Raw genomic sequence first — 110,779 nt, forward strand, 5'->3', positions numbered from 1 at the left:
AGGGGGACCAGCTCGACGCCGCCATGGACCTGGAGGACCACTCGGGAGCATGGTTCGAACAGGAGATCTTCAAGATCCTTCGGCGGGAGCAGTTCACGAGCGTCCTGGCCCAGCTCTGCGCGGCGGCGCTCGCCGGCATCTGGGCCCGCGAGGGCAGGATTGACCGGGACTTCTTCCCCGAGCTCCGCAGGACAGCCCTGGACGAGGTGCTTGGCATCCTCGGAGCCCGCGCGCCGCACCTGATCCCACGAGAGCCGGAGGGAGCCTGAGCATCCAGATGAGGGGCTGTGAGCATTGCGGGCCGCGGCACTTCAGCGTCGTCCGCTCCCGCAGCCCGAGCCGTTTCGCCGCCCTGGGTCGCTGCTGGACCTCTGCAGTCGACCGTGGCCGGTAACCTCGGCCCACCACAACCTCATCAGTGGACTGGTCAGACGAAGAGACCATCACTGTGTAACCGAAGATCGCCTGGGGGGAGTGAGTTGTTTTGGTGAGGTCACAGCCGGACGATGTCGTCGCGGTCCAGTTGCTCGCCATCCTCCATGACGCTGACGCGCCCGAGGGGGACCAGCTCGACGCCGCCATGGACCTGGAGTACCACTCGGGAGCATGGTTCGAACAGGAGATCTTCAAGATCCTTCGGCGGGAGCAGTTCGCGAGCGTCCTGGCCCAGCTCTGCGCGGAGTCACTCGCCGGCATCTGGGCCCGTCAGGGCAGGATCGACCAAGGCTTCTTCCCGGAGCTTCACGGCCAGGCCTTGCGGGAGGTCCTGAGCGTCCTCGCAGACCGTGCCCCGCATCTGATCCCGGCAGGAACCGGGGAAGACTGAAGGTCCTTCCTACAGCAGCCTGGCAGCCACCAGGGTCTGCTCGAACTGGCCTGCAGCCTCCAGGTCCTGCGCGCGCACGACCATGTTGACGTACCGGCGGCCGTTGCCTCGGTGTCGGCCCACCGCAGGCCGGCGGCGGTGGCCAGGGAAAACGACTTGTGGTGGCCAGTACCCACGTACGGTGTTCGGGTGTTCAATCGGCTTGAGGTCAGTGTGTTGCCCCCGGGGCCCCGATGGGCTGCCCCATTGCAGTTCTGGGTTGATGGCGAGGAAGTGGTGTCAGGGGTGGTCGGCGAGGGAGGCCGCGGCCCGTTTGCCGAAGAGGCGCTGCCCGCCGACGGCCACGGTCCTCTCTGGGCGACGGACGAGGGGCGACGTGTGGTGCTGGGCGAGCCTGAGTGCACCGGCGGGTGCTGTGGCTACCTCTCCGTGTTCGTGCAGCGTCACGGCGGGATCGTGGAGTGGTCCGAGTGGCAGGTGCCCGTTGACAAGGTGCGGCCCCCGGCGTTTCATTTCGACGCCGATCAGTACCACGCCGAACTCGCCCGAGCACTGACAGACCGTCGGTGGCAGTTCTATACGGAGTGATTGACGCGCCGCCGGTTCTGTCCTGGGTGGCGCGTGGCCGCCAGGTTATGCGGGGTGGCAGAGCGAGTACGCGTTCGTGAGATCGATGACGGTCACCGACTTGCTCCCCGAAAGCTACGTCTGGGCCGACCACCAGCTCGACGCCGAGTAGACCGCAAACCAGCTCGAGCTGGCACCGTCGGCCGACAACAGGGCGAACTATCGGAGCCGGAACAGCCGCCAGGCAAGAGCGGTGGCCGCGCCCTTCATGTGCCACAAGTCGCCCCCGTACGGCAGGTCAGGGCGGAACGACGTGACGTCACTCCGCAAAGAAATGACGAGGTTTCGGTAAAGCCCCTCCCAATGGCATGATCGGCTGGATGTCCGAGACAACGAGCTGGAGGGGGAACCGAGTTGTCTTTCGACGAGGAGTGGGCCCAGTTGAAGGCCGACGCCCTGGCGCGCAGGTCGACGGGCATGCGGATCGACCAGCTTCCGGCCGACGCGAGCGGTGGCACAGGCGCACCAGTCGCCGGGAGTCTGGTGGCCAAGGCCGACTCGATCAACGGCAACGCGAATCTGCTGATCGAAATAGCGGGCTTCCTTCAGGAAGGCCGGCCTGACGCCGAACTCACCACCATGGCCCGGGAGCCCCGAACACACGAGGACGTGGCCAAGCAGGTGGCCCGGTTCGCCGGATTCGCGGATGACCAGTACCTGGACGCGGTCGCCCTCTTCGCGGCACTCTCCACTCGCCTGCGAACAGCCGGCAGCGGCTTCGTGAAGGTCGACGACGACACGGCACAGCGCTTCCTCGACGACATTCTGCGCTACGGCCAGTACGTCGCTCCGGAGGCGCGATGAGCAGCGGCATCAGCCACCGCAAGGACGTCGAATATCTGGAGGGCTGCAACCCGCCCCTCGTCGAGCGGAACGCGGACGAGTTCAAGCGCCTGCACGACATGCTCGTGGCCGTCGACCCGTCCGCCGAGCGCGCCGAAAAGCACACCCAGTGGAAGAGCGAAGGCAGCCGGCACTACGAAGCCCGGCTCACCGAAGCGCGCAAACTGCTCACGCAGCTCGCCGAGGGCTATGACAAGGCCGCCGGCGCTCTGAGGGACTACGCGTTCGCGCTGGAGGTCGCCAAGGCGCACTACTCCAACGGCAAGGCGAACGAGCAGTCCCTCGCAAACCTGATCCACACCAAGGGCACGGCGATCACCCGTGAGGCCCAGGAGGCGGAGCCGATGCGCCAGTGGGAGGACATGCGGTCCACCACCGGCGTCATGGACTTCTTCGCCGAACTCACCATGGATGTCGACGACATCCGCGACGACGCGAACCGGCTGCACGACGCCGCCGGCGGCGATTTCCATCTGGCGAAGACCACGGAGCACGAGGCACGGGAGCTCTGCGTCCACCAGCTCAAGCAGGCGTACGACCTGCTGCCCGACTTCCGCATGGGCTTCATTCAACGCGTCGACATCGGCTCGGCGATCGCCGACTTGCGGCGAGAGGCAGCCGAGGCGCGCACGAATCCGCTGACCCATCTGCCCGGCAGCGGCCCCAAGCAGGACTACTACCCCATCGCCGGGAACGACATCGTCTCCCCGACGCTGCGCGACATCCGCCTCCAGGTCGCCAACCTCCCAGGAGCGAAGGACAGTTACTGGAGTCCGCCCTCCAACGCCCAGGAGCGCGCCGACTGGATCGCGGCGAACAAGGACGTCATCAAGGCGGCGGCACAGAACTCGGGACTCCCGCCGTCCATGGTCGCCGGTATCGCCTGGCAGGAGATCGGCGGACAGCCCGGCATCCTGGACGACGTCACCGACACCATCCGCGAACAGGCCGATTCCCCACTCAGTCCGATCGCCCCCGAGAGCCTCCCCTGGCGTCTCGGCGGCGATCCCGACAACACGTCCATGGGGCCCATTGCCATCCAGGTGCGACGCGGCGCCGAGGTCCTCGGCTACGACCCCGACCACCTCACCGACCAGCAGCGCAGCATGGTGGAGGACTCGCTCCAGGACCCTGCGCAGAACATCTTCATCGCCTCGGAGTACCTGGCCCAACTCAAGGCGGAGAGCGAGTTCGCCCACGTGCCTGCGGAGGAGATGACGCCGGCCCAGTATCAGGAGCTCGCCGCGCGTTACAACGGTGGCCCGTACTGGCAGACCGACGACGCCCAGGCCTACGGGCGTGGTTTTACGAACAACCTGGACGAGGCAAGGAACGCACTGCGCTGATGACCAGCCCTTCCCACGTGGACAACGACCGCGGCTGCCTGCGCCTGGTCCTCGCCGTTCCACTGATCCTGCTCACCCTTGTCGCTGCGTACTTCTGCTGGACGGCACTGACCATCCGTCCGTCCGGGCCCTGGGACGACGACGCGTACGCCGGCATCGCCCTCTCGTGCGTCCTCACCATCGGGGCCGCCGGTGTGGTGGCAGTGCTGTGGCTGCTGCCGTCGGTGCGACGGATCATGGGGTGGTGGTGGGTGGGCCCCGCCGCGCTGTTGGGTGTGATCGCAGTGATCCGATGGGTGACGGGCGGTTGAGCCGTCCAGCCCCATCGCTGCGTCGACTGCGTACGCTGGGCGGAGAGGGCTAGGGGCGCAGAGGGCCGGTGAAGTGAGCTAGAAGAGGGCCGTACCGCTTTCGAAGTCCAGCAGGCGCTGCTTGCGGTCCAGGCCGCCGCCGTATCCGGTGAGGCTTCCGTTCGCGCCGACCACGCGGTGGCAGGGCACGATGATGCCGATGGGGTTCTTGCCGTTGGCGAGGCCGACCGCGCGGGAGGCGCCCGCGTTGCCCAGGGCTTCGGCCAGTTCGCCGTACGAGCGGGTCTCGCCGTAGGGGATTTGGCGCAGCTGGTCCCAGACGCTGCGCTGGAACGGAGTCCCGGACATCCGCAGTTCGAGGGTGAACTCCTTCAACTCGCCCTCGAAATAGGTCTTCAGCTGGTCGGCGACCTCGCCGAAGGGCGTGTCGTCGCGTTCGCCGAAGGTCTCCTCCGGCGGGCGGTGGCGTTGGCCGGCCATGTAGAGGCCGCACAGGACGCCGTCGTCGGCGACGAGGGTGAGGGGGCCGTACGGGCTGTCGATGACCGTGTGCTGTTTCACAGTTCGTACCTTCGAGTCGCTTGAATCCATGTGCGTTTGCCTGAAGTCGCTTATACGGGGAGGAAGTTGATCGGGTGACTGTCCGTGGCCCAGAGGTACTGGACCGCGTACGCCCGCCACGGGCGCCACGCCGCCGCGCGCGCCGTGAGGGCGGCGGGGGTCGACGGCAGGCCCAGCTCCTGGGCCGCGCGCCGGATTCCGAGGTCGGTGGGGAGGAAGGCGTCGGGGTCGCCGAGGGCGCGCATGCCGATGACGTCGACCGTCCAGGGGCCGAAGCCGGGGAGGGCGAGGAGGCGGGCGCGGGCCTCGGCCCAGTCGCTCTCCACTCCCAAGTGGAGGGTGCCGTCGGCGAGTTGGCGTACGAGGGTGGTGAAGGTGGTGCGGCGGGTGCTCGGCATCGCGAGTGACGACGGGTCCAGGGCCGCGAGCGCCTGAGAGGAAGGGAAGAGGTGGGTGAGGCCGCCCTCGGGGTCCTCGACGGGTTCGCCGTGCGCGGTGACCAGGCGGGCCGCGTGGGTACGGGCGGCGGCGGTGGAGACCTGCTGGCCCAGGACGGCCCGTACGGCGAACTCGGCCTCGTCGACCGTGCGCGGCACCCGGCGGCCGGGGGCCTTCGCCACCAGGGGTGCCAGCACGGGATCCGTCCGCAGCTGTTCGTCGACGGCGACCGGGTCGGCGTCCAGGTCGAGCATGCGGCGGCAGCGGCTGATCGCGACGGGCAGGTCGCGCAGGTCACTGAGGGTGAGGCGGCAGGCGATGTGGTCGACGTGCGGGGTGAGCCCGACGATCCCGTGGCCGTAGGGCAGACGCAGGGTGCGCCGGTAGGCGCCGTCGCGCCACTCCTCGACACCGGGTACGGCGGTCGCCGCGAGGTGGCCGAAGAGGTTGTCGGGGTTGAGCGGGACGCGGAAGGGGAGCCGCAGGCTCAGGACGCCCGGTGTGGCCGGGGCGCGCTTCTTCGGCACCCGGTCGCGCAGCTCGCTCGGGGCGAGGGCGAAGACCTCGCGCACGGTGTCGTTGAAGGTGCGGATGGAGGAGAACCCGGCCGCGAAGGCGATCTCCGCCATCGGGAGCGGGGTGGTCTCGATGAGCAGCCGGGCGGTCTGGGCGCGCTGGGCCCGGGCGAGCGCGAGCGGTCCCGCGCCCAGCTCGGCCAGCAGCTGCCGCTCGACCTGGCGGATGCTGTAGCCGAGCCGGCCGGCCAGGCCCGGAACGCCCTCGCGGTCCACGACCCCGTCGCCGATCAGGCGCATCGCGCGGGCGACGAGGTCGGCTCGCTGGTTCCACTCGGGCGAGCCGGGGCTGGTGTCCGGACGGCAGCGCTTGCAGGCCCGGAACCCGGCCTGCTGGCAGGCCGCCGCACTCGGGTAGAACGTCATGTTCTCGGGCTTCGGCGGCACCACCGGGCAGCTCGGCCGGCAGTAGATTCGCGTGGTCAGGACCGCTGTGAAGAACCATCCGTCGAAGCGCGCGTCCTTCGACCGGACGGCGCGTACACAGCGCTCCGTGTCGGTGTGCATCCCGTTCCGCATGCCTCAAGCATCGGGCACTCGCGAGGCCGGGGCTGGCGAGAATCCGACATCAACCTCACAGCGACCGAGGTCGGCCTTCGTCCGGCCGACGCCATGCGGACTCCCGCAGCAGCCTCAGCCCGTTCAGCCCGACCAGCACGGTGGAGCCCTCGTGGCCCGCGACGCCGAGCGGCAGCGGGAGGTGTCCGAGCAGGTCCCACAGGACGAGGACCGTGATGAACGTGCCCGCGACGAGGAGATTGCTGACCACCAGGCGGCGGGCCGCGCGGGACAGCCGTACGACCGCGGGGATCGCCGCAAGCTCGTCGCGGACGACGACGGCGTCGGCCGTCTCCAGCGCGAGGTCGGAACCCGCCCTGCCCATGGCGACCCCCGAATGGGCGGCGGCCAGGGCAGGCGCGTCGTTGACGCCGTCGCCGACGAACAGCACCTTGCGGCCGGCGCGTTGGAGATCCCGTACGGCCGCGACCTTGTCCTCGGGCAGCAGACAGGCGCATACGTCCGTGATGCCGGTGGCGGTGGCCACCTGGGCGGCGGCGCGCGGGTTGTCGCCGGTGAGGAGCACGGGTGAGGTGCCCGTCAGAGCGGTGAGCCCGGCGACCGTCTCGGCGGCGTCGGCGCGCGGGCGGTCGGCCAGGACGAGTGTGCCGACGGGGGCGCCGTCGCGTTCCACGAGGACGACCGTGCCGCCTTCGACATCGATTTCCATGGCCAGGCCCTGGTCGGGGCGGCCGACCGTGACGACCCGGCCCTCGACCGTGGCGGTGACGCCGTGTCCCGGCTTCGCCGTGAAGTCGCGGGCGGGGGCGAGGCGCAGGTCACGGGTGCGGGCGGCGGCGACGATCGCGCGGGCGAGCGGGTGTTCGCTGGGGTGCTCGGCGGCGGCCGCCAGCGCCAGCAGGTCGTCCTCGTCCAGCCCGGATCCGGCCGCCGGACGCACGGCCGCCACCTCGGGCCTGCCCTCCGTCAGCGTGCCGGTCTTGTCGAGGGCGGCCGTGTCGATCTCGCCGAGGCGTTCCATGGCGAGCGCGGACTTGACCAGGACGCCGTGCCGTCCGGCGGTGGCGATGGCGGAGAGCAGCGGGGGCATGGTCGCGAGGACGACCGCGCACGGCGAGGCGACGATCATGAAGGTCATCGCCCGCAGCAGCGCGCCGGTGAGGTCCGCGCCGAAGGCGAGCGGCACGGCGAAGACGGCGAGCGTGGCGGCCACCACGCCCACCGCGTAGCGCTGTTCGATCTTCTCGATGAACAACTGCGTCGGCGCCTTGGTGCGCGAGGCCTCTTCCACGAGGGTGACGATCCGGGCGATCACGGAGTCGGCGGGATCGCGCTCGACACGGACGCGCAGGGCTCCGGTGCCGTTGAGGGTGCCCGCGAAGACCTCGTCGCCCGGGGTCTTCGGGACCGGCAGCGGTTCGCCGGTGATGGTCGCCTGGTCGGCCTCGCTCGTACCGTCGAGGACCCGTCCGTCGGCTCCGATCCGCTCCCCCGGCCGGATCAACAGTTCGTCACCGACGGCGAGTCGCCTCACCGGGACGGACTCCTCACCGTCGGCGGTCACCCGGGTCGCCGTCGCGGGCGCGAGGTCGAGCAGACCGCGTACGGAGTCGGCGGTGCGGGCGGTGGCCAGGGCCTCCAGGGCGCCGGAGGTGGCGAAGATGACGATCAGCAGAGCGCCGTCCAGGACCTGTCCGATCGCGGCCGCGCCGAGGGCCGCGACGATCATCAGCAGATCGACGTCGAGCGTCTTCCCGCGCAGCGCCCGCAGCCCCTCCAGCGCCGGTTCCCAGCCCCCGGCGAGGTAGGCGAGCGCGTAGAGCGGCCCGTACGTCCAGCCGGGCGCGGCGGCGAAGTGCAGCGGGAGCGCGAGCAGGAAGGCGGCGGTCGCGAGGAGCGCCCAGCGGGCTTCCGGCAGCGCGAGGACGCGGGTGCGGCGGCGCGGGGCCGTCCGGGCGGCTGCGTCGCGGGCGGGGACGGGCGGCGAGTCAAGAGTGGAGGACACCCTGGCACCATACAGGAACGCATGAAGACTCATTCATACCTTCATATGCGATGGGTAGGATACGCCCATGGGTCATGGAGCCGTCACCACCGCGCAGGACGCCGTCGCTCAGAACGTCACCACGCGTGTGCGTCTGGACGCGGCGAATGTCGCGAAGGTGGCCACCACGCTCCAGGCCCTGTCCACCCCCTCACGGCTGCTGATCCTCGCGCGGCTGCGCGAAGGGCCGCTTCCCGCGACGGAGCTGGCCGCCGAGGTGGGCATGGAACAGTCCGCCTGCTCGCACCAGCTGCGGCTGCTGCGCAACCTGGGCCTGGTCGTCGGCGAGCGCCGCGGCCGGTCGGTGGTCTACGCGCTGCACGACCACCATGTCGCCGAACTTCTCGACCAGGCGGTCTACCACGTGGAGCATCTGCGGCTCGGCCTCAGCGACGCGTCCGAGTAGCGCCGACGTCCCGACCGGCGGCCACGCGGCAGATGCGGCCGCTGTACGCCGTCGGGTTCACCACCGGATCGCTCGGCGGTCGCGGTGTCCTGGCGTGGGCGGGCGGTCGGCGGTTGCTGTTCGCGTACTCACGAAGGTGACCGCCGCGCTCTCCACGGGGGCTTCCTGCCGGCGTCCCGGGGCGACGGCGGGGCTCACCGCCAGGCCGGTGGTCACGGCGGTGGGGCCGGCTGCGCGATGAACAGATGGGCGTCACGGCCTTGACCCGGCGACGCGACCCGGAGGGTCAGCGGGTCTCCTCGCCCTGGGCGATCTCCACCTCGTGATGGAAGGTGAGGACGCCGGTCGCCGCCGCGGAGGCCGAGACGGTCGCGCAGGCGACGAGGAGGAGGGCGATCCAGGAGGCGACGCGGGGTCGCTGCCCCGGAGTCGCGAGAAGGGCCGCGACCCGCTGGGGTACCGGTCCGGTGGTCGCGGCGGCGGCGAAGTCGGGGCGGGTGGAGCGGGCGGCCGTGGTGGCGAGGGCGGCGCGGGCGATGGCGCGCGCGGTCAGCCGCCGGTCCCCCACTGCCGTGGCGGCTGCCTCGTCCGCGGCGCGCTCGGCTGCGAGGGCGATGCTGTCGCGGACCGCACGCAGCCCGGGATGACAGTGCGCGGCGATCTCGGCCGCGACGAGGAAGCGGTGGTGGCCGCCCGCGTTGTGGGCCCGCTCATGGGCGAAGAGCACCTCGCGCTCCTCGGGACGGAGGCTGCGGAGCATCGCGGTGGTGACGACGATGCGGTGCGGACGGCCCGGCAGCGCGTACGCGTCCGGGTGGGGCGATTCGATCACGCACAGGTCGCCCGCGGCGGGGCGGCGGTCGGCCTGCCTGCAGGCGGTGCGGAAGGCGCGCAACTGGCGCAGGGCCGAACGCACGAGGGTCGCGGCGCCGACGGTCAGGAGGCCGGTGGCCGCCGCCGCCAGGGGCAGGACGATCAGGTTCGACGGGGTGCGCAGGGGGTGGATGAGGTCGCCCAGGCCCGCCAGGACCGGCAGCTTGAGCAGGCCGGTGAGGAGCAGAGCGCCGAGCGCGGCCACGGAGGCGCCGGCCAGCACGAGGACCGTGAGGGTCAGTGCCCACAGCGCGGCGACCGGCGCGAGGCGGTCGAGGCAGCGGCGAGCCAGCCCCGGCAGCGCGAAGGGCAGCAGAAGCGGGATGAGCAGCGGAATGATCAGGAGACTGGTCATTACTCACCCGATTCTAGCTGCTCACCCGATTCCAGAAGATCACGCAGGAGGCGCTCGTCGTCGGGGCTGAGCTGGGCGACGAACCGGGCCAGCGCCGTCTCCCGGTCCTCGTCCCGGTCGAGCTCGGTGTGCATGCGGCGGGCGGTGAGCCCGGGCGGGTCCTGCACGGGGAAGTAGGCGAAGCCTCGCCCCTGCCGTTCCCGGCCGACGATCCCCTTCTCGTGCAGCCTCGACAGGATCGTCGTGACCGTCGTACGGGCCAGCCCCGAGCCGAGCTCCATCTGGACGCGACCCGGAGTCAGGGGTGCGCCGGCGGCCCAGAGGGCGGCCATGACGGAGGCCTCGAGCTCACCCGCCGGTCGGCGTTCGTCCTTCGCGCTGGTCATGGGAACGATCCTCACCCCGGTATCGTCTACAGTTCAGTAGACCGTCTACAGGATTGTAGTCACTCGGGTGCCGTCACGACTGCGCCCGCCCGTCCAGTATGAGAGGGCTCCCGGCGATGGCCGCACCTTTGTTCGCAGCGTCACAGCTCGGATCACAGCTCGGGTCGGAGCTGGCGGTGAACATTCTCAGTGCCCAGTCCCTGCTCGCCGCCTTCGGTGTGCTGGGCGTCGGCGTGGTGATGTTCGCGGAGACCGGGCTGCTGATCGGCTTCTTCCTGCCCGGTGACTCGCTGCTGTTCACGGCGGGCCTGCTGTGCACGGGGTCGGGCCACGGTGGCCTGAAGCTCTCTCTGGGGCCGCTCCTGGTCTGCGCCGCCGTGGGCGCGCTGGCCGGCTCCCAGTGCGGCTATCTCATCGGGCGCAAGGCGGGCGGCGCCCTGCTCGCCCGCAGCAGCTCGCCCCGGCTGCACGAGGGAGCCAAGCGCGCCGAGGAGCTGCTGGAGCGGTACGGCCACGCGAAGGCCATCGTGCTGGCCCGCTTCGTCCCGGTCGTGCGCACGGTGCTGAACCCGATGGCGGGCGCTCTCCAGGTCCCCGCCCGCACGTTCACCGTGTGGCAGGTCGTCGGCGGTCTCGTCTGGAGCATCGGCCTCACCCTCGCGGGCTACGCACTGGGCTCGTCGATTCCGAACGTCGACCGCTATCTGCTCCCGATCATCGCCGTGATCGTCATCGTGTCGCTGATCCCGCTGGCCGCCGAGTTCCGCCGCTCCCGCAAGGCCGCGGCGGCGACCGCGGAGAAGGGCGCCCAGGGATGATCCTCGCGTTCAACGGGTCGTCGATCGACGGCTCCGCCTACACCTACGTGGTGAATCTCGCCCATGACTCACCGGCCTGGCTGGACAGCCTGGTGTCCGCCTGGTCGACGTACGGGCTGGCGCTGTTCGCCGTTCTCATGCTCGTGGGCTGGTGGCAGGCCCGTCGCAGCAGCGCCCAGGCGGCGATGGTCGCGCTCGCCGTGCCGGTGATCGTCGTGGTGGCGTTCGGGGTGAACTCCCTGTTCAAGATGGTCGTCCGCGAGGACCGCCCCTGTCAGAGCCTGCACGTGAAGACGCTGGAGGCGTGTCCTGCGCCGGGCGACTGGTCCTTCCCCAGCAATCACACGGTCATCGCCGCCGCGGCCGCCGTGGCCCTGCTCCACGTCTCGCGTCGCCTCGGCACCATAGCCCTGCTGGGCGCCTGTCTGATGGCCGTCTCCCGGGTCTGGGTCGGCGCGCACTATCCGCACGACGTGGCCGCCGGTGTCCTGGTCGGCACGCTGGTCGCGATGCTGCTGACGACCCTCGCGCGCAGACTCTCCGACCCGCTGGCGGCCCGTCTGACGGACTCACGGCTGCTGCGGCCGTTGCTGGTCTCGGCGTAGGCCTACGGCTACGGCTACGGCTACGGCTACGGCTACGGCTACGGCTACGGGAACGGCAACGGGAACGCACCCTTACGGAGCGGCTGAAGGAGGACCATGCGGCACACGATCCTGGTCGTCGAGGACGATCACGCCCTGCGTGACGTCCTGCTGCGCGGGCTGCGCGACGAGGGCTTCGACACCGTGTCCGCCCCGGACGGGGCGACCGCGCTGCGGCTGGCCGGGGACGCCGTCGACGCGGCCGTGCTGGACGTCGGGCTGCCCGACGCGGACGGGCGGGACGTGTGCCAGGCGATCAGAGCCAATGGTTTCCTCTCGCCCGTCATCTTCCTGACGGCCCATCACCACCTCACGGACCGGCTGGCGGGCTTCTCGGCCGGCGGCGACGACTATCTGCCCAAGCCGTTCCACCTGACGGAGCTGGCCGCCCGGCTGCGGGCGGCGCTCAAGCGCAGCGGACCGCTCCCGGCCACCACGGCCGGGGACCTGGTCCTGGACCCGGTCGGACACAGCCTCACCGTCCAGGGCACCCGGGTCGGCCTCACCCCGACGGAGTTCCGGCTGCTGGCGGCGCTGATGGCGGGGTCCGGGGACATCGTCAGCAGGCGGGAGCTGGTCAGGGCCGGCTGGCCGGAAGGCGCTCAGGTCAGCGACAACACGCTGGACCAGTATCTGACCCGGCTGCGCCGCAAGCTCCGGGACAGCGGCAGCGCGCTGACCATCACCACGGCGCGCGGCATCGGCCACCGGCTGTCATGAGGGCGTTCGCCTCACGGTGGTGGCCGCGTACCCTGCGGGGCCGGCTCTCCCTGGTCGCGCTCACCACGGCGACGATCCTGATGGTGATCCTCACGGTCGCGTTCAACACGGTCGTACGCCGTCACCTTCAGCACCAGGCGGACGACGAGCTGCGCACCCGGGCCGCCGCCGTCGCCGCGACCGTCGTCACCGAGGGCTCCCGGGTGCGGGTCCTGGAGACCCCGGGCGAGGAGCTTCTCGACACGAACGTGTGGATCTACTCGGGCGGCCGGCTGCTCGAGAAGCCCTCGTCCGCCACCGCCACCAGTCCGCTGACCCGCGCCGCCGGCCGGCTCGTGGCGCGCGGCGCCCGGCACTGCGTCACCGCGCACGGTCACGACGAGGCGCGGCTGTGCTCGCTCCCGGTGCCCGGTGGCAAGGGCGCGGCTGCCGTCGTCACGGCACTGGACCTCTCCCCGTACCGCAGCTCGGCCGACACGATGCTCTTCGCGTCCCTCGCCCTCGACGCGGCGATGCTCGCCTGCACCTACGCGCTGACGCGGCTGGCGGTGGGCCGCGCCCTGCGCCCCGTGCGCTCGATGACCGAGCACGCCACCCAGTGGAGCGCGATAGCCTCCCAGGAGCGCTTCGGCGCCGTGACCCGCCCCGCCGAACTCGCCCAGCTGGGCGGTTCGCTGGACGCCCTCCTCGACCGCATCCGTGCGCTGCTGCGGCACGAGCAGCAGCTCACCCGGGAGCTGTCGCACGAGCTGCGCAACCCGCTCGCCCGGATCATCGCCGAGCTCGACTGGTGGGGAGCCCGTCCCCGCTCCGACGCCGACACCAAGGCCACGCACGCGGCGATCGCCGACGCGGCCCAGTCCATGCGCACGATCTGCGACACCCTGCTCGACGAGGCCCGCGACGGCGCGGCCACCGCGCCCGGCACGGCCGACGTACTGCCGGTGCTGAATCGCCTGGTGGACCGCCTCGGCCCCACGAAGGAGGGCGTGGAAGTCGTCGTCACCGCCTGGGACGCGCGGTTGTCGGCCGGGGTGCCGGACGCACTTCTGGAGCGCATCGTCAGCCCGCTGCTCGACAACGCCCTGCGGCACGCGCGCACCCGGGTCGAGATCCTGGCCCGTGCCCAGCCCGGCGGCGTACACGTCGAGGTCGGGGACGACGGTCCCGGCGTACCGGCGTCGTTCGCGGCGCAGCTCTTCCTGCCCGGCCGGCGTGCCGATCCCGAGGACGGACACGGCGGAGCGGGCCTCGGGCTGCCGCTGGCGCGACGCCTGGCCCGCTCCGCCGGCGGGGATGTGGACCACGACGCTCGGCACACCTCCGGCGCGACGTTCGTGGTCACTCTTCCCGCGGGTTGAGCACGTCATTCCCGCTGGACGCCTACTGGAGGCTGAGCTGCCGCTCGGACTCGGTGACGTCCTTGCGGGTCATCGACAGGTACACCACCAGAGCGAGGATGACCGCGAGGAACAGCACGCTGGTGACCGTGGTGCCCAGGCCCAGGCCGCCGTCGCCGGTCGGCTGCGAGAGATAGTCGCCCATCGAGGCACCCAGGGGGCGGGTCAGGATGTACGCGATCCAGAAGCTCAGTACGGCGTTCAGGCCGAGCGCGAAGTGCGCGACCGCCACCGCGGCGATGGCAAGGCCGAACAGGATGGCGGAGACCCAGTACCCGAGGGCCATCTTCTCGGCGACCAGGTCGCCGGCCGAGGTGCCCAGCGCGAAGGTGAACAGCACGGCCAGCCAGTAGTAGGCCTCGCGGGACACCGTGTCGATGCTGTGGATGGACAGCGTTCCCTCGCGGCGGTACCAGGCTGAATACATCCTGACTATCCGATGGCGGGTGCGACGGGGACGAGCAGCGTGAACGTCGTGGGGTCGCCGCCTGCCAGGAAGAGTCTGCCGCCCAGCGACACGGCCAGGTCGCGGGCGAGGGCGAGACCGATGCCCGTACCGCCGTTGCGGCCGCTGCTCCGCCCCCGCCCGAACAGTTCTTCCGGCTCGACGGTGACCGTTCCCTCGTCGACGACGTCGAAGGCGAGGGCGTCGTCGAGGTCGCGGACCGTGACTCGGACGCTGCCCCGGCCGTGGGTACGGGCGTTGTCCAGGAGGACGCCGAGGATCTCGGCGACGGGGCCGCCGGGTACCAGGACGTCGGCCGGAGCGTCCTGGACGCCGCAGTCCAGGCGTCGGCCGTCCTGGGCGAAGAGACCGTGCCACCGGGCGTCGGTCTCCGCCAGGAGGTGGGCCACCGGCCGGTCCGGCACGACGGCGCCCGGCACGCCGGGCGAGCCCGCGAGCCGCAGCACCTCCTCCACCGTGTCGTGCAGCCGGCGGGTGGCGTCCAGCGCCTCCTCCAGGGCGGGACGCAGCCGGACGTCGTCCTGCGCGAGCCCCGCCTCCAGGGTGAGCTGCAGCCCGGTCAGCGGGGTACGCAGCTGATGGGAGGCATTGGCGGTGAAGTCCTTTTCATGGCGCAGGAGTTCGGAGAGGCTGTGCAGCATGTCGTTGTGCGTGCGGGCGACCTGGTCGATCTCGGCGATGGTGCTGGGCGCGGCCCGTGCGGTCAGATCACCCTCGGTGACGGCGCGGCAGTGCCGGGAGAGGTCCTCCAGCGGTGCGGCGAGCGCCCGTGCCTGACGCCGGGCGACGAGGACGGCGACGGCGAGCGCGAGCACGGCCGCGCCGAGCAGGACCGCCCAGTCCACCAGGACACGGTTCCTGACCGCCGACACGGCGGAGGAGGCCCGTACGACACCGATGACCTGCTCGGCGTGCGAGACGGGCACGGCGACCACGAGCTCGCCCCCGGTCTGGGTCCGTGCGATGACACCGCGGAACGCCCGGCGGACCGCCGCGTCCCCGCCGGCGGGCCCGGTGCCCGTGTACAGCCGCGGTTTCGGGTCGTACAGGCCGAGGCGCTCGCCCGGTCCCGGCGGCGGCAGTTCGGCCGGGTCGCCGGTCGCGTAGTCGGGGTTCACGCGTACGGCGGCGGCCAGGGCCGCCCGTTCGAGGGAGTCCCGCTGGTCTGCGAACAGGGTGGCCCGGACGGCGAGGGCCAGCGGGATCGCAAGGAGGACCAGCGCGACCAGCACCGCGGTGACGGCCACTCGTACGACGCGCTGTCTCATGCCCCTCATGATGCGGGGCGGCCGCCGGATCACGCGGGGCCCGCCACGCGCTTTTGCCGTCGTCTAACCCTCGCCGAGCAGGGCGTTAACCGGGCGGCTCCTAGCGTCGGTGCCGTGACCGTCCGGTCGGATCGGCACCGGTTCAACAGGGGTTTCCAGGAGGGCAGTGGCCATGGCACGCGTACGTACCGTCCGTAGTCTCGGGGTCGTCGGGCTCGTACTCGCCGCGGCGGTGAGCGCCGGGTGCTCGGGTTCGGGTTCCGGGTCCTCCTCCCCTTCCACCGCCTCCTCCGGCCCGGTCTCGAGCAGCGGCACCCCCACCGCGGCCGGTGCCTCCCCGGCGCCCACCGAGTCCAATCCGCCCGGTGACATCCCCGACAACCAGGCGTACGTCGCCTTCCAGCCGTCGGGCGGCGGGTTCACGGTGAAGGTGCCCGAGGGCTGGGCCCGAACCGGCAAGGGCGGTACGACCGTCTTCACGGACAAGCTGAACCGCGTCGAGATCGCCACCGCGTCCGCCTCCGCGGCGCCCACGGTCGCCTCGGTCGACTCCCAGGTCGTATCCCAACTGCGCGGCCAGGTGCCGAAGTTCAGCGGCGCCAAGGTGTCGCAGGTGAACCGGCACGCCGGAAGCGCGGTGCTGCTGAAGTACCAGGGCGACTCCGCGGCGGATCCGGTCACCGGCAAGGTCGTGCGCGACGCCTTCGAGCGCTACGCGTTCTACCGGCAGGGCCACGAGGTGGACCTCACCCTGTCCGGGCCCGTGAACGCCGACAACGTGGACCCGTGGCGCATCGTGACCGACTCCTTCGCGTGGAAGTGACGGTGAGCGCCATGCCGACCCGACCGAGCACCGTGCCCGTCCCGGCGCCCGAGACCTCCCACGACGACGCCCTGAACGCCCGGGAGCTGTACCGCTTCTTCTGGTCCGGCGAGGAGGAGACACTCGCGCTGCGAGGGGTGTCCCTGCGGGTGCGGCGCGGCGAGACCGTCGCCGTCGTCGGGCCCTCCGGCGCGGGCAAGTCCACGCTGCTGTCCTGCCTGGCCGGTCTGGACGAGCCCTCGGGCGGTGAGGTGCGGGTGGACGGCGTACGCATCAGCCACCGGCCGGAGACCGAGCGCGCCCGGCTGCGGGCCCAGCACATCGGCGTACTCCTGCAGACCCGCAACCTCGTCGCCCACCTGAGCGTGCGCGACAACGTCCGACTGGCGCACAGCGCCGTACGCGGCCGTCCCGCCGTGTCCGCGCGGGAACTGCTGGACGAGGTGGGGCTCGCGGGGCGGGCACACGCGCTGCCCCGTCAGCTGTCCGGCGGTGAGCTGGCCCGGGCCGGGCTGGCCGTCGCCCTCGCCAACTCCCCCGCGGTCCTGCTGGCGGACGAACCGACCGGCGAGCTCGACGGGGGCACGGAGCGACTGATCCTCCAGATGTTGCGCGACCGCGCCGCGCTGGGCTGCGCGGTGCTGATCGTGACGCACAGCGCGGAGGCCGTACGGGTCGCCGACCGGGTGATCGCACTGGACGACGGGAGGGCCCACGATGTCGCCGGATGAGCCGGAGGCCGCCCCGGACGACGTGCTCGTCGCCTGCCAGGACGCCGCGCTCACCTTCGGGCGGGGCGCGAACGCGGTCGTGGCGGTGCACGGCGCGCACCTGCGGGTGCGGGCCGGGGACCGGCTCGCGATCGTCGGCCCCTCGGGGTCGGGCAAGTCCTCGCTGCTGCATCTGCTGGCCGGACTCGAACAGCCCACCAGCGGCACCGTCAGCTGGCCCGCCCTGACCGGTCCCCAGGACGTCGGTCCCGGCACGAGGCCCGACGATCGCGGGCCGGCTCCCAAGCCCGGCATCAGCCGCGGCATCGGACTGGTCTTCCAAGGGGACAGCCTGATCCCCGCCCTCGACGTCGTCGAGAACACCGCGCTGCCGCTGGTGCTGGCCGGGGTGCCGGACTCGGACGCACGGCGAACGGCTCTCGCGGCCCTTGCGCAGGTCGGCGCCGGGGACCTCGCCGAGCGGCTGCCGGAGGAGATCTCCGGCGGCCAGGCCCAGCGCGTGGCCGCCGCGCGCGTCCTGGCCCAGGCCCCACGGCTCATCCTCGCCGACGAACCGACCGGGCGGCTCGACCACACCACCGGCGGCCACGTCCTGGACGCCCTGCTGACAGCGGCCGACCGCACGGGCGCGGCCCTCGTCGTCACCACGCACGACCCGGCGGTCGCCGCTCGGCTCAGCACCCGGCTGACCATGCGCGACGGCCGGTTGCTCACGGCGGAGACCACCGGGGACCCGCACGCCACGACGGAGGAAGCGTCATGAACACCGCCTGGGTGGGCGGCCTCGCCCGTCACCGCACCGGCCGACTGCTGGCCGCCGTGGCCGGTATCGCCCTGGCCGTGGCCCTGATCGCCTCGCTCGGTTCCTTCCTCACCGCGTCGAAGGCGACGATGACACAGCGCGCCGTGCGCTCGGTCGCCGTGGACTGGCAGGTCGAGGTCCAGCCGGGCGCAGACCCGGCCGCGGCCCTGTCCCTGGTGCACAGGACGCCGGGCATCAAGGCCGCCCTCCCGGTCGGCTTCGCGCACAGCAACGCGTTCGCGGCCACCGTGCAGGGCAGTACGCAGACGACCGGCCCCGGCATGGTCCTCGGCCTCCCCGACGGCTACCAGAAGGCCTTCCCCGGCGAGATCCGCCAGCTCACCGGCCGGACCACCGGCGTGCTGCTGGCCCAGCAGACCGCCTCCAACCTGCACGTCGCCCCCGGCGACACCATCGGCATCCGGCTCCCCGGCACCGCCGTGCGCCAGGTCCGGGTGGACGGAGTCGTCGACCTCCCGCAGGCCGACTCCCTCTTCCAACGGGTCGGCGCCCCCAGCCAGACCCAGCCCACCGCGCCCCCGGACAACGTCGTCCTTCTCCCTTCCGCCGCCTTCGCCTCCCTCACCGCGCACGCCCCCGCCACCACCCAGATCCACGCGGCCCGCGACGCCAAGCTCCCCTCCGACCCCGCGTCCGCCTTCAACTCCGTGACCCGCGCCGCCCACAACCTGGAGGCTCGCGCCTCGGGCGGCGTGATCGTCGGCGACAACCTCGGCGCCGCCCTCGACTCCGCCCGCCAGGACGCGCTGTACGCGCAGATCCTCTTCCTCTTCCTCGGCGTGCCGGGCGCGATCCTCGCCGCCGCGCTGACCGCCGCGGTCGCCGCGGCCGGCGGCGAACGCCGCCGTCAGGAGCAGGGCCTGCTGCGCCTGCGCGGGATGCGCCCCCGCCGGATCGCCTCCCTCTCGGGCCTCGAAGCCGCCCTGGTGGCCGTCACCGGCGGCGTCGCCGGGCTCGGCATCGCCGCGCTGACGGGCCGTGTCGCCTTCGGATCGGCCTCCTTCGGGACGACGGCGGGCGCCTGGATCCTCTGGTACGCCCTCGCCTTCGTGCTCGGCGCCGCCGTGGCCTCGGGCGCGGTCCTCGTCCCCGCGCTGCGCGATCTGCGCACGGTGACGGTCGCCGACACCCGCAGGCAGGAACGGCGCCCGGGCTCGGTGTGGTGGATGCGGTACGGGCTCGACTTCGCCCTGTTGATCGGCTCCTGGCTGGTCTTCCGCGCCTCCTCCGGCAACCAGTACGCCCTGGTCCTCGCCCCCGAGGGCGTGCCGAGCATCTCCGTGTCGTACTGGGCGTTCCTCGGCCCGGCGCTGCTGTGGATCGGCGCCGCCCTGCTGCTGTGGCGGCTCACACTCCTCGCGCTGACGTACGGCCGTCCCGCACTGACCTGGCTGTCGCGGCCGCTCGCCTCGAACCTGGCGGGGACCACGGCCGCCGTCCTCTCCCGGCGCCGCCGTCCGCTGGCCCGCTCGGTGGTGCTGCTGGCGCTCGCGGTGTCGTTCGCGATCTCCACGGCGACCTTCAACTCGACGTACAAGCAGCAAGCCGAGGTCGACGCGCGGCTCACCAACGGCGCCGACGTCACGGTCACCGAACCGCCCGGCGCACAGACCCCGCCGAGCGCGGGCGAGAGGCTGAAGATCACCGGCGTACATCGGGTCGAGCCGCTCCAGCACCGGTTCGCCTACGTCGGCTCCGACCTTCAGGATCTCTACGGGGTGCGCCCCGACTCGATCGCCTCGGCCACCTCCCTCCAGGACGCGTACTTCTCCGGCGGCGGCGCCCGCTCCCTCATGAACCGGCTCGCTCAGCGGCCGGACGGGCTGCTGGTCAGCGCGGAGACCGTCAACGACTTCCAGCTCTCGCCCGGCGACACGGTCAACCTGCGGATCCAGGACGCCCGGACCAAGGCGCTGCGCACGGTGCCCTTCCACTACGTGGGCGTCGCCAAGGAGTTCCCGACCGCGCCGAAGGACAGCTTCTTCGTGGCCAACGCCTCCTATGTGGCGAAGGCGACCGGGAGCGACGCGGTGGGCGCGTTCCTGCTGGACACCGGTGGCACGCACCAGAAGCAGGTCGCGGCGCGGCTGCGTCACCAGCTGGGCACCGGTGCCACCGTCACCGACCTCACCCAGACCCGTGGCACCGTCGGCACCAGCCTGACCTCCGTGGACCTCGCCGGGCTCACGCGGATCGAGCTGGCCTTCGCGGTGCTGCTCGCGGCCGGGGCGGGCGGGCTGGTTCTGGCGCTCGGGCTCGCCGAACGCCGCCGGACCTTCGCCATCGCGACCGTACTGGGCGCCGGGCCACGGCAGCTGCGGGGCATGGTGCTCACCGAGGCGATCCTGCTGACCGTGGGGGGCCTCGCCGGCGGCGCGCTGATCGGATGGGCGCTGTCGGAGATGCTGGTCAAGGTCCTGACCGGCGTCTTCGACCCACCTCCGGCCAGTCTCGCCGTCCCCGGCGGATATCTGGCGCTGACCGCCTGCGCCGCGTCGGCGGCCGTCCTGGTCGCGGCCCTCAACGGAGTACGCCGCGCGGCCGGACGCCCCGCCGTCGAGGAACTCCGTGATCTGTGACCACCACTCGAGCCACCACGTCCGCCCCCGACCCCACGCCCGCCTCCGCTCCCACGCCCGCCTCCGGCCCCGCACGCGCCGTCGGCTCTACGCTGCCCTTCATGCGAACGCCCGCCCCCGCACCGGACCGCAGTCGCTTCGGTCGACCGCGTGTCCTCGTCGTCGAGGACGACGACACGATCGGCCGCCATCTGGAGACGGGCCTGCGCAACAACGACTACGCGCCGACGTGGAGCCGGACCGGCGCGGGCGCCCTCGCGGAGTCCGCCCGGTCGTCGTACGACGTGCTGTTGCTGGATCTGGGGCTGCCGGACATGGACGGTCTCGACGTGGCCCGCACGCTGCGCGCCCGCTTTCCCGAGCTGCTCATCGTGATCCTCACCGCCCGTACGGACGACATCGACGTCATCGCGGGGCTCGACGCCGGGGCCGACGACTACCTGGTGAAGCCGTTCAGTCTGACCGTGCTGCTCGCCCGGCTCCGGGCCCATCTGCGCCGCCGGGCCATCGCCGACCCGCCGCAGGAGCCGATCCACCTCGGCGACCTGGTCATCGACATCACGGCACGGCGCTGCACCCTGCATGAGGACGAGATCCCGCTTCGGCCCAAGGAGTTCGAGCTGCTCGCCGTGCTCGCCCGGAACGTGGGCGCGGCCGTCTCGCGCGAGACGCTGATGGCCGAGGTGTGGGACGAGAACTGGTTCGGCTCGACGAAGACGCTCGACGTCACCATGGCGGGACTGCGCCGCCGGCTGACGGACACGACGTCCCGTCCGTCCCGGATACCGCGCATCACGACCCTGCGGGGGCACGGTTACCGGCTTGAACTGCCCTGAGGCACCGCGGGATTCGGCGGGCGCCGACAGCGGGCCGGCGCCGGAGTGTCAGAGGACCTTGCGGCGGGCCAGTACGGCCAGTGCCAGCAACCCCGGGATCAGGGGCAGCCACACCGTCAGCAGCCGGTAGCCGAGGACCGCCGAAGCCGCCGCGCTGCCCGGCGCTCCGGCCAGCGTGAGGGCCACGGCGAGCGCCGCGTCCAGGGAGCCGATGCCACCGGGCGTGGGCAGGAGTACGGCGGCGCTGCTCGCGGCGAGATAGGCCAGCGCCACCTGGGCCGGGGGCAGCGGCAGTTCGAGGGCCTGGGCTACGGCGACGACCACGGTGGCGTGCAGCGCGGCGAAGGCCAGCGAGCCGCCCCACAGCGCGGCCGCGCGCGCCGGAACCTCGTGCACGGCGCGGACGTCGGCCAGCACGGCCCGCAGCGCGCGTCGCAACGGTCCGCGCAGCAGTACGGCGGCGGTGACCACCACGGCGAGCGCGATCGCGACCGCCATCGCCGAGATGTCCGGCAGGCGGAGCAGGCCGGGGCAGGCCAGCGCGAGCACGGCGATCAGGAGGCCGCGCGAGACGGCCCCGGCGGTGGCTTTCACGCCGAGCGCGGTCGCCGACCGGACGACCGGCAGACCGCACCGGGTCAGGAAGCGGAGGTTGACCGCGCCCGCGCCGAGGCCCGCGGGCAGCACATGGTTGGCGGCAGAAGCGGCGAACTGCACGGCCACCAGCTGCCGGGCGGGCAACGGCCGGGTCACCGCCCCTTGTTGGGCGAGCGCCGAACACACCCAGGTCGCCACGGTGGCGACGGCCGCCACGAGCAGCCAGCCGCGGTCGGCGACGGCCAGCCGACTGGCTCCGGTCGCGATCACCGGCCAGTGGCGCCGGCCAAGACAGACCGCGCCCACCACCACGGCGAGGGTCACCGCGGCATGCAGGGAGACCCGCCTACCGACGGTCGTCACGGCTGTCGTCGGGGCGCCGGGCGGAAGGATGGTCATCTCGCCCCGCCTCCCTGGACGGCGGGTGCGACGTACGCCATCAGAGGGCCGACGCGGTGCGCTTTCCACGTGCGGGCGTACGCGGGTGGCTTTCCGCCCGGTGTGGTGAGCACGCCGACCGGGAGCCGTTGTCCGGCCCGCACTATGGCGTCGGCGGTGGTGTTGGCGTTGTTCCCGCCGGTGTCGACGGAGGAGCAGCCGGCGTAGAAGGCGATCGGGACGTCCTCGTAGCCGGTCAGCATGCAGGGCGGCTTCACCCCCAGCCGGTGCAGCTGCGTCGCGGCGTCGGCCCAGCCCTGGTGGGAGACGGTGGTGCCGTGCACGGTGTGCTCCAGCACCGCGAACTGCACCGCGAGATGCCCGGCCAGGCCGAGCCCGACCAGGGTGACGGCCACGGGTCGCCAGGCGCCGCGGGGCGCGGTCACCAGGTGGATCAGGCCGTCGGCGACCGGGATGGCCAGCAGGATGTACACGGGCAGCAGGAAGCGTGGCGCCGCGTATCCGATCATGAAGAGGTACGGGAAGCCCACCATCGCGGCGCAGGCCAGGAGCAGCAGGCTGTTCACCCCGCGCCGGGCCTTGACGGCGATCACCGCTCCGAGGACGGCCACGACGGGCAGCGCGAACCACCACAGCATCACCGGCGGGGCGGGCATCGCCCCGGTGCAGGGGCGGCACAGGACACGCCCGCCAAGGCTGCGCAGCTGGTCACCGACGGCGATGTTCCAGCCCAGGCCGCCCTGAACCTTGGAGCCGTCGGAGAGTCTCTGGGTCAGGCCGCCGTAGCTGACATACGCCTCGACGACCCACTCGCCCCCGCCGGCGACCAGGCCCGCGACGAGCGCCACCAGCACCCTCGGGCGCCGCCAGCGGCGTACGCACACGACGAGGAAGAGCAGCGGCAGGGTCACATAGACCGCGTCGGTGGGCCGCATCCAAGCCATCAGCGCGGCGCTCAGGCCCACGCCCCACAGCGCCGCCCGGTCGAAGCGGTCGGCCTGGGCGCGCAGGAAGCAGCCGACGCAGGCCAGAGCGCCGAGCGCGACCCAGTAGTTGGGCATGGCCTGCGGGCCGTAGAAGAGCGTCACCCAGAGCGTGGCGAACAGGGCGCCCGCCACCGCCAGCACCCGCGTGGGGAACAGTCCGCGCCAGACGCGCAGCGCCACGAACAGGCCGAGTCCGGAGAGCACCGCGAGATAGACGCGCAGCAGGGCGGTGGACGAGGACCAGGACGCGATCGGTGCCACCAGCAGGGGAACTCCGCGGGCGCGCGGGGCGCTGAAGAAGGCGGCGGGGGCGTGCGAGCCGACCTGGCTGACGTAGACGGTCTCGTCCCAGCCGAGCCCCATGCCCGGCCGTACGAGGATCAGTTGGGCCAGGGTGAAAACGCCCGCGACCAGGGCCATCCACTGCTGGCCGTGCGGCCGCCTGGAGACGCGCCCCGTCGAGGGCGGACTGTGGCGATGGGCGCCGATGAGCGGAAGGTTCACAGTCTTGGCCATCGTCCACCCTTCGCCCTACATTCTGTAGGGTCCTTCACCCTACAAGACGTAGGGTGAAGGAGGAAGTTGCGCAAAACACGGCCAAATTACCGTGGATCGAGCGGGGACGCAGTCCGAAGACCCAACCTCGTACCGCCCTGGGCGCACTCGTACGCCCTCACCACCCCCCGCACCCCTACGCGCTGTAAGGTGACGGACATGGCTCGGACAGGCCCCCATGGCAGAGCGGAACGACGCAGCGCCGGTGAGCTGGAGAGCGAGGTCCTCGCCGCCCTCTGGGCCACCGACAAGGCCCTCACCCCCGCCGACATCCAGGGTGAGATCGGCGGCAGCCTCGCCTACAACACCGTTCACACCATCCTCAAACGCCTGTACGACAAGGGTCTGGTCCTGCGTGACGTCGACGGTCGGCGCGGCGCGTACCGGCCCGCCAAGAACGCCGCCGAACTGACCGCCGAGGCCATGCACGAGGCGCTCGACCGGGGACCCGACCCGATCGCGGCCCTGCAGCAGTTCGTCACCGGCCTGAGCCCCCACGAGGAAGAGGCCCTGCGCGATCTCCTCGGGGGGAGCGGGATGTGAGGATCGACGTCTACATCCCCCTCATCCTGCCGCTGCTGCTGACGGCCGTCGCGCCGCAGGTGGGTCTCAAGGTCTCCCCCGCGCTGGCCGCCCGGGTCCTCACCATCGCGGCCGTACTGGCCGCCACCGCCTCCACCTGGGCGCTGCTCCTGCTCGCCGCCACCCTGGTCAACGAGGCGCCGCACGTGACCACGGAGGCCGGCGAGGACGGGCGGCGGCTGCCCGAACCGGTCCCGGCGGCGATCGCCGTCGCCGCGATCATGCTCCTGTGGCTGATCGGCTTCCGGCTCGTTCGCGCCCTGCGCGCCCACTACGCGACCCGCCGCGTCCTCGAGCGGTTGTGCGAGGGACACCCGCCCGACAGCGAACTCGTCGTCGCCGCGTCCTCGACGCCCCGGGCCTTCGCGATCCCCGGCAGGCCGGGCCGGATCCTGGTCACGGCCGCCATGCTGGGCGCGCTGGAACCGGCGGAGCGGCGCGTGCTGCTGGCCCACGAGCGCGCCCATCTCGCCCACCGCCACTCGGTACTGTCGACCGCGGTGACCCTGGCCGCCGCCGCCAACCCGGCCCTCGCACCCGTGCGCACCGCTGTCGCCTTCCTGGTGGAGCGCTGGGCCGACGAGGAGGCCGCGCGGCGCGTCGGGGACCGCCGCACCACCGCCCGCGCCCTCGCCCGCGCCGCCCTCGTCTCCCAACGCGCCCGGCCGGGCTGCGCCCTGAGCTTCTCCGAACACGCGGTCACCCGCCGGATCGCCGCCCTGCAGACGGCCCCGCCACCGAACCTGTGGCCCATCGGCGTGGCCGTCCTCGCCCTCGGCGCCCTGCCGGCGCTCGGCGCGCTGGACGCCACCGGCGATCTGCTCCGCCTGCTCGGCGAGAGCCTGCCGGGGTACGGCCTGTTGGGTTAGGGCCTGTCGGGGTAGAGCCTGCCGGGCCTGCCGTTTGGATCAGGCCTGGGTCCTGGATCAGGCCTGGGTCCTGGATCAGGCCTGGGTCCTGGATCAGGCCTGGGTCCTGGATCAGGCCTAGGTCGCCGGCCTCAGGTGGCGAGCGTCCTGCGCTCCCGCAGGTGGGCGTAGCCCATGAGACCGACGAGCAGCCCGAACAGCACGGCCGACGAACCCGCCGTACCGAGGTCGAGCCCGCCCTTGGCGGTCGGCTTGGTGAGGAAGTCGCCCGCGGTCGCGCCGAGCGGGCGGGTGAGGACGAAGGCGATCCAGAACAGCACCACGTTCGGCACCGCGGGGACGGGCATCAGCGCGACGAGGACCGCGAGCAGCCCGGTGACGAGCAGCGCGCCGCCCGCGTAACCGAGCCCGGAGCTGTCCGACAGGAAGTCGCCCATCGAGGTGCCGAGGGTGTTCGACACGAGGATCGCCGACCAGAAGAGGGCCTCGGCCCGGAAGGTCACGATGTCGCGGATGACGAACGTCATCCCGGTGAACTTCCAGACGGTGAAGATCACGACCAGCAGCGAGATCAGGATCGCGGCGCCCGCGGGGTACCCGAGTCCCAGGCCCTGCGGACCCCAGCCCAGCGAGGTGGCCCCGCCGGAGAGGTACTTGGCGCTGGCGTCACGGTTCATGAAGTCGGACATCGTGGTGCCCGCCATGCTGGTGGAAAGGATCACCGTCCAGTAGAAGAAGGGGTTGTACCGACGCGACCTGAGCTGCACGACCAGCGTGACCACGAAGACCAGGAACAGCAGGACCGTGGTGAGGAAGTAGCCCAGCTTGAGGGTCTGTGCGAACAGGTCGCCCGCGGTCTCGCCGAGTGTCGTCGCTGCGATCTTCATGATCCAGAAGGCCAGGGTCACCTCTGGCAGCTTCTTCATCACGGAGGTGCCGGGGTCGGCGACTTGGGGGTCGGCGACGCGTTCCGTCTTGTTCAACGTTCGCTCCTGGGGGGGTGCATCGACGTCCCCCCAGGGCCACGGCCGCAGGAGGGCGCGTGTCCATTGGCTCAGTGTTGCGCATGCCGGCGCGCCACGCCGATCAACGCGACAGCCGCAGCCTGAACGCATCCTGAACGCGCGGCCATGCCTCCGGGAGGCCGTTCCCCGCAGGCACCCCTCTCGGGTTCCTGGGTGATCCGATACGGCTCAGTGCGCCGGCCGGGTGAGGAGCGCCAGGGCGCGGACGTGGGCCATGTGAGCGGTGGCGGGCAGTCGGGTGAGGAGTTCGCGGGCCCTGCGGGCGTACTCGTCGGCCATCGCGTGCGCGGTGTCCAGGGCGCCGGTCCGCTCCAGCACGGCGCGGATCCGGCACAGGGCGAGCGCCGGTTCGGTCTCGTCCAGCAGGGCGTGGCGCAGCGCCGCGCGGCTCTCGGGGTCCGCGCGCCGGTGGGCGATCAGCACGGGCAGCGTGGGACAGCGGTTGCGTACGTCGCTGTCGGAGGGCTTGCCCATGGCGCGCGCGGCGATCGGGTCGTACGGCAGCACGTCGTCGCGGATCTGGAAGCAGATCCCGAGGTGGTCGCCGAAGTCGCCGAGCAGTTCCGTCGTCGGGGCGTCGCCGCCGCCGAGGATGGCGCCCACACGGCAGGCGGCCGCCAGCAGCACGGCGGTCTTCGCCCGGGCCATCGCCACATACGCGCCGACGCCCAGCTCCAGGTCACCGCGCATCGCCAGTTCGTCGAAGGCGCCCCGGCAGATCGCGACCCCGGCCTCGGCCTGCACGGCCATGGCGCGTTCGACACGGTCGGCGGACACTCCAAGGCGACGGCACTCGGAAAGCGCCGCGAACCAGGAGAAGAACAGGGCGTTGCCCGCGACGACGGCCTGAGCGGGTCCGAACTCCGTGTGGACGGCCGCGCGACCGCGCCGCTCGGTGTCGCGGTCGATGATGTCGTCGTGCAGGAGGCTGCCGACGTGCGCCCCCTCGATACCGACCGCGGCGGGCAGCACCGCGGCCAGCTCACCGCCCACCGTGAGCGCCGCGTGCAGCAGCAGCGAGGGCCGCAGGAGCTTGCCCGGCGGGATCATCGCGTACCGGTGCACGGCGTCCAGCCCCACCGAGCGCCCCGGCCACCGACGACCGAACTCCGCCTCCAGAAGCTCCGCGAACTCGACGGGGGGTGCCGGGGGGTAGGGCGGGGATCCGGGCTGGGGCTGAGGCTGGGACTGGGGCTGAGGCTGGGACTGGGGCTGAGGTTGGGGCTGGGACACGGGCAGGGGCCTGGGTACGGGGTGGGGGTCGGGCGCAGGCCCGAAGCTGGGGCGGGGGTCGGGCGCAGGCCCGAGGTGGGGCTCGGGGTTGGGCACGGGGTGGGGGTCGGGCGCAGGCCCGAGGTGGGGCTCGGGCTTGGGCTGGAGCCGGGGGCCGGGGTGGGGACTGGGCTGGGCCCCTGGGCCGAGTCGAGGCTTGGGCTGAGCCGCGGGGCCAGGACGGAAATTGGGCTGAGCCCCGGAGCCGGGTCGAGGCTTGGGATGGCGCTGGGGCCCGCATCGGGCATGGGGCTGGTCCTCGGGCTGAGCCTGGGGCCGCGCCTCGGGCCGGGCCTCAGGCCGCACCTGAGGCTGGACCTGGGACCGGGCTTTGGGCCCGGCTTGGGGCCGCGCCTCGGGTCGGGCTTCGGGCCGCGCCTCGGGCCGCACCTGAGGCTGGACCTGGGACCGGGCTTTGGGCCCGGCTTGGGGCCGCGCCTCGGATCGCGCCTCCGGCCGCGCCTCGGGCCGCGCCTGAGGCTGAACCTGGGACCGAGCCCCAGGCCTGGACTGGGGCCGCGCCTCAGATCGCGCCTCCCGCCAGGCCTCGGGCCGCGCCTCGGGGCGGGGCTCGGGGCGGGGCTCGGGGCGGGGCTCGGGCTGGGGGCCGAGGTCGGCCGATGCGTCCTCGCTGGGCAGTTCGGTCATGGAGGCTCCCCCGTCACCCGCTTGCGTGAGCGTGGCGATGTAGCCACCCCAACAGACCCGCCACCCCGCCGGAACGGCTCACGCGCATCCCATGGCGGCACGCCCACGCCCCGCTGCCGGAGCTCGTGCTTCCACACCACCCGATCAGACGGTTTCACGGCACGGCCGCGACCACAGTCGGAGATAGTCGACCGGTCGTACAATTGCGTCGTGGGACGAACCAGCGACGCCAGGGAAAAGATCCTCAGCGCCGCGCAGTCGCTCATCGAGCTGCGCGGCTACTCGGCGCTGGGGGTGGCCGACATCTGCAAGGCGGCCGGCGTACCCAAGGGCAGCTTCTACTACTTCTTCGCGTCCAAGGAGGCCCTCGCCCTCGCCGTGCTCGACGAACACTGGGACGCCCAGAAGAGCGCCTGGACACGCGTCCTGAACAGCGACGAGGAACCCCTGCGGCGGCTGTACCGGCTGTTCGAGGAGACGGAGGCCGACCAGCGCGCCGGCCAGCAGAGCTGCGGCACCGTCTCCGGCTGCCTGTTCGGGAACCTCACCCTGGAGATGAGCAACCACACCGAGCCCATCCGCACCCGCCTGCAGGAGATCTTCGACGCGCAGGTCGAGATGGTCGAGTCGGTCATCACCGAGGCTCGTGAGCGCGAGGAGATCACCGTGCTCGACAGCCAGGAAGCGGCACGGGCGGTGGTCGCCCAGTTGGAGGGCCAGGTGTTGTTCGCCAAGCTCTACAACAACACCCGTCGGCTCAGCCCCCTGTGGGCGAACTGCCTGGCCCTGCTCGGTGCCCGCGCCCCGCAGGAGGCCGTTGCGGGCGCCTGACGCTCGCTACGACACCGTTCAGGGGGTATCAGAGGGCGTTGACGTCGACGACCGCCTCGGCGAATGCCTTGGGGGCTTCCTGCGGCAGGTTGTGACCGATGCCCTTCAGCGTCCGGTGGTCGTACGCGCCCGTGAAACGAGCGCGATAGGAGGCACCGTTTCCCGGCGGCGTGAACGGATCCAGTTCGCCGTCAATGGTGATCGTCGGCTGCGAGATGGCGGGACTCTGGGCAAGCCGCTTTTCCAGACGATCGAATCGCGGGTCGCCCTTGGCCAGACTCAGTCGCCACCGGTAGTTGTGGATCACGATGGGAACCCAGTCCGGATTGTCGAAGGCGGTCGCGGTCCGATCGAATGTGGCGTCATCGAAGTGCCATGTCGGGGAGACGTTCTTCCAGATCAGTTTCGCGAAATCATGCTTGTACTGTGCGAGGCCGAGCCGACCCCTTTCGGTGGCGAAATAGTACTGATACCACCACGCCCATTCGGCCTTGGGCGGCAGTGGCGCCTTGTTGCTTTCGCGGTTGGTGATGAGATAACCGCTCACGGAGACCAGGGCCTTGCAGCGCTCCGGCCAGAGCACCGCGATGATGTCGGCCGTCCGCGCTCCCCAGTCGAAACCGGCGAGGATCGCCTTCTCGATCTTCAGCGCGTCCATGAGCGCGATGATGTCGAGCGCGATCACCGACTGCTGGGCATTGCGGAACGTCTTGTCCGAACGGAACCGTGTGGTGCCGTGACCGCGCAGGTACGGCACGATCACCCGGTAGCCCGCCGCGGCGACCCTGGGAGCCACATCGACATAGCTGTGAATGTCGTAGGGCCAGCCGTGCAGCAGGACGACCGGGGGGCCGTGGGCGGGACCGGCCTCCGCATATCCCATGTCCAGCTCTCCGGCACGGATCTGCTTCAGCGGGCCGAAAGAGGTGTGCGTTGCGGGCTGGGCCACGGGCGGAATCGCGGACTTCTCTCCGTCGGCCGCCGAGACCGGTATCACCGGAAGCGCCGGCAGCGAGGCTCCGGCTGTTCCTACGGTGAAAATCCGGGAAAACGTACGCCTGTCCATGGATTTCACCTTTCTTGACCGGCGTGTGGACAGTGGGGTGGCCGACAAGTTCGGGACTTCATGCATTCCGTCGTGCATGACGTCGTGAACGACGTCATGTGCCGTCGCCGCCTCGCCAGATGTTGTCGAACGCCGCGTCTTCGATGCTTCGCCGTTGCCGTACTGCTTCCAGTTCCGTCACCGCGCCGTTGACGGCGGCCAGCACAGTCAGGACCGAGTCGTCGACAAGATCCGCGGCCTCCTCGGTCGACTCGTCGTGGATGCCCACGGCGGCCGCGAGAACCGTGAGGATGGGCTCGCCCGAGGTCCAGCGTTCGTCCGCGTGGCTGCGGTCCGGCGACTCGGCCGCCTCCGTACGGCCGCCGCCGAAGGGAATCCAGCGGTGGCGAGGCCGGGTGAGCCGTCCCTCCGCCTCCAGGTCCGCTCGATAGGCCGCGGACAGCCCACGGCCCCGGCGCCACAGCCAGTCGTCAACGGACTCGTACGGCGTCTGCCGCACCAGCGACCCCACCGCCCCGTCCAAGAGACGGTCACCCATGGTCCACCGCGCGCCGGGCACGATGCGGTCGTCCTCCAGCGTGATGGCCTGAGCCTCGATGAGGTCGACCAGTTCGGCTCCCGCGAGGGCCAGCGACAGGTCGCCCTGCTCGACGGGCCGGTTGGACGGGACGTCCATGGCGATCATCAACAGGTCCCGCGGTGTGGTCATGAGGGACTCCACGTCTGAGTCAGCGGTGGCTGCCCGCGTCCGTACGGGTTTCCGCCGGTGCGGGCTGTCGTACCGGGGCGGTGGCTCGCACTACCACCATGTGGTGCGGGAAGCCGATGCGCAGCACGGCGGCGGCCACGGCGGCCACCAGAACCACGGAAGCGGCCAGGATCAGGGCCTGCTGATAGCCGTGGTGGAGCAGGGGCGCGACCACCAGCGGGCCGAGGATCTGGCCGACGGAGTATCCGGCGGTCAGGAGCGCGACGGAGCGGGGGAACTCCAGGTGGGCCCCGGTGGCCAGGGCGAGGGTGCTGACCCCGATGAACGTCGCGCCGAACAGCACCGCGGAGACCAGAGCGGCCGGCGCTCCGCCGATCAGGGCGGGCAGGGCGATGCCCACCGCCTGGACGACGAGCGCGGCGAGCAGCAGGTCGGGGCGTGACCAGCGGCGCCCGAGCCGGGCCCACAGCGCGGACGAGGGCACGGCCGCCAGACCGACCAGCACCCAGGCGCCGCCGCCCAGCGGTCCCGGGGAGCTCTGTTCGATCGCGGCGACCAGGAAGGTGCCCGCGATGATGTAGCCGATGCCTTCCAGCGTGTAGGAGGCGAACAGGGCGGTGAACCAGCGGTGCGTGCGCGGCGCGTGGCTCGAATCCGCGGTCGCCGCGGTCGCCGCGGTGACTGTGGTGGCCTTGGTGGCCTGTGTTCTCGTGGGAGGCGCTTCGGGACGGAGGGTCCACGCGGCGACGGCGAGGACCGCGGCGAGTGCGGCCGAGGCCCACCAGGCGGCCCGCCAGTCGGCGACGGGGCGCAGTACCAGGACGAGCAGGCCCGACAGGGCGATGCCCGCGCCGACCCCGCCGAACGCCCATCCGGGCAGGTGAGCCGGGTACTCCCGCAGGTGGCTGAGGAGTGAGCTGACCGCGATGACGAAGATCAGAGCGCTGGCAACCCCGGCCAGCAGCCGCAGCGCGAACCACACGGCGGTGTCGTGGGTGGCGGGCATCGCGGCCAGGGTGCCGGTCAGCACGACGAGGGAGGTGCGCAGCAGGGCTCGCGAGCGGACCACCGCGGGGACCAGGATGCCGACGAGCGCGCCGACGAGATAGCCGATGTAGTTGGCGGTGGCCAGGTTCGCGCCGGCGCCGGCGGACAGCCCCACCCCGGCGTGCATCAGCGGGAGGATCGGGGTGTAGACGAACCGGCCGACCCCCATACCCGCGGCGAGTGCCGCGGCGGCCCGGGCCACGTGCCCCCAGGGCGAGTGCGGCGCGCCGGCACCTCGGGCCGGGGAGGCGCGCAGGGGTCGTACGCTCATGACGAAGTCCATGTCGGGCCGTGATCCTTCTCAGGTCCTGGTCCATGTCGGGCACTGGTGCGAGCCAGTCCTGGTCCATGTCAGGTCCTGGAGCGTGTCAGGCGCTGATCCCCGCCGTCACCGCGCGGCGTCGGTCCGGCCCGGGTCGTTGGGGTGGGACTCGAGCGCGGTGACGGTGAGGCTCATCCATGGGCGCAGCGGCAGTGTGCCGAGCACCTTCTCGTGGAGCTCGTCCTCGTCACCGGCACACCAGATGCCGATGCTGCGCAGCTCGCCGACCGGGCGCCAAAGCCGCGCCAGGTTGCCGGTGGCGGCCAGTTCCCGGGCACGGACCGCCTCGGCGGCACGCCGCCGGTCGACCTCGTCCTGAGTGGTGCCCTCGGGAATCGTGGTGGTGATCTCGACCAGGAACTCGCGCATGGTCCTGCTCCGCTCGATGGGACGTCCGGCGGGCACCGGAGCGTCGCGGGGGGTGATGGTGGCCGGCCGGAGGACCGCTGAGGTCGTCCGCCGTCGGGCTTCCATGAGCTCCATCGTCCGCCAGCCACCGGGGCGATGCCACGACAGGCTTCCTTCCTGCTGGGAGGCGCTGCCTCGCACCGACGTAGCATGACCAGCGTGGAGTTGCGCCAACTGCGGTATTTCGTCGCCGTCGCCGAGGAGCTGAACTTCGGCCGGGCCGCCGAGCGCCTGCTGATCGCGGGTCCCTCTCTGTCCCAGCAGATCAAGGCGCTCGAACGCGACCTGGGCGTGCGGTTGTTCGATCGCGATCGTCGCTCGGTGTCCCTCACCGCGGCCGGTTCGGCCCTGCTCCCCCACACCCGCGCCCTGCTCGAGCGGGCCGACGACCTCCAGCGGCGGGCCGGTCGACTGTCCGGATCGGAACCGGTACGGCTCGGCTACGTCAACTGGCTCCCGTCGGACCTCTCCGCCCGTACCGCCACGGTGGCCCAACTTCACCTCGACGCATGGGTCGCGCCCTCGCACACCCAGGCCGCCCGGGTCGCCGCGGGCGGTCTGGACCTCGCGGTGTGCTGGGTGCGGACCGAGGACCTGGAGGACCGCGGCCTGCGCGCCCGGCTCATCGGCGCCGACCGGCTCTACGCCGTCGCCGGCGGCGACGACACGAGCGAGGTGGCCGCCCGGGACACCGCCGTCCTCCTCGACGACGACACCACCTCCTGGTCGTCCTGGAACGTCTACGCCGAAGAGCTGGCCCAGGACACCGGGGCCCGTGCGGTGCGCATCTCCAACGGCGGCATCACCGGATCGGCGTTCTTCGATCACGTCCGTCGCTGCAGCCGCCCGGTGGTCAACTCCCCCAAGGGCCAGACCACCCCGCTGCCGCCCGATCTGGTCCAGCGCCCGGTCACCGCACCGGAGATCTACTGGACGTGGTCGCTGGTCTGGCGCGAGAACGAGGACCGCCCGGCCGTCCTCGCCGTCGTCGACGCCCTCTGCGACGGCGTGGGGGACCTCGGCATCCGCGCCCCGGGCGCGTGGCTGCCGGACGGGGATCCGCACCGGTAGGGGCACCGGCCCACTGACCTGGACTGGGAGGCCGCGCCTACCAGCAGGGAGGGATTCGGTCCTGGCCAGACCCCTGTTGACCTTTGACTTCTCCTCTCCACCACGCCTAACTTCCAACTAGTCGACCGGTCGGCTAGTAGCGTGATCGATGACCGGTCAAAAGAACCCACTTCATCACGGAACTCGGAGAAGATCACCATGAGCTCTCAGAACCAGAGGGTCGCTGTCGTCACCGGAGCCTCGCAGGGCCTCGGCGCGGGCATCGCCGAGGCCTACCGCAAGCTCGGGTACGCCGTCGTCGCCACCTCGCGCACGATCGCTCCCGCCGACGACGCGGGCCTCGTGACCGTTCAGGGTGACATCGCCGACCCGGCCACCGCCGAACGCGTCATCGCCACCGCGGTCGAGCGGTTCGGCCGTGTCGACACCCTGGTCAACAACGCGGGCGTCTTCCTCGCCAAGCCCTTCCACGAGTACACCCAGGACGACTACGCGGCGGCGACCGGCGTGAACCTCACCGGCTTCTTCCGCATCACCCAGCTGGCCGTCGAGCAGATGCTCGCCCAGGGCGGCGGCCACATCGTCAACATCACCACCAGCCTGGTCGACAACGCCGACTCCAACGTCCCCTCCGTACTCGCCTCGTTGACCAAGGGCGGTCTCCAGTCCGCCACCAAGTCCCTCGCCATCGAGTACGCCACGCGCGGGATCCGCGCCAACGCCGTTTCGCCGGGCACCATAAAGACCCCGATGCACGCCGAGGAAACCCACGAGGCCCTCGCCGGGCTGCACCCGGTCGGCCGGATGGGCGAGACGAGCGACATCGTCGATGCCGTGATCTACCTGGAGAACGCCCCGTTCGTCACCGGCGAGATCCTCCACGTCGACGGCGGCATGAGCGCCGGTCACTGACGGAACACGACGAGGGAAGAATCCTGATGAACAGCACGACGGACAGCGACACGGAAGCGATCCTGCGCGGCGTCCTCGACCAGTGGAAGGCCGCCGTCGACAGGCACGAGCCGGACCAGGTCGCCGCCCGGTTCACCGAGGACGCGATCTTCCAGGGGCTGCACCCCTACAGCGTCGGAAGGCCGGGGGTCGCGGCGTACTACGCCTCCCAGCCCATCGGCATGGCCGCCGCGTACCGGATTCTCGAGACCAGACGCCTCACCGACGACCTCGTACTCGGATATCTGAGCGTCGACTTCTCCTTCACCGACCGCCCCACCCTCAACGTCAAACTCGGCGTAGTGGTGCAACGCGTGGGGGAGGCCTGGTACATCCGCCACTACCAGGTGTCACGGCTCGAGTAGTCCGGCTCCCTTACAGGGACTTCACCCAAGCCGCGGTGTCGCCGGGGTGGCCGAAGCGAAGCGTGTCGAGGGGCGCGAAGCGGGGGTCGCCGGCGCGGCGGGTGATCTCGCGGCGCCGGTTCGCGTGCTGGGACCAGGCCCACCAGACGGGGTGTTCCCGGCTCAGCCAGCCCGTCCAGGTCTCCCTGTTGCCGCCGAACAGCGGCTCGCGTGTGACGGTGCGGCGGACGGAACGGCGCAGGACGCGGGGCAGGACGACCCGTTTGGGATAGTCCAGCCATATCACCGTGTCGGCCCGGTCCCACATCAGGTCACGGACTTCCGGAGAGCCGAGGGAGTCAATGACCCAGCGGGGCTCGGCGGTGATCCGCAGCACGTCCTCGCTCAGCTTCTCGTTCACGGCCCACCCGGCGCCGGTGAAGTACAGCGCGTCCATCTCGTGGTACGGCAGGCCGAGGCGACCGCTCAGGCCCCGGGCGAGCGTGGACTTACCCGCACCGGTACTGCCCACCACCAAGATCCGCCGCATCCCCGAACCTTAACCGAGCCGGACCCGTGCGAGAGAAGCCGGACCCGTGCGAGAGAAGGGGGACCCGTGCGAGAGAAGGGGGAGTCAGCGCACCTGCGCGGCGAACGCCTCGTACGCCGGCTTGTCGAAGAGGACGAACGTGACCTCCTCGACTGCCGTCCGCGAGGCCCGTACCGTCTCCACCGCGATCCGGGCGGCGTCGTCCATCGGCCACCCGTAGATACCGGCGGAGACGGCCGGGAAGGCGACCGTGCGGGCGCCGAGTTCGTCGGCCACCTTCAGCGACTCCCGGTAGCAGGAGGCGAGGAGTTCCGAGCGGTCCTCCTCGCGGCTGAAGACCGGGCCGACCGTGTGGATCACCCACCGTGCGTCCAGCTCGCCCGCGGTGGTGGCGACCGCCCGGCCCGTGGGCAGGCCCTTGCCGTAGTGGGAGGCGCGGAGCTTGCGGCAGTCGGCGAGGATGGCGGGGCCGCCACGGCGGTGGATGGCCCCGTCCACGCCTCCCCCGCCGAGCAGCGACGAGTTCGCCGCGTTGACGATCGCGTCGGCGCTCTGACGGGTGATGTCTCCCTGGACCAGGGTGATGGCGGTCATGACGGCCTCGGCCTCCTCGTATGCGGTCTTCGATCCTCGCCGCATCGCGCTCCGGCCGCCACGCGATAACCGACTGTCAGACGACCACTCCGTCGATCTCGAAGGTCTGCACCGACGCGGCGGAGAAGGCCGCCGTCAGTGTCTTGCCGCTCAGATAGGTGTCCGAGTGGGCGGTGTAGAGGTCGCCGCCGCCGGAGGTGACGGTGTTCCAGCGGCGTACGAGTCCGCCGCTGCCCCCGGTGACCTGGCTGAACTTGGACAGGTCGAAGGTGAGGTTCTGCGCGGCGCCGGAGTTCACGGCCACGATGACCAGACGCTTCGCGCTCGCGTCGTACGCCGCTGCCGCGTATCCGACACCGGTGTCGATGATGGTCATGCCGGGGCGGATGTGCCGGCTGAACTGGGCCATCACGTAGTACTTGGTCTGGACGGTCGTCGGCTGGAGGGTGCTCTGGTCGTAGGCGATCATCGCCCAGCCGGTGCTGGGGTCCATCACCTGCCAGTACACCCACGCGGTCGGGTGCAGCCAGCGGAAGTCCAGGCAGAGGTTGCTCGCCAGGGTGAGGCCGGTGGCGTCGGAGTCGCCCGTCTCGGAGTTCCACAGCCGCTTGCCTGCCGTGGTGACGACGTCGGTGTAGAGGAGGTCACGGCGGCCACCGGAGCCCTGGTACCCGTGCACGTTGACCCGGTTGACCTGGGCTTTCGTGGTCGAGCTGAAGGAGTTCCACGTCGTGCGGGCCAGGTCGTAGTTCGTCTCGTCGGACGCGGAGACCAGGGTGGTGGTCAGACCGCGCTTGTCGAGCTCGCTGCGCAGATACGGGAGCACCGCCGCCTGGACGGTGGCGTCCATGTGGCAGCCCTCCTGGGTGCCCGTCGCCGTCCACCAGTTGGAGGAGGGCTCGTTGAACGCGTCGACGGAGCTGAAGCTCACGCCCCAGTTGTTCTTCGCGTGGAGCGCCACCGCGGCCAGGTGGGAGGCGTGCTGACGGTAGTTCCAGGACTGGAGGTTGTTGCCGCCGTCGGACGCGCCGGACGGGTTGTGGTTGAGACACATCCACCACATCGGCGAGTTGGCGAACAGCTCGCTGACGGCGCCGCGTTGGGTCGCCTTGACCAGGGCCGCCCGCTGATTGGCGTCGGCCGTCCAGTCCCAGGCGGAGGAGGTGGGGTCCTCGTTGTTCCAGTCCTGCCAGTACCCCTCGATCTGCTTGAACGCGGGGATGTTGGCGGAGGCGACCATGCTCGCGCCGCTCACGGTGTTCCAGCTTGACGCGCCCAGGTTGTAGCGGGCGATGTTGAGGCCGAGGCCCGGCAGCGTCTTGCCGCCGTACGCGACGGACTTGGTGGTGAAGAAGATGTCGGCGAAGTCGTCCCGGGCGCCGAACACATTGGCCCACCAGGCGAGGGAGGTGCCCCAGCCCTCCCAACTGCCGTACGTCGTACCGGGGTTGACCCCGATGGTCGCGTCGGCCCGAGCGGTGCCCGTGGCCAGCGCACTGCCGAGCAGCGCACCACCCGCCGCGGCCAGCACCGATCTGCGCTTGATCATGTGGAAGTCTCCTGTCACGGTCATGCCACGGCCCCATCGCATGATCGGGCCGGGGCGGGACGTTGTCGAGACGCGTGACAGCGCTTTCTTCCTGTGAAACGAGGTACGGATGTGACGGCCTGCGCCGCCCCTGGTCAGGGCTGGCGCGGTGGTCAGGACTGGCGCAGGCGCCGCCACACGGCCTTCGCCGCGTTGTGCCCCGACATGCCGTGCACACCTGGGCCCGGCGGGGTGGCCGAGGAGCAGATGAAGACGGCCGGGTGCGGCGTGCTGTACGGAAACAGGGAGAGCTTGGGGCGCAGCAGGAGCTGGAGTCCGGACGCGGCGCCGCAGGCGATGTCGCCGCCCACGTAGTTGGCGTTGCGCGCGGCGAGTTCGCGCGGGCCGGCGGTGGCGCGGGCCAGTACGCGGTCGCGGAAGCCGGGCGCGAACCGCTCCAACTGCCGCTCGATCGCGTCCGTGAGGTCACCCGTCCAGCCGTTCGGAACGTGTCCGTACGCCCAGAAGACCTGCTTGCCCTCCGGGGCTCTGGAGGGGTCGACGACGCTGGGCTGCACCGTGATCAGGAAGGGGGCGTCCGGCGGCCGGCCCTCACGCGAGGCCGCGCGCAGGGCGGTGGCGATCTCGGCGCGGCTCGCGCCCACCTGCACCGTCCCGGCGGTGCGTGCCTCCTCGGCCGTCCAGGGGACGGGGCCGTCCAGGGCGTAGTCGATCTTGAAGACGGCCGCCCCGTAGCGATAGTCCTCGTAGTACCGCCCGAAGCCCGCGATGCGGGACAGCGCGGCGGGTGAGGTGTCGAAGACGTAGGCGCGGGCGGGCGGCAGGTCGTCGAGACGCTTCACCTCGTAGTCGGTGTGGACGGTGCCGCCGAGGTCTTCGAGGTACGCGGTGAGCGCGTCGGAGAGGGACTGGGAGCCGCCGCGCGCGACAGGCCAGCCGCGGGCGTGCGCGGCCAGCGCGAAGACCAGGCCGACGGCGCCGGTGGCGATGCCGTCGAGCGGGGCCATGACGTGTGCGACGAGACCGGCGAACAGCGCCTGGGCCCGCTCGTCGCGGAAGCGCCGCATGAGCCAGGTCGAGGGCGGCAGCCCGGCCAGACCGAAGCGGGCGAGCGTCACCGGGTCGCGGGGCAGGGCGGTCAGTGGCAGGGACATGAAGTCGTGGGCCAGCGTGTCCCACTTGGGGAGGAAGGGGGCGACCAGTCTGCGATACGCACCGGCGTCGCGTGGGCCGAACGAGGCCGCCGTCTCGGCCACGGAGCGGGCGAGCACCGCCGCGGTGCCGTCGGGGAACGGGTGCGCCATCGGGAGCTTCGCGTGCAGCCACTCCAAGCCGTACCGCTCCAGGGGCATCGCTCGGAAGGCGGGTGAGTTGATACCCAGGGGGTGGGCCGCGGAACAGGGGTCGTGCCGGAAGCCGGGGAGTGTCAGCTCTTCGGTGCGGGCGCCGCCGCCCACGGTGTCCCGTGCCTCGAAAACGGCCACGGAGAAACCACGGCGGGCCAGCTCCACGGCAGCCGTCAGTCCGTTCGGCCCCGCACCCACCACGACCGCATCGAGCATCGACGGCACCTTCGGACTCCTTTGTCAGCCGACGGCCACTGGACATCAGGATATGCCGGGTGACTGACAGCCTTGGTGGCGCGGGGGGTTGGGAGTCGGGGAGTCGTCCGGCGGACGGGGGCTTTCGCCAGGGCCCCGTTGCCCGACAGCACCGACCATCGCCGGTGCCGGCCGCCACCGGGTTCCTGGAGCCGCCCCGGGGACGGGACCCTTCAGCAGGCGGTGGGGCTGGGGCCATCGACAGGGTCTGGGCCCGCCGGGGTCGGGGACCCGCCGGTCCTTGGACCGCCGGGGCCGGGGACCCGCCGCTCCTTGGACCGCCGGGGCCGGGGACCCGCCGCTCCTTGGACCGCCGGGGCCGGGGACCCGCCGCTCCTTGGGCCGCCAAGGTCTGGGGCCCGCCGGGGTCCAAGGGCCGCCAAAATCCAGGACCGCCCAGATCCGAAGGCCGCCGGATCCAGAACCCGCCGATGTCTGAGTGCAGCGTGATCCAGGAACCGCCAGTTCGTCCGGAAGACGTCCCACGGCCCCGAACGCGACCGCCCTCGACGCGGCGGCCGCCGGACGCGACAGTGCCGGACCGGACGACCTCGGGCCCAAGAACCCCTGGAGTGCTTGGGCCCCGGCCGCCGTCGGTCTCGGACCGCTCGTGCGGCCGTCGGCGCCCCCAGGCCTCCGCTTCCACCTCCGCCGGAACCACCGGGCTTCTGCCGCTGTCAGCAGCGGCGAGTTCACTCGGGCGTCGGCGGCCGGGCGGCTGCCCCGCGCAGCCATCGGTATCGCCGGGCTCCCGGCTCCGTGAGCAGCGGCCGGCTCACGCGACCGTCGGCTCCCTCGGGCCATCCCACCGTCCTCGGGATGGGCCGCCTGCCCCCGCACGGCCCTCGGCGCCTCCGGCGCCCCGGGACGGGCGACCACTCGCCTGGCCGTCGGCCCGGTCAGCTCCCTGGCCATCCACATGACCGGCCCACGCACCCACACGCCGCCACTGGAACCGTCGGGCACCCGTTGCGGTCGGCGGCGGCAAGCTCGTACAGCCCGGGCCGGTCCCGGTCCCGGCAGGCTCATGCGGACGCGTCGGTGGGGTCAGAGGCCGTTGATCAGCAGTTCCCGTACGCGTCGGGCCGTGGTCTCGTCGCGGGCCGCCGTGAAGGGGAGCGTGTTTCCTCCCGTGATGCGGAAGGGTTCGCCCGTGAGGGTCAGGTGGGCGCCGCCCGCCTCCTCGACGAGAAGCAGCCCCGCCGCGTGGTCCCAGGCCGCCTCCCAGGAGAAGGCCGTCGCGTCCAACTCGCCCCGGGCCACGGCCAGATACTCCAGCCCCGCCGAACCGCAGGGCCGCGGCCGCACGCCCTCGGTGCGCAGTCCGAGGAGAGCGCGCTTTTGCTCGTCGGTGGTGTAGTCGGGGTGGGAGGTGGCTATCTCGAGGTCACGGCCGGGCGTGGGCGCACCCGGGCGCAGCAGCTCGCCGTCGAGGCGGGCACCCCGGCCGCGCACGGCGACGGCGAGCTGGTCGCGGGCCGGGGCATAGGTCCAGGACGCGTGGACGACCCCGCCCACGGCGAGCGCGACGAGCGTGCAGAAGCCGGTGTCGCCGTGGACGAACTGGCGGGTGCCGTCGACGGGGTCGACGATCCAGACCGGGGCCTGTCCCTGGATCGCCTCGTACGTCGCCGGATTGGCGTGGACCGCCTCCTCGCCGACCACGACCGAGCCGGGCAGCAGCTTGGCGAGCACCTCGGTGAGGTACTCCTCGGCCTTGCGGTCGGCGTCCGTGACCAGGTCGTGCGGGCCGCTCTTCTCGTCGATCTCGTCCGCGGTCAGCTGCCTGAAGCGCGGCATGATCTCGGCGGCGGCCGCCTGCCGGACCGCTTCTTCGACGTCGGACGTGCGGCGTGCGAGAAACTCGTCGATGGTTTCGATGTCTTCGATCATGGCTCCATGACAACACGCGCCACTGACAATCCCCGCCCCTCCGGTGTACTCCGGGTGGAATCGCCGTGAATTCCCGGAGCGTGCTGATCAGCGACCCACCGCGTACCCCTGTATCCCCCGCGGGTCCGCCGCCGCGGACAGCACACCCGTCCCCGGATCCCGGGCGACCGCGCACAGCCGGCCCTCGGACCAGGCCTCGGCGACCTGGACGTTATGGCCGCGACGGCGCAGCTCCTCGACGACCGCCTCGTCCGTGCGGGACTCGACGGTGAGGCTGCCGGGGCGCATGCCGCGCGGGTGGAACGAGCCCGGGAAGCTGTCGTTGTGCCAGTTCGGGGCGTCGATCGCGCCCTGGAGGTCGAGCCCGCCGCGTACCTCGGCGCGCAGCGCCACGGCCAGGAAGAAGTGGGTCTGCCACTGGTCCTGCTGGTCGCCGCCCGGGGTTCCGAACGCCATGACCGGGACTCCGTCGCGCAGCGCCAGCGAGGGTGTCAGCGTCGTACGGGGACGGCGGCCGGGTGTGAGGGAGTTGGGCAGCCCCTCGTCCAGCCAGGCCATCTGGAGCCGGGTGCCGAGCGGGAAGCCCAGCTCGGGGACGACGGGATTGGACTGAAGCCAGCCGCCGCTCGGCGTGGCGGCGACCATGTTGCCCCAGCGGTCGACGACGTCGAGGTGGCAGGTGTCGCCCCGGGTGCCCCCGTCCCGGGCCACCTCGGGTTCCCCTGCGACCCTGGCGACGGTGGGTTCGCCCGCGCCCGGCATCGCCGGCGCGTCGAAGCCCGGCGCCCCGGCGGCGACCTCGCGCGCGTGGCCGCTGATCGTCGGGGGGCGCCCTCCGGGGCTGCCGGGGCGCAGCTCGCAGGAAGCCTTGTGGCCGATGAGTGCGCGACGCTCGGCGTTGTACTCCTTCGACAACAGCTCGTCGAGGGGCACCTCGGCCGCGTCCCCGTACCAGGCCTCCCGGTCGGCCATGGCGAGCTTGCAGCCCTCGACGAGCAGGTGGACGTACTCCGCGGAGCCGTACCGCGGCAGCCGGGGCGGGAGCAGGGCGAGCTGCTGGAGGAGGACCGGGCCCTGGCTCCAGGGGCCCGCCTTGCACAGGGTCCAGCCGCGCCAGTCGTACGTCGCGGGCGCCTCGTAGCTCGCGGACCACGAGGCCAGGTCGGTGGCTGTCAGGGTGCCGGTGTGGCGCTTTCCGCTGGTGTCCATGGTGGGCCGCCCGGCCTGCCGCACCAGGGCCTCGGCGATGAAGCCCGAGCGCCAGACGCGGCGCGCGGCCTCGATCTGCGCCACCCGGCCGGTCTCCCCGGAGACCTCGGCGAGCAGTCGGCGCCAGGTCGCGGCGAGAGCGGGATTGCGGAACAGTTCCCCGGGACGTGGCGCCTTCCCGCCGGGCAGATACACCTCGGCCGACGAGGTCCACTCCGTCTCGAAGAGTGCGCGCACCGACTCCACGGTCTCGCCGACCCGCTCCACGGGCGGGTGCCCGTCCTCCGCGTATCCGATGGCGTACTTCATGACGTCGGTGAGGGACCTCGTGCCGTGGTCGCGCAGAAGCAGCATCCACGCGTCGAAGGCGCCGGGCACGGCGGCCGCGAGCGGCCCGGTGCCGGGTACGAGATCCAAACCGAGTCCCCTGTAGTGGGCGATCGTCGCCCCGGCGGGCGCGACGCCCTGCCCGCACAGCACACGCACCTCGCCGCCTGCCGGGGCGAGGATGATCGGGACCTCGCCGGCGGGTCCGTTGAGGTGCGGCTCGACCACGTGCAGCACGAAGCCCGCCGCGACGGCGGCGTCGTAGGCGTTGCCGCCGTCCTCCAGGACGGCCATCGCCGACTGCGAGGCGAGCCAGTGTGTGGAGGACACCATGCCGAAGGTGCCCTGGAGGGTGGGGCGGGTCGTGGACATACGGCCTTTCACCTCGCTGTTTCCGCTCATCGGCCAGATCGACCGGCGCTCAGCACCGGTCCTGGGGAGAATCTGGGGAGTTCGGGTCGGAACTCTCCTCGCTCCGCTCCCCCAGCAGGCTATCGATCGCCCTGCGTCCCTCCTCCCCCGTCTCTGGCATGAGCCGGCATGAAGTGGGCGAGCGGTCGAGGGCGAAGGTCGGCGACGAACGCCCCGGCCACTTGGTGAGCGTGACGACCGACTCTCCTGCCTCCAGCACGAGGGATGCGTGCCTGTGCCTCAGCGCATGGCGGTGCCGTCAGCGGCCGAGGGCGGCCCTGGTGCGGTCCTGCCCGCAGCCTCGGACGCGCCGCTGACCAGGCATCCTCCTGCCCATCAGTGTCGCGTTATGGGTCGGGGGCTTCCCGTCAAGCATCCGTCAGTGAGGGCCCCCGTACCCGCTCGGGCGGGCATACCTTCGTCGAGCGCCCGGCCGAACCGGCCGAGCGGCGTACGTCCCCTTCTTCGAGGAGCAGCACATGTCTCCAGTCGAGCATTCCGAGGATCCCGAGCCTTGTGAACGCTTCCCGGCCGGACTTCTCTTCGTCCCCGTCCGGTCGGGACCCGCAGGCTGTACGGCCCGGTTCTTCCGCACCCCCCTGGGCGGCCGTACGGCCGTCGGCTTCACCTCGACGGCGAAACTCACCGCCACACTCGGTCCGGACCAGCCCTCCATCCGGCTCTCCGAACCCGCGCTGCGCGCCCTGGCCGCGCCCCTGGGCGTCACCGCCCTCACCGTCGACCCGCAGTTCTCCGCCCCCGCCGCCGACCGCACCACGGCCACGGCCCGTGAACGCGAGAACTCCTGGCGCCGCTGGCATCCCCAGCACGTCGGCGCCCTGCGGGTGACCGGCGCCGCCGCCGCCGTCGCATGCCTGAACCTGCTGATCGGCTGAGGAGACGTCATGTCCATTCAGGAACTGCCCCTTCAGAATCCGCCCGTTCAGGAACTGCCCCTTCAAGAACCGCCCGTTCAGGAACCGCACCGGGCACCCGGGGCCGACAGCCCCGGCGAAGCGGCCCACACCGACGCGCGAGACGCCGAAGGCCTCTCCGTCTGGCCCCGCTCCGCCCGCCCCGAACCCCACGGGGACGTCTCCGTCGGCGGTGTCTCCCTCGCCGAGGCCGCCGACCGCTTCGGCACCCCGGTCTACCTCCTCGACGAACAGGAGGTCCGCGAGCGCTGCCGCGCCTACCGCACCGCCTTCCCCGACGCCGACATCCTCTACGCCGCCAAGGCGTTCCTGTGCCGGGCCATGGCCCACTGGGTCCAGGAAGAAGGCCTGGGCCTGGACGTCTGCTCCGCCGGGGAACTCGCACTCGCCGTCACCACCGGCTTTCCGCCGGAGAAGATCGTGATGCACGGCAACGCCAAAAGCCCCGAGGACCTCCGCACAGCCCTCCGGCTCGGTGTCGGACGCATCGTCGTGGACAGCACCTCCGAGATCGCCCGGCTCGCCGCGATCACACCCGCCGGCACCCCCCAGCCGGTCATGGTCCGCGTGGTGCCCGGCATCGCGGCCGGCGGACACGCCAAGGTGCGCACCGGCACCGACGACCAGAAGTTCGGCCTGTCGCTCACGGACGGCTCCGCGCAGCACGCCGTCACCCGGATACTCGACCAGCCGCATCTCGAACTCGTCGGCCTGCACTGCCACATCGGCTCACAGGTCACCGCCGTGAAACCGTACGTCGCCGCGGTACGGCGCATGGTCGGACTGCTCGCCCGCATCCGCGACCAGCACGGCATCGCCCTCCCCCAACTGAACATCGGCGGCGGCCACGCCATCGCCTACCGCCCCGGCGAGGAAAGCCTCAACGTGAGCGTGCTCGCCGGCCGGGTCCGCGCCGAACTGGAAGACGGCTGCGCCCGCACCGATCTGCCCGTGCCCCGGCTCACCCTCGAACCCGGCCGCGCGATCGTCGGCCCCGCCGGCGTCGCCGTCTACCGGGTGCTGGCCGTCAAACGCACCGCTACCCACACCTTCGTCGCCGTCGACGGCGGCATGAGCGACAACCCCAGGCCCGCACTGTACGGAGTGCGCTACGCACCCCGCCTCATCGGCCGTCCCTCCTCCGCGCCACCCCGCCTCGTCACCGTCGTCGGCCGTCACTGCGAGGCCGGCGACATCCTCGCCGACGAAGTCGCCCTCCCCGGCGACATACACCCCGGCGATCTCCTCGCCGTCCCCGCGGCCGGCGCCTACCACCTGTCCATGGCCTCCGGCTACAACCTCGTCGGCCGCCCACCGGTGGTCGCCGTGACGAACGGCATCGCCCGCGTCCTCGTACGCCGCGAATCACTGGACGACATGAGCCGCCGGGACGTCGGCCTGTAACACCGACTCCCTTCCTGGACCTCCGCCGAACTCCTCCTCGGCGGAGGACCGCCCGTTGTACCCCACGAGCAGTCCGAAAGTCCGTACCGGCCGGCGAGCCGGTCCCCGGCGACGGCGACGTCATCCAGGGCGCGGCGAGCGTCGACGAGTCGGCGATCACCGGTGAGTCCGCGCCGGTGATCCGCGAGTCGGGCGCCGACCGCAGCACGGTCACCGGTCTTCCGTGGGGCGTGACGGTGCGACGGTGCGACGGTGCGACGGCTGACGCCCGAGCACGCCCCGGCCCTCGCCGAACTCGGCACCGACGCGGCATGGATCCACGGCACATGGGGCGGACCGACCGCTCTCGCGGCGTCCGGTCTCGGCTGGGCCGCGTTCCACAAAGACCGCGTCCTCGCCGTCGCCTGCGCGTACCTGCTGGGCAGCGCATACGAGGACATCGCCTGCGTCACGGTCGCCGAGCACCGGCGCGAACACCTCGCCATCGCCTGTGTCACCGCCCTGTGGACGGACATCGCGGCCCGCGGCCACACCGCGAGCTGGTCCTGCTCCCGCGACAACCGCCCCAGCCGCCTGTTCGCCTGGACCGCCGGTTTCCGACTGGAGCGCGAGTACGTTCACTACGTGGCCGGAAGTCCCACCCGGCACGACCACCTCGCCGCATAGCCTTCGTAGCTGATGCCGCCGACGAACTCCACCGCCGCCCTGGTCGACTTGGCTCACTGCCGGTGTGAGAGGGCAAGGCAGTCGGCCGTCTCCTCCGGTGCGGTCAGCCGACCGTGACCTTGAAGGGGCTTCCGTTGCGGATGCCCAGGGCCGCCCTCACCTTCACGGGGTCCGGCGAACCATTCACCGCGAACTCGGCCCTCCCGATGCCCAGGCGGGCGTCTTTCTGCCCGCGGTAGCGGAAGTACACGGCCATTTCGTGCGGACCCGTGGTGACCGGGATTTCCGTCGTCCCCCACTGCGCCGCCAATTCAGTCCCGTCGATGTCCATGAACGGGCGGGTGAAAGCCAGATGGAAAGGGCGGGCTATCCACGAGGGGCGAATATCGACGCTCAGTCGTGGCATCACTCGATCCTTGTCATGGAGAGTCCCGTGACGTTTCACGGGCAGGTCGGGCTGTGGGCTCTGCCGGTTCCGCGTGAATCAACGACCGCTCGCGGCGAGGCGAGAGCGATGCAGAACGAAATGCCTGGACGCCGTGCCGCGGCCTCGTTCTTCGTCGCGCCCATGACGGTACGTCATCATCGCGCGAGGCCGCGGAAGTTGGCGATCAGCATCCCGATTCATGATCCACCTCCGAGGACCCTGATGGCGGGTATCCGATACAGCACACACTGGCGAAGTGGCCCTTCGGGCACGCTCGGATCCTCGAAGTCGTCCGCCGGGTCCCGGGTCATGCCGATCCGGCGCATCACCGCCTGGGAACGAAGGTTGTTGACGGTCGTCGACGCAACGACCTCCGGCAGACCGAGGGCCTCGAAGCCGAAGGCCAGGCAGGCCAGGGCGGCCTCGGTGGCGTAACCGTGACCCCACGCCGACCGCGTCAACCGCCATCCGACATCCACCCCCGCGAACGGCATGTCCTCGCCCACCTCGTCCAAGCCGACGCGGCCGATGAACTCACCTGTCTCCCGTGCTTCGAGCGCCCACCACCCAAAACCTCGCCCGTCGAACTCGGCCTGCATGAATGCCACCGCGGCATCGCTCTGCTCCCGCGTCAGCAGTTCCCCCAGGTGTTCTCGGACTTCGGGATCGGCGTTCATCGCCGCCCACGGTTCGAGGTCGGACTCCCGCCACCGGCGGAGCAGTAGACGATCGGTACGCAGTTCTGGCATGCCTGCCAGCCAACGCCATCACGATCAGGGTGTCGATCGGTTATGTCGAACCCTGCGGAGCTGTGCCCGCGCCGACCGGAATCAACCATCACAGGTGGACATTGCCGCTCGCGGGACCGACGCCGCGGGGGCGCCGGTCGGCTCGTCTCCGCGCGCCGTGACGTCCGTCGTCCCGAATACCGCCAGGAACAGGGCACTCGCGAGCGCCGCCGCCCTCGGTGACCCGCACGGGCCGCCGTGCGGACGGCGCCAGGGACGGGGAGGGCGGCGAGGCTGCCGGGGTGGGCGCGCAGGACGTACACCGTCGTGGTGGCCGTACTGACCACGAGTACCCGGCGCGGGGTGTGGGCCTGGAACGTCTCGACGACCCCGGGTCCGGTCCGGACTGGGCACGCGGGACCACCGTCGGCCCGGCCTGTGCCGCGCTGCGGGCCGCCGCCACCGAGGGGGAGGGTCTTCTCGACGAGGCCGACCGGATCCTCGTACGGGAGACACTCGCGCCGGCCCCGTACCGGATCGCGGACGAGGACATGACGGCCCGGCGTAAACCCATTCATACCGACCACTGTTTGGTGCATCTGGTGGCGTATGGCGCGTTCGCCGCCGTCGACCGGATCGAGAGCGCGCTTCCCGCCCGCACAGCCGCGGAGTGAGTTGGCACTTCCGCCCCACAGGGAGTCATGTGACACTGGCGTTCCGTCCGCAGTGTGGACTCCCTCCGCACCGTCCCCCACGAGAAGTGCGCCGTGCATTCTCTTCCTCTGCCACTCGCCCTCACCGCGCGTCTGTTGCCGGTCGCGGTCCTCGCCTGCACGGGCTGGGTCATGTCGTCCGGCACGTCGACGACGACTCCGGCCGCCACCGACCACAAGTCGCCCCAGAAGACGCAGGCCCCCTCGGACCCCGCGGCGACGGCGGTCGCGAAGACGTACACCGCGGCCCCCGCGCCCTGCACCGGCGTGACGGAGAAGACGGTCAAGGCCCTTGTTCCGGGCGCCAAGACGGCCGGTCAGGAGATTCCGTCGACCGACAAGACGGTGCGCCGCACCTGTTCCTGGAACGCGCTCAAGGGCTTCGACTACCACTGGCTGGACGTCTCGTACGAAATCAAGGATTCGGACGAAGCGGCGCAGAAGTCCTATACGGGGCGCGTCGCGGACAAGAGCGGCGGAGGTGCGGTTCCGGGCCTCGGCGACTCGGCCTACTCCGTCGTGAACCTGACCACCACGGACAAGCAGCAGACCCGTGAGGGTGTGGTGATCGTCCGCGCGTCCAACGCGCTGGTGGTCGTCACGTACAACGGCAGCAACTTCGAGACGAAGAAGGCGCCCGGTACGGACGAGATCAACAAGGGGGCCATCAAGGCCGCCAAGGACGCGGTGGCGACGCTGGAGAACGGCCAGAAGGGCTGACCGTTCTCCAACCGCCGCACAGATCCGACAGCTGTTCTCCAGCAGCCGTTCTCCGACGGCTGTTCTCCCGCACGCGTCAGACGGCGGTCTTCTCCTTGCCCCGCAACAGCATCAGCGCCAGGTACAGCACCATCGACGTACCGAGTCCGACCGCCCAGCCGTAGTCGGCCAGCGACTTCAGCGCCGGGATGGGCCGCCCGTCGATCAGCGGATGGAAGTCGGCGCCGCCGACGGCCAGGACGCCTCCGGTGAGGAAGGCGACGACGGCCCGCCAGTTCCAGCCGCCGTCATACCAGTAGCGGCCGCCCGTGCGGTACAGGTCGGCGAGGTCGAGCTTGGTGCGGCGCAGGATCCAGTAGTCGGCGATGAGGATGCCGGCGACGGTGCCGAGCAGACCGCCGACGAGGCCGAGCCAGGTGAAGATGTAGCCCTGCGGGTCGGAGTACAGCTTCCAGGGGAAGATCAGCACGCCGAGGACACAGGTGGCGAGCGCGCCGGTACGGAAGTTGATCTTCCGCGGTGCGAGGTTGGAGAAGTCGAAGGCCGGCGAGACGAGGTTGGCCGCGATGTTCACGGACAGGGTCGCGACCAGCACGGTGACCAGCGCGTAGAGGAGGCCGAAGACGTTGTCCGTCTTGGCGGCCAGCTGGACCGGGTCCCAGATGGCCTCGCCGTACACGGCCTGCGAGCCCGAGGTGACCATGACCGACAGGAAGGCGAAGAGCGTCATCGTGGTCGGCAGACCGAGCGCCTGCCCCCAGGTCTGCGCCTTCTGGCTCTTGCCGTACCGGGTGAAGTCGGGGATGTTCAGCGACAGCGTGGACCAGAAGCCGATCATGCCCATGAGCGAGGGCCAGAACAGCTTCCAGAAGTCGCCGCCCCAGCCGAGCTTCGAGGGCTGGTCGAGCAGCGGGCCGAAGCCGCCCGCCTTGCTGCTCATCCACCACAGCATCACACCGGCGCCCAGGAGCACGAAGGGCGCCGCCCAGTTCTCGAAGCGGCGGATCGTCTCCATGCCCCGGTAGATGATGGCGACCTGGAGCACCCAGAAGATCGCGAACGACAGCCACATGGTCCACGCGTAGCCGCCGACCTTCGAGGCGTTGGCCCAGCTGTCGCCGAAGAGTTTCCCGGCGAGGAAGTAGATCGCCTCGCCGCCGATCCAGGTCTGGATGCCGAACCAGCCGCAGGCCACCAACGCCCTTACGACGGCGGGCAGGTTGGCGCCGCGGACACCGAAGGAGGCGCGGGCGAAGACGGGGAAGGGTATGCCGTACTTGGGTCCCGCATGCCCGGTGAGCAGCATCGGGACCAGCACGATCAGGTTGGCCAGCGCGATGGTGAACACGGCCTGCTTCCAGTCCATGCCCACGGCTATCAGCCCGGAAGCCAGGGTCCAGGAAGCGGTGTTGTGGGCCATGCCGACCCAGAGCGCCGAGAAGTTGTACGTGGTCCACGTGCGCTTCCCGACCGGGACCGGCAGCAGGTCCTCGTTGGCGTAGGGGCCACTGGGGGCGGGCGCGTCGGGCGCGATCTCCACCCGGCCGTCGGTGAGCGTGACTTGAGCGACGGGCGGGCCCTCGCTGGGGACGGTCTCGGTCATGGGCAGGCCAATCAAGTGAGGAGTGACGGGAGAGGCCGTGCGGGTGACGCCGTGGGGGGTTGTGCGGGTGCGGTGGTGCGGTGATCCCCTTCCCCGGACGGAGGGAAGGGGACGTATGGGGAGCGGGAGCGGTGGCCGGAGTACGGCCGGTGGTGCGGTGGGCGGCCGGAGGCCGGCCGCCCGGAGCGGGGCGGTCAGCCGTTGACGGCCGGGATGACCTTCGACCCGTACGCGTCGATCACGGCCTCCTGCGCGTCGTGCATGTCGTACACCGCGAACTGGTCCACGCCCAGCGCGCGCAGCGCGTTCAGCTTCTCGATGTGCTGCTCGGCCGTGCCGATCAGGCAGAACCGGTCGACGATCTCGTCCGGTACGAACTTGGTGTCGGGGTTGTCGCTGCGCCCGTGGTGGGAGTAGTCGTAGCCCTCGCGGGCCTTGATGTAGTCGGTGAGTTCCTCGGGCACGGCGGCGGAGTGCTCGCCGTACTTGGAGACCAGGTCGGCCACGTGGTTGCCGACCATGCCGCCGAACCAGCGGCACTGCTCACGCGCGTGGGCGAGGGCCTCCGGCGAGTCGTCCTCGGTGACATACGCGGGCGCGGCCACGCAGATCTTCACCTCGGAGGGGTCACGCCCCGCCTCGACGGCCGCGTCCTTCACGGCCTTGACCATGTACTCGGTGAGATAGAGGTCGGCGAGCTGGAGGATGAACCCGTCGGCCTCCTCGCCGGTCATCTTCAGCGCCTTGGGACCGTACGCGGCCATCCAGACCGGGAGTTCGGCACCCGGCTTGACCCAGGGGAACTTGACGACGGTGCCGCCGAGGTCGGCCTCCTCGCCCCGGCCGAGGGCGCGGATGACCTTCATCGCGCCGCTGATGCGGGCGAGCGTGTTGGGCTTGCGTCCGGCGACACGCATCGCCGAGTCGCCGCGCCCGATGCCGCACACCGTGCGGTTGCCGTACATGTCGTTGAGCGTCGCGAAGGTGGAGGCGGTGACCTCCCAGGTGCGGGTGCCCGGGTTGGTGACCATCGGTCCGACCGTCAACTTCTCGGTGTTCGCGAGGATCTGACTGTAGATCACGAAGGGTTCCTGCCACAGCACGGCCGAGTCGAAGGTCCAGCCGTACGTGAAGCCGTTGCCCTCGGCGCGCTTCATCAGGTCGATGACGCGGGAGGCCGGGGGGTCGGTCTGCAGGACGAGTCCGAAGTCCATGGCGCCACTCCTAGTCACTCAGAGAAGGTACTGACAGGTGGAGCGGGGGGTGTAGACGCCGTGACCCGCGCGTCCGGTGAACTCCCGCTCGGTGATGACCGGTACGCCGCGCGAGAGCACGGTCTCGACCTGCCCGGTGACGCGCTTGCCCTCGTACGCCGAGTAGTCGACGTTCATGTGGTGCGTCTCGACCGACATGACCTGCTCGGCGTGCGGGTCGTAGATGACGATGTCGGCGTCGGCGCCCGGCGCGATGGTGCCCTTCTTCGGGTACAGGCCGAACATCCGGGCCGGGGTCGCGCAGGCGATCTCGATCCAGCGGCGGCGCGAGATGTGCCCGTCGACGACGGCCTGGTGGAGCAGGTCCATGCGGTTCTCGACGCCCGGGAGGCCGTTGGGGATCTTCGAGAAGTCGCCCCGGCCGAGCTCCTTCTGGCCCACGAAGCAGAAGGGGCAGTGGTCCGTCGACACGACCTGGAGGTCGTTGGTGCGCAGGCCCCGCCACAGGGCGGCCTGGTGGTCCTTGGGCCGAAGGGGCGTGCTGCACACGTACTTCGAGCCCTCGAAGTCCGGTTCCGCAAGATTGTCGGTCGACAGGAACAGGTACTGCGGGCAGGTCTCGCCGAAGACGTTCAGGCCCTCGTCGCGCGCCCGTGCGATCTCGGCGAGCGCCTCCTGCGCCGAGACGTGCACGACGTACAGCGGAGCGCCCGCGACCTGGGCGAGCTTGATGGCCCGGTGGGTGGCCTCGGCCTCCAGGAGCGCCTTGCGCACCTCGCCGTGGAAGCGCGGGTCGGTCTCGCCGCGCGCCAGCGCCTGTTCCACGAGGACGTCGATCGCGATGCCGTTCTCCGCGTGCATCATGATCAGGCCGCCGTTCTCGGCGGAGCGCTGCATGGCGCGCAGGATCTGGCCGTCGTCGCTGTAGAAGACGCCGGGGTAGGCCATGAACTGCTTGAAGGAGGTGACGCCCTCCTGGACCAGCAGGTCCATCTCCTTGAGCGTCTCCTGGTTGACGTCGGAGACGATCATGTGGAAGGCGTAGTCGATGGCGCAGTTGCCGTCGGCCTTGGCGTTCCAGGCGTCGAGGCCCTCGCGCAGCGAGTGACCGACGCTCTGCACCGCGAAGTCGACGATGGTGGTGGTGCCGCCCCAGGCCGCGGCCCGGGTGCCCGTCTCGAAGGTGTCCGAGGCGAAGGTGCCGCCGAAGGGCAGCTCCATGTGGGTGTGGGCGTCGACGCCGCCCGGGATGACGTACTTGCCGGTGGCGTCGATGGTCTTCTCGGCCGTCCACGACTCGGCCGCCGGGGTGCCGGTCGCGGCGAGGGCGACGACCCGGCCGTCCTCGATCAGGACGTCGGCGTGGATCTCGTCGGACGCGGTGATGACGAGGCCATTACGGATGACGGTACGGCTGCTCATGCTCCCTCTCTCCTGCCGTGCGCTGAATGCGGCGCGCTGAAAACTGCGGGTCACTCGTGGCTGGTCGCGCCCACGCGGCCAAGCCGCGCGATGCCACAGCCCCGCGCCCCTTTCGGGGGGCGCGGGAAGCCCGGCGGACTCCAGTGCCCCGCCGGGCTACGGCGCGGTCAGCGGCTCGTACGCGTCGGGACGGCGGTCCCGGTAGAACTGCCAGCGGTCGCGCACCTCGCGCAGCTTGGCCATGTCGAGGTCGCGGACGACGAGTTCGGTCTCCTTGTCGCTGGCCACCTCCCCGACGAACTGGGCCTCCGGGTCGACGAAGTACGACGTTCCGTAGAAGTCGTTGTCGCCCAGCGCCTCCACGCCCACGCGGTTGATGGCGCCCACGAAGTACTCGTTGGCGACGGCCGCCGCCGGCTGCTCCAGCTGCCAGATGTAGGAGGACAGTCCGCGCGAGGTGGCCGACGGGTTGAACACGATCTCGGCGCCCGCGAGGCCCAGCGCACGCCAGCCCTCCGGAAAGTGCCGGTCGTAGCAGATGTAGACGCCGATCTTGCCGACGGCGGTGTCGAAGACCGGCCAGTCGGCGTTGCCGGGACGGAAGTAGAACTTCTCCCAGAAGCCCTCTACCTGCGGGATGTGGTGCTTGCGGTACTTGCCGAGGTACGAGCCGTCCGCGTCGATCACGGCGGCCGTGTTGTAGAGGACGCCGGGCTGCTCCTCCTCGTACATCGGCAGGACGAGGACGATGCCCAGTTCCTTGGCCAGCGCCTGGAAGCGCCGGACGATGGGCCCTTCGGGGATCTGCTCGGCGTACTCGTAGAACGCCTTGTCCTGGACCTGGCAGAAGTAGGGCCCGTAGAAGAGCTCCTGGAAGCACAGCACCTGTGCGCCCTGTGCGGCCGCGTCGCGGGCCGCCTGCTCGTGGACCTGGATCATCGACTCCTTGTCGCCGGTCCAGGCAGTCTGGAAGACGGCGGCGCGGATCACTCTGCTCATCGGGACCTCCGGTCGCTCGGTGTGCGAGGAGCCTAGGAAGCCGTGAGGGATGGTTTGAGTTGCACCGTGTCACGTCTGAGGCGCTGTGCCGTTCCACGGTGTCACCCCCGCGTTGTCCCATGTTTCACCTGAGTCGTCCCGTGTTTCACCGTTGTTGCGCGTCGTGTGCGAGCAGTGCGATGTGTACGGAGGCGGCCTGCTCGAAGTCGTCGAGGTCGACGCCGAGCCGGGCCTCGATGGCCTCCAGCCGGCGGTAGAGCGCGGGCCTGCTGACGTGGTGGAGCTGCGCGGTGCGGGACTTGTTGCGGCCGGTCGCGAGGTAGGTCCGCAGCACGGGCAGCAGCTCCGACTCGGCGTCGGCCCCGCACAGCAGCCCGTCCAACTCCCGTTCGGCGAAGGACTGGACGTTCGGGTCGTCGCGCAACAGCCGTATCAGGCCCCGCAGATGGACGTCACGCAGTCGTACGAGCACCGGCTGGTCCTGGTCGGCGGGTGCGTCGGCGGCGGCCTCGGCGACGTGCAGGGCCTCGCGCAGGCCGCCGGGGACGTCGTCCCAGGCGGTACGGGGCGAGGCCGCCGCCACGGTCGTACGGGTGCCGGTCTCATGGCGCAGGCGCAGCGCGAAGTGGGCGGCCAGCGCCTCCGCGTCCTGGTCGCGGGCGAGGCTGAGCAGCACGGCGGTGGCCCCGTCGGCGAGCTCGGCGACCAGTCCGGGCAGCCCCACCAGACGTAGTACGCGGTCGAGTTGGGCCGGGTCTCCGTCCCGTACCACCAGCGGCAGGAAGGCCCGCCGGTTGACCGGCAGCCCGGCCGCCCTGGCCCGCGGGAGCAGCTGCCGCGCCGGTACGACCCCGCTCACCAGGTCGGTCAGCAGGCTCTGCGCGGACTCCTCCTCCCAGGTGTGCGCGGAGCCGCCCAGCATCCGGTGCAGGACCAGAGCCTCGGCGGCACGGTCGGCGAGCAGCCGCCCGGTGGCGGCGTCGCCCCGGTAGCCGCACAGCACGATGCGGCCCCATCTCTCGCCGCGCCCGCCCAGCTCGGCGCGGATCCAGCCGTCACCCTCGCTGCCGCCCGCCTGCCGGGCGATGCGCTCCCAGTCGCGCAGCACGTCGTCCACCGCGGACCGCTCCCCCGCCGTGGCGAGGACGCGATGGGCGAGGTTGGTGACGACGACCGGGCACGCGGCGTGCACGGCGATCTCGTCGAGCATCCGTTGCAGGGGCGCGCCCGTGGTGATGAGCCCGGTGAGCGCGGTCCGTACGGCCTCGGAGAGGCTCACGGCCGCGAACTTGCTGCGGACGAGCCGGGACTGGACCTCCTCCGTCAGCTCGGCGAACGGGAAGGGCCGGTGGAGCACCACCATGGGCAGTCCGCAGCGCTCGGCGGCCCGGCGCATCACGTCCGGCGGGGTCGGGAAGGCCCGGCCGAGTCCGAGGACTACGGCCGCGGCCTCCGCGCGGTGCAGCGAACGGATGTACTCGGCCTGCGCGTCCGGGTCGCCGGCGAGCAGGACCCCGGTGGTGAGCACCATTTCCCCGCCCGTGAGCATCACGCCCACGTCGGCGGCCTCGGCGACGTGCACCCAGCGCACGGACCGGTCGAGGTGGCCCGCGCCGGCCACCACCTCGGGCTCTCCGGCGAGCACCCGGTCCAGGGCGAGGACCTGGCGTACCGACAGGGCGGGTTCCAAGGCGGTGGCGGTGGTCATGGCACGTTCCCTTGCTCAGAACTTCTTACTGGATACACCTCAGCGCGTGCTCGAGGATCGCCGCGCCCTCCTCCGCCTCCGCGACGGTGAGGGAAAGCGGCGGTGCGATGCGCAGCACGCTGGTGTTGTGACCGCCGCCCTTGCCGATCAACAGGCCGTCCTGGCGGGCTGCTTCGAGCACGGCCGCGGCGCCTTCGGGGTACGCCTCGTCGGTGCCGGGTTTGACCAGCTCGACGCCGATCATCAGCCCGCGCCCGCGCACCTCCCGTACGTAGTCGAGCGGCACGGAGATCGCCCGCAGCCGCTCGCCGAGCAGACCGCCGACACGCCGGGCGTTGCCCTGGAGGTCGTGTTCGAGGAGGTACGTGAGGTTCGCCAGGCCCGCCGCCATCGTGATCGGCGAGCCGCCGAAGGTCGAGATGGAGTTGGAGTCGAGGCAGTTCATGATCTCGGCGCGCGCGACGACGCCGCCGATGGACATGCCGTTGCCGATGCCCTTGGCGAAGGTGAGCATGTCCGGCGGGCCGGCGGCGGCGTGCGCCTGCCAGCCCCAGAAGTGCTCGCCTGTGCGGCCCCAGCCGGTCTGCACCTCGTCGGCGATCCAGAGGATGCCGTGCTGGTCCAGGACCTCGCGGAAGGCCGCGTACAGGCCGTCGGGCGGCGCGGTGAAGCCGCCGACGCCCTGGATGGGTTCGGCGATGAGGGCGGCGGGCGGGCGGACGTGACCGAGCAGGTCCTTCAGGTCGTCGACGCAGGCCGCGATGAACTCGGCGTCGTCGAGTTCGGCGTACGGGCCGCGGGTGCGGACGCCGCCGTGGACGTACAGCGTCTGGAGGGGCGAGAGGGAGGTCGGCGACCAGCCCTTGTTGCCGGTGATGCCGACCGCGCTGAAGGAGCGGCCGTGGTAGCTGTTGCGCATCGCCAGGATCTGGTTGCTCTGCCGGTGGGCGGTGGCGAGCAGCAGGGCCGTGTCGTTGGCCTCGGTGCCGGAGGTGGTGAAGAAGACGCGGGCGTCGGGGATGCCGGACAGCTGGGCGATCCGCTCGGCGAGGTCGACCATCGGCCGGTTGAGGTAGAGCGTGGAGGTGTGGATGATCCGCCCGGCCTGCTCGCTGACGGCCTTCGTCACCTCGGGCAGGGCGTGCGCGGTCATCGTCGTGAGGATGCCGCCGAAGAAGTCGAGGTACTTGTTGCCCTGGGCGTCCCAGACGTGGCGGCCCTCGCCGTGGGTGATCTCGATCGGGTCCTCGTAGTAGAGGGCCAGCCAGTCGGGCAGGACGGCCTTGTGGCGTGCGTACAGGTCGCTCACGGCTGCACCAGCCCCTCGTAGGCGTCGGGCCGCCGGTCGCGGTAGAACGCCCACTGCTGGCGGACCTCCTCGATCAGGTCGAAGTCGAGGTCGCGGATGATCAGCTCCTCGGCCTTGTCACTGGCCGTCTCCCCCACGAACTGTCCGCGCGGGTCGACGAAGTACGAGGTCCCGTAGAAGTCGTTGTCGCCGTACTCCTCCTGCCCGACCCGGTTGATCGCGGCGATGAAGTACTCGTTGGCGACGGCCGCGGCGGGCTGCTCCAGCTGCCAGAGGTAGGCGGAGAGGCCGCGGGAGGTGGCGGAGGGGTTGTAGACGAGCTGGGCACCGTTCAGGCCGAGCTGCCGCCAGCCCTCGGGGAAGTGGCGGTCGTAGCAGATGTACACGCCGATCCTGCCGACCGCGGTGTCGAAGACCGGCCAGCCCAGGTTGCCCGGTTTGAAGTAGTACTTCTCCCAGAAGCCCTTCACCTGCGGGATGTGGTGCTTGCGGTACTTGCCGAGGTAGCTGCCGTCGGCGTCGATCACGGCCGCGGTGTTGAAGTAGAAGCCGGACTGCTCGACCTCGAACACGGGCACGACGATGACCATGCCGGTCTCGCGTGCGAGCTCCCGCATACGAGTGACGGTGGGCCCGTCGGGCACCGGCTCCGCCCAGCCGTAGTGCTCGGGCTCCTGGACCTGGCAGAAGTAGGGGGCGTTGAAGACTTCCTGGAATCCGATCACCTTGGCGCCCTGGCGGGCCGCCTCGCGGGCGTGCTCCTCGTGCTTGGCGACCATGGATGCGGTGTCGCCGGTCCAGGTGGCCTGGACCAGAGCGGCGCGTACGACGTTGGCCATGAGCTGCTCCTTCGACGGGACGTCAGAGAGCCTCTACGCCCGTAGACAAAGGCGGTAGAGGCTCGAAAGTAAGCCCAGCGGACAGCCTTGCCAAGACCATCGCCGTTAACCCGCTGAGTCGATCACGTTTCGCACCCCTGTGGGTGAGCGGCCGATCCGGTCCGCGGCGGCTCGACGGGCTCAGGAATGCCTTCCCGGATCGCTCGGGCGGCGAAACCGGTCACGCTCTCAGGCCGTGCGGCCGGGCCACGCCCTCAGGCCGTGCGGCCGGCCACGCTCTCAGGCCGCGAAGCCGGCCACCCTCAGCGCGTGCACCAGGTCCCAGTGGCGCTCCTCCGAGACACCCCTGGCCGCCGCCAGCAGCAGCGGCACAAGACGTCCCGGGTCCGCCTCCGCGCTGCGGGCCGCCTCCTCCGGGGTGCGGACGCGGACGTACGCGTCGAGCAGCGCCCGGATCTCGCGCTGCCGCCCCTCGTCGGCCAGGCTCAGCACGGCGGTCCCGATCTCGGGAGCGGGGCGGGCGACGCCCTGGCGCAGCATCTGCCGGCCGTCGGCGCCGCGGCCCGCCGCGACGAGCGCGTCCGCGGCACCGACCAGCCGGTCCGCGGGGAGTGAGGCGGCCTCCCACAGCAGGGTGGCCCAGTCCGCGTCGAGGCCCGCCCGGTGCAGTTCGGCGGCGAGCAGCGGGAAGCGGGCGGCGGGCCAGTGGGCGACCTCCACGAGCACGGCGTGTGCCTCGCCGCTGCGGCCCTCGCGGCGCAGCCGGGTCAGGGTCTGGACGGTCTCGGCGGTGGCCCGCCGCGCGTCCTCGTCCAACGCCTCGGTCCGCGGCTGCGCCGGCGCCTCGGCGGCACCCGCGAAACGGGCTCCACGGGGGGTACGGCCGCTCGGCGCGGCCGGGGCGGACACGGGAGGGGCCGCGGTCTCCGGAAGCGCCACAGGGGCCGCCTCGGCCTCCATCATCCCGGCGAAGCGGGCGCTGCCGCGGGGGCGCCGCTTGGAGCGCTGCTTGGGGACGGGGGCGGCACTCGGAGTGGGGGCGGGACCCGGGCCGGGGGCGGTACTGGTACCAGTGCTGGTACCAGTGCTGCTACTGGGAGTAGTACCGACCCGCTCGTACGGCCCGGAACCGGGGGTCGCCGGGTCGCGCGGCGCCATGGGAGCGGGGGCGGGGACGGCCCCGGAGTGCTCGGTCGCCGCCGGGTCCGCGAAGCGCGGGCGCCGGCCGGACTGCTCCGGGGTCGTCGGGCGGCGCTGGGCCGCCGTCCCCGGTGCGCCGGGCCGTGTCTCGAGCGGGCGCTGGTCCTCCGGCTCCGCGACCCGGACGACGCCCCCGCCCGCGCCCCCCGAAAAGTCGAACGCGCCCGATACGTGGGTACGCAGGGCGCGGCGGTCCAGGTTCTCCATCCGGTGGTGGAGTTCGACGCATCGGGCGGTGGCCCGTTCGTGGTCGTCGTGGGCCCAGGCGAGGTCGAGCCGGACGGCGTCGGCCTCCTCCTGAGTGGTGGCCGCGTGGAGCTGCCGGCTCAGTTCGGCCTGGCGCTCCGCGGCGTAGCGCTGTTCGCGGAGCATGACGTCGAGGCGGTCGCCGAGGGCGTCCCGGCCGCCGGGCCGGCCGTCGTAGGCGGCGAGCGAGCCGCTGTGCAGGGAACGGGCGCGCTGGGCCTCCTGAGCGGCGGCCTGGGAGCCCTGCTCCACGGCGAGGTCCTGGAGGAGCGCCTCCACGACATCCCAAGGAGGCACTTCCCAGCCGTCCAGGCAGGCCCGCATGCCGTCGGGGTCGCGCTGCCAGAACACCGCGCACCAGCCGCCGTCCTGATCGAGCCGTTTCATCAGCCCGCTCAGGTAGCTCGCGAACTCCCGTACCTGATCCGGGAGTTGTTCCACAGCCATCACACAACTCCCCGCCCGACTGGAGTGCTCCGGTCCGGTAGAAAACACCCTTCGTGTTACGGAACGGCTACAGGGAGTTTTCGGACTGGGCGCAGAGTCCTGTGATCGATGTCGTCCATGGACAGCCCGAGCGCCCGCGCCAGCGCCGCCACGGTGAAGAAGGCGGGGGTGGGAGCCCGTCCGGTCTCGATCTTGCGCAGGGTCTCGGCCGAGATCCCGGCGGTCGCCGCGACCTCGACCATGCTGCGGCCACCGCGGGCCTCGCGCAGCAACTGCCCGAGACGCTCACCGCGTTCGCGCTCTTCGGGGGTCAGGGGGTTACGCACCATGACCCCATTCTAATACCGGTACAGTAATTGGCATGGTGGAACTGAAGACAGACACGTCGATCGACGAGATGTACGAGGCGGGGCAGGTCGTGGGCCGGGCGCTCACGGCGGTGCGCGAGGCGGCGGACGTGGGGGTCTCGTTGCTGGAGCTGGACGAGGTCGCCCACCAGGTGCTGCGTGAGGCGGGCGCGGGCTCCCCCTTCCTCGGCTACCGGCCCTCGTTCGCACCCACTCCCTTCCCGGCGGTCATCTGCGCCTCGGTGAACGACGCGATCGTGCACGGCATCCCGACCGGTTACCGGTTGCGGGACGGCGACCTGGTCTCCATCGACTTCGGGGCCGAACTGGGCGGCTGGGTCGGCGACTCGGCGATCAGCTTCATCGTGGGCGAGCCGCGCGCGGCCGACGTGCGGCTCGTGAAGACCGCCGAGCGGGCCCTCGCCGCGGGCATCGAGGCGGCCGTCGTCGGCAACCGGATCGGGGACATCGCGCACGCCGTCGGCACGGTGTGCCGCGCGGCGGGGTACGGCATCCCGGACGGCTTCGGAGGCCACGGCGTGGGCCGCCGCATGCACGAGGACCCGCCGGTCCCGAACGAGGGCCGCCCGGGCCGCGGCCTCCCCCTGCGCCACGGCATGGTCCTCGCGATCGAGCCCATGCTCATCGGCGGCGGCACCGACGGCTTCCACGCGGCCCCCGACGGCTGGACGCTGCGCACCGACGACGGCTCCCGCGCGGCCCACACGGAACACACGGTAGCCATCACCCACACGGGCCCACGCATCCTCACGGCACGCTGATCGCCACAGTCTCACTGCGTCGACGAGCGCGCGGGCCCGCTCGTCAGGACGCCGGTCGTACCACCATCGCCGAGCCGCCACCGCGCCGTACCTTCTCGGCCGCTGCCAGCCACTGGCCGCCCGGGAGACGCTGGACGCCCGTTGCGGCGCCGATCTCGGGGTTGAGCTTGAAGGAGTGCCCGAGGGACTCGAGTCGGGTCCGCAGGGTGCTGTCGTACAGGCCGGGTTCGAGTTCGGTCTGGGCCGCGTTGCGCTGGCTGGCGCGCGGGGCGGCGATGGCGTCCACCAGCGGCAGACCCCGGTCCAGGAACTCCGTCAGGGTCTGCAGGACGGTGGTGATGATGGTCGCGCCGCCGGGCGAACCGAGTGCCACCACGGGCTGGCTGTGCCGGTCCAGGACGATCGTCGGGGAGATCGACGAGCGCGGGCGCTTGCCGGGGCCGGGCAGGTTCGGGTCGTGGACCGCCGGGTTGGCCGGGGTGAAGGAGAAGTCCGTCAGCTCGTTGTTGAGGAGGAATCCGCGCCCCGGGACGGTGATCCCGCTGCCGCCGGTCTGCTCGATGGTGAGGGTGTAGGAGACGACGTTGCCCCACTTGTCGGCCACCGTGAGATGGGTGGTGTTCTCGCCCTCGTACGTCGTCGGGGCGGCCGTTCCCCCGGTGGAGCAGGCCGCCGGACGGCGCGGGTCGCCCGGTGCGAGCGGGCTCGTCAGGACCGCGTCGTCCTTGATCAGGCAGGCGCGGGAGTCGGCGTACTTCTGCGAGAGGAGTTCCTTCGTGGGGACGTCCTCGAAGGCGGGGTCGCCCACCCAGCGCCCGCGGTCCGCGAACGCGATCCGGCTGGCCTCGATGTAGTGGTGCAGGTACTGGACCTCGCTGGCCTTCGAAAGGTCCGTCTTCTCAAGGATGTTGAGGGCCTCGCCGACCGTGGTGCCGCCGGAGGAGGACGGGGCGATCGAGTAGACCTTCAGGCCACGGTACGACGTCTCCGTCGGCGCCTGCCGTTTCGCCCGGTAGGCCGCCAGGTCCTTCGACGACAGCTTGCCCGGGCGGGCGTTGTAGCCCGAAGCCGGGTCCACCGGGGGCTTGTTCACGGTGGCGACGATGTCCTTGCCGAGGTCGCCGTGGTAGATCGCGTCGACGCCCTTCTTGCCCAACTCCTCGTACGTGCGGGCGAGATCGGGATTGGTGAAGGTCGATCCGACCACGGGGAGCGAGCCGCCGGGCAGGAACAGTTTCGCGGTGTCGGGGAAGTTCTCGAAGCGGGCCTGGTTGGACTCGGTCTGCGAGCGGAAGGTCGCGTCGACCGTGAACCCGTCACGCGCGATCCGCTCCGCGGGCTTCAGCACGCTCCCGAGCCGCTTGCTGCCCCAACTGTCCAGCGCCGTCTGCCAGGTGGCGGGCGTGCCCGGTGTGCCCACGCTCAGCCCGCTGGTGACGGCGTCCGCGAAGGCGAGCGGCCGGCCGTTCTCCAGGAAGAGCCCCGAGTCGGCGGTGAGCGGCGCGGTCTCACGGCCGTCGATCGTACGCACCGTACGGGACTTGGCGTCGTAGTAGACGAAGTAGCCGCCCCCGCCGACGCCGGCGGAGTACGGCTCGGTGACGCCGAGGGCCGCCGCGGTGGCGACCGCCGCGTCCACCGCGTTGCCGCCCTTCTTCAGGACCTCGATCCCGGCGGCGGAGGCGTCGGCGTCGACGCTGGACACGGCACCGCCGTAGCCGACGGCGACCGGCACCTTTACCGGGGTGGCACGGGAGGAAGCCGTCCCGGCGGCGGGTGGCGCCGCCGCGCCGACCGACACCACGGCGGCCGAAACCGCCAAGACCGCCAGATTTAGCGCAACAGGGCGACGCATCCGTACCTCCAGTCAACAGCCGTCCGCGCAGCGTAACTTCACCGCACCTCTCCCGTCAGGACCCCCTCGAACACTGGTCCGCACTCCCGATACCATGCGCGCCCATGAACGACGACGTGCGCAACATCGTCCTCGGCGTGGTCGCCGCCGCCATCAGCGCCGCGCTCGGCTGGCTCGCCCGTACCTACCTCTGGAAGCGCAGACTCCGGCGCAAGCAGGCGTTCTTCGGGCTGCCCGACAACTCCGAGTCGCTCCTGGTGGTGAACCGCGAGGCGGGCGGCCCGGAGCTCACGGTGATGCGCTTCGACGTGTTCGCGCTGCTCGAACTCGCCGCGCTGATCAAGGACTGCGGCGCGCACGCCCAGGTCGTCGCGCACGACGCCGCGCAGCAGGGGTTCGGGGAGCGGACCGAGTTCTGCGTGGGCGGGCCGTCGTCGAATCGCCGCATGGCCGCGCATCTTCACAGCCTGCTCCCGGGCATCGAGGTGAACACCGACGCCGAACCGGGCCCGGACCGCGGCGCCTTCCAGATCGGCAGCGAGCGCTACCGCCTGGAGTCGGGGAAGGGCGAGTACGTGATCCTCGCCCGGCTGATCGCGGGACAGGAGCGCGGGACGCGGCCCGTCTTCCTCTTCTGCGGGCAGCGCGCGATCACCAACCAGGCGGCGACCCGCTATCTCGCCCGCAACCACGAACGGCTGGCACGCAAGCACGGCGGCAACTCCTTCGTACTGCTGCTGAAGGTGGTGAACTCGCACGCGTACGGGCCCGATGTCGTCGAGCTCGTCGCGGATGTGACCCGGGCCGCCCAGACCCCGCTGCCCACACCCGCGCCGGCCCGCAACTCCCACCGCGCGTCGTAGATTTCACGGCCCTCCAACAGTCTTTACCCGTGCGTAACTTACCGACGGGTTACTTCCGGTATGGCGGCGAGGTTACCGTCGGGTCACATTCTACTGACACGAGTGAGGAGTGGCCCGTGGGACAGCATCGCCATGCCCTGCGTACGTCCGCCGTCGGTGCCGTATCCGCGGCCCTGATCGCCGGTACCGCCCTCGGGCTCGCCCCCACCGCCCAGGCGGCCTCCGCCGACGTCCGCTTCGTCGACATCGCCGGAGACGGCGGCACGGTCCTCAAGGCCAATGTCGTCACCCCCGCGAGCGCCGACGGCAGCCGCAGGTACCCGCTCCTCGTCATGCCGACGAGCTGGGGCCTGCCCCAGGTCGAGTACCTCGCACAGGCCCAGAAGCTCGCCGACTCCGGATATGTGGTGCTCACGTACAACGTACGCGGCTTCTGGCAGTCCGGCGGCGAGATAGAAGTGGCGGGACCGCCCGACGTGGCCGACGCCTCCAAGGTGATCGACTGGGCGCTGGCGAACACCCCGGCCGACGCCCGGAAGGTCGGCATGGCGGGCGTCTCGTACGGCGCCGGGATCAGTCTGCTCGCCGCCGCGCACGACAAGAGGATCAAGGCGGTCTCCGCCATGAGCGGCTGGGCCGACCTCATCGACTCGATCTACTCGGGCCGCACCCAGCACTCCCAGGCCACCGCCCTGCTCGGCGGCGTGGGCTATCTCACCGGGCGTCCGAGCGCCGAACTCCAGCAGACGCTCAAGGACTTCTTCGCCTCGAACCTGTCGAAGGAGCAGGAGATGATCGCCTGGGGGAAGAAACGTTCCCCCGAGACCTATGTCGACCAGCTCAACAAGAACGGCGCGGCCGTCTTCATGGCCAACGGCTGGGGCGACACGATCTTCCAGCCCAACCAGTACGCCAGGTTCTACGAGGAGTTGACCGGCCCCAAGCGTCTGGAGTTCCGCCCCGGCGACCACGCCACCGCCGAGTTGACCGGTCTGTTCGGGCTCCCCAACGACGTGTGGACGGACACCGGCCGCTGGTTCGACCACTACCTCAGGGGCGTCGACAACGGCATCGACCGTGAGCAGCCCGTCCAGCTCAAGCCCCGCACCACCGGCGCCTACGAGGGCTACCCCGACTGGAAGTCGGTCGGCGCGACCAGGAAGAAGATCGCCCTCGCGGGCACCACCACGATCCACACCAACGTCGACTCGGGCGCTGACGGCGGGATCATCTTCCTCTCCAGCATCCTCGACCAGGTCGCCCAGGTGCCCCCGATGGCATCGATCCCGCTGCTGCCGCGCCGCTGGGCGGCCGTCTGGCAGTCGGAGAGGTACGCGAGCGTCCAGCAAGTGCGCGGAACCACCACGCTGCACACCACGCTCACTCCGACCAAGGAGAGCGGCACCCTCATCGCCTACCTCTACGACGTGGGCCCGCTCGGCCTCGGCAAGCTGGTCAGCAACGCGCCGTACACCTTCCACGGGCAGACGCCCGGAAAGCCGTTCGGCGTCGACCTGGAGCTGTACTCCACGGCCTACGACGTCCCGGCAGGACATCAGCTCGCCCTGGTCGTCGACACGGTCGACCCGCTCTACATCGAGCACAACCCGTCCGGCGCGCAGCTGACCTTCTCCTCACCGGCGAACGACCCGTCCTACGTGTCCGTTCCCCTGCGCGAGCAGTGATCTCCGGCTGCCGCCGGCCGGGCCTGGCCCTGTGAGCTGCTGCTCCCCCTACAGTCGCGGGGCTGTGGGGGGACCCCCACCCGGCAGCAGCGTCCCTGGTTCGGCCGGTGCCACATTCACGGCCTCGGTCTTGGGACTGCGCTGCTCCCGCCGGGACACCCACTGGGCGAACCAGGAGAGCAGCATGCACATCCCGATGTAGATCGGCGAGATCACCATCACCACGGGGATGAACGGCAAATCGTAGTCGAGGTTCGAGGCGATCAGTTTCCCGGCGTGGAGGAACTCCTCGTAGGTGATGAGATAGCCGAGCGAGGTGTCCTTCAGGGCCACCACGAGTTGGCTGATGATGGCGGGCAGCATGGCCCGTACGGCCTGCGGGACGAGGACGTACGTCATGACCTGGGTCTTGCGCATGCCGAGCGCGAACGCGGCCTCCCGCTGGCCGCGTTCGACGGAGTTGACGCCGGAGCGGAAGACCTCGGCGAGCACCGAGCCGTTGTAGAGGGTCAGCCCCGCGACCAGCGCGGGCAGCGGCTGCACCTTCAGCGCCACGAAGATGAAGAAGATCATCACCAGTACGGGCATGGCGCGGAAGAACTCGACGACCAGCGCGGAGACCCAGCGCACCGGACGGTGGTCCGACAGGCGTCCCGTCACGAGCACGGTGCCCAGCGCCAGCGAGAGCACCGCGGCCATCGCGAAGGCCTTCAGCGTGTTGCCCAGTCCCCGCAGCAGCAGTTCCTGGATTCCCTTGTACTCGAACGGCATCCACTTCGTGTACGTGAACTGGTCGGTGTCGAAGAGGAGATAGAGGATCCAGCCGACCAGGGCGAGGATCAGGGCGGTGGACACGGCCGCGTAAAGACGGTGCCGTTGGCGGGTCCTGGGACCGGGAACGTCGTACAGGGCGGTGGATTCGGGGGCGGTGGTGGTCATCGGGCGACTCCCCAGCGCTGTTCGAGGTAGTTGAAGATCGCGCTGATGGTGAGAGTGATGATCAGATAGCCGACGGCGATCCAGATGAAGGTCCAGACGATGTTGTAGCCGAGCTCGCTCAGCGTCTTGTAGGTCCCGAGCAGTTCGTTGACGCTGAACGCCCCGGCGATCGCCGAGTTCTTGGCAAGGGCGATGAGCGTGGAGCCGATGGGCGGGATCACGGACCGGAACGCCTGTGGCAGGACGACCACGGACAGCGTCTGGCTGAAGGTCATGCCGAGGCTGCGGGCGGCCTCGCCCTGCCCCTTGGGCACGGTGTTGATGCCCGAGCGCAGCGCCTCGCAGATGAACGCGGAGGTGTAGCAGCCGAGTGCCAGGACCGCGAACGCCTTGAAGGGCAGCACGAGTCCGAACCGGGGCAGCCCGAGCAGCACGGCGAAGAACAGCAGGGTGAGCGGGGTGTTGCGCAGCACGGTCACCCACACCGTGCCGAGGGCCCGCAGGGAGCCGACCGGCGCGACCCGGAACGACGCCATCAGGAAGCCGAGCACGAGGGCCAGCACGCTCGCGTAGACGGTGAGTTCGACCGTGCCGAGGAATCCCTGGGCGAAGGTGTGGAAGTTGTCGATCAGTACGTTCACGTCGGCCTCGCTCAGCTCGCCGGGTAGCGGTCGATGGCGGGCGGGGTGGGCGCCGGCACTCCGGAGAGCCCGAGCGTCGCCTCGTACGCTCTCTTCCAGTCGCCGTTCTTCTCGCGGGCCTCCAACGCGTCGTCGAGCGCGAACCGCAGCGCGTTGTCGTCGCGCGGCACGCCGATGCCGTACGGCTCCTTCGAGAACGGCTTGCCGACGACCTTGAGGTCGTCGGGCACCTTCGCCGCGTAGCCGATCAGGATCGCGTCGTCGGTGGTGACGGCGTCGACCTGGTAGGTGAGCAGGTTGTCGACGCAGACCGAGTAGGTGTCATAGGCGACGAGCGTCGCCTTCGGGTAGTCGGTCTGGATGCGCTGGTACGGCGTCGAACCGGCCGCCGAGCAGACGCGTTTGCCGGCGAGGTCCTGGGGACCATGGATGTCGTTCTCGTCCTTGCGTACGAGCAGTGACTGACCGGCCATGTAGTAGGGGCCCGCGAAGCCGACGAGCTTCTTGCGGTTGTCGTTGATGGTGTAGGTGCCGACGTAGAAGTCGATCTGGCCGTTCTGCAGGGCGGTTTCGCGGTTGGCCGAGGCGATCGTCTTGAAGTTGATGGTGCTCGGGTCGAAGCCGAGCGAGGCCGACATCATCCTGGCGATCTCGATGTCGAAGCCGGAGTAGGTGCCGCTCGCCGGGTCCTTCTCGCCCAGGTACGGCTGGTCCTCCTTGACGCCGATGTTGAGGTAGCCGCGCTTTCTGGCTCTCTCCCAGGTGGGCGAGGAGGGGAGCTCGAAGCCCTCCGCCACCTGGTAGTGGGGCAGTTTGCCGGCGGCCGGTCCCTTGGTGGGCGGGCTGCCTTCCTTGCCGCAGGCGGCCGTCAGCAGCGCGATGCACAGGAGGGCGGCCACGGCGAGGCGCGTACGCGTCGTGCGGATCACGGTCGTACTCTCCCGCCTAGTGCTTGAGGATCTTGGAGAGGAAGTCCTTGGCGCGGTCGCTGCGTGGGTTGGTGAAGAACTCCTCGGGGTTGCGGTCCTCGACGACACGGCCGTCGGCCATGAACACGACGCGGTTGGCCGCGGAGCGTGCGAAGCCCATCTCGTGGGTGACGACGACCATGGTCATGCCGTCGCGTGCGAGCTGCCGCATGACTTCGAGGACCTCGTTGATCATCTCGGGGTCGAGTGCCGAGGTCGGCTCGTCGAACAGCAGGGCCTTGGGGTCCATGGCGAGGGCGCGGGCGATGGCCACGCGCTGCTGCTGGCCGCCGGAGAGCTGCGCCGGGTACTTCGGGGCCTGGGAGGCGAGGCCGACGCGGTCCAGGAGTTCGAGGGAGCGCCGGTCCGCCTCCTCCTTCTTGCGGCCACGGACCTTGATCTGGGCCAGCGAGACGTTCTGCAGGATCGTCTTGTGGGCGAAGAGATTGAAGGACTGGAAGACCATCCCGACCTCGGCGCGGAGCCTGGCGAGCGCCTTGCCCTCGTCGGGAAGCGGCTGTCCTTCGAGCCTGATGGCGCCGGACTCGATGGTCTCCAGCCGGTTGATCGCCCTGCACAGGGTTGACTTGCCCGACCCCGAGGGGCCGATGACCACGACCACCTCCCCCTTGTCGACGGTGAGGTTGATGTCCTGAAGGACATGCAGCTCGCCGAAGTGCTTGTTCACGTCCTGCAGTTCGATCAGAGGATCGACAGCCATGCCCGGCCCTACCCACTCTCAGCTGTGTCGCAGAAGCCGCAAACTATCCGGGCAGGGTGGCCCCCCACACACGACACGCACTTTTCGGGCATTAGCCGTATTTATGAAGTTTCTGGTTCACGGCGTCCCCGCGGGACGGGCTACCCCTCCGCCACCTCGGCGTACAACTGGGAGAGTTCCGGGGCGCCGCTGGACGCCCAGGTGTGGCCGGAGGCGACGACATCGATCTCCCTGCCAGAGGCCAGCCGCACCGCCGGGTGGCCGTTGGGCCAGACCTCCCAGCGGGCGCCGGGCACCGTGCGCACGATGACCGAGCCGAGATAGAGCCCCGCGTCGTTGCCGAGCCACGGCAGGCTCTCCTCGTCGTCGCGCCAGCGCGGCAGCAGTTGGTCCAGCGCTTCCAACGAGGCGACCGAGTCGTCGAGTTCGACACCCGCCTGATGTGCCTGCGAGCGCAGCAGCTCGCACTCGGAGAGGAGTTCGGCGACGCCCTCGGAGTCGTGATCACCGTCGGAGAACACCGCGACGCCGAAGGCGGGACCGTGCTTCTTGCGCCAGGTGCCCAGGAAAGGGATGTTCATACGCCCAGCGTGACATTCGCACTCCGGGTCGCACCACAGGCGCGCCCCGGGGGCACTCACACGTCGAGGTCCACCACGACGGGCGCGTGGTCCGACGCGCCCTTGCCCTTGCGCTCCTCGCGGTCCACATAGGCGTCGGTGACCGCCTTGGCGAACGGCTCGTTGCCGTAGACCAGGTCGATGCGCATGCCGCGGTTCTTGGGGAAGCCGAGCTGGCGGTAGTCCCAGTACGTGAACGGGTGGTCGTACTTGAGGGGCCTCGGGACCACGTCCGACAGGCCCGACTCGCGCAGCGTGGCGAGGGCGGCCCGCTCGGCCGGGGTGACGTGGGTGGCGCCGTCGAAGAGGGTGATGTCCCAGACGTCGTCGTCCGTCGGCGCCACGTTGTAGTCCCCCAGCACGGCGAACGGACGGCTGCCCGCCGCGTCGCCCGCGACCGCGGCCTTGAGTGCCTCGAACCACTGGATCTTGTAGGCGTAGTGGGGGTGGTCCACCTCGCGTCCGTTCGGCACGTACACCGACCAGACGCGGACCGGGCCGCAGGTCGCGGAGACGGCCCGGGGCTCCTCGACGCCCTCGTAACCGGGGTCGCCGGGCAGCCCCTTGACCACGTCCTCCAGGCCGACGCGGGAGAGCACCGCCACGCCGTTCCACCGCCCGGTCGCGTGGACCGCCGCCTCGTAGCCCAGCTCGCGCAGCTCGTCGAGGGGGAACTGCTCGGCGGCGACCTTGGCCTCCTGGAGGCACAGCACGTCCGTGCCGCTGCTCTCCAGCCAGGCCAGCAGCCTCGGGAGGCGAGCGGTGATCGAGTTCACGTTCCAGGTCGCGATGCGCATGCCTCACAACCTACCGGGCGGGTACGACAACGGGTCGCCGTGCCCGCCCGGCACCCCCGCTCTCGGGTGTGCTCAGACGTCCGCCGACGCCCCCGGCGTGAGCCGCAGGTGCTCAGAGCCGCCCAGGGAGCCGATCTGGTGGTCGTAGATCGGGCGCGCGAGGTCCGTCAGGAGCGCGTCGTGGATGTCGTACGCGCGCTGCGGCTTCACCTCGCGGACGTAGTCGATGACCTCGGCGATCTTGTTCCACGGGGCCATGACCGGGAGCATCAGCGTCTCGACCGGCTGTTCGGGGACGGTGAGGGCGTCGCCCGGGTGGAAGACGCGGCCGCCGTCGATGAGATAGCCGACGTTCGTGATACGCGGGATGTCCGGGTGGATCACGGCGTGCAGTTCGCCGTGCACCTGGACGTCGAAGCCCGCGGCGGTGAACGTGTCGCCGTGACCGACCGTGTGTACCCGGCCCGGGAAGGCCGCGGTGAGCTTCTCCGCGACCGACTTCAGGGTCCAGATCTCGGCCGCCGGGTTGGACTCCAGGCCGGCCCGCAGCCGGTCCTCGTTGAAGTGGTCGAGGTGCTCGTGCGTGACCAGGATCGCTTCCGCGCCGACGGCCGCGTCCTCCTCGGTGAAGGTCCCCGGGTCGATGACGAGCACACGCCCGTCCTTCTCGAGGCGGATGCAGGCATGCGACTTCTTCGTGAGCTTCATGGGTCCATCCTCCCCCTCCCGGTGTCATGGCGGGCTGCTGAGGCAGGTGCTCCCACTACCAGGCTCAAGATCACTCCTGAGGGGTGGTCTCCTCCCGGATGACCTGCTGCGCCACCTTGAAGGCGCTGTTGGCGGCCGGGACACCGCAGTAGACGGCCGCCTGGAGGAGCACCTCCTTGATCTCGTCCGGGGTGAGGCCGTTACGGAGGGCGGCGCGGGTGTGGAAGGCCAGCTCGTCGAGGTGACCACCCGCCACCAGCGCGGTGAGCGTGACACAGCTGCGCGAACGCCGGTCAAGGCCCGGCCGGTCCCAGATCTCGCCCCACGCGTAGCGCGTGATGAACTCCTGGAAGTCCCCGGAGAACTCGTCCGCCGAGGCCAGCGCCCGGTCCACATGCGCGTCGCCCAGCACCTCGCGGCGCACCTTGATCCCGGCGTCGTACGGGTCCGGTCTGGGGCTGCCCAGGGCCGTGGGCTGTACGACGGGTGGGGCGATCTCGGCGAGGGGGCTGACCGGCGGGGGTGCCGCGAGCACCGGCTTGACCGGGGGCGCCGGGATGGCCATCTGGCCTGTGGTCGAGTCGTAGGCGGGCTGCCAGGCCGTGGAGAAGTGCCGTACCAGCAGGTCGGTGACAGCCGCCGGCTGCTCCACGGGGACCAGGTGCGAGGCGCCGGGTACGACGGCGAGGCGGGCGTCCGGTATCCCGGCGACCAGCGTGCGGGCCTCGGCGGGTCCGGTGACCTGGTCGTCGGAGCCGACGAGAACGAGGGTGGGGACGCCGATGCGGCCCAATTCGGCGCGTACGTCGAACGCGGCGAGCGCCTCACAGGCGGCGATGTAGCAGCCGGGGTCGGTGGTGCGCACCATCTGTACGGCCCACTCCGTGATCGCGGGCTGCGCGGCGGCGAAGCCGGTCGTGAACCAGCGCTCGGGCGAGGATCGCGCGATCGGGTCAAGACCGTTGCTACGCACGATCACCCCGCGCTGCCGGAACTCGTCGGCCGATCCGAAGCGGGGCGAGGCGGCGATCACCGCGAGCGAGGCGATCCGCTCCGGGTGACGCAGGGCCAGCTCGATGCCGAGGGCCCCGCTGAACGCGCAGCCCGCGTAACCGAAGCGCTGCACGCCGAGCCCGTCGAGGGTGGCGAGCAGGCGCCCCGCGAGTTCGGTGACGGAACCCGACGGGTAGGCGGGGGCGCCGCCGTGGCCCGGCAGGTCGAACCGGAAGATCCGCCAGCTCTTGGACAGCTCCGGTATCTGCCGGTCCCACATGTGCCATGTGGTACCCAGTGAGGGACCGAGGATCAGGACAGGTGCGTCTTCTGGCCCGTCAAAGCGGTATTGCAGGGTGTTCGGTGGTGTCTCGCTCACTCGTCCGACCCTCTCATGTCTCACGACAGCCCTTATGACGGGGGCTGTGAGGATGTGGGCCGGATCAGGTGAAAGACCTCTCGCGCGACGTAGCGTTTGAGGGATCGGAGCACTCCGCACCGGACCGTCGCCAGATTTCGCCCGCGCCTGGGCGCGACCGCTGCGCACGGCCCGCGCAGCAGCCCGCGCATAAAGCGGGTCCGACTTCCCGAGCAGACGGCGGGCCGAGCGGTCGGGCCGGTTCACCTCTAACACCACGACATGCTGCGCCAGCAGGTAGCGCGACAGGCCCGCGCCGAAGGTACCGGTCCCCTCCACCCCGGCCCGCCGCACCGTCCCTAACTTCGTGGTGGTTTCGAGGGAGGTTCCCGCCAGCGCGGCGATCTGTTGGTGTGTGAGGGTGACCTGGGGGCTGCGGGCGCCGAGCACGCGAGGCCGGTTCTCGGCGGCCAAGGTCGTCTGTGTAGTGGCGATGGGCCGCGGTACAGATTTGAGGGCGCTGTCGAACAGGCGATGTTCGAGGTCGGTGAGGCGGCGGCCGAGGATTTCGGTGATGCATGCGGAGATCCGCGCGTCTGAGAGCGGGAAGCGGCGGACACCGGCGTGGCTCATGACACGGACGGCTGCCGTCGGCAGAGACGCGGAAGATGCGGACCCAGCCCTTCTTGAGGATGAACAGCACCTCGGACGGCTGCGTGCTGGAGTAGCGCAGTTCACCGGCGCTGTGAGTCTTCATCAGGGCTGCGGCGGCGCTGGCGTCCATTTCCTGCTCGCTGAGGTCGCGGAAGTTGCCGACCGCCGAGATGCACCACGTCCTGTCGGCGTCGTCACCGGCGTGGGCCATGTGGTGCATCTCCTCGCGTCGTCCCGGTGCCCGCGGTGGGGGCACCGGGGATGTGTCACGTGCGGCAAGGCCGGCTATCGGCTCGCGTCGCCGGAGCGGGTCAGGCTCCGGCCGCCGTGACGACGGCGTCCGTGGCGAAGCCGAGGAGGAGGCCCAGCAGGATGCACCAGGTGGTGAGTGTCTTCAGTCCGTTCCGGCGGGCGACGGCCAGCAGCTCGATGACCACATAGAGGATCGAACCGGCGGCAAGACCCAGGAAAGCGATCGACAGGGTGTCGTTGACCAGGTGCTGGCCGACGAGCGTGCCCAGGAAGGTGGGGCCGCCGCCGATCAGGCCGAGCCACAGGAGGGTGAGCCAGGACGGGCGTTCGCCATCCGCTGCCAGTGGGGCGACAATGCCGAAGCCCTCGGTGGCGTTGTGCAGGCCGAAACCGATGATCAGCAGGACGGCGAGGGAGAGTTCGCCCTGAGCGGCGGAGTTTCCGATGGCCAGGCCCTCGGCGAAGTTGTGCAGGCCGATACCGGTGGCGATCATCAGCGCCAGGGAGCCCGCCTGGCTGCGGACCTTCGGGGCCAGCTCCGCGGTGGCGGCGGCGCCGGGTCCCGACGGGCGGTCGGCGGAGGTCCGGCGGCGGCTGATCCAGCTGTCGTAATGCACGAGACCGGCCAGCCCGATCGTCAGGCCCACGGCCAGAGTGCCGCCCCCGGAAGCGACCGTTCCCCACTCGTGCTTGCTCAGTGCCTCGTCGACCGGCTCCCACGCGTGGGTCAGCACGTCCCACACGAGAAAGACGAGGATGCCGATGGCCACGGCGTTCAGACCCGCCTTGAGGCGGGGGGTGGGTGTGCGAAGTCGGCCGATCGGGAGGCCGAGGTAGATGGTGAAGCCGGCGATGGCGCCGAGCAGGGTGATGTTCGCGCTGGACATGGGGACTCCGGTCTGACGTGCGGGGACGCGAAGTGAGTAAAGGTTAGATAAGCCTTGCCTAACAACCCCTGAGGCGTCATTTCACGCAAGCTTGGTGAAGTCATTACGCGGGGCGCGGTGAGCCCCAGGGCCGCTCCCGGGCCTGGCAGCCGTCTTGGGGTGGGTGAACGCCGCGCTGACCAATCCGTCGAGCGTCGCTACTCGTATGGGTGAAGCGGGTGCCAACTGACCTGAAACCAGCAGGAATAAGGAGTTTCACCAAAACATGGTCGATGTACTGCCCGGGTGGCTCTGGATGCGAGCGGGTCACGCAGGGGGCTGGCCCATCGAAAGCCGGATGAGGGCGGAGCGGCTGGATTTCAGGGACGGGGGCCGTCCGGGACGGCGTCAGCCTCCACTCTGCTGGGGCACCGGCCCCGGGGAAGGCGGTTCACCGGTGTTGCCGGGCGCTGCGGCGCGTGGCTGGAGGCCGTGATCGTGCATGCGGTGCCGCATTCCGCTGGCGGTCACGGACAGCCAGTCGCGCAGGGTGAGGCCGCCCTCGCGGCGCCAGGCCGCCTGGGCGACCGCGTCGACGGCGGCGCAGGCCCGGCAGCCGGGTACCGGAACGAAGGCGTTCGTCGGTGGGTCCGGATGTCCGGCATCCCCGTGGTTCTTGCACATGCCGGTTATTCCTCCGAAGAGGGCGTCGGTAGCGATGAGAGGGAGTCGGCGGAGAGCAGTGCTGGGACCTGCGCCCCAGCACTCTCCGAGCGTCTCCTCGGTGTCGGGCGTGCGGCGGGCGATGGACACCCCGGCCCGCTCCCGGACGGGGCGCCGTACCTGCTCGACCGGTGAAGCGGCGCCCTGGGGCACGTCGTCCGGGAGCGCCGCCGACCGGGTGCTCAACCGCCGGTGGCGGCGTGGGAAGCCCGGTCAGCTCAGGATCGGAATCAGGCCCAGGGCGAAGAGCACGTAGAGGCCCGCCGCGACCGTGAGGCGGGCGGGGGTGAGCTTGTGGGCGCTCATGGTCAGCAGCAGGTAGACGATCGCGGCCATGGTGATCAGCCCGGACCACAGCAGGGCGGCGTCGAAGTGCCAGCGGGTGAACAGCAGACCGAGCCCGGAGGGCACGGTGGCCTGGATCATCATGGCGCCGGAGATGTTCGCCAGCGCGAGCTTGGTCTTGCCCTGACGGACCCAGATCACCGCGTTCATGATCTCCGGCAGCTCGGTGGCGATCGGGGACAGCAGCAGCGCGGTGACCGCGGCCGACAGGCCCAGCATCGGGCCGATCGCGTCCAGCTGCTTCACGAACAGCTGCGAGGCGAAGAAGATCACCACCAGGGTCACGAGCGTCTGCGCAGCCACGGCCCAGGTGGCCGGGGAGGCGGCCTTGGGCTGGAACTTCAGCGGCTCCAGCTCCGGACCCTCCTCGTCGTCCCCGTCGTCGCCACCGCGGATCTCCCGCCAGAAGTAGACGGCGTAGGCGGCAAAGAACAGCAGGCCGAGCACGGGCTTGAACGCGAACGCGACCAGGCCGAGCGCCACCTTCACGATGAAGATCGGCAGGAACCACTTCTGGTCCTTCGCAAGCCGCTTCATGTCCGCAGCACTTCCCAGAGCCTCCTCGGCCTCCGGGTAGGTGGGCGACATGCCTGTCTCGGCGAGGACGGCGACGCGTTCCTTGCGGCGTTTGAGCAGCAGCATCGCGCCGGTCACCCCGTAGGCGACCGTGGCCAGCGCCAGCGGGCCGCCCATGGCCGCGCCGACACCGATGTCCTTGGCCTCGTCGGTGGCGCCGGTGGTCACGGCGACCAGCGTCACCACGGACTCAGGCAGCGCGGTCCCGAAAGCGGCGAGGATCGTGCCGACCGCCATCTTCCCGACGTTGAGGCGCTCGCCCAGCCACTCCACGGCGTTGACGAACCACTCACACGAGAGATAGATCGCCACCGCACACACGATGAGCAGTACGAAATGGATCACAGGAATCGTCCGGCCTTCCCGCATCAGCGGGTATCGAGGACGACCAGCGCGGGAGCGGCGGCAGCTTCGACCCCGCCGACACGCTGTGCACGTCGTCGACAAAGGGCCGAAGGTCTCGCCCACCCGCATCCTTACCGGAAACGAGCCCGGCCACCGGGAGCCGTGGGCTCCAGTGTGTCGACGACCGGTTTGCGGGGCTACTCCCCTTCGCGATGCTCAGCCTACACAAGCCTGGTAGCTCGCCCTGTTGCGGAGGGCACTCCGGGGTTGGGATCGCACCGCGCTGCGGCGTGAGGCAGCGGATCGGAGCCCTCGCCGGACCCGGCTCCTGCGGGGCGGTTGGCGAACGCGGCGGAGGGTTCAGCCGTGTTCCGGCGGGCCGGCCCGACTGGGCGGTGGCAAAAGTATGCGAACTCGATATGTGAGACCTGGATGCGGGTACTGCACGCTACTGGCCAGTCGCGTCGCGGGCGCTCTTCGGGGGCCCCCGTTGCTGGACAGGTCGAAATGGGGTCACTCAACTGACCGCTGGCGTCCAGTCGTTGTGGTGTTCAGTACCGTGGATCCGCTGCGCCTCCCGGCTTGAACGGAGGCGAATTCGGCCGGGCTCCTGAGTGCCGCGGCCACCGACTCGCGAGCGCACGTTGTGAATAGAGTCGCATTGACGGCATGTCGAGACTTAGGTGTGCCTTGCCTTATTTCCGTGAGCTCTCTTGGAGGCATCTGTGTCCGCCAAGCCGTCGAAGTCGTCGGTTTCTCAGGAGTCGTTCAGACTCAACGGCCGGGCCGGGCCCCCCGCGGACAGCGCGGGCACCGGGCGGCGAAGAAGGACCCGACTGTCCCTCTGGGCTACCGCGTCCTGACCTCCTACCCCGAAGCCACCTCGTAAGACCGCAACCAGACAGGTCCACAACCCATGGCGCCCATCCACGACCGCTTCACGGAACTGCACGACCTCCTGCAGGCGTACGAATGGAGCGGCAACACATTCGACGACACAATGGAAGCACCCGGCGCAGCGCTCACCTCCTACCTGCGTGTCGTCGCGGCCAAACCCCAGCGTGCGGCAGCCGCAGTACGCGAGCTCGACGATCTGCTCGCCGTCGGCCTGTTCAGCGACGAGGTAGCCGACGACGTCGACCTCCTTCCGCACATCGAACCGCCGTCAGGCGTGAGCGTCGAGGACTGCCTGCGGGTCATCCGCCATCACCTCAGCCACTTCCTCGCGACGCCGCCGGCCGACGGTTCCACCCACCGCCCGCAGACTGCCTGGGAGTGGCGTGAGCGGTTCCCCGCGCTCGCCCACCTTCTGGGGTCCTACTTTCACCAGGACTTCTCCGCCGAGTACCAGTCGCATGCTGAGGCCGCCGACGACTACCTGGCCCTGGAGTCCCCGGAGGACCACCGAGCCGCGGCCACGGACATCGACGCGTTCATCGCAGCCAACCCGAACGACGACGACCTGACGGAAGCCGCCCGTGTACTCGGTCTGCGCATCGCGCCTCCAAACGGAGTTCCACTGCGCCAGTGGCTCATCGACATCAGGGACATCCTCACTCACCACACTGCCGCCTGATCCCGCCCGGCGCGGCCGTCAGAACCGTGGTGCCCGGTACTCGCCCCCCCCAACGGATCAGCACCCCCCATGATCCGCTCAAGTCACCGCTGACCAGGCGGGCCCGTCACCCGCCAGCGTCCGTCGCTCCCTGTTCCGCCCGCGCGAGGGCTTGCAGCCGAACGGAGCGCACCACCGCGAACGCGCCCGCCGCCGCCTCCCTCACTGTGCCGCTCGGCGGCAGGCTGCCAGCTGGTGCCGCGCGTCACGCGCATCCGTCGGGCGGCGGGGTCGCGTTCGGCGACGTGCCGGGCGACCGCGTCGACGCTGGGGCGTGCGTACCGCTCCGGGGAGCGGACGGAGGCGTGGCGGGAGCGGGCCAGCAGCATCGGGGTGGAGGTGCCGCCCTCGGCGTCGTGTGTCAGGGTGTGGCGGATCCGGTGCAGTGTCCAGCCGTCGCGCGCGGCTCGATGCCGGTGCCCTTGACCGGCTTGGGGGACTCGCTGTCGAACCGCTCCTGCCGAGCGCGCGGCCGAGTTCGCTGGTCCGCGTGCGCGACGATGCCAGCGACGGGCCTGAGGGCGGCGTTCCTCCTCGGCGTCGCCGCTCCCTGCGCTCGCCAGAATCGCGCTCGCGACAACCTCGAAGAGGTGGTCGGCGCGTGGCGCGAGCGAGGGTTGATCGCCGAGCCAAGCGAGCATGGCTACCAGCGCAAACAAATCGGCGCCATGGCGGGAACGCGCAGCCGGCCCGAGGAGTACTCGATGGGACTGACCCCGCACAAGGCGGCGAAGGACGCCTCAGTGCCCAGCCGCTCTGGGTTGTCGCCCATGGTGATCAGGAGCGTGACAGCGGAGTCCGGGCCGATACCCATCGGCACGAGCAGCTGCGGGGCATGGCGCTCGACGAGCCCGGTCAGGCGCTGATTCAGCTCATCGATCTGCCTCGTGAGCTGTTCGATGCGCTCGGCCAGCCACCTCAGGGGTGACGCGAGTGGCTGGCCTGAGCCACGGCATCCTCGTCGCCCTCGCCGTCGCGCGGGCTGAGGCAGACGCAGGTGCGGGCAACAGCTCGCGGTTGCCCAGGTCGGACAGCCGCTCCCGCAGAGCCGGGCCGGCTACGACCAGGACCGCCCTGAGCTGGTTGATCGCCTGAGCACTACCGTGGCCGGTCCGGTGGCAAAGCCGTTGACGGACGCGAATGGCGTCGTGTCGTTGCCGTCGGCGCGACTCATGCGGCCAGTATGCCCCGCGGGCCATGCCGTCGGGATTACGCGTCTCTCCAGGGATGGCCAACAGCCCAAGGTCGGGACGACGCCCTGGGCGGCGGGCTGCCAGGGCGGTAACGACGGTTGGCCGCTTTCTTCAGAGATACCCGGCCACTGCGGTCTCGGCTTCTGCGGGAAGAGGTCGGAGCGCGAGACGCTCCGGCCCCTTCGTCGTCTGCGCGCCGCCGTCGGCTCCTAGTCCCCGGTGAGCTTGAAGGTGAACTGGTTGCGGCCGTCTCGCGAGTAGTCCAGATTCTCGGGGATATTCGAGGCGTCGGCGACGTCGATCGACTTGGTGTCGGAGTTCCAGACGAAGTAGATGGCGCCCACAGCGACGTAGACGCCGGAGTGCTCGTCGCGGACGTAGATGGCGGTGGTGACCGGGGGGCCGTCCTCGGGCATGACGCCGACGAGCCCGTACTCCGGGTCGCCGGAGCGGACGATGGTGTCGCCGACGTCGTAGGAAGCGGCCTTGAGGCTGTACCGTCCGGCGGGGGCGCCGGTGAGGTCCTGGAGCCGGACCGCGATGGGCAGCGTGGTGCTCTCGACGACCTTGAACCGGGTCAGCCCGCCGATGTCGGAGATGTCCGGCTGGTCGAGGTCCCATTCCCGGTACTTGCCGCTCTGGTTCCCGTGCTGCCAGGCCAGGACCTTGGCTTTCCGGCCGACCTTGACGGACTTGAACTTGTCGTTGAGTCCGCCCGGGTACAGGTTCTCGTCGGTTCCGACTGCGTAGGTGTGGGCGTCGCCCGTGTAGTTGGGCCGGGTGTAGAAGGTGACTTCTTGCTCGCTCATGTGCCCCTCTGGTGAGGATCGCATAATCACGCGGACAACACAGAGTTACCCTCTGATTACTCTCGGACACTGTGGCGGCTGGTTGTGAAGGAGCAGCACACCGGGTCCAGAACGCGCTGGTATACGCCCTCGCTCTGGCCGGGCCGCCCCTGTGGCGGCGCCCCCTTCGGCTGAGAAGGGCGCCGAACGGGGCGGAGGCGTGAGGCGCCGGCTCGTGGCCGCCCGCACCCGAGCAGTGCACAAGCCGCTGCGGTCCGCCGCCAGGCCGTGCCTCCGTACGTCCCGGCATCACCCGTTCGGCCTATGCGGACCCTTCCCCCTGTGCGGCCTCCCCCGTTCGGCCGCACGGTGAACATAGCCAGCTTGCCGTCAAGTCTCAGCCGTGATCGCCGGCTTCCCAGGGAGGCGTCGTGATCGTGATAGCCCTGCTCGGCCCGGCGATACCGCTTCTCATGCTGTTCGGGCTGCCCGCTCTGGAAGACCACCTCTTCCCGCCGGCGCCGCCTCTGCCAGAACAGGCGAACCCGGAACAGGCGCAATCTACGCTCCACACCCCACCCGGCCGCCCTTGAGGGGCCTCGGGCTTCGAGGTCCAGGACGGCCTGAGCGGCCCAGGCCGCGTAAAAGCGGTCATTGGAGAAGTGAGCCCTCGCCCTTCGGGCAGAGGCTCGGGGCGAGGGCGCGTCGCCGGAGGCGCGTCAGTCGCCGATGTCGTATCTGGATGTGGCGCTGTAGTTCCAGGTGTTCAGGGGGCCGCTCGTCCCGCCCACCTGGAAGTCGATCGCATCGCCGGATGGGCGAGAGGCAGTGAAGTCGATCTCTGTGGGTAGGTCGGAGCACTTGTATGACTTGTACGAGTAGGACTGCGATGCAGCGCCGTACCCGAGGGCGGCGTACTCGGTGAACAGGGGGCCTTCGTTGCAGTAGGCGTCGAGCCTGCCGGACACCTTGTAGCTGGTGGGGCCGTTGGAGGAGACCGTGCCCTTGAAGACGACCTCGTAGATCAGGTTCTCGAAGGCCGTGGCCGGGGAGATCGGCCACTGGCTTCAGCAGACCGGGGTGTGCCCCGACGCCCAGCAAGCAGCCCTGATGCCTCCAGGTGGGGGGCGGAGCGGCTGTCGAGTTGAGCGACGCTTCCCGGGACCTGGACGAGGCGGGCGGCGCGGCGGATGAGTTGGTGAACCCGACAGGCCCACGTTCCATGTTCCTGCGCCCTTACGAATCTGTCCTCGAGAGCTTCTCGGAGCTCCGAGGGCCTCGGCCTGCTTGTTGCCCCCGGTGGTGCCCCATCGCGCTCGGCAGCAAGCCGACACTCGAGAATGCTCTCTCGGCACTGCGGGGCACACTTCACGACCCGTCGGGTGCGGACCGTAGCCGTCCGGTTCAGGGAATGCCGAGGAATGGTGAACTGATCAGGCTGGATCTCGTGGTGCCAGAGTCTCTCGATGGTCCCATCCGGGTAGCCGCATCACCCCGGGCCGGGGATGCGAGGCGGCTCGTATGAGGTCCAGGATGAAGAGGTGAGGGCGATGGTGCCTCATGTTCGGGCACTTGGTGACCCTCGCACCGATCCGTGGCAGGAGAATCTCACGATGACTGCGACGACAGGTGCGCCCCAAACGGCTCACCCCGAGCGCCCGGGCAGGTCGGACGGGGTCTGCAGCGAGTTCACCGTTTTTACCAAGATCAAGCCGGGCCATGCCGATGCGTTGCGTGAGGATCTCGCCGCGATGGCCGACGCGGCGGCCGCCGAGAACGTCCATGCGGCGGTGCGCCAGATCGGCACCCTGCACGACGCACGGCACGTGATCTTCGACAACGACACCCGGTTCATGTTCGCCAGTGTCTTCGACGGCTCCTGGGACACCTACATCGACGACTTCGCCCAGACGGTGGTCGGAGCCCGCTTCGACAAGGTCTTCTCGCACAGCGAAGGCTTCCCCGGCGTCACCGACCCAGGGGTGAAGGACTGGTTCGTCGCCCAGCAGGAGCCCGCGGGGGTCTTCATCAGCGCCTATCCCGATCTGACCGTTCAGCAGATCTACAAGGACCAGCGCGTGGACGACGCGTTCCAGGCGGTGCTGGACACCCCTGAGTTCCGGGCGGCGCTCGACAACCCGGCCAACGCGGAGTTGGTGGGCACGCCGGCCTTTCAGAAGCTGCTGGAGGAAGCCGCGGCCTAGAACCCGGACACAACCAGCCCGCGGAGCCGACCCGACATCGGTGGGCCGCGTCGGGCGCGGGCCGGCCGCCGCAGGGCTGCCCAGGCAGAGGCCGATATGGAGGCACAAGCGAGTATGAACACGACGGCAAGCAGCAGCGCGGCCAGCGTGCGCGTCGAGATCGACGACGTCCAAAGCGGGGCACTGCGTCCACGGCCCGTGCCGTACGAGGGAAAGTTCATCTTCCTGCGTGTCGACGACCGGCACGCCGGGCGCGCCCTGCTGCGGCGGCTGCTCCCGGTGACCGCGGGTGGTCTGCCCGGCATGGACCGGAGCCAGGATGCCTGGGTGGCTGTGGCGTTCACCTACCAGGGACTGGAGGCACTGGGGGTACCTCAGGAGTCGCTGGACAGCTTTCCGAGGGCGTTTCGCGAGGGCATGTCCGCCCGGGCGGAGCTGATCGGCGACGTGGGCGAGAGCGCACCGGCCCACTGGGAGGCACCGTTCGGAACGGGCGATGTCCATATCGCGTTGAGCGCCCTGTCTTCCGATGCGGCGCAGCTGGACAAGGAGCTGGAGCGGGCCCGCGTCGCCTACGAGGACACGCCCGGTGTCCAGGTGATCTGGCAGCAGGAGGTCCACCAGCTCCCGACCGGGCGCACCACCTTCGGATTCCGCGACGGCATCAGCCATCCGAACATCGAGGGCGTCGGACTGCCCGGCTCCAACCCGCAGGAAGCCCCCATCAAGGCCGGAGAGTTCATCCTCGGCTACCCCGACGAGACCGGCAACCTGCCGCCCATGCCCAGCCCCGATGTGCTGGGGCGCAACGGGACCTACGCGGCCGTTCGCAAGATCCACACCAACGTGGCGGCCTGGCGGCAGTACCTGCGCACGAACACCTCCAGCGCCGAGGAGGAGGCGCTCCTGGCGGCGAAGATGGTCGGGCGCTGGCCCAGCGGGGCGCCGCTGACGCTGGCGCCGGAGCACGATGACCCGGAGCTGGCGGCCGATCCGCACCGCAACAACAACTTCCTGTACCGGGAGAACGACGATCGCGGCTTCCGGTGCCCCGCCGGTGCGCACATCCGGCGCACCAACCCCCGCGACGCCACCATCATCGGCGACGCGCGGATGCACCGCCTCATCCGCCGCGGCACCACCTACGGCCCGCCGCTGCCGGAGGGCGTGCTGGAGGACGACGGCGCCGACCGGGGGCTGGTCGGAGTCTTCCTCGGAGCACACCTTGAACGACAGTTTGAATTCATCAAGGCCGAGTGGGTCAACGACGGCAACTTCATCGGCTACCCCGGCGAGCAGGACCCGGTGGCCGGGCATCACGGCGGAACCGGCACCGTCACCATCCCCGAGAAGCCGGTCCGGCGCCGTCTGCGGAATCTGCCGAGCTTCGTGGTCACCCGGGGCGGTGAGTACTGCTTCGTGCCGGGTCTGCGTGCCCTGCGCTGGCTCGCCGAGCTGGAGGACTGAGGGCGATTCCCACCCCCTGAGGCCCCACACGGTCTTCGAGAAGAGGTCGAAGTCATGGCAGCACAGTTCGTCCGCTACACGCCTGACGTCGAAGACGACGACCCGGACTTCGACCGCAACCTGCAGACGGTGATCGAGAAGACCGATAGCTACATCGCCGAGTCGGTCGAGGCCGGTGGCACCGGACGGGCCCTGCGCGACGCCCACGCCAAGGGCTACGGGCTGGTCCGGGGGGAAGTGGAGATCCTGGACGGGCTTGCGCCCGAGTACGCCCAAGGCATCTACGCGACTCCGGGAACCCACGACGCGCTCATCCGCTTCTCCAACGGCTCGCCTCACGCCGGAGCCGACGCGCGACTGGGCGCCGCCACCGGACTGGCGCTGAAGATCTTCGACATCCCCGGCCCGACCCTGCTGGAAGACGAACCGGACTCGGGCACATTCGACTACGCCAACATCAACGGGCCGATCTTCTTCTGCAACACGGTCGAGCACTACCTGTTCATCCAGGAACTGTTCCTGAACGCGCCGGCCTACTTCTCCCAGGGCCGGCCCGGCGCGCGTCGTTTCTTCACCGAGTTCGTGACCGGAAAGGGAACGCTGGACCAGGACAACTGGGCGTGGGACGAGTTCCTGGCCTTCCTGCGCCTGTCGAAGACCCCTCCGGCGAACCTCCTGCTGTCGAGCTACTGGACGATGGGCGCGGTCCGGCACGGGGACCACATCGCCAAGGTGCGCATCACCCCCGACCCGTCCTTCGCCGCCGCGGTGGTCCGGCGCACCATCGACCCGGCCTCCGCGCAGGAGGTCTTCCGGCCGGCCCTGCAAGCCGAGCTGCAGGAGCGGCCCTACGCCTTCGACATCCAGGTACAGCTCTGCACCGACCTGGAGCGCATGCCGGTGGAGGACACCACCGTGGAGTGGCCCGAGCAGCTCTCGCCGTCCGTCACCGTGGCCAGGCTGCGGCTGCCGCAGCAGGACATCTCCGGCCCGGAAAACCTGGAGAAGATGGACTCACTGTCCTTCACGCCCTGGCGGGTCACCGCCGAGCACGCCCCCCTCGGCAACATCATGCGGGCCCGCAAGGAGGTCTACCGGCGATCCTCCATCGAGCGCCACAAACTCAACCAGCAGCCGCGCACCGAGCCCCACAGCGCCGACGAAGTACTCGGGCCGGCCCAATGAAGTCGACTGATGTGTCATGCAAGTTCACCTTCCGACCCGATGGCGCATCGCGTAGCCGGCACCCGACCGCGCGGACGGTCAGAATCGTGATGACGCCTGGTCGGCAAGCCCCTATCGAGACACACCCGGCCAGCCCGGCACCAGCAATGCACCATCCCCCGGCCAGCGGTCGACACAGCGTGAGCAAGACACCGCGGTCAGAGATCTCAAGAGTCAGACCCCACCGCAGGACAGCACCCGCCCATTCTCCCCACACTCACGGCACCAGCGCATGGCAGGGCTCAGTGTGAACGCGACAACTCGCTGTGGCGCCGCAGGGATGGCACCTCGTACGCCTACGCGGGGCGCACTTGCCACACTTGCGTGATCCCCGCGCAAGCGGCGGTGATTTAAAAGGAACTGGGATCGAATCCGTGATCGTGGGTGTTCGTTCGTGCTGGGTGGTGCTGTCCTCGCAGGTCAGCACCACCCAGCATCAGGTCAGCACCACCCAGCATGATGCCCAGTCCTGTCTTCGACGGGTCGTTCTCGTCCATCCGCTCACGCATCGCTCACGCATCGCTCACGCGCGGAGACCCGTCCGGAGCTCGCGCTTGAGGATCTTGCCAGTGGCGTTGGTGGGCAGGACATCGACGAACTCGATCAGACGGGGGTACTTGTAGCCCGCCATCTGCTCCTTGCACCACGCGATGAGGTCCTGCTCGCAGAGCTCGGCTCCCGGGGTGAGGACAACGCATGCCTTGATCTCCTCGCCGTGGCTGTCGTGGGGCACTCCGATGACCGCCGCCATGCTCACGGCGGGATGGGTGAGCAGTACCTCTTCGATCTCCCGTGGGTACACGTTGAAGCCGCCGCGGATGATCAGGTCCTTGGTGCGGTCGACGACGTAGAGCCATCCGTCGCTGTCCCGGCGTGCCAGGTCGCCGGTGCGGAACCAGCCGTCGCGCATCACCTCGGCTGTCGCCTCGGGCCGGTTGTAGTAGCCCTTCATCACGTTGTGCCCGCGGACGACGATCTCGCCGATCGCGTCAGGGCCTTCTACCGTGGATCCGTCCTCGGCGACCAGGTTCACCTCCACGCCCCAGACGGGGCGTCCGATGGAGCCCGGGCGCACCTTCTCGCCGCGCGGCGAGAACGTGGCCGCCGGGCTGGTCTCCGACAGGCCGTACCCCTCCAGGATCGTGACCCCGAACCGCTCGTGGAACCGGCGGTGGATCTCGACCGGCAACGCGGAGCCTCCTGAACCGGCGATGCGCAGGTTCCCGGCGATCCGCGCCAGGTCCACGTCGGGGACGTCCTCGCCGAGCAGCGCCCAGTACATGGTGGGCACGCCCGCGAAGAACGTGACGGCATGACACTGCATCAGGGCGAGCGCCGAGGCGGAGTCGAAGCGCGGCATCAGCACCAGCGTCGCCCGCGCGGCGAGGCCGGCGTTCATCTGGACGGTCTGGCCGAAGGAGTGGAACAGCGGCAGAGCGATGAGATGGACCTCGTGCTCGACCTCGCCGAACAGCTTGTGGCAGGTGAGCGCGTTGAGCGTCACGTTGGAGTGGCTGAGTTCGGCGCCCTTGGGCAGGCCGGTGGTGCCGGAGGTGTAGAGGATGACCGCGGTGTCGTCCGCCGCGGTGGCGACCGTCTCGAAGTCTGCGCTCTGGCCGGCCAGTGCAGCCGTCAGCGTCTGGGCGCCCACGATCGGGGAGTACTCGGCGGGAGCGGCGGTCATCAGGAAGAACTGCTCGCAGCCCGGGGTCTCGCCGAACCCGGTCCACCCCTCCTGCCCGAGGGGGAGCTCGGCGCTGCCCTCGAAGCAGAAGTAGGCTTTGGCCTCCGAGTCAGCCAGGTGGTACGCGATCTCCCGGCCCTTGAGCAGCACATTGAGCGGGACGACCACCGCGCCGGCCTTGAGGATGCCGTAGTAGACCACCGGGAACCACGGAAGGTTCGGACAGGACAGAGCTACCTTGTCGCCGGGCTCGACACCGCGTGAACGCAGCAGGTTGGCCACCCGGCGCGCGGCGGTGTCCAGCTCCGCGTAGGTCAGCCGCTGATCGCCGAGGACGACCGCGGCGCGGTCCGGCACGGCACGGGCGCTGCTTTCGAGCATGACGGCGAGGTTCAGCACGGGGTCTCCGTAAGGTCTGTGGGGCGGGGGCGATGGCGGGGTGGACGCGATCAGCCACGCAGCGCGGAGGCGAGGATGCCGGGCAGTTTCCACACGCTTGGTGCGGCGGTGAAGCGTGTGACGCGTTCGATGGTGGTCAGTGCAGTGCGGTTGGTGACGAAGTACGGCGGGCGCGGGGACAGCGAGGGATCGCCCGTGAGCGACCGCGTGGTGCGGGTGTGAAGGGGGCGCGCAGTACGGTCTTTTCGATGTTCTCGAGCATGAACGCGTTGTGCACGAAGCCGGTGCCGCTGCCGATGTCCTGGCGGGTGTGGCCGGGAAAGGCGCCCCAGGGGGTGAAGCCGAGCAGGAAGCCCACTCCGGACCAGCAGTTGATGCCCAGGGTGCCGTAGCGCAGGCCGGCGATGGCCGTCTCCACCGCAGGCCGATCGGTCTTCTCGGTCCTGGGGTGGACGATCAAGGTGGCGCCGAGGGTGCCGGGGAGGGTGTTGTTGGCGAAGTCGACGGCGTGACGCAGGAATTCGGCCGTGGTCGCGCCGGACAGTCGTACGACGCCCAGGGCGCTGCCGAAGACCTCCTCAGTGATCAGGACGTCGTCGTGGTCGGTGATGTCGGGGACGAGGAGCCGGGAGCCGTCGCCGTGGGTCTCCGCCTGTGGATGGGCGGCGAGTACGGCGGCCAGGCGGCGGTCGGTGCCGGGGTAGTAGTCGGTGCGCGGAGGCAGTTCGCGCAGTACCCGCCGGATCTCGTCCAGCAGCCGCTCGGTGCCGTTCCAGTCGCGCGGGACGACCAGGATCTGGCTGGCGATGCAGTTGTGGCCGGAGTTGTTCATCTTGCTGGTGACGATGTGCTCGGCCTGGAAGCGGAAGTCGGCGTCCCTCCACGGCCCGGGCGCCACGATGCACGGGCTGACACCGCCCAGTTCACTACTGAAAGGCTTGGTGACCAGGGGCCGGTCGTCGCGTCGGCGCTGCTCGGCGTCCTTCTCGGTGCCCCAGACGATGGCGTCGTGGGTCCGGTCGCTGCCGGTGACATGGATGGCGTCGATGCCCTCGTGGCGGGCGAGGTAACCGCCTTCGGCCGCGCCGCCGTCGACGAACCGGACCCAGCCGCGCGCGACGAAATCGGCGAAGACGCGCTCGAAGTGGGGGCGTAGGTAGGCGTTGACGGGGTTCAGCTTGGCGATGACGACCTGGCCCTCGGCGTAGAGCTTGTGCAGGACGTCGAGCGCGGTGATGGCGGCGACATTTCCGGCGCCGAGCACCAGGGCGACGGCGGGGCGCCCGGGCCGGCCCCGGTACTCGCCCGCCGAGCGGTCGCGTACCTGCTCGGCGGTGGTACCGGGGCGCATCCATACCTGGGCCGTGAAGCCGTTGAGCAGCAGCCGGTCCCAGCCGGTGGCGGGGAAGATGCCGACCTTGATGCGGCCGTGCTCCTCGCGCACGCCTCCGGGGTCGACGGGTTCCTCGCCGCTCGCGATGCGTCGCAGTACGTGGAGATAGGCTGCGGCGTTCTGCGCCAGCGCCCACGGCCCGCCGCTCCAGTCCTCGGCGGCCCACGGGGAGTCGGGGCCATAGCCCTTGGCGTGGGCGCCCACCGCGGCCAGCTCGGCGGCGCCGGACGCCACGCGGGGCAGCAGTTGTTCCAGGAGGGCGATGCGTCCGGTGAGGGGGGTGGCCGACCAGGACCCGGCGCTGTTGCGCAGTTCCATGACGGCCCGGTCGAGGGAAGCGGTGTCGAGGGCGCTGGAGGTCACGTCATTCCTCGCAGAAGGGGATCAGGGCGGGCGGGGCCGCGCTCCGTGCGGTGAGGGACGGGCGGCGCACCCCGCCGGGGCACGATGGACGTCGCCTCGTCACTCGGACAGCAGGCGCGCGTCGCGAGATGGGTCGATGAGCGTGATGGCGGCGGTTCCGCCGATCAGGAGCAGGGCACCGGTGATCAGGACAGCGTGCTGGTAGCCCGCCGGCCCGTGGCTGTCCACAAGGCGCCCGATCAGTGTCGGGGCGATCAGGCCGGCGGTGGTCACCAGGGCGTTCATGAGGCCCAGGGCCCCGCCGCGGCGGTGGGCCGGGGCCAGTTCTGCGACGGTGGTGACGGCGACGCTGCCCATCGCTCCGGTGAGCCCGAAACCGATGACCAGGAGCGCGACCGTCGCCGCACCGGCCGGAGCCGACGGCAGGGCCAGGCACGCCGCGGCGCCTATGAGCAGAAGGATGCCGCCGACCCCGCCGCGGGCCCATCGGCTCGCGATGCCACGGCGCAGCAGCCACCCGGCCACGCCTGCCTGTCCGAGCACCACGACGCCGCTCAGACCCCAGACCAGCATCAGCAGCCGGGCGGATGCGGCCGAGGAATAGCCCAGGCCGTCGTGGAGGTAGGAAGGGAGCCAGACCAGGGCGAAGGCGATGACCCAGTAGGTGCCGAAATAGGCGGTCGTGGCACCGATCCAGGTACGGGTCGCGAGGATCCGGCGGTACGGCGTCCTGCGCGCGGCCGTCCCCGTCCCTCCAGCCCCTGCCCCCTCGGCCGTCCCAGTCCACTCACCGGAGCCGACCGAGGCCGGGGAGTCGTTGTCCGACGTGGCCGCGTACGGTCCCTCTCCGCCGAAGGGGATCCACAGCAGCGCCCACGCCGCACCGGCGAGCGCCACCACGGTGACGGCCGAGCGCCAGCCGTGGTGGTGGATCACCCAGGTCAGTACGGGAGCGGCGACCAGGACTCCCAGGGTGATCCCCAGCACAATCAGAGCCCCGGGCAGGTTGCGTCGGTGGTTGGGGAACCAGGACAGGGTGGCCTGCTGGGCGACGGGGAAGGCGGGCCCCTCGGCGGCACCGAGGAGAACACGTGAGGTGACGAGCACCGCGAGCCCTCCGCCCATGGCCACAGGAGCCTGGGCGACGGACCACAGAGCGGCCATCGCGAGCAGCAGCCACTTGGGCCGTACGCGGTCCGCGAGCAGCCCCACCGCGGCGCCGCAGACCGAGAACAGCAGGAAGAAGGCGCTGCTGGCGAGTCCGAAGGCGGACGAGGACAGGCCGAGGTCCTTGCGGATCGGATCAGCGGCGAGGCCGAGCACGGACTTGTCGGCGAAGTTGATCATCATGAAGACGACCAGCAGTGCCGTGACGACCCATGCGCGGCGTCGGGGGGCCCTCACGGCCCTCGGGCGGTGAGCGGGCACAGCGGGTACGACATCGGTGTCGGTCACAAGGGCTCCGCGGGAGACGGGCGAAAGGGGGGAGGGGCGGAGAGCGGCCCGGACCCAGGTGCGGGTCCGGGTCCGGGTTCGGGTTCAGGTTCGGGTTCGGGTTCGGGTTCGGGCCCTGCTCAGGAGAGCGGGACCCCGGCGATCGCGATGCGTTCCATGACGCGGCGTTGCGGGTAGTAGTCGTTGATCGCGTAGTGCTGGACCGCGATGTTGTCCCAGATCGCGACGGAGTCCGGCTGCCAGCGGAAGCGCACCTGGTACTCGGGGATCCGGGCCTGCAGCACGAGCCCGTGGAGCAACTCGCGGCTCTCTTCCTCGCCGAGTCCGACGATGCGCGTGGTGAACGGTTCGTTGACGTACAGCAGCCGGCGCCCGGTCACCGGATGCCGGACCACCACGGGGTGCTCGACCGCCGGCAGGGTCTGTCGCAGCGCGGCGATCCGCTCCTGCGTCATCGTCGCGCCCCAGCTGGGCACCCAGTCGTGTTCGGCCGTGAGGCCCTCGATCCGCTGCTTCGTCGCGTCGGGGAGGTTGTCGTAGGCGGCGCCCATGTCGGCCCACAGGGTGTCCCCGCCGGAGGCCGGGATCTCGACGGCGCGCAGTACCGAACCAAGGGCCGGGGCCGCCATGAACGAGTGGTCGCTGTGCCAGATGTTCTCGTTGCCCACGGCCATGGCGTCCTTGGCCAGCCGGGAGACGCCGGCCCGGTCGCCCTTGGGGAAGAAGGGGTTGGCCTCCGGCTCGCCCCAGAGCCCGGCGAGCGCGGCGTGGTCCTCCGGGCCGAAGTCCCGCTGGTCGCGGAAGAAGATCACCTTCCACTCCAGCAGCGCCTGGCGGAGCTCGTCGGCCAGGTCCGCACCGATCGGGTGGGAGAGGTCGACGCCCGTGATCTCGGCGCCGATGTGCGGGGTGAGCGGGTGAATGCCCAGGATCCGGTACTCGCCCAGAGCCGTGCCGGGTGCGGTGCGCTCCAGGATGCGCTTGCCGAACCGGATCAGTGGCTTGTCGAGAACGGGGTGGGGCGTCGAGGCGGCGGTGCCGGCCATTGCGGTCCTCCACGGTGGGAACGGCTGTTTTCGTTACCGGTAGTATCGATATTTGGATATGGGGCCGCAAGGGCTCGGGTCAACGAATTTCACGAAACGGGGCGAGCCGGTGTCGCCCTCAGGGCCGCGCCGGGCGGCCCGGCGTCACCGTCAGGGCCGCGCCGCCACGGCACGTACGACCAGGTCGACCACCTCGTCGACGAAACGTCCGTCGAGCGGCTCCTGCTCTCCCAGCAGGCGGAACACCAGGGGCGCCGCCACCAGGGTCGACGCGGCCGCGACATCGACGTCGGCCCGCACGTCCCCCCGCTCGATTCCGCGCTGCAGAATCACACGCGTCTGCGCCGTCACGCGGGAGCTGTACGTCGCGTACGCGCTCCGAGCGGTACCCGCCTTGGCCGCCGCGCCCATGAGCTCGGCCAGCAGACGGTCCGTGCCGGGCAGGCGGTAGACCTCCAGACGCGCCGTCAGCAGAGCGTGCAGTTCGGCACGGAAATCCCCGAGGTCGGCGACGGAAACCGGGCCGACCCGGCTCTCCGCGGCGGCGAGGATCAGATCCTGCTTGGTCGGCCAGCGCCGGTAGATGGCCGGTTTGCTCACCTCGGCCCGGGCCGCCACCGCGTCCATCGTGACCGCGTCCATACCCTGCTCCGTAACCAGGGAGAGCACCGCGTCGAGCACCATCCTCGTGACCCGCTCCTCACGTGGCCGCCCCGGCCCACGCTTCTCCGCCTGGATCTGCCGTCCACCCATGACCACGAGACTAGAGGGCGCCATCCGGCTGAGGCACACGAGGTCGGGACCGTGCGACAACGGAACGGTGCTCGGCCTGGCTGTGGCGATCACCGACATCACCGCGCGCGCCAGAGCCGACGCGCGGCTGCGGTTGCTCAGCCGGGCCGCCATGAATGTCGGCACGACTCTCGACATCTTCCGCACGGCCGAGGAGCTCTGCGACCTCGCCGTGCCGGAACTCGCCGACTCCATGACGGTGGACGTGATCGATTCGGTGCTGCGCGGCGAGGCTCCCGCCCCGTTGGCGGCGACCGAGACGGCATCCCTGCGGCGTGCCGGCTTCCGCTCCGCGGCCGACGATCCCCAGCATGGCCTGGCGATGGTCGGCGAGGTCGGCACCCATCCCTTCGGGACGCCGTACCTGCGGGCCCTGTCGGACCTGGCACCGGTACTGATCCGGAATCTGGACGAGGACACCGACTGGCCGGACCCGGCCCGCAAGCTCGACGCACGGCTCCTCGCCGCCGGCGTGCACTCCGTGATGGTGACGCCGATGCGAGCCCGGTGCAGGGCACCCCCCACCGGTCGTCGTCCACGCAAACGGGGAGGCCGAGTTCCTCGACGTCCCCACGGGCCCGCCGCTCGGCCAGGGCATCGCGCGCTACACCGTCGCGGAACGCATCCTCCCGGAGGGCAGCATTCTGCTCCTTAGCAACACGGCACTGCTGAACACCGGCCAGGCCCCGGGGCACCCGCGCGTGCCGCTGGACCGACTGCGCGGACTGACGACCACGGCTCATGCCTCGCTTCAGGACATGTGCGACGCGATCGTCGACGCCCTGGCCCCGGAGCAGCCGTCCCGGGACGTCGCCCTTCTCCTGGCCCGCACACACACGTTCGACGCCGGACGGACCGCCTCCTGGACGTTGCCCAACACCCCCGAAGTCGTCTCCCAGGCCCGGAAACTGGCCATCACCCAGCTCACCGACTGAGGCATGAGTGGCCCCACGGACGGCACCGCACTGATCGTCAGCGAACTTCTCACCAACGCCGTTCGCTACGCGGACGGCCCCATCGAGCTCCGCCTGATCCGCGACCAGGCGCTGATCTGCGAGGTCACCGACGACAGCAGCACCGCCCCCCATTTGCGCCGCGCCGACGACACCGATGAGGGCGGTCGTGGCCTGTACATCACCGCGCAGCTCACCGACCGCTGGGGCGTCCGCCCCGCACCCCGCGGCAGGACCACCTGGGCTGAACAACCCATTTCCACAACCGCTCCTGACCCCTTCCAGGGGGACAGCGCAGGCCCGTCGGAACCTGTTTGCGGTAGGTGAAGTCGTTGACGCGGTGCGCAGCGGTGACAAGGTCCAGGGGCGTCGTGCTCTCGGGAGCGAGCACCAGGGTGCCCTGCTGCGCCAGCGGCCCACCACCTTGGCCGCGAGCAGTTCTTCTTCCTCGGGTGAGGAGGCGATGTCCTTCAGGTACCGGCGGTACTCGGCGACCCGCAGGTGCAGTTTGCGGAAGGCCACTGCCGTTGCGGCTCAGTACGCGTCGGGCGGGGGCATAGGCGCGAGCCGCCTCATCCCGTTGGCATAGCCCAGGAGGAACCAGACGCGGCAGCGCACGCGGTGGGGACGGCGTCGGGGGTCGGCGCGTTGCGCATTCCCGAAAAACGTAGGTCCTCCCTTGCCAGCGGAAAATACTGCAATGCTGACGAGCACCTTGCCGTCTTGCTGCGCGAATAAGACCGATTCGATGAAGCAGAGAGGCTCGTGCGCGACGGAGTGGATCAGGGGGCGTCTCTCTGCCCAGAACAGCAGACAAGGGCTGTGGAGGCCACGTCGACCATCGCTCAACCGGGCACGCCGCCGAACACAGAGACGGGCCCCGCCGGAACGAGCCGACGGGGGGACCATCAGCCAAAGTCCCGATGAGCGGGGGTCCGCTCGCCTTCTAGTAGGACTCCGTCGGCCCCGTGGTGCGATAGAGGCTGAGGAAGGCCGTGCGGGTGCGCCAGCCGAGCGACTCGTACAGGGCGCGGCCCTGGGTCGTCGCACCGAGGACGGCGCGGGTGGCGCCCGAGGCCAGAGCCTGCTGCTGGAGCGCGCGCATGACGACGGAGCCGAGGCCGCGACGCTGGTGGGCCGGGGTGGTGAGGATCTGGTCCGCCACCGCCACCTCCCCCGCCACGCCCATCTGCCCGCGCGCGGCAAGCGATCCATCGGGAGCCGCGATCAGCACGCGGACGACGTCGCCCCGGGTCCAGGTGCGCAGCACGTAGCCGGGTGGGAGCGTTCCGGGCGTGACCGGCGCCAGCTCGACGGACATCAGGAATGCCGCCTCGTCGGACGCCCACCCTGGTCCAAGCCATGCGCAGACCTGCGCCTCCGGCGCCTCGCACGGCTCAGGCAGGAAAACCTTGAGCCACCACCCCTCCCCCCGCGCCTGCGCGGCGGCCTCGCACACGCGCGCCTCGTCCGCGTCGACAACTACGTGCCGCGCCACCTGGGCCGGCTGTCCGACGTCAATGGTCCAGCCCCATGGCCGCGCCACGGGATCGGACGCACCCCGCGACACCACCCAGCCGGAGACCCAGTCCTCCACGACAGACACATGCGTAAGCGATGAACTAGCCATAGACCTATTACATCAGTGGGCTGAGGGAATCGCCAGGCCCGGCCGAACCGACCCCTTGGGCACTCTCGGCACCTGGCCAACGAGAGCACATCCCGTGCGCATTGGCCGGTAACCCGCGTTGTCCCGCAAGGACCAATGGCGAGGAGTTTCCGCAGTCCAAAAGGCTTCAGCCGCGAAATCCCAAGGAGGCAGGGGCTCAGCCGCACTGCCCGGTGTGACCCTGAGCGCTGACGCTTCGCTGGATTAGGCGGGGCCGTCGGGCTCCGCCCTTGTCCCAACCCGGCTGCGGTTCAGAGGGGCAGGACGAACACCGGGTCTCCTGCACGATCGGGTGACGTCTGAACTGGCTTGCCCTGTGGGGCGGGTGGGAAGGATGTCGCTGCGCCCACGCCTTATCCGAAGAGTTCCGCGAGGACGTCGTACGGGTCGCGAGGAACCGCGGCCCGGGCGTGACGGTCGAGCAGGTGGCCGCCGACTTCGGAGTGCACGCGATGACGCTGTGGAAATGGACGCGTCGCGCGGACATCGACGACGGGACAAAGCCCGGAACGACCAGCCAGGACAACGCGGAACTACGGGAAGCTCGTCGGCGAATCAAGCTGCTGGAGCAGGAGAACGAGGTCCTGCGCCGGGCCGCGGCCTACCTGTCGCAGGAGCATCTGCCGGGAAAAGGATCTACCCGCTCGTGAAAGAGCCGGCCAGGGGCCGAATTCCCGTCACGGTCACGTGCAGGGTCCTGAAGGTTGCCCGCCAGCCCTACTACCGCCGGCTCGCTCGTCCACCTGCCACACGGCCGTGCGGCCGAGCCTGTCCGCGATGCCCTCGCCGAGACGGTCCAGGATCTGCCCGTCCATCTCAAACGGTCCCCGACCTGGGACCAGGGAGTCGAGATGGCATCCCACCGGGCGTTCACCCTCGCCACTGACATCCCGGTCTACTTCTGCGACCCGGACAGCCCCTGGCAGCGCGGCTCGAACGAGAACACGAACGGCCTGCTGCGGCAGCACTTCCCCAAGGGCACAGAACTTCCCCAAGGTCACAGACCTGACCGTCCACACCCGCGAGCGCCCGGACGCCGTCGCTGCCGAACGCAACAGCCGCTCACGCAAAACGCTCGGCAGCCTGGTTTGAATCAGCAGCGCCCCTGGACGGTCGTTATGACCTGGCATATGGGATCCAGTCAAGTCAGCGGCGGTGGCCCGTAGAGCGCGGACGGGTAACCTGCCCATTGGCCATGACGTGGCTGTCTGCTACAGGTTCTTCACATAGGAATCGATGATGGCTGCCGCCTCACGGTACTCCAGCAGAAAGAATTCGCGGTCCTTGCGGACGCGGAATTCCGCAAGTCTGGCGTGTACCTCTGCCTCCACATGGCGGGCGCGTGGGACCAGCCATGCTCCGCGCGCGCCGTAGGGGACGACCACGCCAGTGGACGAGTTGATCTCCCTGGCACGTGTGGCGATGTCCCGATCGGTGTACCCGATCTTGAGAAGAGTGGGTGCCTCACGTGTCGAAAGAACGTAGATGAACCCGTGATCCGCTGGCCGGTACGGCGTGCTGGAAACATAGCGCTCGAGAGTCACCGGCAGGTCGCACTTCTTCAGCGTGCCGAACGCCTGCTCTGTGCCTACGGTGTCGGAATCCCGGATACACCGATAGAGATGCAGCAGTGCACCGGAGACCTGACGGGCAACTGCCTTTTCAGGAAACCCCAGTTGTCCCCAGACCGTGAACCAGTCCCACTGATCCTGCTTGTACGTGCGAGTGAAGAGCCCCTTCACGGTCGACAGGTCGTCCAGTCGTCCAAGGGCCGCGTGACGTCCCTCCGCGAGGGTGCTCAGCACAGTGCGGGCAGCCTCGATCCGCTTCTTCTGTACAGCAGGCTTGATCGGGGCCATGCCGAAGCCCCACTTCTGCTCAATCCGTCGAGGTTCCCGCATGTCGTTGCGCACTGTGACCGTTCGAGGGTTGTCCGGCCGGCCGCCGGGCCCCTCGGGACGCCCGCGCCGTCCAGCCGCAGAGTCGCCGAGCCTCATGCTCATGAGGCCGCCTGAACATTCAACGCGTAACACGCTCCCTCGCTGCTGCCGTACTTGGTCGGGTTCATGGGAAAGCTGATGAGCTTCGAGTCGTGGGGAGCGAGCCTGTATCTCGCCCGATTGCCGTCCTGGCCCTCCAGCGTCACGCCGTCCACCTCTGCCGAGAAAGCTTGCTCGCCGTTCCCGTTGTTGACGAACTGGATCTGCGCCACGCGGGCGGGCAGCATGGGTCCACCGTCCTTGGGAGCGAAGAGCCGGGTCTGTGAGCAATCGACCACTGTGACGGCGATGTTGCTGTTCTCGCCGCTACCGTGATCTGCGAGGGCCCAGTAGCCGAGTGCGGCTACCGCCAGTGCGGCAGTGGCCCCCATCGCCGCGTACCGCATGGCCGACGGGCGGCGTGACGGCGGGTAGCTGGGCATGGGCGGGGCACCCGGCGGGCCGTCATGTTGCGCCGCGGCCCATCCCTCGATGTAGGTGTCGATGCATTCCTGGCAGGTTGCCTGCTCGGGCTCGGCTGCCCGGGGCGCACGACGCTCTATCCGCGCGTCACACATCGCGAGAGTGTCGCCACTCAGAGCAATGTGCACAATGGGATTCACGAATCCACTCCCCCGGTCCTCGACAGCCCGACGCCTTCACGAACTGACCTCACGCATGTCGAGCACGACACAATCTACATGCGATCTACATCATTAGGGAATGCGGGGGCGGCGGATTGCTGTATCCGCCAACTAGGCATGCTGGTCGGGGATAGGCCCCGGTGACGCCCTTGGCATGACCGTGGGGTTCCTCGTTCTCCAAGAGCAGGACCGGACGGAGCACGTCGCCACCGAGGAAGGAACTCACCGAGGCGAAGCTGCCATGAAGGGGGCTCGCGTCCGGTACACGGAGGCGTACCGCGTCAGGCACCTCGAAGCCCAGGAAGCGGCATGGCGCCACGCCACCCGACTGACCGAATATGTGAGCGTCGTGCGCACGCGAATCAAGGCCATGCCGCCGGGGCAGGCGAGAACCGAAGCCGAAGCATGGATCAGCTGGGCAGCGGACACCGTGGAGCGTCTCGACCCCCTGGAAACTCCGCCCCAGTTGCCCGACATCCCCGAGCCGCGAGCCGACGACCTGAAGCCCTTCCTCGGGCACCGGAGCCCCTACGGCCCCTGACGCGCCACCCGCCCGACGGCCCGCCCAGCGTCACAGCCACTTGCAGCACGAGGCGTCCAGCAACGGCTACTTCACATCACCGTGAGACCAGGCACATAGCTGGACCCACGGTGACCGCACCACAGTTCATCAGGGCCGGCAGGACGGCCGGACGCTGAGCAGCTCGGTCCGCAGCACGGGCATGCCGTCGACAGGCGCCGGGTCCTGCGAAGTTGGCTCGATACCGCCAGCAGCGATCTTGTCGAGCGTCTTCAGGCCGGCGGCACCGACAGTGCCGAACACCGTGTAGTCCGGTCGCAGCGCGGAGTTGCCGTAGACGACGAAGAACTGCGAGCCGTTCGTGTTCGGCCCGGCGTTGGCCATCGCCAGCAAACCGCGCCCGTAAAGGCGACGGACGCCGGTCGGATCGCTCGGTGCCGGCGGCAGGTCCACCGGCAGCTCGTCCTTGTACTCGTACCCCGGCCCACCCTCGCCAGTGCCGGTCGGGTCGCCACACTGCAGGACCTTCAGCGTCGGATACGCCGTCAGCCGATGGCACACCGTACGGTCGTAGAACCGGTGCCGCGCCAGGTGCACGAAGCTCTGGACCGTGCACGGCGCCTTCGCCCGGTCCAGACTCAGGGGGAGCGGGCCCTGGCTGGTCCGGACAGCCATACCGACCGTGCCGTGACTGGGGGTGTGCCGCGGGTCGGGCGGCAGGGGAACCCGCCGCGCCGCCGGCTCGTCCGGGGTCTGGGTGTACTGGCAAGGACCGTGTGTGGTTCGCGGCGGGGCATCGTAAGCGGAGGCGGTGGTGCTGCCCCCGGACACGACCAACACTGCTGCCGCCAATGCGGTCATAAGAGCTCGGTTCATCCTGCACACCCTCCAAAAGATCGCCAGATTTCGGAGCGGTCGCAGCCTAGAGCGCGGCCTGGCGGGCGAGAACCCGCCCGCAAGCCAAATCCACCTCCCAGCCTTCGGCCCACGGCCGCAGGCCACTTTGTTCGGATGTAGCACAGCGTCGGCTGGCCGATCAGGGCGTCCACCCGGTGCACGACGGATGCTCCCCGAACCCGGTCGAGCGGCCTCCCCAGTCCACGCAGAGGCCCCCACCAAACGCTGCCGTGCGCATGAGGTGATCTCACTGGGGTGCCGCTGTCGAGACTGACGGTGCCGCTGCCGTCATCTCGGGTCACTCCAGCGGAAGGCGTCGCCGGTCGGCCAGCGTTCCGGCAGACCGAGAGCGGTGTGGACGGAGCGAATCGCGGGCTGGCGCTCGACCTGGATCCCAGCCAGTTGCGCAGTTGCCCAGGTAGGGAAGATGGGGGCAGGAAGCGAGGCGGGATCCGGGCTTTGCCAGAGAACGGGAGTGTTTTTCGTCCAGGTCCAGGGTGCTGGGTTGTTCACGACGAGCACGCCGCTGACACGGCTGTGGGCATGGTCGTAGGTGGCAGTCCAGTAGCCATCGGGCTTTCGGCCAAAGGTCGATCCGCTGTCGTAGGCGTACTCAACCGTACTCCCGTACAGCGCTCTCTCGATGTCCTCATCTTCGGGGAAGTCGGCTGCACGGCCTACCGCCACGATGAATGGCAGCTCCAGGTCACCATACCTCCCACCCTTGTGTGTGACGGCGTCGAGCACTCGCTCCGATCCGTCCTCGACCACCCATGCCGAGGGGTAGACGCCGATCGTCCTGCTGGATGGATTGGCAAGCTTGCAAGCCATCGCGTGAGCCCGGACTTCAGCCGTCTCTGCGGCGGCGTTGCCGTACCGGCGCTGTGGAGTTCGCACGATACGAAGAAGTTCGGACTCGGCAAGCGATCGATGGCATCGCTCAACTGCGGTGGGAGCGAGTAAGACCCAGCGTCGCGCTTATGAGCCTTCCAGATCGCCTCGACGACGAACTGCTCGTTACCGCGCGTAACCAGGAAGTCGGGCTTATAGCCACCTGTTCCCGTCTGCCGCTCAACCTCCACGCTGCAACCGGAACCGAGCAACATCTCGTGCAGGTACAACTCCCACAGCGCAGAGTAGACGTTCGTGTCGGAGTTTCGGTCCCGCAGTCGGCTGAGCAAGCCGGGTTGAGCCTGGTCAGGGAAGCGCGACCACCATTCGTTGATCACATCTCGAACCTGGTCCCAGAACGGACCGGCGACCCTCTCGAAGAACTCGGCCTGTGGCTCGGCCGCCCGCTTTGGCGCCGCATCCGTCCGATTCCGGCTCGCGTATACACCCATGACAGACGATCGTAGGTCGCTCAGCAGGCCATTCTCATTGCATTTCCACTGCGTTCCGACGACCGCAGGGCTCAACCGAGTCAGCCGTTCTCACCCCTTCCGGGCCCCTGTTGAAGTGGTCGACCCGAGGAAGTGCCCACAGGCCGGTTTGGCCTCCAACGGGGGCACAGACGCGAGATGCGCGAGTGCTCGGACCAAGTCCGGCGGGCGCCCTACGGCCAACCGCGTTGACCATCACCTCGCTGGCGACGCGGACGCGGTGCCCCAACCAGCAATGCTGGTTGGGCTCGCAACTCACCCTCACGCTCATCGGAGCAGGGTATCCGTCAATGGCCAGTTACCGAGACCGCTGATCCCCTGGACTATTGGAAGTCCACCACGTCTACCCGCTTCCCCGCTGCCCGGGAAACAATCAAAATTTGGGCCTGGGACAGGCGGACGAGATCATCCGGCTGGGACAGCCGCTTGCAGCAGCAAGTGGCACGGCGGAATCCGCCGGCACTGCCGCCGCGGCCATTCCTTTCATGAGCGCTCCATGGTGTTGGACGGCGCATCCAGGCAGCCGCGGGAAACGACCCCAGCGGACCGCTTATCCCAGTTGGCCCCGGGTGCTCGGGTCCTGTCCACTCCAACTGGCCGACCTGGGCAGACGCTGCTCCATTGGTGAGATCCCCGTTTACCTGACTTCGGCTCGTCAGACATCTCAACGCCATGGGATGTCTGACGAGCCGTAGTCAGTAGGAAGCCATGACTTCTTGCGGGCGGACATCCGGCCTGCCGGCCAGCAGCTGCGGGCCCTCGGTGCGGAGGATGGCCGCTCTTTGAGCGTGGTCCGAGCCAGTGGTACCCGATGCGCCGGGACCACTGGCTTCTGGTCACTGCCATGCTGTGAATGGTTGTCGCGCGGCGGGGGCGGTCAGAGATGACGTGCCACGAAATCGGCCACCTGGGTGCCGAGTTGCTGGCCCGCGCGGTTGTCGAGGGAGGTGTGCTGGCCGGACCAGATCCGGCTGAGCCACGCTTCGGTGGCGGCGTCCTGGAAGTCGGCGAAGGTTCGGGTGGCGCCCTTCGATGTCACCGCGAGATGATGCCGGGCACCGTAGAACCCGGCGAGCGTCGTTGCCGCAGCCTGGCTGAGAGCGCCGTGAGCGCCGGGATAGGACGGATCCGGTGCGGTCGGCAGCAGGGGGGTCCAGTGGGGATCGCCGACGATGTCCGGGTTGTAGTGCGTACCGCCGAGCCGGATGGCGGTCACGGGCCGCCATACGCGGTAGGTGTACTTGGCGTCGTACATCGCGATTGTGGTGTCGGCGAGGGACAGGTCGAGCCGGGCGAAGACCTTCACCGCCTTCTCCAGGCTCGTGTTCTGGGAGGTGACAAGGCCCTGCGCGACCTGGTTCCAGACGTTCCAGACGGGTGCCGCCGCCCAGAACTTCGCGCCCGCGGTCTCATCGGGGGTGCGGGTGGTACTGGTCTTGCTCCCCAGGCTCTTGACCTCGTTCAAGGCGGTGGCGTAGGCGGCGCCGCTCACGGCCGGCGGCGCTGCCGGGCGGAACTGGCGTCCGCTGGGCAGCACGAACGGCTTGACCGAGCCCCAGTTGGTGAACACCGGTGTCGGGAAGTTGGGAGGGGTGGGCCGGTAGTCACCGGCCTTGTCGCCGGGGCGGAACCGCGGCGGCTTGGCCGAGGACCCGTCGTGGGACCGCAGGCTGATCAGTCGGCGGGCGACCTCGGCTCCCACACCAATGCCCGCCTGCTTGCCCGGGCCGCCCGGAATCGCGGACAACTGGCTGCTCAGCCGCTGGTCCACGCCTGCGCGCTTGGCCGGGTACAGGGCGACCAGCACATCGTGGGCTGCCTGGTCCGCTGCGGCATCCGCACGAGCGCCTCGTGGTGCCGACACCGAGAACACGTAGGCGGGGCCGGCCCGGGTGATCGAAACCACCGCGTCGTACTCGGCGGCCTGGAGGAGCGCGAAGCTGCGCGTGGGCTGGACGGTGGACGGCTGCGCTTTCGGATCGCTGAGGATGGTGATGAGCTCGCGGTTCCACTCCACGACCGGCATCCCCGACCCCGTCGCGGCGGTGCGCAGGGCCGGCGAGTGAGCGGTGGTGGACCCGAAGGCCGGGCTGGTGAGTCCGGCTGCCAGCGCAATTCCGGCAAGTATGGCGAGTGTCTTCTGCTTTCCACCCATGTTCTGTGGCTCCTTGTCTCTGGTGGCGGGCTGTGGCAACTGGCGGTCATGCACGTGGCTCATTCGGCCACGCGAGCGTGATGGTGTCGGGGTGGTGCGGGCCTGCCGCCAGTTCGGGATAACGGCGGTCGTGGAGGACGAGTTGTTCGGCGGTCTCTGCGACCGGGCCGGGGCCGGGGTCGTCCAGGGCCATCCGGTCCATGAGGGCGGTCCGGCGTAGCAGCCAGGCGCGTTCGGCGGCCGTCGCATCGATTGGGGGCCGTGTGAGGGGCCTGGCCTGGCGGCCGTCGCGTTCGGCTCCGAGGACGAGCACTTGGTGCATCTCGCGGCGCAGATCTGGCGCATTCGTATATGCCTCGTGCGGGGGCGGGGCGCTGATGTCTTTGCCGCTGTTCGGGGTGACGTCCACGCTCACACCTCCGCCGGTACGCAGGGGCGGGCGCCGCAGCGTCGACACAGCACCGTGTCGTGGTGAGGGCCGCCGTGATCGAGGGCCGATGGGTGTGCCGCGGACCGCATGGGTAACTGGGCCGGGCCCGGGCAGTTGTCGACGGGGCACGGCTTGTGGGTTGCGAAGGCCCACTCGGCGGGGGCGTCGGGTGACCCGGCGCCGCGGCCGCCCCCGGTGACCCGTCGCTGTGCTGCAGTGCCGGCCCCGGCAGGGGGTCGCAGCTCGTGCGGAGCGTACGGTCCGGTCATGGCGAGCACCTCAGGCAGGCGCGGACTTCGCGGCCGCGGCATGTCTGGTGGATCTCGGTCGACTGGGCGAGGTACTGGACGATGCCGGTGCCACGGCCGTGTTCGTCGGGGGCGACCTCGGAGCGATGGCGTTCCACGGCCGCGCCGGAGTCAGTGACCACAATGTGCAGAGTGTCGTGGTCGAGGGCGAGCAGCAGGGTCATGCGCTCATGGCCGTACTGGGCGGCGTTGGCGGCGAGTTCGTCGACGATGAGAACGGCGGAGTCCCGCTCGCTTGTGGGCACGCTCCAGGTCTCCAGCACATCGGCCGCGAAGTGACGGGCGGCGGAGACGTGCGCCTCCTGCGCCGGCAGGGTGCGCAGTGCCTGGCGGCGGCAGGGCCGGCTGAGCAGCGAAGTCGGGCTGGCGGAATCGGTCACAAACATGGTCTTCTGACTCTTCTGTGGATTGGCTGAGACCGGCACGGGGTGACCGCAAATAATTTCGGGGGCGGTCGGTAGGCCGGATCCTGATCCTGCATGGGCGCGCTCATTCAGTTCCACGGATGACGCATGTCGGACGGTTCGAGCTATTCGCCCCTTTTATTCGGATTCTTGCGATTCATGTCGATGTCGGCGCACGTCTGGGCTCAGCCGCCTCTGCCCAGAGCTCGCTGCCGCACGGCCGGACCGGGCACCGGCAGCTCGGTGCCCTCGCCCGTGGTCTTCCCGACGACCCTGCGGGAGCGTCGCGCCGTAGAGCGGGACGGACATCCTGTCCGCATCTCGGCTGGGTCGCGGTCCTCGGCGTGCAGACGTGCCGGATCCTCTTCCCCGGGCTGTACGGACTTCGGGGAAGAAGAAGAGTTGTGCACGCCCCGTCTGCCCACTCATGCATGAGGTCAGCTGCGGACTGGGCCGATTCGCCGGAGCGGGGCGAGAGTGACCAGGGCCCGGAAACCGTCGGCGCGTCGCGGGAGCCACTAGGGAGGTCGCGTGACGGAAGCGGGCCAGAGCTCCACGGCCGAGTTGCAGAACTGCCCCGATATGACGCCGATCTTTACCGTGGTCGCAACACCGCCAAGCGACTGATCAACCAGCTGAAGGACTGGCGCGGCATCGCCACACGCTTCGACCAGACGCCCGAGAGCTTCCTGGCCGGCCTCGAGCTCCGCGCCTCGATGATCTGGGTCGGAGATCTCTGGCAAGCAGCCGATTGATCACGACATCCCACGGGCGCTGGATGACGCACAGGGCGCCGTGTGGCCCCTCACATGCCCCATAAAGTGACAATCTCACCATAATCGACGAAACGGACTAATATTAACGGAGTGGTACATGGCGCTTACGGTCCGCGATCCTATGCATAGGGCTCCACGTCGCATGCAGGAGCTACACCGGGTGCGGCGGGAAGCTAGGCCCTCCCTCGCTCACCCGCGTGACTTGCCGCAATCTCGATCCGTGCCGACAGTCGCCTTGCTGCTCATTCTGGCGATCACACTCATCCATGTTCAGGTGCCTGGGCCTGGGCACAGTGGCGCAGACTACCTACCACCTCGACACCTTCAGCCTACGTGCCAAAGACACCCTCCTCCTCTGCACCGACGGTGCCATCGAAGCCCGCAATGCCGACGGCGCCTTTTACCCGCTCGCCAAACGGCTCACCCCTCAGAAACACCGCCATCCCGCGGCGCTCCTCAACCACGTCCGCGGCGACCTTCTCAACCACGTCGGCGGGCGGCTCGGCGACGACGCCGTCTTGATCGCAATCGAACGTCAGCCCGCTGGCGGTACACCACACGAGCGAGCCATCGGTTGATGGACAGACTGCCCGGCACCGCTATGCGCCGCCCGGAGCAGGGAGTTGGACGTCCCTTGCGCGCGAGACCCAGGAGACACGCTGACGCGGCGGCAGCAGACTGCAGCCCAGGGTGCGCAGCCCCGAGCCCTCGGTCATGTGTCAGGGCGTAATCGTCCGCAGGCCCTCACGGTCGGGGGCTGGGCGGAGCGATCCGCTCCCGCAGCCCGTCATCGACCTCCCACGCCCTCCGCTGCCCTACGCCCGACCCCGATCCATCGGATGTAGGTGCGGGAGAAGATCGCCAAGGCGATCCACTGCCGGATCATCGTCGTCTGCTCCTGTTGTCAGTCGACATGCTGTTTCCTCTGTATCCAGGGCCGCCGACGCACTGGCCGCACGACCGCCCACGGGCGCCGCCTGACGGACCCGGGACCTGCTCGTACCGATCTGGCCCGCTGTCCTGACCAGGTGAAATGGGCAGATCAGGTGATGTTGCGCAGACTCGGGGAAGAAGGTGCGGCAACCGACAGGAGGTTGCTGTGAAGGGTGGAGATCTGGAACTGGGCGAATTGCTGGCCGCAGCGGAAGCGGCTCCGCCCGGTGAGTCCGTCGACGTCGTGGCACACGACCTGCAAAAGCGTTTCGGTGCCGAGCACGTGTCCTTCCTGTTCGTCGACCTCATCGGCCAGCGGCTGGTACGCCTCGCCGCGGCCGGCGATGAGGCCGCCGACCCTGACGAGCCGATCGCCTTGCAGGGCAGCGTCTACGACAGCGTTCTGCAGAGCCAGCGCCAGCATGTGGCACCGGACGGCCAGGGCGGGCGGCGCGTCATCACGCCGGTCACCAACCGCGGCGACTGCATCGGCGTCCTGGAGGTGACCCTGCAGTCCGCCGACGACACCGTGCTCCGACAGGTCCGCGACGCGGCCCACGCACTGGCCTACATCATCGTCACGGACCGCCGCTTCACCGATCTGTACCACCTGGGCCGGCGCACCACCAGGACCAGCCTGGCCGCGGAGATCCAGCACCAGCTGCTTCCCTCGGCCCCCTGCTGCGAGGCGGCCCAGTTCACCCTCGCCGCCGGGCTGGTCCCGGCCGACGACATCGGCGGCGACACCTACGACTACACCCTCGACCGCGACACCCTGCACCTGTCCATCACCGATGCCATGGGCCACGACACCGACTCCGCTCTGCTGGCCACCCTGCTGGTCGGCGCGCTACGGCGGGCACGTCGCAGCGGCTGTGACGCCCTCAAGCAGGCCCGCCACGCCCACGAGACCCTGCTGAGTCACAGCCGCGGCCTGGCCACCGGGCAGCTGCTGTGCGTCGACCTCGAAACGGGTTTGTGCGAACTGGTCAACGCTGGCCACCCCCGGCCGCTGCTGCTGCGTGACAACGCCGTCGAAGAGGTGAAACTCGCCGTCAACCTGCCCTTCGGTGTGGCGGCACCCACCGCCTACCGTCTACAGGAACTGCACTTGCGTCCCGGGGACCGCCTGGTCCTGCTCACCGACGGAATGCAGGAGCGCGGTGCCGCGGCCGTCGACCTGGCCTCGGTCGTTCACGACACCCGCGCGCTGCACCCGCGAGAAGCCGTCCGGACCCTGACCGCCGCGGTGCTCGACGCCTGCCACGGCAGCCTCAAGGACGACGCTACGGTCCTGATACTGGACTGGCACAGCAGTCGCAGCCGGCCAGCCGAAACCAGACCCGACCCGCAGCGATGAGCCGCAACAGCCTGCTCCTGAGTCCCTACTGAGAGCGGCGCCCGGTGACGTACCCCGGAGAGCGTCTTGAACGCGGCCGGTGGCCGTACGACGCGAGTGTGAGCGTGGACGGGAGGGCGACTCGGGGGCAGGGGGGTTGCGGAACAGCCACTCGGGCTCTTCGCCGTCCCACGGCCGGCGAAGAGCCATCCGACCTGTGTGATCTTCACGCCACAGCGAGCCCGTCGTGCTGCTGCGCGGGGCGTGGACGAGGAAGGCGCGCAATGCCTGCCGGGCGTCCGCCGCGCGGATCGTACCAACACAGGCATGACCATTTCGTCGGTATGGGGCTCGTGAGTGGGCGTTCCGGCGGGTCAGGGCTGGGTGGCGGCGTCGGGGTGAAGGGGGAAGATCTGGTCCAGGCCGACGATGCGCAGAACGCGCAGCGTTTGAGCGGGGACGGCGGCGAGTGCGATGTCGGCCTGGGCGGCCTGGGCGTGGTTGCGAGCTGCGATCAGGGCGGTGAGGCCGCTGGAGTCGCAGAACTCCATACCCCCCAGGTCCAGGACGAGGCGCTGGCCTGGTTGGAGGGTGAGCGTGGTGAGCAGGTCCCGCACGTCGGTGGCGGTGGTGTAGTCGAGGTCGCCGATGATCTCCAGAACGGGACCGGTCGTTGCGTCTCGGGTGGTGATCTTCAGCGGGCTCATTCGGGGTTTGTCGTCCTAGGGTCGGGGGTGGGAACGCCGAGGGCGAGCAGGGCGGTGTCGTCGTCGAGGCCGTCGCCGAAGTCGTCCAGCAGACCGGTCAGGGCCTGGATCAAGGCATGAGGGGACTTGCCGGCGTGGCCCGCGGTGAAGGCCCGAAGGGCTTCGTCCCCGTACAGGGAGGTGCGGTCCTCTCCGGTACGGGCTTCAGTGAGACCGTCCGTGTAGAGCAGGAGGGCGTCGCCGGGAACGAGGATGGTGGTGGCGGTGGCGAAGCGCGCGGAGGGCAGGACGCCGACGAGGAGACCGCCGGGGGTGGGCAGGAAGTCGGCCGTGCCGTCGGCCCGCAGGATCAGCGCCGACGGGTGGCCGCCCGAGGCGATGCGGACGGTGACCTGACCGGTCGAGGGGTCGAGATCGAGAGTGCCGAAGACGGCGGTGCAGAAGCGCGGGTCCCCGCTGCCGGCGTACCGCTCGTGGAGCACGCTGTTGAGGGTCGACAGCGCGGAGACGGGGTCGGGGTCGTGCAGGGCGGCGGCGCGCAGGGTGTAGCGGGTCAGTGAGGTGAGAGCGGCGGCCTGAGGGCCCTTGCCGCACACGTCGCCGAGGAAGAAGGCGAAGCGTTTGCCGTCGATGGGGAAGACGTCGTAGAAGTCGCCGCCGAGCCGGTCGGGGGAGGCGGTGTGATAGTGGGCGGCCGTCTCCACTCCGGGTACCGGCGGCAGCGTGGTGGGGACCAGCGACTGCTGGAGCGCGGCGAGGGCGTCCTGGAGCCTGGCGCGGTCAGCCTCCGCCTGTTTGCGCGCTTCTTCGGCTGCTTTCCGGCCGCGCAGGAGTTCTTCCTCGTAGGCGCGGCGGTCCCGGGCGTCGAAGAGGGTGGTGCGGATCAGCAGGGGCTCGCCGGTGCTGCCGTGCTTGACCACGGAGGAGACCAGCACCGGTATCCGGGCCCCGCCGGCCTGCTTCATCTCCAGTGCGATGCCGCCGATCTCGCCCTGCATGCGCAGCAGTGGCGCGAAGTGCGTCTCGTGGTAAAGCTTGCCGCCCACGGTCAGCAGGTCGGTGAACCGCATCCGGCCCACCACCGCTTCCCTCTTCACGCCGAGCCAGCCCAGCAGCGTGGTGTTGATCTTCGCGATGGTGCCGTCCATCAGCGTGGAAAGATACCCGCACGGGGCGCTCTCGTAGAGCTCCTCGGCGCTGTCCTCCAGCAGCCCGGCGAACACCGCATCCGATGTTTTCCCGTCGTCTGCGTCCTGCGGGTCGGGCGCCTGCCCGGTGCGGCACATCACCGCAGGCTCGCCAGGAAACCGGTGATCGCTTCGTTGGTGGCTTCGGGCGCGGACAGATGCGGGCAGTGCCCGGTCGCGTCGAGTGTAACCAGCTTGGAGCCGGGGATCGCCTGGTGGACGAAGGCGCCGACCTCCCGGGGGGCGATGACGTCCTGGGTGCACTCAAGCACCAGCGTCGGCACCCTCACCCCCTTCAGGTCGTCCCGCGAATCCGACAGGAACGTGGTCCGGGCGAAGACGCGCGCCATGTCCGGGTCGGTGGCGCAGAAGCTGTTCGTCAATTCTTCACCGAGCTCGGGCCGGTCCGTGTTCCCCATGATCGCCGGTGCCATCGCCGCCGACCAGCCCAGATAGTTCGACTCCAGCGATTCCAGCAGCTCGTCGATGTCCTGCGCGCTGAACCCGCCCCGGTAACCCTCGTCGTCGATGTATCGCGGAGACGGAGCGACCATCACCAGCGCCCCGATACGCTCCGGAGCCATCCCGGCGGCCAGTACTCCGATCATGGCGCTGACCGAGTGCCCCACGAACGCCGCATCGCGCAGGTCGAGCGCTTCGCACACCTCCGCCACGTCCCGGGCGTACCCGTCCAGAGAGGCGTAACGATCCTCCGAGAACGCGGACGGATCCGAGCGGCCCGAACCCACGTAGTCGAACAACACCACCTGGTAGTCCTCGGCCAGAGCGGGCACCGTCAGCCGCCACATGTTCTGATCACAGCCGAACCCGTGAGCCAGCACCACCGTCCGCCCCTGCGGGTTGCCGGTGACAGTGACGTTGTTCCTGCGATCGATATCCATACCCACCACTCTCTCAGGCTCCGCTCACCACTCCGGAACGGCCCCGAATCACTCCAGGCCCCACCCGATGCCTTCACAGCGGGCCAGCAGATCGAGACGGCCCTCATCCCGGCCCGATGAACGTCACCCACGCCGACGCCATCGAAGGAGCGAAGGACAAGGCCCCAGCTCTGCCTGAAGTGACCGCGGTCTAGACGGCGGCATCGGTGTCGTCTGCTCGTGGACGCCTCCACGACTTGGCCCGGCCGCCGCCACGCCGGCCAAGGTGGCGGACCACGCCGGCTTCTCCGACGCCTTCGCCCTCAGCGCTGAGGTTCCCCCAAGATGCGGAGGATGCTGCCAGATGGTCACAAGGTTCCATGAGAGGAACATCGACCCTGGCTGCCCCCAGGAAGTAATCGTTGGAGTTGCGCGAGCGTACGGTGCGGATGTGCGACCTCCGACCCGAAGCCCAGATCAAGGGTCTGGCCATCGAGCTCGGTGTCGATCCTGAGGCCCTGCGCGGCTGGATCCGGCAGGCCGAGGCCTATGCCGATGCCGACGAGCGTGACGACCGGCTGACCACGGACGAACGCGCCGAACTCGCCGCGCTGCAATGCCGCAACGCGCCAAGCAAGCCGCAGTCACCCCGACCCGGCGCTTCTTGTGAGCCGACTGGTCCCCTGGCACAAAGGGTGAACCACAGGCGACCGCGCGTGTGCGCGACGGCACCCTGTACCCCGCGGTCCGGCAGACCGATCGCCATCCCGTCGGCAAGCGAAAGCCGCCGCTCACTCACCGGGACGGTTCCAGGACCGGCCGATCGGGCAGCGGGGGCGCGCTGACAGGGGCGGTCGTGGCGATGGTTCACGGCCCCACGGCACCTCTGTGCATGGGCGGCGTTGAGGTGGGGGCGCATGCAAGAAGCCGGCCTCGGGGACACGAGCCTGGTCCCGCATGGGTGTAGTCAGGGCCGCGACGGATCATCTCGGCCGTGGCCGTCCTTCTGCCCGGCCGCGCCGACAGCGGCCACTGCGTCCGGGCGACCCACCAGAGGATCTTGACGGCGAAGCCGGCACCGATGAGAAGCAGTGCAAGAAGCAGAACAAGCAGCAAGGGAACCATATTTATCAACCTCCTGCACCGTCTTCAGCCCTGCAATTCCGCCCTCATTCTCCGACGGCGCTTCGTTTGCGAAGGGAACGCCGGGGCACAAGCGGGTTACCGCGAAAGCGGCACACGACCTATCAGGAGGTGCTCTTCCATGACTGCCGGCGAGAAGGCCAAGGCAAAGATCGAGCAGGCCAAGGGCACGGCCAAGGAAGCTGTGGGAAGAGCCATCGGGAACGACCGCATGGCCGCTGAGGGGCAGGCAGAAAAGACCACGGGTGATGCCCGTGAGGCCAAGGAAAAGGCCAAGGACGCGTTCAAGCACTGACCGTGCCTTCTCCATCGAGAAGTCGAAAAGGGGCCTGCCCGACGTGATTCCGGGAAGGCCCCTTTTCGAGGGCGTCACCGAGGGCCAGACACGCAAACCCTGTATTCCGCCTCGACTGCCTCACCCGCCACCATGCGGACGTCTTCCCGTCCGGAGCCGTCATCCAGGTCGCCGTCAGGCCGGCGCCCCCAAGTCCCCGGCGGACGCGGGAACGGGCCGACGGCTCTGTTTACCGCGCGGTGACTGACAGCGGCGAGGGGCCGTGGCCCTCGTGTCCGTCCGCCGGCCAGAGCGGCGGCTCGGAACGCGTGCCGGGCATGCCTACATCCAGCCCGTCGCCGCCGGAGTGCCTCGGGCAGCAGGCACTTGGCGCTGTAACCTGACACGCGCGGCGGGGTGGTGTCGCACCGTAGTGCTGGATGAGGCGGCCCGAGCAGCGAGGTGAGAGCATCCGCGTCATGGATGATGCAGACGGTCACCCGGCTCGGTGGTGGGCGGCACTGCGCCGGACGCCGGTGGCGATCTGGAACGACGACGTCACGGACTGGGCCGCCGCACTGACCTATTACGCGGTCTTGGCCCTGTTCCCCTTGGCGCTGGTGATCCTCTCGATCCTGGGTCTGGCCATGCCCACGGCCAAGCCGGAGGTCATCGACCGCGTGTCGCAGGCCGCCCCGGTCGCGTCCCGCGCTCTGCTACGCAGCACCCTGCGGCAGATGGCCGGACAGTCGTCGGCCGCATGGACGCTGATCTTCCTCGGAGGGTCGGGAGCCCTGTGGTCGGGGTCCAGCTATCTGAGCGTCTTCCGCCGGGCGTTGCACGGTATGCACCGGGTGAGCGCGCACCGGCCGGTGTGGCGCACCGCTCCGCGCATCATCGCCACGGCCCTCGTCCTGATCTCG

At 70.2% G+C, this 110,779-nt stretch carries 103 protein-coding genes and 8 pseudogenes (1 of these 111 cut by a window edge); 46 read left to right on the top strand and 65 right to left on the bottom strand.

The features are described 5' to 3' along the window. From ACIQTP_RS41755 to ACIQTP_RS41780, 6 genes are all read left to right on the top strand, one after another. A partial coding sequence (locus tag ACIQTP_RS41755) for a hypothetical protein (protein WP_403410086.1) occupies positions 1-269 on the top strand: 269 nt, incomplete at its 5' end. A 218-nt stretch (positions 270-487) separates the two neighbouring features. Further along, a complete protein-coding gene (locus tag ACIQTP_RS41760) occupies positions 488-826 on the top strand; it encodes a hypothetical protein (RefSeq protein WP_403410089.1) in 339 nt (112 codons plus the stop codon). Positions 827-1,072: 246 nt separating this feature from the next. Continuing rightward, complete coding sequence (locus tag ACIQTP_RS41765) at positions 1,073-1,414, top strand: hypothetical protein (RefSeq protein ID WP_403410092.1); 342 nt, start codon at positions 1,073-1,075, stop codon at positions 1,412-1,414. 393 nt (positions 1,415-1,807) lie between these two features. After that, positions 1,808-2,257: a hypothetical protein gene (locus tag ACIQTP_RS41770; protein ID WP_403410095.1), complete on the top strand. Its 450-nt coding sequence runs from the start codon at positions 1,808-1,810 to the stop codon at positions 2,255-2,257. Beyond that, positions 2,254-3,642 carry a hypothetical protein gene (locus tag ACIQTP_RS41775; RefSeq protein WP_403410098.1) on the top strand — a complete coding sequence of 463 codons (1,389 nt, stop codon included), beginning with the start codon at positions 2,254-2,256 and terminating at the stop codon, positions 3,640-3,642. Before ACIQTP_RS41770 ends, ACIQTP_RS41775 begins: the two co-directional genes overlap by 4 nt. Continuing rightward, the gene (locus ACIQTP_RS41780; protein ID WP_402045346.1) at positions 3,642-3,953 is read left to right on the top strand and encodes a hypothetical protein; all 312 of its coding nucleotides are present in this window, start codon (positions 3,642-3,644) and stop codon (positions 3,951-3,953) included. Before ACIQTP_RS41775 ends, ACIQTP_RS41780 begins: the two co-directional genes overlap by 1 nt. Positions 3,954-4,031: 78 nt before the next feature. Here the strand turns inward: ACIQTP_RS41780 and ACIQTP_RS41785 are convergent, their stop codons facing one another. The 3 genes from ACIQTP_RS41785 to ACIQTP_RS41795 are packed head-to-tail and all read right to left on the bottom strand — an operon-like array spanning position 4,032 to position 8,084. Further along, the gene (locus ACIQTP_RS41785; RefSeq protein ID WP_403410101.1) at positions 4,032-4,514 is read right to left on the bottom strand and encodes a methylated-DNA--[protein]-cysteine S-methyltransferase; all 483 of its coding nucleotides are present in this window, start codon (positions 4,512-4,514) and stop codon (positions 4,032-4,034) included. Between the two features lie 50 nt (positions 4,515-4,564). Next, positions 4,565-6,046 carry an AlkA N-terminal domain-containing protein gene (locus tag ACIQTP_RS41790; RefSeq protein WP_403410104.1) on the bottom strand — a complete coding sequence of 494 codons (1,482 nt, stop codon included), beginning with the start codon at positions 6,044-6,046 and terminating at the stop codon, positions 4,565-4,567. A 55-nt stretch (positions 6,047-6,101) separates the two neighbouring features. Further along, positions 6,102-8,084 (bottom strand): heavy metal translocating P-type ATPase, encoded by a 1,983-nt coding sequence (locus ACIQTP_RS41795; protein ID WP_403410107.1) that lies wholly within the window; start codon positions 8,082-8,084, stop codon positions 6,102-6,104. Between the two features lie 34 nt (positions 8,085-8,118). Between ACIQTP_RS41795 and ACIQTP_RS41800 the strand changes: the two genes are divergently transcribed. Then, on the top strand, positions 8,119-8,496 hold the full coding sequence (locus ACIQTP_RS41800; protein ID WP_403410110.1) for an ArsR/SmtB family transcription factor: 378 nt from the start codon (positions 8,119-8,121) through the stop codon (positions 8,494-8,496). 286 nt (positions 8,497-8,782) lie between these two features. On the opposite strand, the gene ACIQTP_RS41805 is transcribed toward ACIQTP_RS41800, so the two are convergent. Further along, complete coding sequence (locus tag ACIQTP_RS41805) at positions 8,783-9,724, bottom strand: M48 family metalloprotease (protein WP_403410113.1); 942 nt, start codon at positions 9,722-9,724, stop codon at positions 8,783-8,785. After that, positions 9,724-10,110: a BlaI/MecI/CopY family transcriptional regulator gene (locus tag ACIQTP_RS41810; RefSeq protein ID WP_402045360.1), complete on the bottom strand. Its 387-nt coding sequence runs from the start codon at positions 10,108-10,110 to the stop codon at positions 9,724-9,726. The genes ACIQTP_RS41805 and ACIQTP_RS41810 overlap by 1 nt, the downstream gene beginning before the upstream one ends. A 116-nt stretch (positions 10,111-10,226) precedes the next feature. Here ACIQTP_RS41810 and ACIQTP_RS41815 point away from each other — a divergent pair, with 116 nt between their 5' ends. From ACIQTP_RS41815 to ACIQTP_RS41830, 4 genes are all read left to right on the top strand, one after another. Continuing rightward, positions 10,227-10,928, top strand: a complete 702-nt coding sequence (locus tag ACIQTP_RS41815) for a DedA family protein (RefSeq protein ID WP_403410116.1) — start codon at positions 10,227-10,229, stop codon at positions 10,926-10,928. Continuing rightward, positions 10,925-11,533: a phosphatase PAP2 family protein gene (locus tag ACIQTP_RS41820; protein WP_403410119.1), complete on the top strand. Its 609-nt coding sequence runs from the start codon at positions 10,925-10,927 to the stop codon at positions 11,531-11,533. Before ACIQTP_RS41815 ends, ACIQTP_RS41820 begins: the two co-directional genes overlap by 4 nt. A gap of 96 nt (positions 11,534-11,629) precedes the next feature. Continuing rightward, positions 11,630-12,292, top strand: a complete 663-nt coding sequence (locus ACIQTP_RS41825; protein ID WP_403410122.1) for a response regulator transcription factor — start codon at positions 11,630-11,632, stop codon at positions 12,290-12,292. Continuing rightward, a complete protein-coding gene (locus tag ACIQTP_RS41830) occupies positions 12,289-13,653 on the top strand; it encodes a sensor histidine kinase (RefSeq protein ID WP_403410125.1) in 1,365 nt (454 codons plus the stop codon). The genes ACIQTP_RS41825 and ACIQTP_RS41830 overlap by 4 nt, the downstream gene beginning before the upstream one ends. Positions 13,654-13,675: 22 nt before the next feature. Here the strand turns inward: ACIQTP_RS41830 and ACIQTP_RS41835 are convergent. Then, positions 13,676-14,119, bottom strand: a pseudogene (locus tag ACIQTP_RS41835) (hypothetical protein); the annotation flags it as partial. A gap of 5 nt (positions 14,120-14,124) precedes the next feature. Beyond that, positions 14,125-15,426 carry a histidine kinase dimerization/phospho-acceptor domain-containing protein gene (locus ACIQTP_RS41840; protein ID WP_403410127.1) on the bottom strand — a complete coding sequence of 434 codons (1,302 nt, stop codon included), beginning with the start codon at positions 15,424-15,426 and terminating at the stop codon, positions 14,125-14,127. Positions 15,427-15,598: 172 nt separating this feature from the next. On the opposite strand from ACIQTP_RS41840, the gene ACIQTP_RS41845 reads away from it, so the two are divergent. From ACIQTP_RS41845 to ACIQTP_RS41865, 5 genes are all read left to right on the top strand, one after another. Further along, positions 15,599-16,249 carry a hypothetical protein gene (locus tag ACIQTP_RS41845; protein WP_403410130.1) on the top strand — a complete coding sequence of 217 codons (651 nt, stop codon included), beginning with the start codon at positions 15,599-15,601 and terminating at the stop codon, positions 16,247-16,249. 11 nt (positions 16,250-16,260) lie between these two features. Continuing rightward, positions 16,261-16,980, top strand: a complete 720-nt coding sequence (locus ACIQTP_RS41850) for an ABC transporter ATP-binding protein (protein ID WP_403410133.1) — start codon at positions 16,261-16,263, stop codon at positions 16,978-16,980. After that, positions 16,967-17,743, top strand: a complete 777-nt coding sequence (locus ACIQTP_RS41855) for an ABC transporter ATP-binding protein (RefSeq protein WP_403410136.1) — start codon at positions 16,967-16,969, stop codon at positions 17,741-17,743. The genes ACIQTP_RS41850 and ACIQTP_RS41855 overlap by 14 nt, the downstream gene beginning before the upstream one ends. Beyond that, on the top strand, positions 17,740-20,382 hold the full coding sequence (locus ACIQTP_RS41860) for an ABC transporter permease (protein ID WP_403410139.1): 2,643 nt from the start codon (positions 17,740-17,742) through the stop codon (positions 20,380-20,382). The genes ACIQTP_RS41855 and ACIQTP_RS41860 overlap by 4 nt, the downstream gene beginning before the upstream one ends. Positions 20,383-20,483: 101 nt before the next feature. Further along, positions 20,484-21,218, top strand: coding sequence for a response regulator transcription factor (locus ACIQTP_RS41865; protein ID WP_403410372.1), 735 nt, complete (start codon positions 20,484-20,486; stop codon positions 21,216-21,218). Between the two features lie 48 nt (positions 21,219-21,266). Here the strand turns inward: ACIQTP_RS41865 and ACIQTP_RS41870 are convergent, their stop codons facing one another. Further along, positions 21,267-22,214: a lysylphosphatidylglycerol synthase domain-containing protein gene (locus ACIQTP_RS41870; RefSeq protein ID WP_403410142.1), complete on the bottom strand. Its 948-nt coding sequence runs from the start codon at positions 22,212-22,214 to the stop codon at positions 21,267-21,269. After that, entirely contained in the window at positions 22,211-23,716 is a 1,506-nt protein-coding gene (locus ACIQTP_RS41875) for a hypothetical protein (RefSeq protein ID WP_403410145.1), read from the bottom strand. Before ACIQTP_RS41875 ends, ACIQTP_RS41870 begins: the two co-directional genes overlap by 4 nt. A 198-nt stretch (positions 23,717-23,914) precedes the next feature. On the opposite strand from ACIQTP_RS41875, the gene ACIQTP_RS41880 reads away from it, so the two are divergent. Together ACIQTP_RS41880 and ACIQTP_RS41885 are read left to right on the top strand one after the other, a co-directional pair. After that, entirely contained in the window at positions 23,915-24,298 is a 384-nt protein-coding gene (locus ACIQTP_RS41880) for a BlaI/MecI/CopY family transcriptional regulator (RefSeq protein ID WP_403410148.1), read from the top strand. Then, on the top strand, positions 24,295-25,206 hold the full coding sequence (locus tag ACIQTP_RS41885; protein WP_403410151.1) for a M56 family metallopeptidase: 912 nt from the start codon (positions 24,295-24,297) through the stop codon (positions 25,204-25,206). Before ACIQTP_RS41880 ends, ACIQTP_RS41885 begins: the two co-directional genes overlap by 4 nt. 131 nt (positions 25,207-25,337) lie before the next feature. Here ACIQTP_RS41885 and ACIQTP_RS41890 read toward each other — a convergent pair whose 3' ends face one another. Further along, on the bottom strand, positions 25,338-26,189 hold the full coding sequence (locus ACIQTP_RS41890; protein ID WP_403410154.1) for a hypothetical protein: 852 nt from the start codon (positions 26,187-26,189) through the stop codon (positions 25,338-25,340). Positions 26,190-26,399: 210 nt separating this feature from the next. Beyond that, positions 26,400-27,311 carry a polyprenyl synthetase family protein gene (locus ACIQTP_RS41895; RefSeq protein WP_403410157.1) on the bottom strand — a complete coding sequence of 304 codons (912 nt, stop codon included), beginning with the start codon at positions 27,309-27,311 and terminating at the stop codon, positions 26,400-26,402. Positions 27,312-28,361: 1,050 nt separating this feature from the next. Between ACIQTP_RS41895 and ACIQTP_RS41900 the strand changes: the two genes are divergently transcribed. After that, positions 28,362-28,982 (top strand): TetR/AcrR family transcriptional regulator, encoded by a 621-nt coding sequence (locus ACIQTP_RS41900; RefSeq protein WP_402045411.1) that lies wholly within the window; start codon positions 28,362-28,364, stop codon positions 28,980-28,982. 28 nt (positions 28,983-29,010) lie between these two features. Here ACIQTP_RS41900 and ACIQTP_RS41905 read toward each other — a convergent pair whose 3' ends face one another. The 4 genes from ACIQTP_RS41905 to ACIQTP_RS41920 form a co-directional block, all read right to left on the bottom strand. After that, complete coding sequence (locus ACIQTP_RS41905) at positions 29,011-30,048, bottom strand: alpha/beta fold hydrolase (RefSeq protein ID WP_403410160.1); 1,038 nt, start codon at positions 30,046-30,048, stop codon at positions 29,011-29,013. A gap of 94 nt (positions 30,049-30,142) precedes the next feature. Beyond that, positions 30,143-30,757 (bottom strand): GPP34 family phosphoprotein, encoded by a 615-nt coding sequence (locus tag ACIQTP_RS41910; RefSeq protein WP_403410163.1) that lies wholly within the window; start codon positions 30,755-30,757, stop codon positions 30,143-30,145. Positions 30,758-30,776: 19 nt separating this feature from the next. Further along, positions 30,777-32,075 (bottom strand): YbfB/YjiJ family MFS transporter, encoded by a 1,299-nt coding sequence (locus ACIQTP_RS41915; protein WP_403410166.1) that lies wholly within the window; start codon positions 32,073-32,075, stop codon positions 30,777-30,779. Between the two features lie 117 nt (positions 32,076-32,192). Next, positions 32,193-32,495 (bottom strand): muconolactone Delta-isomerase family protein, encoded by a 303-nt coding sequence (locus ACIQTP_RS41920; protein WP_054230335.1) that lies wholly within the window; start codon positions 32,493-32,495, stop codon positions 32,193-32,195. 189 nt (positions 32,496-32,684) lie between these two features. Here ACIQTP_RS41920 and ACIQTP_RS41925 point away from each other — a divergent pair, with 189 nt between their 5' ends. The 3 genes from ACIQTP_RS41925 (at position 32,685) to ACIQTP_RS41935 (ending at position 34,921) form a co-directional block, all read left to right on the top strand. Then, positions 32,685-33,605 (top strand): LysR family transcriptional regulator, encoded by a 921-nt coding sequence (locus ACIQTP_RS41925; RefSeq protein ID WP_403410169.1) that lies wholly within the window; start codon positions 32,685-32,687, stop codon positions 33,603-33,605. A 198-nt stretch (positions 33,606-33,803) separates the two neighbouring features. Beyond that, positions 33,804-34,517 carry an SDR family NAD(P)-dependent oxidoreductase gene (locus tag ACIQTP_RS41930; protein WP_403410172.1) on the top strand — a complete coding sequence of 238 codons (714 nt, stop codon included), beginning with the start codon at positions 33,804-33,806 and terminating at the stop codon, positions 34,515-34,517. Between the two features lie 26 nt (positions 34,518-34,543). Beyond that, complete coding sequence (locus tag ACIQTP_RS41935) at positions 34,544-34,921, top strand: hypothetical protein (protein WP_403410175.1); 378 nt, start codon at positions 34,544-34,546, stop codon at positions 34,919-34,921. 10 nt (positions 34,922-34,931) lie between these two features. On the opposite strand, the gene ACIQTP_RS41940 is transcribed toward ACIQTP_RS41935, so the two are convergent. From ACIQTP_RS41940 to ACIQTP_RS41965, 6 genes are all read right to left on the bottom strand, one after another. After that, the gene (locus ACIQTP_RS41940) at positions 34,932-35,450 is read right to left on the bottom strand and encodes an adenylate kinase (RefSeq protein ID WP_403410178.1); all 519 of its coding nucleotides are present in this window, start codon (positions 35,448-35,450) and stop codon (positions 34,932-34,934) included. An 84-nt stretch (positions 35,451-35,534) separates the two neighbouring features. Continuing rightward, entirely contained in the window at positions 35,535-36,044 is a 510-nt protein-coding gene (locus tag ACIQTP_RS41945; RefSeq protein WP_403410181.1) for an O-acetyl-ADP-ribose deacetylase, read from the bottom strand. A gap of 76 nt (positions 36,045-36,120) precedes the next feature. After that, positions 36,121-37,593, bottom strand: coding sequence for a beta-1,6-galactanase (locus tag ACIQTP_RS41950; RefSeq protein ID WP_403410375.1), 1,473 nt, complete (start codon positions 37,591-37,593; stop codon positions 36,121-36,123). A gap of 152 nt (positions 37,594-37,745) precedes the next feature. After that, positions 37,746-39,155 carry a phytoene desaturase family protein gene (locus tag ACIQTP_RS41955; RefSeq protein ID WP_403410184.1) on the bottom strand — a complete coding sequence of 470 codons (1,410 nt, stop codon included), beginning with the start codon at positions 39,153-39,155 and terminating at the stop codon, positions 37,746-37,748. Positions 39,156-40,241: 1,086 nt separating this feature from the next. Continuing rightward, a complete protein-coding gene (locus ACIQTP_RS41960) occupies positions 40,242-41,087 on the bottom strand; it encodes an inositol monophosphatase family protein (protein WP_403410187.1) in 846 nt (281 codons plus the stop codon). Positions 41,088-41,174: 87 nt separating this feature from the next. Next, entirely contained in the window at positions 41,175-42,995 is a 1,821-nt protein-coding gene (locus tag ACIQTP_RS41965; RefSeq protein WP_403410190.1) for a gamma-glutamyltransferase family protein, read from the bottom strand. 518 nt (positions 42,996-43,513) lie between these two features. Here ACIQTP_RS41965 and ACIQTP_RS41970 point away from each other — a divergent pair. From ACIQTP_RS41970 to ACIQTP_RS41985, 4 genes and pseudogenes are all read left to right on the top strand, one after another. Beyond that, complete coding sequence (locus tag ACIQTP_RS41970) at positions 43,514-43,930, top strand: SAV_915 family protein (protein WP_403410193.1); 417 nt, start codon at positions 43,514-43,516, stop codon at positions 43,928-43,930. Positions 43,931-43,939: 9 nt separating this feature from the next. Continuing rightward, the gene (gene lysA, locus ACIQTP_RS41975; RefSeq protein ID WP_403410196.1) at positions 43,940-45,373 is read left to right on the top strand and encodes a diaminopimelate decarboxylase; all 1,434 of its coding nucleotides are present in this window, start codon (positions 43,940-43,942) and stop codon (positions 45,371-45,373) included. Between the two features lie 14 nt (positions 45,374-45,387). Then, a pseudogene (locus ACIQTP_RS41980) lies at positions 45,388-45,555 on the top strand (hypothetical protein); the annotation flags it as partial. Between the two features lie 70 nt (positions 45,556-45,625). Next, a complete protein-coding gene (locus ACIQTP_RS41985; RefSeq protein ID WP_403410199.1) occupies positions 45,626-46,039 on the top strand; it encodes a GNAT family N-acetyltransferase in 414 nt (137 codons plus the stop codon). 103 nt (positions 46,040-46,142) lie between these two features. Here the strand turns inward: ACIQTP_RS41985 and ACIQTP_RS41990 are convergent, their stop codons facing one another. Further along, complete coding sequence (locus ACIQTP_RS41990) at positions 46,143-46,445, bottom strand: hypothetical protein (RefSeq protein ID WP_403410202.1); 303 nt, start codon at positions 46,443-46,445, stop codon at positions 46,143-46,145. Between the two features lie 218 nt (positions 46,446-46,663). After that, a complete protein-coding gene (locus ACIQTP_RS41995; RefSeq protein ID WP_403410205.1) occupies positions 46,664-47,215 on the bottom strand; it encodes a GNAT family N-acetyltransferase in 552 nt (183 codons plus the stop codon). Between the two features lie 314 nt (positions 47,216-47,529). Between ACIQTP_RS41995 and ACIQTP_RS42000 the strand changes: the two are divergent. Continuing rightward, positions 47,530-47,868: pseudogene (locus ACIQTP_RS42000) on the top strand (DNA-binding protein); the annotation flags it as partial. Positions 47,869-47,961: 93 nt separating this feature from the next. Then, entirely contained in the window at positions 47,962-48,627 is a 666-nt protein-coding gene (locus ACIQTP_RS42005; RefSeq protein ID WP_403410212.1) for a hypothetical protein, read from the top strand. 76 nt (positions 48,628-48,703) lie between these two features. Here the strand turns inward: ACIQTP_RS42005 and ACIQTP_RS42010 are convergent, their stop codons facing one another. The 9 genes from ACIQTP_RS42010 to ACIQTP_RS42050 all read right to left on the bottom strand — a co-directional run bounded on the left by ACIQTP_RS42010 (position 48,704) and on the right by ACIQTP_RS42050 (position 59,943). Continuing rightward, positions 48,704-50,230: an NCS1 family nucleobase:cation symporter-1 gene (locus ACIQTP_RS42010; protein WP_403410215.1), complete on the bottom strand. Its 1,527-nt coding sequence runs from the start codon at positions 50,228-50,230 to the stop codon at positions 48,704-48,706. Between the two features lie 194 nt (positions 50,231-50,424). After that, a complete protein-coding gene (locus ACIQTP_RS42015) occupies positions 50,425-51,444 on the bottom strand; it encodes a TIGR03842 family LLM class F420-dependent oxidoreductase (RefSeq protein WP_402045466.1) in 1,020 nt (339 codons plus the stop codon). A gap of 18 nt (positions 51,445-51,462) precedes the next feature. Next, positions 51,463-52,866, bottom strand: coding sequence for a dihydropyrimidinase (gene hydA, locus ACIQTP_RS42020; RefSeq protein ID WP_402045469.1), 1,404 nt, complete (start codon positions 52,864-52,866; stop codon positions 51,463-51,465). A gap of 156 nt (positions 52,867-53,022) precedes the next feature. After that, the gene (locus ACIQTP_RS42025; RefSeq protein ID WP_403410219.1) at positions 53,023-53,865 is read right to left on the bottom strand and encodes a nitrilase-related carbon-nitrogen hydrolase; all 843 of its coding nucleotides are present in this window, start codon (positions 53,863-53,865) and stop codon (positions 53,023-53,025) included. Positions 53,866-54,010: 145 nt separating this feature from the next. After that, positions 54,011-55,573 carry a PucR family transcriptional regulator gene (locus tag ACIQTP_RS42030; RefSeq protein ID WP_403410222.1) on the bottom strand — a complete coding sequence of 521 codons (1,563 nt, stop codon included), beginning with the start codon at positions 55,571-55,573 and terminating at the stop codon, positions 54,011-54,013. A 25-nt stretch (positions 55,574-55,598) separates the two neighbouring features. Further along, positions 55,599-56,882, bottom strand: a complete 1,284-nt coding sequence (locus ACIQTP_RS42035) for an aspartate aminotransferase family protein (protein ID WP_403410225.1) — start codon at positions 56,880-56,882, stop codon at positions 55,599-55,601. Continuing rightward, the gene (locus ACIQTP_RS42040) at positions 56,879-57,721 is read right to left on the bottom strand and encodes a nitrilase-related carbon-nitrogen hydrolase (protein ID WP_402045481.1); all 843 of its coding nucleotides are present in this window, start codon (positions 57,719-57,721) and stop codon (positions 56,879-56,881) included. Before ACIQTP_RS42040 ends, ACIQTP_RS42035 begins: the two co-directional genes overlap by 4 nt. A 279-nt stretch (positions 57,722-58,000) precedes the next feature. After that, positions 58,001-59,614 carry a hypothetical protein gene (locus tag ACIQTP_RS42045; protein ID WP_403410228.1) on the bottom strand — a complete coding sequence of 538 codons (1,614 nt, stop codon included), beginning with the start codon at positions 59,612-59,614 and terminating at the stop codon, positions 58,001-58,003. A gap of 56 nt (positions 59,615-59,670) precedes the next feature. Beyond that, positions 59,671-59,943, bottom strand: a complete 273-nt coding sequence (locus ACIQTP_RS42050) for a helix-turn-helix domain-containing protein (RefSeq protein ID WP_067362435.1) — start codon at positions 59,941-59,943, stop codon at positions 59,671-59,673. 32 nt (positions 59,944-59,975) lie between these two features. On the opposite strand from ACIQTP_RS42050, the gene map reads away from it, so the two are divergent. Beyond that, positions 59,976-60,743 (top strand): type I methionyl aminopeptidase, encoded by a 768-nt coding sequence (map, locus tag ACIQTP_RS42055; protein WP_403410231.1) that lies wholly within the window; start codon positions 59,976-59,978, stop codon positions 60,741-60,743. A 43-nt stretch (positions 60,744-60,786) separates the two neighbouring features. Here map and ggt read toward each other — a convergent pair whose 3' ends face one another. Continuing rightward, on the bottom strand, positions 60,787-62,598 hold the full coding sequence (ggt, locus tag ACIQTP_RS42060) for a gamma-glutamyltransferase (protein WP_403410234.1): 1,812 nt from the start codon (positions 62,596-62,598) through the stop codon (positions 60,787-60,789). Between the two features lie 104 nt (positions 62,599-62,702). Here ggt and ACIQTP_RS42065 point away from each other — a divergent pair, with 104 nt between their 5' ends. Further along, positions 62,703-63,461, top strand: a complete 759-nt coding sequence (locus ACIQTP_RS42065; RefSeq protein WP_179858321.1) for a hypothetical protein — start codon at positions 62,703-62,705, stop codon at positions 63,459-63,461. Positions 63,462-63,577: 116 nt separating this feature from the next. Beyond that, positions 63,578-65,146, top strand: a complete 1,569-nt coding sequence (locus ACIQTP_RS42070) for a CocE/NonD family hydrolase (protein WP_403410237.1) — start codon at positions 63,578-63,580, stop codon at positions 65,144-65,146. A gap of 48 nt (positions 65,147-65,194) precedes the next feature. Here the strand turns inward: ACIQTP_RS42070 and ACIQTP_RS42075 are convergent, their stop codons facing one another. The 11 genes from ACIQTP_RS42075 to ACIQTP_RS42125 form a co-directional block, all read right to left on the bottom strand. Continuing rightward, positions 65,195-66,085: an amino acid ABC transporter permease gene (locus tag ACIQTP_RS42075; RefSeq protein ID WP_403410240.1), complete on the bottom strand. Its 891-nt coding sequence runs from the start codon at positions 66,083-66,085 to the stop codon at positions 65,195-65,197. Continuing rightward, entirely contained in the window at positions 66,082-66,726 is a 645-nt protein-coding gene (locus ACIQTP_RS42080; RefSeq protein ID WP_403410243.1) for an amino acid ABC transporter permease, read from the bottom strand. Before ACIQTP_RS42080 ends, ACIQTP_RS42075 begins: the two co-directional genes overlap by 4 nt. Before the next feature lie 11 nt (positions 66,727-66,737). Beyond that, positions 66,738-67,655, bottom strand: a complete 918-nt coding sequence (locus tag ACIQTP_RS42085; protein ID WP_403410247.1) for a glutamate ABC transporter substrate-binding protein — start codon at positions 67,653-67,655, stop codon at positions 66,738-66,740. Between the two features lie 16 nt (positions 67,656-67,671). Then, the gene (locus tag ACIQTP_RS42090; RefSeq protein WP_403410250.1) at positions 67,672-68,415 is read right to left on the bottom strand and encodes an amino acid ABC transporter ATP-binding protein; all 744 of its coding nucleotides are present in this window, start codon (positions 68,413-68,415) and stop codon (positions 67,672-67,674) included. Between the two features lie 140 nt (positions 68,416-68,555). Beyond that, positions 68,556-68,996 (bottom strand): DUF6278 family protein, encoded by a 441-nt coding sequence (locus tag ACIQTP_RS42095; protein WP_054230384.1) that lies wholly within the window; start codon positions 68,994-68,996, stop codon positions 68,556-68,558. Between the two features lie 56 nt (positions 68,997-69,052). Continuing rightward, positions 69,053-69,832 (bottom strand): exodeoxyribonuclease III, encoded by a 780-nt coding sequence (locus ACIQTP_RS42100; RefSeq protein ID WP_403410253.1) that lies wholly within the window; start codon positions 69,830-69,832, stop codon positions 69,053-69,055. Positions 69,833-69,904: 72 nt separating this feature from the next. Next, positions 69,905-70,540 carry an MBL fold metallo-hydrolase gene (locus tag ACIQTP_RS42105; RefSeq protein ID WP_403410256.1) on the bottom strand — a complete coding sequence of 212 codons (636 nt, stop codon included), beginning with the start codon at positions 70,538-70,540 and terminating at the stop codon, positions 69,905-69,907. A gap of 70 nt (positions 70,541-70,610) precedes the next feature. After that, positions 70,611-71,912, bottom strand: coding sequence for a 4-carboxymuconolactone decarboxylase (pcaC, locus tag ACIQTP_RS42110; RefSeq protein WP_403410259.1), 1,302 nt, complete (start codon positions 71,910-71,912; stop codon positions 70,611-70,613). A 944-nt stretch (positions 71,913-72,856) separates the two neighbouring features. Beyond that, positions 72,857-73,684, bottom strand: coding sequence for a ZIP family metal transporter (locus ACIQTP_RS42115; RefSeq protein ID WP_403410262.1), 828 nt, complete (start codon positions 73,682-73,684; stop codon positions 72,857-72,859). Between the two features lie 387 nt (positions 73,685-74,071). Then, entirely contained in the window at positions 74,072-74,572 is a 501-nt protein-coding gene (locus ACIQTP_RS42120; protein WP_403410265.1) for a hypothetical protein, read from the bottom strand. A gap of 27 nt (positions 74,573-74,599) precedes the next feature. Beyond that, positions 74,600-75,652 carry a sodium:calcium antiporter gene (locus ACIQTP_RS42125; protein WP_403410268.1) on the bottom strand — a complete coding sequence of 351 codons (1,053 nt, stop codon included), beginning with the start codon at positions 75,650-75,652 and terminating at the stop codon, positions 74,600-74,602. A gap of 916 nt (positions 75,653-76,568) precedes the next feature. On the opposite strand from ACIQTP_RS42125, the gene ACIQTP_RS42130 reads away from it, so the two are divergent. After that, positions 76,569-77,228 carry a contact-dependent growth inhibition system immunity protein gene (locus tag ACIQTP_RS42130; RefSeq protein ID WP_403410271.1) on the top strand — a complete coding sequence of 220 codons (660 nt, stop codon included), beginning with the start codon at positions 76,569-76,571 and terminating at the stop codon, positions 77,226-77,228. A 584-nt stretch (positions 77,229-77,812) separates the two neighbouring features. Here the strand turns inward: ACIQTP_RS42130 and ACIQTP_RS42135 are convergent. From ACIQTP_RS42135 to ACIQTP_RS42150, 4 genes and pseudogenes are all read right to left on the bottom strand, one after another. Continuing rightward, a pseudogene (locus ACIQTP_RS42135) lies at positions 77,813-77,998 on the bottom strand (TetR family transcriptional regulator); the annotation flags it as partial. 11 nt (positions 77,999-78,009) lie between these two features. Further along, positions 78,010-78,081 (bottom strand): annotated as a pseudogene (locus tag ACIQTP_RS42140) (transposase); the annotation flags it as partial. Between the two features lie 588 nt (positions 78,082-78,669). After that, positions 78,670-79,269, bottom strand: a complete 600-nt coding sequence (locus tag ACIQTP_RS42145) for a beta/gamma crystallin domain-containing protein (protein ID WP_403410274.1) — start codon at positions 79,267-79,269, stop codon at positions 78,670-78,672. A 698-nt stretch (positions 79,270-79,967) separates the two neighbouring features. Beyond that, positions 79,968-80,216, bottom strand: a complete 249-nt coding sequence (locus ACIQTP_RS42150; protein ID WP_403410277.1) for a hypothetical protein — start codon at positions 80,214-80,216, stop codon at positions 79,968-79,970. A gap of 645 nt (positions 80,217-80,861) precedes the next feature. On the opposite strand from ACIQTP_RS42150, the gene ACIQTP_RS42155 reads away from it, so the two are divergent. From ACIQTP_RS42155 to ACIQTP_RS42165, 3 genes are all read left to right on the top strand, one after another. Next, the gene (locus ACIQTP_RS42155; RefSeq protein ID WP_403410280.1) at positions 80,862-81,452 is read left to right on the top strand and encodes a hypothetical protein; all 591 of its coding nucleotides are present in this window, start codon (positions 80,862-80,864) and stop codon (positions 81,450-81,452) included. Between the two features lie 114 nt (positions 81,453-81,566). After that, positions 81,567-82,919, top strand: coding sequence for a Dyp-type peroxidase (locus ACIQTP_RS42160; RefSeq protein WP_403410283.1), 1,353 nt, complete (start codon positions 81,567-81,569; stop codon positions 82,917-82,919). Positions 82,920-82,973: 54 nt separating this feature from the next. Continuing rightward, entirely contained in the window at positions 82,974-84,104 is a 1,131-nt protein-coding gene (locus ACIQTP_RS42165) for a catalase family protein (protein WP_403410286.1), read from the top strand. A gap of 562 nt (positions 84,105-84,666) precedes the next feature. Here the strand turns inward: ACIQTP_RS42165 and ACIQTP_RS42170 are convergent. From ACIQTP_RS42170 to ACIQTP_RS42190, 5 genes are all read right to left on the bottom strand, one after another. Further along, positions 84,667-86,208 (bottom strand): long-chain fatty acid--CoA ligase, encoded by a 1,542-nt coding sequence (locus ACIQTP_RS42170; RefSeq protein ID WP_403410289.1) that lies wholly within the window; start codon positions 86,206-86,208, stop codon positions 84,667-84,669. A 154-nt stretch (positions 86,209-86,362) separates the two neighbouring features. Beyond that, positions 86,363-87,982 (bottom strand): aldehyde dehydrogenase family protein, encoded by a 1,620-nt coding sequence (locus ACIQTP_RS42175; RefSeq protein ID WP_403410292.1) that lies wholly within the window; start codon positions 87,980-87,982, stop codon positions 86,363-86,365. A 99-nt stretch (positions 87,983-88,081) separates the two neighbouring features. Then, positions 88,082-89,437 carry an MFS transporter gene (locus ACIQTP_RS42180; RefSeq protein WP_403410295.1) on the bottom strand — a complete coding sequence of 452 codons (1,356 nt, stop codon included), beginning with the start codon at positions 89,435-89,437 and terminating at the stop codon, positions 88,082-88,084. 119 nt (positions 89,438-89,556) lie between these two features. Further along, complete coding sequence (locus tag ACIQTP_RS42185; RefSeq protein WP_403410298.1) at positions 89,557-90,483, bottom strand: TauD/TfdA dioxygenase family protein; 927 nt, start codon at positions 90,481-90,483, stop codon at positions 89,557-89,559. Between the two features lie 150 nt (positions 90,484-90,633). Further along, positions 90,634-91,236, bottom strand: a complete 603-nt coding sequence (locus ACIQTP_RS42190; RefSeq protein ID WP_403410301.1) for a TetR/AcrR family transcriptional regulator — start codon at positions 91,234-91,236, stop codon at positions 90,634-90,636. Between ACIQTP_RS42190 and ACIQTP_RS42195 the strand changes: the two genes are divergently transcribed. The 3 genes and pseudogenes from ACIQTP_RS42195 (at position 91,235) to ACIQTP_RS42205 (ending at position 92,555) form a co-directional block, all read left to right on the top strand. Next, positions 91,235-91,930 (top strand): hypothetical protein, encoded by a 696-nt coding sequence (locus ACIQTP_RS42195; protein ID WP_403410304.1) that lies wholly within the window; start codon positions 91,235-91,237, stop codon positions 91,928-91,930. The genes ACIQTP_RS42190 and ACIQTP_RS42195 overlap by 2 nt on opposite strands. Next, a pseudogene (locus tag ACIQTP_RS42200) lies at positions 91,845-92,210 on the top strand (SpoIIE family protein phosphatase); the annotation flags it as partial. The gene ACIQTP_RS42195 and the pseudogene ACIQTP_RS42200, both read left to right, overlap by 86 nt. Positions 92,211-92,213: 3 nt before the next feature. Beyond that, a complete protein-coding gene (locus tag ACIQTP_RS42205; protein ID WP_403410307.1) occupies positions 92,214-92,555 on the top strand; it encodes an ATP-binding protein in 342 nt (113 codons plus the stop codon). 619 nt (positions 92,556-93,174) lie between these two features. On the opposite strand, the gene ACIQTP_RS42210 is transcribed toward ACIQTP_RS42205, so the two are convergent. After that, on the bottom strand, positions 93,175-93,834 hold the full coding sequence (locus ACIQTP_RS42210; RefSeq protein WP_403410309.1) for a GNAT family N-acetyltransferase: 660 nt from the start codon (positions 93,832-93,834) through the stop codon (positions 93,175-93,177). Positions 93,835-94,307: 473 nt separating this feature from the next. Here ACIQTP_RS42210 and ACIQTP_RS42215 point away from each other — a divergent pair, with 473 nt between their 5' ends. Both ACIQTP_RS42215 and ACIQTP_RS42220 read left to right on the top strand, forming a co-directional pair. Continuing rightward, positions 94,308-94,547, top strand: coding sequence for a transposase (locus tag ACIQTP_RS42215; protein WP_403410312.1), 240 nt, complete (start codon positions 94,308-94,310; stop codon positions 94,545-94,547). Positions 94,548-94,649: 102 nt separating this feature from the next. Further along, positions 94,650-94,989: pseudogene (locus ACIQTP_RS42220) on the top strand (IS30 family transposase); the annotation flags it as partial. A gap of 119 nt (positions 94,990-95,108) precedes the next feature. On the opposite strand, the gene ACIQTP_RS42225 reads toward ACIQTP_RS42220, so the two are convergent. Further along, positions 95,109-95,810, bottom strand: a complete 702-nt coding sequence (locus ACIQTP_RS42225) for a GIY-YIG nuclease family protein (RefSeq protein WP_403410315.1) — start codon at positions 95,808-95,810, stop codon at positions 95,109-95,111. Between the two features lie 86 nt (positions 95,811-95,896). Next, positions 95,897-96,499, bottom strand: a complete 603-nt coding sequence (locus ACIQTP_RS42230) for a hypothetical protein (RefSeq protein WP_403410318.1) — start codon at positions 96,497-96,499, stop codon at positions 95,897-95,899. A 262-nt stretch (positions 96,500-96,761) separates the two neighbouring features. Between ACIQTP_RS42230 and ACIQTP_RS42235 the strand changes: the two genes are divergently transcribed. Then, positions 96,762-97,061, top strand: a complete 300-nt coding sequence (locus tag ACIQTP_RS42235) for a hypothetical protein (protein WP_403410321.1) — start codon at positions 96,762-96,764, stop codon at positions 97,059-97,061. A gap of 129 nt (positions 97,062-97,190) precedes the next feature. Here ACIQTP_RS42235 and ACIQTP_RS42240 read toward each other — a convergent pair whose 3' ends face one another. The 5 genes from ACIQTP_RS42240 to ACIQTP_RS42260 all read right to left on the bottom strand — a co-directional run bounded on the left by ACIQTP_RS42240 (position 97,191) and on the right by ACIQTP_RS42260 (position 102,592). Then, positions 97,191-97,715, bottom strand: coding sequence for a peptidylprolyl isomerase (locus ACIQTP_RS42240; RefSeq protein ID WP_316764095.1), 525 nt, complete (start codon positions 97,713-97,715; stop codon positions 97,191-97,193). Positions 97,716-98,225: 510 nt separating this feature from the next. After that, positions 98,226-98,768 carry a hypothetical protein gene (locus tag ACIQTP_RS42245; protein ID WP_403410324.1) on the bottom strand — a complete coding sequence of 181 codons (543 nt, stop codon included), beginning with the start codon at positions 98,766-98,768 and terminating at the stop codon, positions 98,226-98,228. 1,428 nt (positions 98,769-100,196) lie between these two features. Beyond that, positions 100,197-101,474, bottom strand: a complete 1,278-nt coding sequence (locus tag ACIQTP_RS42250; protein ID WP_403410327.1) for a vanadium-dependent haloperoxidase — start codon at positions 101,472-101,474, stop codon at positions 100,197-100,199. A 46-nt stretch (positions 101,475-101,520) separates the two neighbouring features. Further along, positions 101,521-101,883, bottom strand: coding sequence for a hypothetical protein (locus ACIQTP_RS42255; protein WP_403410330.1), 363 nt, complete (start codon positions 101,881-101,883; stop codon positions 101,521-101,523). Positions 101,884-102,169: 286 nt separating this feature from the next. Beyond that, positions 102,170-102,592, bottom strand: a complete 423-nt coding sequence (locus tag ACIQTP_RS42260; protein WP_403410333.1) for an ATP-binding protein — start codon at positions 102,590-102,592, stop codon at positions 102,170-102,172. A 1,066-nt stretch (positions 102,593-103,658) separates the two neighbouring features. Between ACIQTP_RS42260 and ACIQTP_RS42265 the strand changes: the two genes are divergently transcribed. Both ACIQTP_RS42265 and ACIQTP_RS42270 read left to right on the top strand, forming a co-directional pair. After that, the gene (locus ACIQTP_RS42265; RefSeq protein ID WP_403410336.1) at positions 103,659-103,970 is read left to right on the top strand and encodes a SpoIIE family protein phosphatase; all 312 of its coding nucleotides are present in this window, start codon (positions 103,659-103,661) and stop codon (positions 103,968-103,970) included. Positions 103,971-104,491: 521 nt separating this feature from the next. Continuing rightward, on the top strand, positions 104,492-105,685 hold the full coding sequence (locus ACIQTP_RS42270) for a PP2C family protein-serine/threonine phosphatase (RefSeq protein ID WP_403410339.1): 1,194 nt from the start codon (positions 104,492-104,494) through the stop codon (positions 105,683-105,685). Positions 105,686-106,038: 353 nt separating this feature from the next. Here ACIQTP_RS42270 and ACIQTP_RS42275 read toward each other — a convergent pair whose 3' ends face one another. From ACIQTP_RS42275 to ACIQTP_RS42285, 3 genes are read right to left on the bottom strand one after another with little or no spacing between them, the layout of a single operon-like run. Next, the gene (locus ACIQTP_RS42275) at positions 106,039-106,371 is read right to left on the bottom strand and encodes an STAS domain-containing protein (protein WP_403410342.1); all 333 of its coding nucleotides are present in this window, start codon (positions 106,369-106,371) and stop codon (positions 106,039-106,041) included. After that, positions 106,368-107,657 (bottom strand): PP2C family protein-serine/threonine phosphatase, encoded by a 1,290-nt coding sequence (locus ACIQTP_RS42280; RefSeq protein ID WP_403410345.1) that lies wholly within the window; start codon positions 107,655-107,657, stop codon positions 106,368-106,370. Before ACIQTP_RS42280 ends, ACIQTP_RS42275 begins: the two co-directional genes overlap by 4 nt. Continuing rightward, positions 107,657-108,460 (bottom strand): alpha/beta fold hydrolase, encoded by an 804-nt coding sequence (locus ACIQTP_RS42285; protein ID WP_403410348.1) that lies wholly within the window; start codon positions 108,458-108,460, stop codon positions 107,657-107,659. The genes ACIQTP_RS42280 and ACIQTP_RS42285 overlap by 1 nt, the downstream gene beginning before the upstream one ends. Before the next feature lie 401 nt (positions 108,461-108,861). On the opposite strand from ACIQTP_RS42285, the gene ACIQTP_RS42290 reads away from it, so the two are divergent. After that, positions 108,862-109,284, top strand: coding sequence for a transposase (locus ACIQTP_RS42290; protein ID WP_403410351.1), 423 nt, complete (start codon positions 108,862-108,864; stop codon positions 109,282-109,284). Positions 109,285-109,480: 196 nt separating this feature from the next. Here ACIQTP_RS42290 and ACIQTP_RS42295 read toward each other — a convergent pair. Continuing rightward, positions 109,481-109,564: pseudogene (locus tag ACIQTP_RS42295) on the bottom strand (hydrophobic protein); the annotation flags it as partial. Between the two features lie 139 nt (positions 109,565-109,703). Between ACIQTP_RS42295 and ACIQTP_RS42300 the strand changes: the two are divergent. Continuing rightward, entirely contained in the window at positions 109,704-109,877 is a 174-nt protein-coding gene (locus tag ACIQTP_RS42300) for a CsbD family protein (protein ID WP_403410354.1), read from the top strand. Between the two features lie 458 nt (positions 109,878-110,335). Continuing rightward, positions 110,336-110,779 carry the 5' portion of a YihY/virulence factor BrkB family protein gene (locus tag ACIQTP_RS42305; RefSeq protein WP_403410357.1) on the top strand. The gene runs 408 nt beyond the window's last position, so 444 of the gene's 852 nt are visible here — the first part of the coding sequence; its start codon is at positions 110,336-110,338; its stop codon lies off the right edge, out of view.

The organism is Streptomyces sp. NPDC090798 (assembly GCF_044768965.1).
Taxonomy (GTDB): domain Bacteria; phylum Actinomycetota; class Actinomycetes; order Streptomycetales; family Streptomycetaceae; genus Streptomyces.

What these genes read in the sequence shown, in the direction of transcription:
- ACIQTP_RS41965 (WP_403410190.1), bottom strand. Translation starts at nt 42,995, where the DNA reads ATGTCCACGACCCGCCCCACCCTCCAGGGCACCTTCGGCATGGTGTCC.
- ACIQTP_RS42195 (WP_403410304.1), top strand. Translation starts at nt 91,235, where the DNA reads ATGACCACGAGACTAGAGGGCGCCATCCGGCTGAGGCACACGAGGTCG.
- ACIQTP_RS42090 (WP_403410250.1), bottom strand. Translation starts at nt 68,415, where the DNA reads ATGGCTGTCGATCCTCTGATCGAACTGCAGGACGTGAACAAGCACTTC.
- ACIQTP_RS41865 (WP_403410372.1), top strand. Translation starts at nt 20,484, where the DNA reads ATGCGAACGCCCGCCCCCGCACCGGACCGCAGTCGCTTCGGTCGACCG.
- ACIQTP_RS41780 (WP_402045346.1), top strand. Translation starts at nt 3,642, where the DNA reads ATGACCAGCCCTTCCCACGTGGACAACGACCGCGGCTGCCTGCGCCTG.
- ACIQTP_RS42045 (WP_403410228.1), bottom strand. Translation starts at nt 59,614, where the DNA reads ATGGCTGTGGAACAACTCCCGGATCAGGTACGGGAGTTCGCGAGCTAC.
- ACIQTP_RS41915 (WP_403410166.1), bottom strand. Translation starts at nt 32,075, where the DNA reads ATGAGCGTACGACCCCTGCGCGCCTCCCCGGCCCGAGGTGCCGGCGCG.
- ACIQTP_RS41825 (WP_403410122.1), top strand. Translation starts at nt 11,630, where the DNA reads ATGCGGCACACGATCCTGGTCGTCGAGGACGATCACGCCCTGCGTGAC.
- ACIQTP_RS41850 (WP_403410133.1), top strand. Translation starts at nt 16,261, where the DNA reads ATGCCGACCCGACCGAGCACCGTGCCCGTCCCGGCGCCCGAGACCTCC.
- ACIQTP_RS42040 (WP_402045481.1), bottom strand. Translation starts at nt 57,721, where the DNA reads ATGGCCAACGTCGTACGCGCCGCTCTGGTCCAGGCCACCTGGACCGGC.
- ACIQTP_RS42285 (WP_403410348.1), bottom strand. Translation starts at nt 108,460, where the DNA reads ATGGATATCGATCGCAGGAACAACGTCACTGTCACCGGCAACCCGCAG.
- ACIQTP_RS41800 (WP_403410110.1), top strand. Translation starts at nt 8,119, where the DNA reads ATGGGTCATGGAGCCGTCACCACCGCGCAGGACGCCGTCGCTCAGAAC.
- ACIQTP_RS41870 (WP_403410142.1), bottom strand. Translation starts at nt 22,214, where the DNA reads ATGACCATCCTTCCGCCCGGCGCCCCGACGACAGCCGTGACGACCGTC.
- ACIQTP_RS41925 (WP_403410169.1), top strand. Translation starts at nt 32,685, where the DNA reads ATGACCAGCGTGGAGTTGCGCCAACTGCGGTATTTCGTCGCCGTCGCC.
- ACIQTP_RS42010 (WP_403410215.1), bottom strand. Translation starts at nt 50,230, where the DNA reads ATGACCGAGACCGTCCCCAGCGAGGGCCCGCCCGTCGCTCAAGTCACG.
- ACIQTP_RS41875 (WP_403410145.1), bottom strand. Translation starts at nt 23,716, where the DNA reads ATGGCCAAGACTGTGAACCTTCCGCTCATCGGCGCCCATCGCCACAGT.
- ACIQTP_RS42115 (WP_403410262.1), bottom strand. Translation starts at nt 73,684, where the DNA reads ATGTCCAGCGCGAACATCACCCTGCTCGGCGCCATCGCCGGCTTCACC.
- ACIQTP_RS41845 (WP_403410130.1), top strand. Translation starts at nt 15,599, where the DNA reads ATGGCACGCGTACGTACCGTCCGTAGTCTCGGGGTCGTCGGGCTCGTA.
- ACIQTP_RS41805 (WP_403410113.1), bottom strand. Translation starts at nt 9,724, where the DNA reads ATGACCAGTCTCCTGATCATTCCGCTGCTCATCCCGCTTCTGCTGCCC.
- ACIQTP_RS42235 (WP_403410321.1), top strand. Translation starts at nt 96,762, where the DNA reads ATGAAGGGGGCTCGCGTCCGGTACACGGAGGCGTACCGCGTCAGGCAC.
- ACIQTP_RS42280 (WP_403410345.1), bottom strand. Translation starts at nt 107,657, where the DNA reads ATGTGCCGCACCGGGCAGGCGCCCGACCCGCAGGACGCAGACGACGGG.
- ACIQTP_RS41840 (WP_403410127.1), bottom strand. Translation starts at nt 15,426, where the DNA reads ATGAGACAGCGCGTCGTACGAGTGGCCGTCACCGCGGTGCTGGTCGCG.
- ACIQTP_RS41860 (WP_403410139.1), top strand. Translation starts at nt 17,740, where the DNA reads ATGAACACCGCCTGGGTGGGCGGCCTCGCCCGTCACCGCACCGGCCGA.
- ACIQTP_RS41960 (WP_403410187.1), bottom strand. Translation starts at nt 41,087, where the DNA reads ATGATCGAAGACATCGAAACCATCGACGAGTTTCTCGCACGCCGCACG.
- ACIQTP_RS41990 (WP_403410202.1), bottom strand. Translation starts at nt 46,445, where the DNA reads ATGCCACGACTGAGCGTCGATATTCGCCCCTCGTGGATAGCCCGCCCT.
- lysA (WP_403410196.1), top strand. Translation starts at nt 43,940, where the DNA reads ATGTCCATTCAGGAACTGCCCCTTCAGAATCCGCCCGTTCAGGAACTG.
- ACIQTP_RS41920 (WP_054230335.1), bottom strand. Translation starts at nt 32,495, where the DNA reads ATGCGCGAGTTCCTGGTCGAGATCACCACCACGATTCCCGAGGGCACC.
- ACIQTP_RS42095 (WP_054230384.1), bottom strand. Translation starts at nt 68,996, where the DNA reads ATGAACATCCCTTTCCTGGGCACCTGGCGCAAGAAGCACGGTCCCGCC.
- ACIQTP_RS42245 (WP_403410324.1), bottom strand. Translation starts at nt 98,768, where the DNA reads ATGGCTTGCAAGCTTGCCAATCCATCCAGCAGGACGATCGGCGTCTAC.
- ACIQTP_RS41830 (WP_403410125.1), top strand. Translation starts at nt 12,289, where the DNA reads ATGAGGGCGTTCGCCTCACGGTGGTGGCCGCGTACCCTGCGGGGCCGG.
- ACIQTP_RS42205 (WP_403410307.1), top strand. Translation starts at nt 92,214, where the DNA reads ATGAGTGGCCCCACGGACGGCACCGCACTGATCGTCAGCGAACTTCTC.
- ACIQTP_RS42015 (WP_402045466.1), bottom strand. Translation starts at nt 51,444, where the DNA reads ATGGACTTCGGACTCGTCCTGCAGACCGACCCCCCGGCCTCCCGCGTC.
- ACIQTP_RS41910 (WP_403410163.1), bottom strand. Translation starts at nt 30,757, where the DNA reads ATGACCACACCGCGGGACCTGTTGATGATCGCCATGGACGTCCCGTCC.
- hydA (WP_402045469.1), bottom strand. Translation starts at nt 52,866, where the DNA reads ATGAGCAGCCGTACCGTCATCCGTAATGGCCTCGTCATCACCGCGTCC.
- ACIQTP_RS42065 (WP_179858321.1), top strand. Translation starts at nt 62,703, where the DNA reads ATGAACGACGACGTGCGCAACATCGTCCTCGGCGTGGTCGCCGCCGCC.
- ACIQTP_RS41995 (WP_403410205.1), bottom strand. Translation starts at nt 47,215, where the DNA reads ATGCCAGAACTGCGTACCGATCGTCTACTGCTCCGCCGGTGGCGGGAG.
- ACIQTP_RS41950 (WP_403410375.1), bottom strand. Translation starts at nt 37,593, where the DNA reads ATGATCAAGCGCAGATCGGTGCTGGCCGCGGCGGGTGGTGCGCTGCTC.
- ACIQTP_RS42130 (WP_403410271.1), top strand. Translation starts at nt 76,569, where the DNA reads ATGGCGCCCATCCACGACCGCTTCACGGAACTGCACGACCTCCTGCAG.
- ACIQTP_RS42145 (WP_403410274.1), bottom strand. Translation starts at nt 79,269, where the DNA reads ATGAGCGAGCAAGAAGTCACCTTCTACACCCGGCCCAACTACACGGGC.
- ACIQTP_RS41820 (WP_403410119.1), top strand. Translation starts at nt 10,925, where the DNA reads ATGATCCTCGCGTTCAACGGGTCGTCGATCGACGGCTCCGCCTACACC.
- ACIQTP_RS42165 (WP_403410286.1), top strand. Translation starts at nt 82,974, where the DNA reads ATGGCAGCACAGTTCGTCCGCTACACGCCTGACGTCGAAGACGACGAC.
- map (WP_403410231.1), top strand. Translation starts at nt 59,976, where the DNA reads ATGGTGGAACTGAAGACAGACACGTCGATCGACGAGATGTACGAGGCG.
- ACIQTP_RS41810 (WP_402045360.1), bottom strand. Translation starts at nt 10,110, where the DNA reads ATGACCAGCGCGAAGGACGAACGCCGACCGGCGGGTGAGCTCGAGGCC.
- ACIQTP_RS42300 (WP_403410354.1), top strand. Translation starts at nt 109,704, where the DNA reads ATGACTGCCGGCGAGAAGGCCAAGGCAAAGATCGAGCAGGCCAAGGGC.
- ACIQTP_RS42105 (WP_403410256.1), bottom strand. Translation starts at nt 70,540, where the DNA reads ATGAAGCTCACGAAGAAGTCGCATGCCTGCATCCGCCTCGAGAAGGAC.
- ACIQTP_RS42265 (WP_403410336.1), top strand. Translation starts at nt 103,659, where the DNA reads ATGTTCAGGTGCCTGGGCCTGGGCACAGTGGCGCAGACTACCTACCAC.
- ACIQTP_RS41945 (WP_403410181.1), bottom strand. Translation starts at nt 36,044, where the DNA reads ATGACCGCCATCACCCTGGTCCAGGGAGACATCACCCGTCAGAGCGCC.
- ACIQTP_RS42185 (WP_403410298.1), bottom strand. Translation starts at nt 90,483, where the DNA reads ATGGCCGGCACCGCCGCCTCGACGCCCCACCCCGTTCTCGACAAGCCA.
- ACIQTP_RS42075 (WP_403410240.1), bottom strand. Translation starts at nt 66,085, where the DNA reads ATGACCACCACCGCCCCCGAATCCACCGCCCTGTACGACGTTCCCGGT.
- ACIQTP_RS41815 (WP_403410116.1), top strand. Translation starts at nt 10,227, where the DNA reads ATGGCCGCACCTTTGTTCGCAGCGTCACAGCTCGGATCACAGCTCGGG.
- ACIQTP_RS42240 (WP_316764095.1), bottom strand. Translation starts at nt 97,715, where the DNA reads ATGGCTGTCCGGACCAGCCAGGGCCCGCTCCCCCTGAGTCTGGACCGG.
- ACIQTP_RS42030 (WP_403410222.1), bottom strand. Translation starts at nt 55,573, where the DNA reads ATGACCACCGCCACCGCCTTGGAACCCGCCCTGTCGGTACGCCAGGTC.
- ACIQTP_RS42155 (WP_403410280.1), top strand. Translation starts at nt 80,862, where the DNA reads ATGACTGCGACGACAGGTGCGCCCCAAACGGCTCACCCCGAGCGCCCG.
- ACIQTP_RS41775 (WP_403410098.1), top strand. Translation starts at nt 2,254, where the DNA reads ATGAGCAGCGGCATCAGCCACCGCAAGGACGTCGAATATCTGGAGGGC.
- ACIQTP_RS42025 (WP_403410219.1), bottom strand. Translation starts at nt 53,865, where the DNA reads ATGAGCAGAGTGATCCGCGCCGCCGTCTTCCAGACTGCCTGGACCGGC.
- ACIQTP_RS41930 (WP_403410172.1), top strand. Translation starts at nt 33,804, where the DNA reads ATGAGCTCTCAGAACCAGAGGGTCGCTGTCGTCACCGGAGCCTCGCAG.
- ACIQTP_RS41940 (WP_403410178.1), bottom strand. Translation starts at nt 35,450, where the DNA reads ATGCGGCGGATCTTGGTGGTGGGCAGTACCGGTGCGGGTAAGTCCACG.
- ggt (WP_403410234.1), bottom strand. Translation starts at nt 62,598, where the DNA reads ATGCGTCGCCCTGTTGCGCTAAATCTGGCGGTCTTGGCGGTTTCGGCC.
- ACIQTP_RS42050 (WP_067362435.1), bottom strand. Translation starts at nt 59,943, where the DNA reads ATGGTGCGTAACCCCCTGACCCCCGAAGAGCGCGAACGCGGTGAGCGT.
- ACIQTP_RS41935 (WP_403410175.1), top strand. Translation starts at nt 34,544, where the DNA reads ATGAACAGCACGACGGACAGCGACACGGAAGCGATCCTGCGCGGCGTC.
- ACIQTP_RS41795 (WP_403410107.1), bottom strand. Translation starts at nt 8,084, where the DNA reads ATGAGTCTTCATGCGTTCCTGTATGGTGCCAGGGTGTCCTCCACTCTT.
- ACIQTP_RS41880 (WP_403410148.1), top strand. Translation starts at nt 23,915, where the DNA reads ATGGCTCGGACAGGCCCCCATGGCAGAGCGGAACGACGCAGCGCCGGT.
- ACIQTP_RS41855 (WP_403410136.1), top strand. Translation starts at nt 16,967, where the DNA reads ATGTCGCCGGATGAGCCGGAGGCCGCCCCGGACGACGTGCTCGTCGCC.
- ACIQTP_RS42170 (WP_403410289.1), bottom strand. Translation starts at nt 86,208, where the DNA reads ATGCTCGAAAGCAGCGCCCGTGCCGTGCCGGACCGCGCCGCGGTCGTC.
- ACIQTP_RS41970 (WP_403410193.1), top strand. Translation starts at nt 43,514, where the DNA reads ATGTCTCCAGTCGAGCATTCCGAGGATCCCGAGCCTTGTGAACGCTTC.
- ACIQTP_RS42250 (WP_403410327.1), bottom strand. Translation starts at nt 101,474, where the DNA reads ATGGGTGGAAAGCAGAAGACACTCGCCATACTTGCCGGAATTGCGCTG.
- ACIQTP_RS41790 (WP_403410104.1), bottom strand. Translation starts at nt 6,046, where the DNA reads ATGCGGAACGGGATGCACACCGACACGGAGCGCTGTGTACGCGCCGTC.
- ACIQTP_RS42160 (WP_403410283.1), top strand. Translation starts at nt 81,567, where the DNA reads ATGAACACGACGGCAAGCAGCAGCGCGGCCAGCGTGCGCGTCGAGATC.
- ACIQTP_RS42190 (WP_403410301.1), bottom strand. Translation starts at nt 91,236, where the DNA reads ATGGGTGGACGGCAGATCCAGGCGGAGAAGCGTGGGCCGGGGCGGCCA.
- ACIQTP_RS42100 (WP_403410253.1), bottom strand. Translation starts at nt 69,832, where the DNA reads ATGCGCATCGCGACCTGGAACGTGAACTCGATCACCGCTCGCCTCCCG.
- ACIQTP_RS42275 (WP_403410342.1), bottom strand. Translation starts at nt 106,371, where the DNA reads ATGAGCCCGCTGAAGATCACCACCCGAGACGCAACGACCGGTCCCGTT.
- ACIQTP_RS41905 (WP_403410160.1), bottom strand. Translation starts at nt 30,048, where the DNA reads ATGGACAGGCGTACGTTTTCCCGGATTTTCACCGTAGGAACAGCCGGA.
- ACIQTP_RS41955 (WP_403410184.1), bottom strand. Translation starts at nt 39,155, where the DNA reads ATGCTCGATGCGGTCGTGGTGGGTGCGGGGCCGAACGGACTGACGGCT.